90 protein-coding genes, 1 tRNA gene and 1 riboswitch (1 of these 92 cut by a window edge) are annotated in these 109730 nt (G+C 49.8%); of the genes, 48 read left to right on the forward strand and 43 right to left on the reverse strand.

The features are described from left to right. A protein-coding gene (locus AC4QZR_RS17525; RefSeq protein WP_494482084.1) for a methionine-R-sulfoxide reductase crosses the window boundary here: on the reverse strand, positions 1-378 show its 5' portion. Its footprint begins 18 nt before the window's first position; 378 of the gene's 396 nt are visible here — the first part of the coding sequence; the start codon lies at positions 376-378; the stop codon falls past the left edge of the window. A 94-nt stretch (positions 379-472) separates the two neighbouring features. Continuing rightward, entirely contained in the window at positions 473-1249 is a 777-nt protein-coding gene (locus tag AC4QZR_RS17530; protein ID WP_494482085.1) for an SDR family NAD(P)-dependent oxidoreductase, read from the reverse strand. Between the two features lie 266 nt (positions 1250-1515). On the opposite strand from AC4QZR_RS17530, the gene AC4QZR_RS17535 reads away from it, so the two are divergent. After that, entirely contained in the window at positions 1516-2967 is a 1452-nt protein-coding gene (locus tag AC4QZR_RS17535) for an alpha/beta hydrolase family protein (RefSeq protein ID WP_494482086.1), read from the forward strand. Positions 2968-2979: 12 nt separating this feature from the next. Here the strand turns inward: AC4QZR_RS17535 and AC4QZR_RS17540 are convergent, their stop codons facing one another. From AC4QZR_RS17540 to AC4QZR_RS17585, 10 genes are all read right to left on the reverse strand, one after another. Continuing rightward, positions 2980-3510, reverse strand: a complete 531-nt coding sequence (locus tag AC4QZR_RS17540; RefSeq protein WP_494482087.1) for a GNAT family N-acetyltransferase — start codon at positions 3508-3510, stop codon at positions 2980-2982. Positions 3511-3547: 37 nt separating this feature from the next. Then, positions 3548-4030 carry a YdeI/OmpD-associated family protein gene (locus tag AC4QZR_RS17545; RefSeq protein WP_494482088.1) on the reverse strand — a complete coding sequence of 161 codons (483 nt, stop codon included), beginning with the start codon at positions 4028-4030 and terminating at the stop codon, positions 3548-3550. A 58-nt stretch (positions 4031-4088) separates the two neighbouring features. Then, entirely contained in the window at positions 4089-5051 is a 963-nt protein-coding gene (locus AC4QZR_RS17550) for an SRPBCC family protein (protein ID WP_494482089.1), read from the reverse strand. Positions 5052-5148: 97 nt separating this feature from the next. Beyond that, a complete protein-coding gene (locus AC4QZR_RS17555) occupies positions 5149-5526 on the reverse strand; it encodes a hypothetical protein (protein WP_494482090.1) in 378 nt (125 codons plus the stop codon). A gap of 19 nt (positions 5527-5545) precedes the next feature. Continuing rightward, positions 5546-5911: a hypothetical protein gene (locus AC4QZR_RS17560; protein WP_494482091.1), complete on the reverse strand. Its 366-nt coding sequence runs from the start codon at positions 5909-5911 to the stop codon at positions 5546-5548. Between the two features lie 48 nt (positions 5912-5959). Next, the gene (locus tag AC4QZR_RS17565) at positions 5960-6460 is read right to left on the reverse strand and encodes a GbsR/MarR family transcriptional regulator (RefSeq protein WP_494482092.1); all 501 of its coding nucleotides are present in this window, start codon (positions 6458-6460) and stop codon (positions 5960-5962) included. Between the two features lie 169 nt (positions 6461-6629). Beyond that, positions 6630-7652, reverse strand: a complete 1023-nt coding sequence (locus AC4QZR_RS17570; RefSeq protein ID WP_494482093.1) for a hypothetical protein — start codon at positions 7650-7652, stop codon at positions 6630-6632. Between the two features lie 450 nt (positions 7653-8102). Further along, complete coding sequence (locus AC4QZR_RS17575) at positions 8103-9041, reverse strand: TerC family protein (protein WP_253401527.1); 939 nt, start codon at positions 9039-9041, stop codon at positions 8103-8105. Positions 9042-9332: 291 nt separating this feature from the next. Further along, positions 9333-10730, reverse strand: a complete 1398-nt coding sequence (gene fumC / locus AC4QZR_RS17580) for a class II fumarate hydratase (protein WP_253401530.1) — start codon at positions 10728-10730, stop codon at positions 9333-9335. Positions 10731-10840: 110 nt separating this feature from the next. Beyond that, a complete protein-coding gene (locus tag AC4QZR_RS17585; RefSeq protein ID WP_494482094.1) occupies positions 10841-11557 on the reverse strand; it encodes a hypothetical protein in 717 nt (238 codons plus the stop codon). A 266-nt stretch (positions 11558-11823) separates the two neighbouring features. Here AC4QZR_RS17585 and AC4QZR_RS17590 point away from each other — a divergent pair, with 266 nt between their 5' ends. The 6 genes from AC4QZR_RS17590 to AC4QZR_RS17615 all read left to right on the forward strand — a co-directional run bounded on the left by AC4QZR_RS17590 (position 11824) and on the right by AC4QZR_RS17615 (position 21306). Further along, a complete protein-coding gene (locus AC4QZR_RS17590) occupies positions 11824-14763 on the forward strand; it encodes a CHASE domain-containing protein (protein ID WP_494482095.1) in 2940 nt (979 codons plus the stop codon). 69 nt (positions 14764-14832) lie between these two features. Beyond that, positions 14833-16218, forward strand: a complete 1386-nt coding sequence (gene radA / locus AC4QZR_RS17595) for a DNA repair protein RadA (RefSeq protein WP_076668344.1) — start codon at positions 14833-14835, stop codon at positions 16216-16218. A 194-nt stretch (positions 16219-16412) separates the two neighbouring features. After that, on the forward strand, positions 16413-17828 hold the full coding sequence (locus AC4QZR_RS17600; RefSeq protein ID WP_494482096.1) for a redoxin domain-containing protein: 1416 nt from the start codon (positions 16413-16415) through the stop codon (positions 17826-17828). Between the two features lie 209 nt (positions 17829-18037). Next, entirely contained in the window at positions 18038-19225 is a 1188-nt protein-coding gene (locus AC4QZR_RS17605; RefSeq protein WP_494482097.1) for a baeRF7 domain-containing protein, read from the forward strand. Between the two features lie 87 nt (positions 19226-19312). After that, positions 19313-20335 (forward strand): SPASM domain-containing protein, encoded by a 1023-nt coding sequence (locus tag AC4QZR_RS17610; RefSeq protein ID WP_494482098.1) that lies wholly within the window; start codon positions 19313-19315, stop codon positions 20333-20335. Between the two features lie 38 nt (positions 20336-20373). After that, complete coding sequence (locus AC4QZR_RS17615) at positions 20374-21306, forward strand: mechanosensitive ion channel family protein (protein ID WP_494482099.1); 933 nt, start codon at positions 20374-20376, stop codon at positions 21304-21306. Positions 21307-21355: 49 nt separating this feature from the next. Here the strand turns inward: AC4QZR_RS17615 and AC4QZR_RS17620 are convergent, their stop codons facing one another. The 6 genes from AC4QZR_RS17620 to AC4QZR_RS17645 all read right to left on the reverse strand — a co-directional run bounded on the left by AC4QZR_RS17620 (position 21356) and on the right by AC4QZR_RS17645 (position 25470). Further along, complete coding sequence (locus tag AC4QZR_RS17620) at positions 21356-21694, reverse strand: hypothetical protein (protein ID WP_253401546.1); 339 nt, start codon at positions 21692-21694, stop codon at positions 21356-21358. A gap of 349 nt (positions 21695-22043) precedes the next feature. Beyond that, entirely contained in the window at positions 22044-22220 is a 177-nt protein-coding gene (locus tag AC4QZR_RS17625) for a FeoB-associated Cys-rich membrane protein (RefSeq protein ID WP_253401548.1), read from the reverse strand. Between the two features lie 34 nt (positions 22221-22254). Further along, on the reverse strand, positions 22255-23058 hold the full coding sequence (locus tag AC4QZR_RS17630) for an inositol monophosphatase family protein (protein ID WP_494482100.1): 804 nt from the start codon (positions 23056-23058) through the stop codon (positions 22255-22257). After that, positions 23055-24293 carry an Lnb N-terminal periplasmic domain-containing protein gene (locus tag AC4QZR_RS17635; RefSeq protein WP_494482101.1) on the reverse strand — a complete coding sequence of 413 codons (1239 nt, stop codon included), beginning with the start codon at positions 24291-24293 and terminating at the stop codon, positions 23055-23057. The genes AC4QZR_RS17630 and AC4QZR_RS17635 overlap by 4 nt, the downstream gene beginning before the upstream one ends. A 157-nt stretch (positions 24294-24450) precedes the next feature. Beyond that, positions 24451-25143 (reverse strand): 16S rRNA (cytidine(1402)-2'-O)-methyltransferase, encoded by a 693-nt coding sequence (gene rsmI, locus AC4QZR_RS17640; RefSeq protein ID WP_494482102.1) that lies wholly within the window; start codon positions 25141-25143, stop codon positions 24451-24453. 81 nt (positions 25144-25224) lie between these two features. Then, positions 25225-25470: a 4a-hydroxytetrahydrobiopterin dehydratase gene (locus AC4QZR_RS17645; protein WP_494482103.1), complete on the reverse strand. Its 246-nt coding sequence runs from the start codon at positions 25468-25470 to the stop codon at positions 25225-25227. A gap of 114 nt (positions 25471-25584) precedes the next feature. Here AC4QZR_RS17645 and AC4QZR_RS17650 point away from each other — a divergent pair, with 114 nt between their 5' ends. From AC4QZR_RS17650 to rpiB, 9 genes are all read left to right on the forward strand, one after another. Next, positions 25585-26454, forward strand: a complete 870-nt coding sequence (locus AC4QZR_RS17650) for an SDR family oxidoreductase (protein WP_494482104.1) — start codon at positions 25585-25587, stop codon at positions 26452-26454. Positions 26455-26530: 76 nt separating this feature from the next. Next, the gene (locus tag AC4QZR_RS17655) at positions 26531-26842 is read left to right on the forward strand and encodes a hypothetical protein (protein WP_494482105.1); all 312 of its coding nucleotides are present in this window, start codon (positions 26531-26533) and stop codon (positions 26840-26842) included. Between the two features lie 98 nt (positions 26843-26940). Beyond that, positions 26941-27180, forward strand: coding sequence for a hypothetical protein (locus tag AC4QZR_RS17660; protein WP_253401562.1), 240 nt, complete (start codon positions 26941-26943; stop codon positions 27178-27180). A gap of 92 nt (positions 27181-27272) precedes the next feature. Beyond that, positions 27273-27968, forward strand: coding sequence for a metallophosphoesterase family protein (locus AC4QZR_RS17665; protein ID WP_494482106.1), 696 nt, complete (start codon positions 27273-27275; stop codon positions 27966-27968). 425 nt (positions 27969-28393) lie between these two features. Next, on the forward strand, positions 28394-30607 hold the full coding sequence (locus AC4QZR_RS17670) for an Ig-like domain-containing protein (protein ID WP_494482107.1): 2214 nt from the start codon (positions 28394-28396) through the stop codon (positions 30605-30607). A gap of 780 nt (positions 30608-31387) precedes the next feature. Then, complete coding sequence (locus AC4QZR_RS17675; RefSeq protein ID WP_494482108.1) at positions 31388-37480, forward strand: IPT/TIG domain-containing protein; 6093 nt, start codon at positions 31388-31390, stop codon at positions 37478-37480. Between the two features lie 216 nt (positions 37481-37696). Further along, entirely contained in the window at positions 37697-38971 is a 1275-nt protein-coding gene (gene glyA, locus AC4QZR_RS17680; protein WP_494482163.1) for a serine hydroxymethyltransferase, read from the forward strand. Positions 38972-39004: 33 nt separating this feature from the next. Next, the gene (gene tatC / locus AC4QZR_RS17685; RefSeq protein ID WP_494482109.1) at positions 39005-39853 is read left to right on the forward strand and encodes a twin-arginine translocase subunit TatC; all 849 of its coding nucleotides are present in this window, start codon (positions 39005-39007) and stop codon (positions 39851-39853) included. A 4-nt stretch (positions 39854-39857) separates the two neighbouring features. Beyond that, complete coding sequence (gene rpiB / locus AC4QZR_RS17690; protein WP_076668312.1) at positions 39858-40295, forward strand: ribose 5-phosphate isomerase B; 438 nt, start codon at positions 39858-39860, stop codon at positions 40293-40295. A gap of 15 nt (positions 40296-40310) precedes the next feature. Here rpiB and AC4QZR_RS17695 read toward each other — a convergent pair whose 3' ends face one another. After that, complete coding sequence (locus AC4QZR_RS17695) at positions 40311-41675, reverse strand: hypothetical protein (RefSeq protein WP_494482110.1); 1365 nt, start codon at positions 41673-41675, stop codon at positions 40311-40313. A 145-nt stretch (positions 41676-41820) separates the two neighbouring features. On the opposite strand from AC4QZR_RS17695, the gene rbfA reads away from it, so the two are divergent. The 6 genes from rbfA to AC4QZR_RS17725 all read left to right on the forward strand — a co-directional run bounded on the left by rbfA (position 41821) and on the right by AC4QZR_RS17725 (position 49122). After that, entirely contained in the window at positions 41821-42216 is a 396-nt protein-coding gene (gene rbfA / locus AC4QZR_RS17700) for a 30S ribosome-binding factor RbfA (RefSeq protein WP_188500824.1), read from the forward strand. 17 nt (positions 42217-42233) lie between these two features. Continuing rightward, positions 42234-43043: a class I SAM-dependent methyltransferase gene (locus AC4QZR_RS17705; protein ID WP_494482111.1), complete on the forward strand. Its 810-nt coding sequence runs from the start codon at positions 42234-42236 to the stop codon at positions 43041-43043. A gap of 228 nt (positions 43044-43271) precedes the next feature. Then, positions 43272-44495: an ABC transporter permease gene (locus AC4QZR_RS17710; protein ID WP_253401580.1), complete on the forward strand. Its 1224-nt coding sequence runs from the start codon at positions 43272-43274 to the stop codon at positions 44493-44495. A 42-nt stretch (positions 44496-44537) separates the two neighbouring features. Continuing rightward, complete coding sequence (locus tag AC4QZR_RS17715) at positions 44538-45215, forward strand: hypothetical protein (RefSeq protein ID WP_494482112.1); 678 nt, start codon at positions 44538-44540, stop codon at positions 45213-45215. A gap of 180 nt (positions 45216-45395) precedes the next feature. Next, positions 45396-48329 (forward strand): DEAD/DEAH box helicase, encoded by a 2934-nt coding sequence (locus tag AC4QZR_RS17720; protein WP_494482113.1) that lies wholly within the window; start codon positions 45396-45398, stop codon positions 48327-48329. Between the two features lie 352 nt (positions 48330-48681). Next, a complete protein-coding gene (locus AC4QZR_RS17725) occupies positions 48682-49122 on the forward strand; it encodes an SRPBCC family protein (RefSeq protein WP_494482114.1) in 441 nt (146 codons plus the stop codon). A gap of 1 nt (position 49123) precedes the next feature. Here the strand turns inward: AC4QZR_RS17725 and AC4QZR_RS17730 are convergent, their stop codons facing one another. After that, positions 49124-49792: a SanA/YdcF family protein gene (locus AC4QZR_RS17730; RefSeq protein WP_494482115.1), complete on the reverse strand. Its 669-nt coding sequence runs from the start codon at positions 49790-49792 to the stop codon at positions 49124-49126. A gap of 166 nt (positions 49793-49958) precedes the next feature. Between AC4QZR_RS17730 and crtD the strand changes: the two genes are divergently transcribed. The 3 genes from crtD to AC4QZR_RS17745 all read left to right on the forward strand — a co-directional run bounded on the left by crtD (position 49959) and on the right by AC4QZR_RS17745 (position 52903). After that, complete coding sequence (gene crtD / locus AC4QZR_RS17735; RefSeq protein WP_494482116.1) at positions 49959-51455, forward strand: 1-hydroxycarotenoid 3,4-desaturase CrtD; 1497 nt, start codon at positions 49959-49961, stop codon at positions 51453-51455. Continuing rightward, the gene (locus AC4QZR_RS17740) at positions 51448-52131 is read left to right on the forward strand and encodes a carotenoid biosynthesis protein (RefSeq protein ID WP_494482117.1); all 684 of its coding nucleotides are present in this window, start codon (positions 51448-51450) and stop codon (positions 52129-52131) included. The genes crtD and AC4QZR_RS17740 overlap by 8 nt, the downstream gene beginning before the upstream one ends. Before the next feature lie 163 nt (positions 52132-52294). After that, on the forward strand, positions 52295-52903 hold the full coding sequence (locus AC4QZR_RS17745; RefSeq protein WP_494482118.1) for a TetR/AcrR family transcriptional regulator: 609 nt from the start codon (positions 52295-52297) through the stop codon (positions 52901-52903). An 81-nt stretch (positions 52904-52984) separates the two neighbouring features. Here the strand turns inward: AC4QZR_RS17745 and AC4QZR_RS17750 are convergent, their stop codons facing one another. From AC4QZR_RS17750 to AC4QZR_RS17760, 3 genes are all read right to left on the reverse strand, one after another. Next, on the reverse strand, positions 52985-53227 hold the full coding sequence (locus tag AC4QZR_RS17750; protein ID WP_220626795.1) for a DUF6952 family protein: 243 nt from the start codon (positions 53225-53227) through the stop codon (positions 52985-52987). A gap of 3 nt (positions 53228-53230) precedes the next feature. After that, positions 53231-53551, reverse strand: coding sequence for a thioredoxin family protein (locus tag AC4QZR_RS17755; protein WP_494482119.1), 321 nt, complete (start codon positions 53549-53551; stop codon positions 53231-53233). A 152-nt stretch (positions 53552-53703) separates the two neighbouring features. After that, positions 53704-54324 carry a c-type heme family protein gene (locus tag AC4QZR_RS17760; protein WP_494482120.1) on the reverse strand — a complete coding sequence of 207 codons (621 nt, stop codon included), beginning with the start codon at positions 54322-54324 and terminating at the stop codon, positions 53704-53706. A 193-nt stretch (positions 54325-54517) separates the two neighbouring features. Between AC4QZR_RS17760 and prfA the strand changes: the two genes are divergently transcribed. From prfA to AC4QZR_RS17775, 3 genes are all read left to right on the forward strand, one after another. Beyond that, a complete protein-coding gene (gene prfA, locus AC4QZR_RS17765; RefSeq protein WP_494482121.1) occupies positions 54518-55591 on the forward strand; it encodes a peptide chain release factor 1 in 1074 nt (357 codons plus the stop codon). 407 nt (positions 55592-55998) lie between these two features. Then, positions 55999-57369, forward strand: a complete 1371-nt coding sequence (locus AC4QZR_RS17770; protein ID WP_494482122.1) for a hypothetical protein — start codon at positions 55999-56001, stop codon at positions 57367-57369. 215 nt (positions 57370-57584) lie between these two features. Continuing rightward, the gene (locus AC4QZR_RS17775; protein WP_494482123.1) at positions 57585-58010 is read left to right on the forward strand and encodes a secondary thiamine-phosphate synthase enzyme YjbQ; all 426 of its coding nucleotides are present in this window, start codon (positions 57585-57587) and stop codon (positions 58008-58010) included. Positions 58011-58023: 13 nt separating this feature from the next. On the opposite strand, the gene AC4QZR_RS17780 is transcribed toward AC4QZR_RS17775, so the two are convergent. From AC4QZR_RS17780 to gpmI, 3 genes are all read right to left on the reverse strand, one after another. Next, complete coding sequence (locus AC4QZR_RS17780) at positions 58024-59517, reverse strand: M43 family zinc metalloprotease (RefSeq protein ID WP_494482124.1); 1494 nt, start codon at positions 59515-59517, stop codon at positions 58024-58026. 135 nt (positions 59518-59652) lie between these two features. Further along, positions 59653-60228 carry a hypothetical protein gene (locus tag AC4QZR_RS17785; protein ID WP_494482125.1) on the reverse strand — a complete coding sequence of 192 codons (576 nt, stop codon included), beginning with the start codon at positions 60226-60228 and terminating at the stop codon, positions 59653-59655. A 1-nt stretch (position 60229) separates the two neighbouring features. Continuing rightward, a complete protein-coding gene (gene gpmI / locus AC4QZR_RS17790; RefSeq protein WP_494482126.1) occupies positions 60230-61762 on the reverse strand; it encodes a 2,3-bisphosphoglycerate-independent phosphoglycerate mutase in 1533 nt (510 codons plus the stop codon). 317 nt (positions 61763-62079) lie between these two features. Here gpmI and AC4QZR_RS17795 point away from each other — a divergent pair, with 317 nt between their 5' ends. The 6 genes from AC4QZR_RS17795 to AC4QZR_RS17820 all read left to right on the forward strand — a co-directional run bounded on the left by AC4QZR_RS17795 (position 62080) and on the right by AC4QZR_RS17820 (position 66115). Further along, positions 62080-62502: a DUF4783 domain-containing protein gene (locus tag AC4QZR_RS17795; protein ID WP_494482127.1), complete on the forward strand. Its 423-nt coding sequence runs from the start codon at positions 62080-62082 to the stop codon at positions 62500-62502. Positions 62503-62568: 66 nt separating this feature from the next. Beyond that, positions 62569-63426 (forward strand): carboxylating nicotinate-nucleotide diphosphorylase, encoded by an 858-nt coding sequence (gene nadC, locus AC4QZR_RS17800; RefSeq protein ID WP_494482128.1) that lies wholly within the window; start codon positions 62569-62571, stop codon positions 63424-63426. A 50-nt stretch (positions 63427-63476) separates the two neighbouring features. Further along, positions 63477-64058, forward strand: a complete 582-nt coding sequence (locus tag AC4QZR_RS17805; protein WP_494482129.1) for a hypothetical protein — start codon at positions 63477-63479, stop codon at positions 64056-64058. Positions 64059-64158: 100 nt separating this feature from the next. Next, entirely contained in the window at positions 64159-64458 is a 300-nt protein-coding gene (locus tag AC4QZR_RS17810) for a hypothetical protein (RefSeq protein ID WP_494482130.1), read from the forward strand. Between the two features lie 160 nt (positions 64459-64618). Next, positions 64619-65353 (forward strand): class I SAM-dependent methyltransferase, encoded by a 735-nt coding sequence (locus AC4QZR_RS17815; RefSeq protein WP_494482131.1) that lies wholly within the window; start codon positions 64619-64621, stop codon positions 65351-65353. A gap of 6 nt (positions 65354-65359) precedes the next feature. After that, complete coding sequence (locus tag AC4QZR_RS17820) at positions 65360-66115, forward strand: ZIP family metal transporter (protein WP_494482132.1); 756 nt, start codon at positions 65360-65362, stop codon at positions 66113-66115. Between the two features lie 159 nt (positions 66116-66274). Here the strand turns inward: AC4QZR_RS17820 and AC4QZR_RS17825 are convergent, their stop codons facing one another. The 5 genes from AC4QZR_RS17825 to AC4QZR_RS17845 form a co-directional block, all read right to left on the reverse strand. Continuing rightward, positions 66275-66640 (reverse strand): hypothetical protein, encoded by a 366-nt coding sequence (locus AC4QZR_RS17825; protein WP_494482133.1) that lies wholly within the window; start codon positions 66638-66640, stop codon positions 66275-66277. 117 nt (positions 66641-66757) lie between these two features. Next, the gene (locus AC4QZR_RS17830) at positions 66758-67162 is read right to left on the reverse strand and encodes a septal ring lytic transglycosylase RlpA family protein (RefSeq protein WP_494482134.1); all 405 of its coding nucleotides are present in this window, start codon (positions 67160-67162) and stop codon (positions 66758-66760) included. Positions 67163-67193: 31 nt separating this feature from the next. Next, positions 67194-67898: an alpha/beta fold hydrolase gene (locus AC4QZR_RS17835; RefSeq protein ID WP_494482135.1), complete on the reverse strand. Its 705-nt coding sequence runs from the start codon at positions 67896-67898 to the stop codon at positions 67194-67196. Between the two features lie 8 nt (positions 67899-67906). Beyond that, positions 67907-68656, reverse strand: coding sequence for a hypothetical protein (locus tag AC4QZR_RS17840; RefSeq protein ID WP_494482136.1), 750 nt, complete (start codon positions 68654-68656; stop codon positions 67907-67909). 41 nt (positions 68657-68697) lie between these two features. Further along, positions 68698-69003, reverse strand: coding sequence for a hypothetical protein (locus AC4QZR_RS17845; RefSeq protein ID WP_494482137.1), 306 nt, complete (start codon positions 69001-69003; stop codon positions 68698-68700). A 648-nt stretch (positions 69004-69651) separates the two neighbouring features. On the opposite strand from AC4QZR_RS17845, the gene AC4QZR_RS17850 reads away from it, so the two are divergent. Next, positions 69652-69831 carry a hypothetical protein gene (locus AC4QZR_RS17850; protein WP_494482138.1) on the forward strand — a complete coding sequence of 60 codons (180 nt, stop codon included), beginning with the start codon at positions 69652-69654 and terminating at the stop codon, positions 69829-69831. A 5-nt stretch (positions 69832-69836) separates the two neighbouring features. On the opposite strand, the gene AC4QZR_RS17855 is transcribed toward AC4QZR_RS17850, so the two are convergent. Beyond that, positions 69837-70223, reverse strand: coding sequence for an Hsp20/alpha crystallin family protein (locus tag AC4QZR_RS17855; RefSeq protein ID WP_494482139.1), 387 nt, complete (start codon positions 70221-70223; stop codon positions 69837-69839). Positions 70224-70694: 471 nt separating this feature from the next. On the opposite strand from AC4QZR_RS17855, the gene AC4QZR_RS17860 reads away from it, so the two are divergent. After that, positions 70695-72350, forward strand: a complete 1656-nt coding sequence (locus tag AC4QZR_RS17860) for an Ig-like domain-containing protein (protein WP_494482140.1) — start codon at positions 70695-70697, stop codon at positions 72348-72350. A gap of 720 nt (positions 72351-73070) precedes the next feature. Beyond that, entirely contained in the window at positions 73071-73451 is a 381-nt protein-coding gene (locus AC4QZR_RS17865; RefSeq protein WP_494482141.1) for a hypothetical protein, read from the forward strand. 281 nt (positions 73452-73732) lie between these two features. Here AC4QZR_RS17865 and AC4QZR_RS17870 read toward each other — a convergent pair whose 3' ends face one another. From AC4QZR_RS17870 to AC4QZR_RS17880, 3 genes are all read right to left on the reverse strand, one after another. Next, entirely contained in the window at positions 73733-74491 is a 759-nt protein-coding gene (locus AC4QZR_RS17870; RefSeq protein WP_494482142.1) for an abortive infection family protein, read from the reverse strand. 136 nt (positions 74492-74627) lie between these two features. Continuing rightward, complete coding sequence (locus AC4QZR_RS17875; protein WP_494482143.1) at positions 74628-77006, reverse strand: ribonucleoside-diphosphate reductase subunit alpha; 2379 nt, start codon at positions 77004-77006, stop codon at positions 74628-74630. Positions 77007-77355: 349 nt separating this feature from the next. Continuing rightward, positions 77356-78315, reverse strand: coding sequence for a ribonucleoside-diphosphate reductase small subunit (locus AC4QZR_RS17880; protein WP_253401644.1), 960 nt, complete (start codon positions 78313-78315; stop codon positions 77356-77358). Between the two features lie 648 nt (positions 78316-78963). Between AC4QZR_RS17880 and rplU the strand changes: the two genes are divergently transcribed. Together rplU and rpmA are read left to right on the forward strand one after the other, a co-directional pair. After that, a complete protein-coding gene (rplU, locus tag AC4QZR_RS17885; protein WP_116543707.1) occupies positions 78964-79272 on the forward strand; it encodes a 50S ribosomal protein L21 in 309 nt (102 codons plus the stop codon). A gap of 71 nt (positions 79273-79343) precedes the next feature. Beyond that, entirely contained in the window at positions 79344-79613 is a 270-nt protein-coding gene (gene rpmA / locus AC4QZR_RS17890) for a 50S ribosomal protein L27 (protein WP_494482144.1), read from the forward strand. A 73-nt stretch (positions 79614-79686) separates the two neighbouring features. On the opposite strand, the gene AC4QZR_RS17895 is transcribed toward rpmA, so the two are convergent. After that, positions 79687-80319 carry a hypothetical protein gene (locus AC4QZR_RS17895; protein ID WP_494482145.1) on the reverse strand — a complete coding sequence of 211 codons (633 nt, stop codon included), beginning with the start codon at positions 80317-80319 and terminating at the stop codon, positions 79687-79689. Positions 80320-80707: 388 nt separating this feature from the next. Then, positions 80708-80817: riboswitch (SAM riboswitch) on the forward strand. Between the two features lie 70 nt (positions 80818-80887). On the opposite strand from AC4QZR_RS17895, the gene metH reads away from it, so the two are divergent. Together metH and metF are read left to right on the forward strand one after the other, a co-directional pair. Further along, positions 80888-84595: a methionine synthase gene (gene metH / locus AC4QZR_RS17900; RefSeq protein ID WP_494482146.1), complete on the forward strand. Its 3708-nt coding sequence runs from the start codon at positions 80888-80890 to the stop codon at positions 84593-84595. 47 nt (positions 84596-84642) lie between these two features. Next, entirely contained in the window at positions 84643-85599 is a 957-nt protein-coding gene (metF, locus tag AC4QZR_RS17905) for a methylenetetrahydrofolate reductase [NAD(P)H] (protein WP_494482147.1), read from the forward strand. 203 nt (positions 85600-85802) lie between these two features. Here metF and AC4QZR_RS17910 read toward each other — a convergent pair whose 3' ends face one another. From AC4QZR_RS17910 to hemW, 3 genes are all read right to left on the reverse strand, one after another. Further along, positions 85803-86573: a cyclase family protein gene (locus AC4QZR_RS17910; protein ID WP_494482148.1), complete on the reverse strand. Its 771-nt coding sequence runs from the start codon at positions 86571-86573 to the stop codon at positions 85803-85805. 3 nt (positions 86574-86576) lie between these two features. Beyond that, the gene (locus tag AC4QZR_RS17915; protein WP_494482149.1) at positions 86577-86996 is read right to left on the reverse strand and encodes a hypothetical protein; all 420 of its coding nucleotides are present in this window, start codon (positions 86994-86996) and stop codon (positions 86577-86579) included. Positions 86997-87067: 71 nt separating this feature from the next. After that, a complete protein-coding gene (gene hemW, locus AC4QZR_RS17920) occupies positions 87068-88195 on the reverse strand; it encodes a radical SAM family heme chaperone HemW (protein ID WP_494482150.1) in 1128 nt (375 codons plus the stop codon). A gap of 178 nt (positions 88196-88373) precedes the next feature. Here hemW and AC4QZR_RS17925 point away from each other — a divergent pair, with 178 nt between their 5' ends. From AC4QZR_RS17925 to AC4QZR_RS17955, 7 genes are all read left to right on the forward strand, one after another. Next, positions 88374-90173, forward strand: a complete 1800-nt coding sequence (locus AC4QZR_RS17925) for a BamA/TamA family outer membrane protein (RefSeq protein WP_494482151.1) — start codon at positions 88374-88376, stop codon at positions 90171-90173. Positions 90174-90256: 83 nt separating this feature from the next. Then, positions 90257-90329, forward strand: a tRNA-Met gene (locus AC4QZR_RS17930). Between the two features lie 389 nt (positions 90330-90718). Beyond that, complete coding sequence (locus AC4QZR_RS17935) at positions 90719-94405, forward strand: DUF8696 domain-containing protein (RefSeq protein WP_494482152.1); 3687 nt, start codon at positions 90719-90721, stop codon at positions 94403-94405. Positions 94406-94410: 5 nt separating this feature from the next. Then, positions 94411-95370, forward strand: a complete 960-nt coding sequence (locus AC4QZR_RS17940) for a PorP/SprF family type IX secretion system membrane protein (protein ID WP_494482153.1) — start codon at positions 94411-94413, stop codon at positions 95368-95370. Positions 95371-95836: 466 nt separating this feature from the next. Further along, the gene (locus AC4QZR_RS17945; protein ID WP_494482154.1) at positions 95837-100033 is read left to right on the forward strand and encodes an ice-binding family protein; all 4197 of its coding nucleotides are present in this window, start codon (positions 95837-95839) and stop codon (positions 100031-100033) included. 26 nt (positions 100034-100059) lie between these two features. Continuing rightward, positions 100060-101013: a PorP/SprF family type IX secretion system membrane protein gene (locus AC4QZR_RS17950; protein ID WP_494482155.1), complete on the forward strand. Its 954-nt coding sequence runs from the start codon at positions 100060-100062 to the stop codon at positions 101011-101013. Positions 101014-101032: 19 nt separating this feature from the next. Continuing rightward, positions 101033-103027 carry an OmpA family protein gene (locus tag AC4QZR_RS17955; RefSeq protein ID WP_494482156.1) on the forward strand — a complete coding sequence of 665 codons (1995 nt, stop codon included), beginning with the start codon at positions 101033-101035 and terminating at the stop codon, positions 103025-103027. A gap of 295 nt (positions 103028-103322) precedes the next feature. Here AC4QZR_RS17955 and AC4QZR_RS17960 read toward each other — a convergent pair whose 3' ends face one another. The 4 genes from AC4QZR_RS17960 to AC4QZR_RS17975 form a co-directional block, all read right to left on the reverse strand. Further along, the gene (locus AC4QZR_RS17960) at positions 103323-104090 is read right to left on the reverse strand and encodes a 3-hydroxybutyrate dehydrogenase (protein WP_494482157.1); all 768 of its coding nucleotides are present in this window, start codon (positions 104088-104090) and stop codon (positions 103323-103325) included. A gap of 82 nt (positions 104091-104172) precedes the next feature. Further along, entirely contained in the window at positions 104173-106674 is a 2502-nt protein-coding gene (locus tag AC4QZR_RS17965) for a TonB-dependent receptor (protein WP_494482158.1), read from the reverse strand. 39 nt (positions 106675-106713) lie between these two features. Next, positions 106714-107748: an alpha/beta fold hydrolase gene (locus tag AC4QZR_RS17970; RefSeq protein ID WP_494482159.1), complete on the reverse strand. Its 1035-nt coding sequence runs from the start codon at positions 107746-107748 to the stop codon at positions 106714-106716. After that, the gene (locus AC4QZR_RS17975; RefSeq protein ID WP_494482160.1) at positions 107726-109282 is read right to left on the reverse strand and encodes a sodium/pantothenate symporter; all 1557 of its coding nucleotides are present in this window, start codon (positions 109280-109282) and stop codon (positions 107726-107728) included. The genes AC4QZR_RS17970 and AC4QZR_RS17975 overlap by 23 nt, the downstream gene beginning before the upstream one ends. Between the last annotated feature and the right edge of the window lie 448 nt (positions 109283-109730).

Here is a 109730-nt window from a genome sequence, read left to right on the forward strand (position 1 = left end):
GACCGGTACAAATTTCATGGAGAGAGAATTGACGCAGTGGCGTACATTTTTAGGGGTCAGATACTCGCCCTCGAACACATGGCCTAAGTGACCGCCGCAGTTGGCGCAAACGATCTCGGTGCGGTGTCCGTCCGGATCAGGTATACGCTTCACGGCGCCCGTTATCTCGTCATCAAAGCTTGGCCAGCCACAATTCGATTCAAACTTGTACTCGGAGGTATAGAGCGGCGCATTGCAGCGGCGGCACAGGTATACGCCCTCCCCCTTAAAGCTGTTATACTCACCAGTGCCCGGATATTCGGTGCCTTTGCGCACAATGATGCGCTCTTCGTCTGGTGTCAGTTTATTATATTCAGATGGGTCTTTCGCGATTTTCATAAGCTTAATAGTAATAGATTTGTGTATACAAAGGTATACAAATAACGCACCACAAGGGCATTTATGACAGGATGGCGAAGGTATAAGCTACGGGCTATGCCCCTTGCCCCATGTACTGCGACAGCCCACCATCCATAAAGTAGCTCGAACCAGTAACATAGTCAGCGTCCGACGAGGCCAGGAATAGCGCCACTTTGGCGATTTCCTCAGGCTTGCCTGCCCGCTTCATAGGTATGTTTTGTTCGCTCTCTTCCCGTTTTTCCTTATCGTCTATCGCCTCCTGGTTCATGGGCGTCAGGATCATGCCGGGGCAAACGTTGTTTACATTGATGCCATCTTCTGCCAGTTCAAGCGCCAGGGTGCGGGTGAGGTTGCGCACGCCGGCTTTAGAGGCGCAGTAGTCAGCTGTGCCCGCCGACACGATCTCCTCGTGCACCGAAGATACATTGACGATCTTGCCTTTGCCTCCCTGCTGTTTGCGGTGCCGGATAAAAGCGCGTGAGCAGAAGAAGGTACCATACAGATTGGTCTTGATCGTTCTGTCGAAAACTTCCGTATCCATGTCGGCTACGTTGATGCCAGAGCCATTTACCGCTGCGTTATTAACAAGTATATCGATGGAGCCAAGCTCTTTCAGGGCCTGCTCAAAAAGCTTTTCCACCGCCTGTTCATCACTGATATCCACCTGCAGCACCATACCTTTCCTGCCCTGTTTTTTCACTTCGCTTAGCGTCTTTTCAGCGCCTTCTTTGTCGGTGTGGTAGGTCACTACAACATCCGCCCCTTCTTTGGCGAATTCTATTGCAGTAGCCTGTCCGATGCCGGAGTCGGAGCCTGTGATCAGGGCTACTTTATTTTTAAGTCTGTCCATGGGAGTAGTGGTTTAGGGTATAGTGCCTTCATCAGATAGCATTTTTAATCATACTTATGGTTGTGCCTGAGGGTTATACCTGATGCTAGTTCTGCGGCAACTAAAGGGCAGTTTTGGACAGCATGCTGTAGAATGGGGTTTAATATGCTCATCCAGACAATAAATATTAAGTAAGAATCAAAGGCCTCTTATTGCCAGCTAATTTTGATTACCCATTAATATTTGTATTTTGGAATATAAAAAGACCATCCTAATCCGAATTGTTTATGAAAGCACACTTACATAGATTCTTGGTTTGCTTTGTTGCCGTTTGTACACTTTTGTACTTCCCTCCTAACCTGCTAGCCCAGCAGATCCCGGTAGGCACGTGGGCAGGTGACCTGAATTTAGGTGGACCGGCACCTATCAAACTTATTGTTGAATTTAGCCCAAAGGTGGCAGCCACTGCTAAGGCACTCTTATCCATACCTGCCAACGGGTTGCACGATCTCCGGGCTGAACAGGTTGAACCTGGAAGTGATAGTCTGCGCTTACGTTTCACGGATCATGCGGCATCTTACAAAATTACTTTGAAGCGAGACGGCACCGAAATGCGAGGAACGTTCGCAGCAGCAAGTGCTGGATTCAAAACGTCATTAATCTTAAAAGAGACGGATCTACATTTACTTCGACCTGAACGACCTCAAACGCCACAGGCTCCATTTTCCTATTCGGTTCTGCCCGTAGAATTTAAGGGTGGAGATTCAGGCATCGTTTTACGTGGAACCATCACAGCACCGAAGGACAAAAAGCCTGCTCCCGGGGTAATACTGCTTTCCGGTTCAGGACCCCACAACCGAGACAGTGAGCAGTTCTATCATAAAACATTTATGGTATTGGCCGATGAACTGACCCAGCGAGGCTTTGCAGTGCTGCGCTACGATGAACGTGGTGTGGGAGAATCATCTGGTGTTTTTGGGGGGAACTTTACCGAAGACTTTGCCAGGGATGCAATAGCTGCTGTAAATGCATTACGAAATGAAAAGAGGCTGAAGGTTAAGGAGATCTATGTGATAGGCCATAGCGAAGGATCTCTTGTAGCACAGATCCTGGCTGCGAAAGATCCTTCCATTGCGGGTGCCATACTTTTAGCAGGTGTTGGACTTAAAGGAATAGAATTACGAAAATTAACACATCGGAACATGCTAAGAAAACGTGGGCTCTCAGATGAAGCGATTGAAAATGACACTGATGTTATGGCCCAGAGTAAGGCTTATGAAACAATTGTTGCTGCCTCTAACCCTACTACTGCCAGATTAGCTTTTAACAACTGGTATAAAGAAAACATAAGCACGGATACTAGCTTCAGTGGTATCTACATCGAGCCTTATCTAAATCCGTGGTACTTCCATCATCTGCGTTTTGATCCAGCGCCTTACCTGCGCAAGGTAAAAGCACCTGTTTTGGCTATTATTGGCATTAATGACTCTCAAACACCTGCAGAACCTAACTTGGCAGGTATAAAAGCTGGTTTAGCAGCAGGTGGCAATACAAATTTTACAGAGGTGATCCTGCCAAAACTCAATCATTTTATGCAAACCTCTATTACCGGCGCTTACGATGAGCCCTATACTTTAGAAGAAACCTTCTCGCCTGCTGCTTTAAAAGTTATAGGTGATTGGTTGGAGCAGCAAGCTGGATATGGTAAAAAGGCACGGGCAATAAAAGTGTCTAGGTAAGTTGCTGATGTATTACTCCGCTAGCCGGTAAATAAGCGGGAGCCGATTGCTTACAAAGTGCGCTACAGCTTCGGCAGAGATGGCAGCGGGGTAAGACATGAGCAGCAAGGTAAGCGGCTCTTGCCCCGGGTGGTAAGGGGGCTGTTGGTAAAAGTGATGATTCAGAGTGAAGCCGCTTTTCTCATAAAAACGAACACGGCGCTGCTGTATTTCTTCATGTGGTGGTTCCACTTCTAAAAGCACAGGTTTTGTATTGCGGCTTGCAAAGGCCTCTAGTATAAGTTTGCCGTAGCCCCTGCCGCGCAAAGCCGGAGACGTGGCAAGGTGCTCTATGAAGCGGACTTCCTCAAAGCTCCACCAAAGCAGTATACCTACCAGTGCATCCTCCTGCACCAAGAGCTCGAAATGGTAGCAGGCATGAGGCATAATGTCGAGCTGCCAGTGTAAAGGGCGGCGCTCTTCTAGCGGAAAAGACTGCTCGTACAGTTCCCAGGCTTCATTAAAGCGATGATGCGAAGTATCGGTTAGTCTGATATGTTCCATGATGGTATTAGTATTTACACTGCTGCAAAGCTAAGCGCTAATGCTGGTGCAGCTCCTGATTGCGCAGCAGTTTTTGGATCGTCCGGACAATGCGTTCCACTTTGGTTTCGTCGGTTTTAGCAGAATATACCCAGTCCACAATGGCCTTCTGCTCGCCATCTGTAAATTTCAGGAATTTCTCGTAGGCAACTGGCTCGTCCTGGAGGCAGAGCAGCAATTCTTCGGGCACTTCCTGTGGTGTGTTGTCAGCGTATAGGGTTATCTGCACCCAGTCCCCGACCTCCTTCTTTATCTTTTTCCTGATCTCCGCCCTCACCGGCAGCATAAGCTGCCCATTTCCCATCGGCATCAGGTGGCAACCTTTTATTTCGTAGCCATCAATAGTGCCCTTCACCCTGACCCAGTTGAAGTAGGTATGCTTGTCAGGTAGAATCTCGGGTATAGCCGCATAGGTCCAGCCGCCTTTGCCTGGGAACTTCTCCAGCAAGTATAGTTTATTGGTGAGGGGTTGGGGCATCATATCTTTGATCTAGAGTTTGATAGCTGCTGATTATTATTTCGTTACTCCTTCTGTAAAGTTATATACTCTCCGAACGCTGCTTTTCAATTTCCAGAATATTATTCTGAATGTCCTGCATGATCCATTTTCCCCACAGTCCGGCATAGAAATTGAAAGTTGTGTTCATCTTAAAATAGCTGTACAGGTGCAGGCGGTGCATGCCGTTGGGCAACTTCTCAAGTTCGTATGTTCCGCTTAGTACATCAAAATAGTCTCCTCCTATAACCACATGCTCGTCCAGTGTGGTAGACGGGATTTCGTGTGGATGTGCTTTGATGTTGAATACCATTTTCTGCTGGTCCTGGTATTCCGTTACCGTTTCGTGAAAGACAAGGCCATTTGTGAAGATTGCTTTCCGGTAAGCACCCACCCCTTCATAATTCAGCTCTGCTTTTACAGGTCTCGGGAAACCGAGTGTTCTGGTCAGGTAGCCGGTGTCTTCAGCCTCAGGAATCTCTGTTACTCTGGTCACGTTGCGCCAGATCTTATCCGCCGGTGCATCAATGTCGATATAGGTATAGGCTTTGTAGGTACCGGGTATAGAATCGATCATGCTCTCAAGTGGAGACAGCAGCAGAGGGAGCAGCACAATGGTAGAAATGCTGAGTTTGTTGTTCGTGTTTCGTGCTTTCAGGTAGCTGCCTATTAAGCCACCAAGCGAAGCAGCGATCAGAAATACAGGAAGTATCATCAGCCAGCATGCCCAGCCTTCTAACGACAGCACAAGCGTGATCAAAAAGAACAGGAAGACAGGTATCCAGGGAGCAAGTATTTTGTAGCTGGTTTTCCTTGTTTTGCTTGCGTCGGACAGGTATACGGTCAGTGCGCCAACAATCGTTGGCAGGCAAAACAGGAAGGTAACCGTCATGACAGAAAACAACTTCTCCCACGTCTCGACCCCGAACAGGAGCCTTAGAACGACTGCATAAGCTGTGGGTATACCAATTGCTATGAGTGTGGTGTGTAAACTTCTCTTGTTCATTTTTCGAAGGCTTTAGCTATGCTACAGGTATAAGTTTTCTGATAAATGGCTCAAAAATGAAGCAGCCCCGGCCGGAGCTGCTTCAGACCTAAAATGCTTAAGCTTTTACTTCGCTGACCTGCACTTTCTCCTTCGCCTTCCGCTTGCCCCGGAAGAACAGGTATAGGTTGAGGAACAGCATGATGCCGAGGTAGATAGAGAAGCCTCCTAACTTGTGGCTGAGAGCTTCGATCAGGTCTTGCGGCGTGAAGATTCCATTCATCTTCAGGATGATCAAGGCCGCTCCGATATTCATCAGGTAGAACCCGATCTCAAAGAGTCTGTTGGTGGCTATGGCGATTTCTTCCCGGCCGTTGAAAATATCCAGCATAAAGATCTGGCTGTTTTTGAAGAGCGTGCGGGCAACCAGCACAGTCATCAATAAGGCGATTGGCAGATAGATCAGGTACCCTTTTACCATTAATGCATTTTCCATGGCTTTGTCTGTTTAAGGTTTATAGTTTATTTGTGATTTGATTTTTCCGGCTGATAAGGTATAGCACTGTCAGGTTGAAGAAGTGAATGCCACCTAGTGAGATCAAAATGATACCGACCCGGCTGCTCAGTACTTCAATCAGATGCTCATAGGTATAGATCGGCAACTGTTGCACCATCAGCACAAACACATAGCCCACATTGAGCAGGTAGTAGCCCGTGAGCAGCACCTTGTTGATGGGGTCGATTAGCTGTTCGTTCTGCTGAAAAATCTGCTGCAGGTAAATCCTGCCGTTTTTGTACAGACTCTTCCCTACCCAGTATGTCACAAACACCCCAATCGGGAGGTAAATAGAATAAGCGAGGATGGTCAGGTCTGCCTTCATAATGATTCAGTATTTTCAATAATTATTGAAACATATCAGCAAAAAAAATTAGCGCGTAATCTTACCCAGTATCTTGAAGAACCAGTTCGAGTTAGACTGTATAAAAGTATTGATCACAGAATCAGCCTGCTTGGCAAAACCCTTCAGATTTGTCGTCACTTTTTTAAACTCCTGCACCTCTTTGCCCTCGCCCTGCACAGCCGATACCTCGTCCAGCAATCTGATGATCGGGTCAAGCTCTCGCTTCTTACGTTCCTTGGCCACTTGAGTAGCCAGCACCATCGGGTCTTTGTCAGTAACGAAATACTCTTTGCGCTCACCCGGCTTCAGCACTTTCTTTGCCAGTCCCCAGTCGAGCAGCGCCCGAATGTTCATGTTGGCATTGCCCCTGGAAATTTTGAGATCATCCATTATCTCCTCAGTAGAGAGAGGCTCCGTCGCGATCATTAAAAGCGCATGTATCTGGGCCATGGTGCGGTTTACCCCCCAACTTGATCCCAGGCTACCCCATGCTTCAATGTACCGCTCTTTTGCTTCGCTGTATTCCATGACACAATGATATGGGTTATTTCATAACTTTCAAATATTATTGAAAATAAAATTACTTTTAGTACGATGGATTACCCTAAATGATTCGGGATAGACAGATTTAGAACCTGTTGCAAACAAAAAAAGCAGCCCCTTTCAGAGCTGCTTTCCTGTTTATGTATTTCCAATCCTACTCCTTTAACTTAAGCGGGTAATCGGAGCAGCGGGCTTCTATTACCCTGAAGCTGCCATATTCTTTCTTCAATGACGCAGAAGGGTCTGCATTGACAGGTATAAGCTGCTGTTCGCCGCGCTGTGTTTTGATCTCCAGAGACTCTCCGAATGCGTTGGCCGCCGAAGCTGCGATCTTAAACGCGGTGCCCGGTTTCATGCCTTTCGCTTCAAAAACTACGTTGCCGCTGTTCCCCTCCTGCACCGACTTTACGGTGACATTGGTAGGTTTCTCTCCGGTATATTCCAGCCACAAGGTATGCACATCCTGATAGCGGGCGTCATCGTAGCGTCCCTGTCCCTCAATGCACAGCTGTAGACGTGCCACAGCGCCAGAACCTACTTTGCTCCGTTCATTTCCGAAAGTCACGATGGCTTTTGCTACGCCAGGCACATTGTTAAAAGACATGATTACAGTAGAGTTTTTCTCTCCGGTCGGGATTACCTTCTGCTCCAGCAACTGGCCGCTGCGGCTATAGAGCTCCACTTTAGAGCCTTTGTCCTCGTCGGCAATATCCGTGAAAACCATGGTCTTCATCGTAACCGTGCTCACGGGCGAGAAGTCCAGCACAAGGCGGCCGCCTTCGCGGTTGGCTTTCTGACCGGTGCCATCACCTACTGTTAGCAGGCCATTCATCGCCAGCATGTTGGCATCCATCCAGTTCACGAGATCGGTAGCCGGATCGTGCGCGTCGAGCAACAGTGCCGGTGTTTCCGGAAGATACTTGCCATTTTGCCCTCTCTTCTGGGCCTTTACAATCATGACGGCACCGTCCTCTTCTATCACGTCAGCTGTGCGGGGCAGTGGGCCTTCACCAAATGACTGCACCAGGTTGCAGGTTGTCGGGTCGTAGCCGATCAGGTTATCGCTTTGCGCAGTAGCCATAGGCGCAACAACATCGTGCTCGTCGGTGCGCTCACAGGAGAAAAGAAAAAGGGAAGCGAAAGCAATGGCGAATGTTTTTGTACTAAATGTTTTCATAGGGAAAATAACAGGGTGAAAAAGAAAATAAAAAAACCTATGTATTGGTTAAAGAATTAAAATATTAAAATTGCATTATGTACTGCGGTAATCGTCGTGCATTAAACTAATGCACAGCCATTGAGATCCGCCCTAGTTGGTCGAATGTGGGTTAATAGGTAACAAGAAGGGGTATATTGCTTACTTGAAGCTTCTGGATTGGGATACGTGACTTATTCCGGAACTGTTTAAGAGATTGGATTAAAAACGATAATTTTCTTTAACCAGATGTTGAGAAATGCAGGAGATAAGATTTTGGCGGATAATTATTTTAGGACGAATTAAATTGTACTTTAAAGCCAAATAAGAAAGCAGCCCCTCTCGGAGCTGCTTTTTCTGTTGTATCATCTAAAATGTGAGGCTTCCATCAAACGGCAGCTTCATCCTTCTAACCGAAGGAAAGGACCATCACTACATCCCCTGCCCGTTCATTCGATTGTCCTTCCTTGTTTTCACAAAAGACAAAACGATACTAAAGATCAGGATGATAGCGATCACCAGCAGGGATATGAAAGTAGGGATCTTGAAAATATCGATCAGTAGCATTTTCGTGCCTACAAATGTCAGTATGATGGCAAGACCGTAGGACAGGTAAACAAAACGGTCTACTACGTGGGCGAGGGCGAAATACAGCGAACGCAGTCCCAGGATGGCGAAAACGTTAGAGGTATAGACGATGAACTGGTCCTGCGTAATGGCAAGTATGGCCGGAATGCTGTCCACAGCAAAGATCAGGTCGGTAGTTTCGATCAGTATCAGTACCAAGAACAAAGGAGTTGCAAGCCGCTTGCCGTCGACTTTTACGAAGAACTTGTCGCCATGTAATTGGTTTGTCACCGGCATTACCCTCCTGAAAAACTTGATAACAGGGTTGTTTTCCGGATCGATCGACGTGCCCTTATTCGTAAACATTTTGTATCCGGTATAGATCAGGAAGGCACCAAAAATGTAAATAGTCCAGTGAAACTTCTCGATGAGGGCAACGCCAGCGAAAATAAAGATCACGCGCATGACCAGCGCCCCGAGGATACCCCAAAACAGGATCTTGTGCTGGTAGATGGCAGGTATACCGAAATAACCAAAAACAAGCACAAACACGAAGATATTGTCTACACTCAGCGATTTTTCAATAAGGTAACCGGTCAGAAACTCTACCGCTTTCGCCTCACCAAACCAGTAATAAATAAGCCCGTTAAAAGTTAATGCAAGGCTGATCCAGACGCCTGACCAGGTCAGGGCTTCTTTTACAGAAACTACGTGTGCCTTCCGGTTAAAAACCCCCAGGTCAAGGGCAAGCATAAGCAGCACGAATACGTTGAACCCAATCCAAAATGAAGCATTTACTTCCATAAGTGTTTATATAATTAAAGTTAAGCTACAGCGCTTATAAGGTGTTTGTTAAAAGCAAGACCTGTTTTGTTTACAAATTTAATCAGAACGGGTTCTAAGCACATGATGTTTTTAACTACAGGCACCAAAACAAGATAGAAAACACGAAAAGCAGCCTAAACAGCAACTACTTTTCCTTAAACTAATAGTAGCTATAGAAGAATAGGTGTATAAAGTATATGAGGTCTCATTGTAAAACTAAAAAGCAGCCCCAAATGGAGCTGCTTTTTCTTTATAAGTCAGATGTATTTTTTACTTCTTCAAGCTACCGATCATATCTTCCGGCTTCACCCACTCGTCGTACTGCTCGTTTGTCAGCAATTCGAGTGCGATGGCCGCCTGACGCAGGGTAGTGCCCTCTTTATGAGCTTTCTTCGCGATTTTGGCAGCATTATCGTAACCGATATGCGGGTTCAGAGCCGTTACCAGCATCAGGGAATTCTCGAGGTTCTCTTTAATGCGGGCCGTGTTCGGCTCTATACCTACAGCACAATGCTTGTCGAATGAGTCGCAGGCATCACCGATCAGTTGGGCGCTCATCAGCAGGTTGTAGATCATCACCGGTTTAAACACGTTCAGCTCGAAATGGCCGTTCATGCCACCAACTGAGATTGCCACGTCGTTGCCGATCACCTGGGCGCATACCATGGTCATAGCCTCGGCCTGTGTTGGGTTTACTTTGCCTGGCATGATGGAGGAACCCGGCTCGTTTTCAGGTATAAGGATCTCGGCTATACCTGAGCGCGGACCAGAGGCCAGCAAACGGATGTCGTTGGCGATCTTCATCAGCGATACAGCCAGTTGCTTCAGGGCGCCGGAGGTTTCTACCATGGCGTCATGCGCGGCAAGTGCCTCGAACTTATTGGGAGCCGTACGGAACTCATGGCCAGCGTACTTGGATATCTTCTCAGCAACCAGCTCTGCATAGCCAGCTGGTGTGTTCAGGCCTGTACCTACGGCAGAACCGCCCAGCGCGAGGTCTTTCAGGTGGTCCAGCGTGTTATTCAGCGCCTTCATACCATACTCCAGCTGCTTCACGTATCCAGACAGTTCCTGGCCCAGTGTCAGTGGCGTGGCGTCCATCAGGTGCGTACGGCCAATTTTCACCACATCCATAAACTCCTCAGACTTCGCCTGCAGTGTGTCGTGCAGTTTCTTCACCATGGGCAGCGTGTGCTCCACCACTTTCTTGTAGGCGGCAATGTGCATGGCTGTCGGGAAGGTATCATTCGAAGACTGCGACTTATTCACGTCATCGTTCGGATGGATCTTCTTTTTCTCGTCCATCAGGTTGCCGCCCAGCACTACGTGCGCACGGTTGGCTACCACTTCGTTCACGTTCATGTTCGACTGTGTACCTGAGCCTGTCTGCCATACCACCAGCGGGAACTGGTCGTCGAGCTTGCCAGCCAGGATCTCGTCGCATACCTGCGAGATGATGTCGGCTTTGTCCTGCGCCAGCACACCCAGCTCAGCGTTGGCCTGCGCTGCCGATTTTTTCAGGATAGCGAAGGCCTCAATTACCTCTTTCGGCATCTGCTGACCACCGATCGTGAAGTTTTCTTTTGAGCGCTGTGTCTGCGCGCCCCAGTATTTGTCGGCAGGCACCTCAATCGGGCCCATCGTGTCTTTCTCTACGCGAACTTGCATATCGTTTATACTTAGGTTTAAAGGATCAGTTTAACTCCGGCAAAACTACGAAAATATTCTTTCACGGCCGCTGTACAGGTATAATCAAGGTATGGCCTATACCTGCCTATTTACCGGATCACGCGCTTGCCTGAACGGTCGGACAAAAGGGCAATCAAATCTAACGGTACAGGCTTCAGGTAAGATGTGTTCAGGATGGTCTGGTCTTCGAACGTGATGAGGTACCCGCCCTCCTCACCCAGGTAGTGGATGCTCTCGATCGCGCTGTGCGGGTAGGTGCGCTCCTGGTTGAGCATGTTGGTCAACTGCACCTGGTTTTCGTCTACGTTCGCATGCCAGCGCATGGCAAACCAAAGCACCACCACCGAGATACCCAGCATGATAACAAACAGGATGCGGTAGATGCGGGTGGAGCGAATCCCTTCCTGCTGGATCAGGTATTGTCTGTACAGGTCCAGGTCCTGGCTAAGGAGCGTGCTTTGTGAGAGTCGCAACGGCAGCAGCGCCGTGGTGAGACCCAGCAGCAGGCCCGGCGCAAAGAAGGCCTTGAAATTGGGCGTCAGCACAAACATGTGCTCCGAGGATAGGTGCAGTATGCTGGCGAGCATGGCCAGCGCCCCTGCAAAGAACACGGAGAGCACCGAGGCAAAAACAAAGTAGGCAATTGTCAGTTGCCATTCTTTCTTCTGCATGTAGCGCGACTCATCGGCGCTGATGGAAGCCTTCTGCCCTGCCGGTGATAGCCGGCGCAGCGCATAGCGCAGCACAGGCAGGAGTACAGCCACAGCGATGAAACTCAACAGCAGGCTTTTCAGAATATCTATCATGGTAAAAGGTGTTTGATGTAAAATTAACACGCAAAGCCCAATTTCCTGTATTTAATTCGGCATTATCCATTTAATTATAGATAACTCAGGTATAACCAAGGGCTGGCTCGCAGTGCCGCCACCTCTGGATTTTAAGCCCCCTAAATGTTGCAGGGGTTACAATAAATTCGTTATTTTTGATGACCTAACCATTGAACTAAGTGCTGCTGCCGGCCGTTGTTTTGCGCAAGGCCGGTGTTTTTTTGAATAGCCTGTTCATTTCATTTATGAAACTTTCCAAACTGGTAGCGTTTGTCCGGGAGTATCTGATCGCGATCTCGTCTTTTCTGCTTATTTTTCTGTTAACACTTTTTATTTACTCAGAGACGAAGAAGAAGGCGCTGGAGCGAAACGAAAAACTCTTCGAACTAAAGGCAGTACAGGCTACTCAGGCACTGGAACTGCGCATGCGCGACTATACCCAGATACTGGTGGGTGCGAAGGCTCTTTTCGTGGCATCCGACACAATTACCCGCGAAGACTGGGCACAATATTACAGGACGCTGAAGCTGGAGGAAAACTATCCCGGCATACAGGGCGTGGGCTATACCCATTTTGTGAAACCCGAAGAGTTGCCTGCCCATATCAGCCGCTTTCGCAAGGAAGGTTTCAAGGATTATACTATCCGTCCGGACAACCCCCGTTCTACCTATACCTCCATCATATACCTAGAGCCGCTCGACAAACGCAACCGGCGGGCCATAGGCTACGACATGTTCAGCGACTCGACACGGCGCTCGGCCATGCAGATGGCCCGTGATACCCGCAAACCGGCACTGTCTGGCAAGGTAAGGCTGGTGCAGGAAACAGGAGTGGACGAGCAGGCCGGCTTCCTGATCTACCTGCCCATTTATGAAGACAATGCCGAGCCCGAATCCATCAAGGAGCGCCAGCGGCTGATCAAAGGGTACGTTTACAGTCCTTTCCGGGCCGAAGACCTGATGTTGGCGGTGTGGGGGAGTAATTATCGCGACCTGGATATAGAAGTGTACGACGGCACTGGCCTGGGAAAAGAAGACCTGCTTTTCAATACAGACAGCGTGTTGCATTATCATGCTGCTAAAAAGCCGGAGCTTGACATGCTGAGTACCCTGAGCATCGGCAATCAGACATGGCGCGTGTACTTTTCTGCCAAGCCCTCGTTTGCGCGCTCCGCCGATACTGAACTACCTTACTTTATTTTGCTGGGTGGTACCATCATCAGTTTGCTGATGTTCTTCATCATCTGGTCGCTCATCAATACGCGCCGCTCCAACAGCCTCAAACAGACGATTACCGACAATGCCACGGCGGCCCTGTTTATCATCGACGCAGATGGCATTTGTACCTTTATGAACCCTGCGGCAGAAGAAATGACCGGCTTTGAGTTCTCGGAGATGCAGAACAAGTCGCTGCACAAGATGGTGCACCACACCAGGCCGGACGGCACGCCATACCCGGCAGCAGAGTGCCCGCTGCGCAATGCGCTGCATAATGGAGTAGAGACAAAAGAGGTATACGAAGAAGTATTCGTGCGTAAAGACGGCAGCTTTTTCGATGTATCCTGCGCTGTACACCCGATCAAGGATGGCAGCCGCGACGCCTACGCTATCATTGAGGTGCAGGACATTACAGAAGAGAAGCGAGCTCAGCAAGCTATTATTGAGAGTGAGGCCCGCTTCCGTACCATGGCCGACAACGCCCCCGTGATCATCACCATCCTCGACATCTGGAAGCAGAGCGTGTATGTGAACAAGCAGTGGCTTGACTTTAGCGGGCAGAACTTCGAAGACAGCATCAACTTCGGCTGGCAGCAGATCATCCATCCGCAGGACATGCCGGGCTTTGATGAGCAGTATAACAGCGCCCTTGCCTCAGAAAGCGATTTCAGTGTAGAGGTGCGCATGCGTCGTCATGATGGGCAGTACCGCTGGATGGTGGTGACCTGCACGCCGCGCGTCGGTACCAATGGAGACTTCCTGGGGCATATCAGTTCGGCCATCGATATTACGGATATAAAAGAGGCGGACCGCAAAGTGAAGCAGAATGCCGAGCTGCTGCAGAAGCTTTTCCTCGAGGTGCCGGCCTTGGTAGGGCTCGTGCGCGCCTCGGACCAGCAGTACCTGTTGGCCAACCCGCTTTACCGTAAGCTGTTCGGTAACCGCCTGCTGGTAGGCAAAACGCTGCGCGAGGCCCATCCCGAACTGGAGTACCGGGGTGTATTGGAGGAGATAAAGAAGGTATTTGGAACCGGCTCCCCTTATGTAGGCAAGGAGGTGTCCCTTATGGTGGATAACCACAACAACGGCAGCCTGACGCAAGGTTATTTCAACATCGTGATACAGCCGCTCATGGATGCGAAGGGCAAACCGGAGGCAGTGCTCATTTTCGCGGTGGAGGTAACAGAATTGGTAAAGGCTCGCACCAAACTCGTGTCTACCAACGAGGAGCTCAGCCTGAAAAACATGGAGCTGCTGCGCACCAACAACGACCTCGACAACTTCGTCTACACCGCCTCGCACGATCTGAAGTCTCCGATTGCCAATATGGAGGGCCTGTCCAACCTGCTGCGCGACATCCTGGAGGGCAAACTGGAAGGCGAAGACAAGCAGTTGCTCGACATGCTGGCCGATGCGATTGACAAGCTGAAACGGACTATTGCCGACCTGGCAGAGATCACCAAAGTGCAGAAAGGGTTGCACGCCAAAGTGGAGCCGCTGGAGTTTGAGCACATATTGCAGGATGTGATGCTGGATATTGACAGTCTCGCAAAGGAGTCGAATGCGAATGTGCAGGTAGATTTCCAAGTGAAGAATCTGCTGTATGCCCGCAAGAACCTGCGAAGCATCATCTACAACCTGGTGTCGAATGCGCTCAAGTACCGCAAGCCGGACCTGACCCCGGAGGTGCAAATCAGCACCTATATGGAAGATGATTATGTGGTGCTGCGCGTGCAGGACAACGGGCTCGGCATCAAAAAAGGACAGGAGCAAAAGCTCTTTAACATGTTTAAGCGCCTGCACAATCACGTAGAAGGCACAGGTATAGGGCTGTACATTGTGAAGCGGATTATTGAAAACAATGGCGGCCGCATAGAGCTGGAAAGCGAATTGGGACAAGGTACCACCTTCAGGGTATACTTTAAGCAGGTGCCGGTAGAGGAAGCGGTAAAACCAGAACAGGTATAGCACTCATTTTTAATCAATTTAAGAACACGTCAGCCCGGATTCAAAAGGGCTGCATAGGTATAAAGCTGAATGGCTAAAATCAAAACTTCTTATTTCTGCCAGAACTGCGGGGCGCAGTCAGCCAAGTGGATTGGCAAATGCCCTGCCTGCGGCGAGTGGAACACCTACGTGGAGGAAGTGGTGCAGCGCGAAGAGCTCACCCCTACCAGCGTATGGAAAGTAGGCAATACCAGCAGTTCGGCGCAGGTGGCCAACAAGCCTAAACCCATTGCCGACATCAACTACCAGGAGCAACAGCGCATCCAGACCGTAGACCAGGAGCTGAACCGGGTGTTGGGCGGCGGCATTGTGCCGGGCTCCATGGTGCTGATAGGCGGCGAGCCAGGTATAGGCAAGTCCACGCTGATGCTGCAGATTGCCCTGAGCCTGACGGGGCTGCGGGTGCTGTATGTGAGCGGCGAGGAAAGTGAGCACCAAATCAAAATGCGGGCTGAGCGCCTCAATGCCCAGACCTCCGACTGCTTCATCCTGACCGAAACCGGCACCCAGAACATCTTCAAGCAAATAGAGCAGTTGCGCCCGCAGGTACTCATCATCGACTCCATCCAAACGCTGCACTCATCCTTCATAGAGGCCGGGGCCGGTAGCGTGAGCCAGGTGCGCGAATGTACAGCGGAGTTGCTGAAGTTCGCCAAAGAAAGCGGTACGCCCGTTTTCCTGATCGGCCACATCACCAAAGAAGGCAACCTGGCCGGGCCTAAGATACTGGAGCACATGGTGGACACGGTACTGACCTTCGAGGGCGACCGCCACATGACCTACCGTATCCTGCGCACCTCCAAGAATCGTTTTGGCTCTACTTCTGAACTGGGCATTTACGAAATGCTGGGCACAGGCCTGCGAGAAGTGAGCAACCCATCTGAGATACTGATCTCGCAGCGTGAGGATGCATTCAGTGGTATAGCTATTGGCGCTACATTAGAGGGCAATCGACCATTGCTGATCGAGGTGCAAAGCCTGGTAACGCCTGCCACTTACGGTACGCCACAGCGCACCAGCACCGGTTTCGATGGCAAGCGTCTGAACATGCTGCTGGCTGTGCTGGAGAAGCGCGGCGGGTATAGACTCGGTGCACAGGACGTGTTTCTGAACATAGCTGGCGGCCTGAAGGTGGAAGACCCGGCGCTTGACCTGGCCGTGTGCGCCTCCATCCTCTCTTCTTTCGAGGACATTGCCATACCCAGCACCTCGTGTTTTGCAGCGGAAGTAGGCCTTGGCGGCGAGGTGCGGGCTGTAAACCGTATCGAAAACCGTATTACCGAAGCCGAAAAGCTGGGCTTCCGGGACATCTACATCTCCAAGTACAACAAGAAAGGCGTGGACCTAAGCAAGTTTTCGATTAACGTGCACGCTTTTGGACGATTGGAGGAAGTGTTTGCCTCCCTGTTTGGTTAGAATTGTGCTTTAAGCAGGAAGGATTTCTATCTTTCGTATAACTTTTAGGGCAGCGTTGGGATTTGGAATTATATTCTATATAATTAATGTTGAGTGCGTTAGCTGTGATCTTCAATTTCCTGGACAGGGAAATCGGATTTGCGGCTAACTCAACCAAAATTAGATTTTATAAGACACCCCTACCCGCTGTACCTATGAAACGGACGCTTACCCTATTGCTGGCATGCATGCTGGCAACGCATTGCCTGTTGGCTCAAAGTACCGTTACCATTACGGGAAAAGTTCAAAAAGGCCTGCAGGATGACATCTTCATCGCCTCCCTCCCCTCTTTATTATTTCCGGAAGAACAGCGCACATTTGCCGAGGTGGACAAGGGCCGTTTCAGGTTTGAGCTGCCCGTTAGCAAACCTATGACAGTAGAGCTGGTGTACGGCGACGAATCAGTGCCGCTATACCTGGAGCCGGGCTTTGAACTGCAGGTCTCGTTTGCAGCTGGCAAAATGCTCAAGACGCTAAAATACAGCGGACAGGGCGCCAACGAAAACAACTACCTGGCCTTGCATACCTATCGCTTCGACGAGGAGGAAGATTACCAGACCCTGCCTGACAATGTGCGGCTTTCAGAACAGGCGTTTCTACAGTTTCTGGAATTCCGCAAGGAGGACCAGCTGGCCATCTTCGAAAAAAAGATAGAAGCCAAGCCGGTGAGCGAACATTTCCGGCAAATGATACTGGCTGAGATCGAATATAGCTACGCCAACGATCGCCTCACCTTTTTTGACATGCGCGAGCTGATGCGACTGCCAATGCAGCTTAGTCCCTCTGCCACCTACTTCGATTTCCTGGATGACCTGGAAATGAAGCAACCTGTCAGTCTGGAGGCCATCAGCTTTCCGGCTTTCCTGCGCAACTACATCCGGTTTATAGGGCAGCAAGCCAAGCTGGAAACGAGCGACATACACTATTATAAAAAGGCCTACGATGAGGTGAGCTATACCTTGCAGGGGCAGGCGCGCGTGATGGCGCAAGCCTACCTCATACGCCTGTCGCTGCAGCAGGGCAACGTGCTGCACCTGCCTGCCATGCTGCAGGATTTCAACCAGAACGAAGGTATAGCCGCCGTGCACACCAACTTGCTGCGCCAGTACGAGAGCCACCCGGGCCTGGGTACAGGCAGTGCCGCTCCTGACTTCAGCCTGAAGGATATAAACGGGGAACTGGTCTCGCTCAGCGATTTTAAAGGCAAGATTGTATACCTGAGTTTCTGGCGCACGGACTGTGGCCTGTGCATGGTAGAACAACCGCATGCGCAGGAACTGGCCCGAAAACTACAGCCCCACGACGTGGTGCTCATAAATATAGGAGTAGATGAAAACGAACAGGCCTGGCGCAATGTGGTGCAGTCGAGAGGCTTTGGCGGCGTGCAGCTATACCTGAAGGGACAGGGCCATGAACTGGCCCGAAGGTATGGCCTCAAAGACGTGCCGGCTTACTTCCTGATAGACGAAAATGGCACCATCCTGAGCACAAAACCCCGCCGTCCCATAGACAGGGAAGTAGAAAAGGAAATTCTGCAGCATGTGATGAGCAACCGCGCCTCCCGCAGGTAGGCAGCTATACCTTATACTTTTTCAAGAGCCGCCTGTCGCGTTAACGTGACAGGCGGTTTTGTTTTTGGATGCTGATCCCTTCTTTACTGATGCATAAATAACCGTGCATTTGTTTGGTGCGTAATTAAAGCCTAACCCCTCTACGCAACGGGGCAATCAAAAGAAATTGATTGTTTGAGATATCCTTATTCATTTAACCGCTAGAAAATATGGCTTTAATTAACAAAAGTGACATTGAGAAACTGCTTAATGTGCAGAGCAACACGAAGGGCGCACTTTGCATCTCTATTTACATACCTACTCACCGCGCCGGCCATGAAACCCTGAATGGTCAGAATCAGACACTTTTTAAAAACAAACTGAAAGAAGCGCGCGCCCTGCTGGCCAGACACGATGTGCCAGAGGCAGAAATTAACGCCTACCTGCAGCCTGCCGAAGGACTACTGGACGACACCGGATTCTGGCGCCACCAAGCCGAAGGGCTGGCCGTGTTTCTGACCAAAGGTTTCTCGGCACACTATACCTTGCCGACCACCATGCCAGACGTGGTATACGTGCTCGACCAGTTCTACTTCACACCCATGTTGCCCCTCCTGAGCCAGAACGGCCGTTTCTTTATCTTGTCGCTTTACCGCGAGCGTATCGGTTTTTACGAAGCCACTATTGAACGTATCCGGCAGATAGACATCAGTGCTTTTGCGCCGGAGAGCATGAACGAGGCGCTCAAGTTCACGCTGAAAGGTAAGGACCAGGATTTCCATAACTCGACCACAACCGTAAACGGCTCCAACATTGTGCATGGAGCGGGAGCCAGCAAAGGCGACGAAGAGCACGACGAGGTAATTGAGTTCATCCACGAGATAGACAACAGCCTGCAGGAGATTCTGCACAACGCCACCGAGCCACTCGTGCTGGCCGGCGTGGACCACTACTGCGCCCTGTACCGCAAGTTCAGTAAGTACAAGCATATCGTGCCGCAGCACATCAACCTGAACGAGAGCGCCGCAGGTATGAGCCCGCAGACCATACATGAGAAGGCGCTGGAGGTGATGAAGCCGCTGATGCAGCAGAGCCATACCGACTCGCTGAGCCGCTACGAGAACGTGGCAGGCACAGGCGTAACGTCCGAAGACATTGCCACGGTAGCCGCTGAAGCGGTGCATGGTCGTGTTGACACGCTGTTTATTACGCCAAGTAACCCGGTATGGGGACGCTACGATGCCAAGAGTGCTGCGGCCGAAGTGCACAAAGACTACCAGCGCGGCGATGACGACCTGATTAACCTTGCGGCCATCAAGACGCTGGCGCAAGGCGGTAAGGTATACGTGAGCAGCTACAACGGTTTGGCCGAGGTGAGTGAAGATGGTGGCAGCGTAAAAGCGCTTTTCCGTTACTAAACAACACGTAATTTTGGCCGTTAGCGCCAGATAGCATAATTTAGAGGGCAGCCTTTGTGGGCTGCCCTTTCTTTTGCATACCTGTACATGAAGCTCTACCTCACTGACAAGCTTAACTTCCTGTCGAAACTAACGCCGTTGCGCATGTACAATGCCCTGCAGGTGGCGGGCAGCTATTGGTATGCACGTATGTCGCGGAAAGCGGTGCACTGGGGCGACCCGATCAGCATTTCATTTGAACCGACTACTTCCTGCAACCTGCGCTGCCCCGAGTGCCCCAGCGGCCTCCGCTCCTTCACCAGACCCACTGGTATGCTGCAGAATGATCTGTTCAAAGAGACCATCGATCAGCTGCACAAGCACCTGCTATACCTGATCTTCTACTTTCAGGGCGAGCCATACCTACATAAGAGTTTCCTGGAGTTGGTGAAGTACGCATCAGACCGCGGCATCTATACCGCTACTTCCACCAACGCCCACTTCCTTGATAGCGATACCGCACGCAAGACCGTAGAGTCGGGCCTGGACCGCCTGATCGTATCGATTGACGGCACCACGCAGGAGACCTACGCGGCCTACCGGGTGGGTGGCAAATTGGATAAGGTGCTGGAGGGCACACGACAGGTCGTGAAGTGGAAAAAAGAGCTGAAGTCGCGCACGCCACACATTATGTTTCAGTTTCTGGTGGTAAAGCCCAACGAGCATCAGATTTCGGAAGTGCAGGCGCTGGCCGACGAGCTGGGCGTGGACGAAGTGGTGTTCAAAACAGCACAGATTTATGATTACGAGCAGGGCTCGCCGCTTATACCTACCATCGACTACTATTCCAGGTATAAAAACAATGGCAACGGCAGTTTTTCCATTAAGAACAAATTACTGAACCAGTGCTGGAAGATGTGGCACTCCTGTGTGATCACTTGGGACGGCTTGGTAGTGCCCTGCTGTTTCGACAAAGATGCCGAGTACCGAATGGGGGACGTGAAAGAGCAAAGCTTCCGGCAGGTATGGCGCAGCCCGGGGTATAACCAATTCCGCAAATCGTTGTTACAATCACGGGAAGAGATAGAAATGTGCCGCAACTGCACCGAAGGCACGCGGGTATGGGCTTAGGCTATACCTGAAGGTGATGTGCAACTATCAGATACTATATGAACGATATTAACAAGGCTATCGACCTTTTGCTGGGCAAGCTGGATAATTGGGGTGAGCATTTAATTTTGATGCTGCCCAATATTGCGGTAGCGATCATACTCATAATCATCACATTTGTGGTTGCCCGGTTTATCCGCAACGGACTAGACAAAGTGATAGGACGTATATCGCACAGCGCGGCTCTCAACAACCTGATTTCCAATATCCTCTACATTTCCTTGCTGGCGGTCGGCTTTTTCTTTGTACTCAGCGTGCTACAACTCGACAAGGTGGTCATCTCCTTGCTGGCCGGTGTCGGTATCATCGGTCTGGCTTTAGGTTTTGCCTTTCAAGACATTGCCGCCAACTTTATCTCCGGTATCATCATCGCTGTGCAGAAGCCTTTTGGCGTGGGCGACATGATAGAAACCAACGACTATTTCGGGGTTATTGAACGAGTATCGCTCCGCACGTTAGATATTCGGCAGCCCTCCGGCGAACTGGTGAAACTGCCCAACAAGATGGTGTTTGAAAATCCGGTAACCAACTATTCGAACGGCGGCACACGGCGCATTGATTTGGATGTGGGCGTGTCGTACGGAGAGGATTTGGAGCACGTGCAGCAGGTGGCAATAGAAGCCTTGCAAGATGTGAAGAACCGTGTAAAGAACCGTGATATAGAAGTGATGTACGATGCCTTCGGGGACAGCTCTATTAATTTCAAGGCCCGCTTCTGGATTACTTATTCGCGGCAGGTAGATTTTGTATCAGCTAAGAGCGATGCCATTATCAAGATCAAAAAGGCTTTCGACGCGAACAACATCATGATTCCGTTCCCGATCCGCACACTGGACTTTGGTATAAAAGGCGGCGAGAAGCTGAGCGAGCATCTGGAACAAATGCAGAACCAAATGAAGGATGGTCGTGGAATGACAGACAATGAGGTATAGCCAATACAGGTATAAAACAGAAAGGGCCGACTAATCGGCCCTTTCTGTTTTATTTGTCTTTTTTGTCAAGGTTTTTGCCAAGGTCCTCCACCTGTTTCAGGAAGTCATCGACCTTCGCATCGGCATAAGGTCCGTACGAGTTAGAGATCGTGCCGTGCAGGCCGTTGCTGGTTTCCACGGCATATAGTATCGACATATCATCCGGGTCGCTCTCACCCTCGAATCGGTAAAAGTCTACAATGCGCACCTCATCCGGCCCGAAGGTCTGCTTGTCCTCCATGGTGCACAGTTTGCCCTCTCCAGACACTTTAAAGTCGTAGGTATAGCCGTCCTTGCGAAGGCGGTTGAGTACATTAATGAGGCTTCTTTCTTCTACTTTATCTTGCATAGCGTATAGTTTTAAGGGATATTCAGGTTAGGTATAAACCTATACGCAAATTCAGGCAATGGATACGAAAAAGGGGCTGGAATTATTAATAGCCTCAGGTACTGGAGGCGTAGGAGTTAAAGTAAGCCAGAACAAACTATCAGGTATAGCGCCACGGAACTGACAAAGCTTATACCTAAGGCGTTGAGGATTTGCGCGAAGGTATAACCGAATTCACCCAGGGATAGTTCAGGCATTGTGACCAGGGTGATTTCAGGTATAGATGCTATACCTGGTTAGCTTTTTAGAAAGGAGTAGTCAGACAGTCCTTTGCCGGAAGTTCTTTCGTCAGGCCTGTTTCAAGGTATAGCTATACCGCTTTCTTCTCGAGCTCCTTCTGGATTTTACTAAGGTCGATGGCGGAGCAGCCACCGCAGCCTTTGGCGCATCCGGCATTCTTGTTAGGCATGACGCTGCGGTAAATCACCCGGACCATGTAGGCTATTGCTACCGCGAATATCAGGAAGATGATGATGTTCTGTACCATATGCTCTTATCAACTACACAAATTTACAAAAAGTTTAGGGAAGTGGCTCTTTCCAGTGCTCGGCAATCGTATCGAGCATCTCCTGGTGGATGTTGCCGTTACTGGCCACAATCTCCCGGTCAAAAACATAGTCACCGCCAGCTGTGAACTTTGAGACATGGCCGCCAGCCTCCTGCACAATAATGGCGCCTCCTGCCACGTCCCAGGCATTCAGGTTAAATTCAAAGAAACCCTCAAAACGACCAACCGCCACATAGGCCAGGTCCAGGGCAGCTGAGCCGAGTCGGCGCACGCCATGCGACTTACCCATGAATGCACCTAGCACCTGCAGGTACTGCTGCGTGAGACCGAACTCATAATAAGGAAAGCCTGTGGCGATGAGCGAATCCTTCAACTTTTCCACAGGCGATACCTTAATGGGATTGTCGTTTAAGAACGCGCCGTTGCCCTTTGTCGCATAGAAGCATTCGTCTTTGTTAATCTCGTACACGATGCCCAGCACCACCTCGTCGGCGTCCATCAGCGCTACGCTCACAGAGTAAAGCGGCAAGCCATGGGTAAAGTTAGTGGTGCCATCCAGCGGGTCGATGACCCAGTTGAAGCGCTCGCCGCGGGTGTTGTCGGTTCCCTCTTCTGTAATAAAGCCTGCCTCGGGCAACAAATTACGCAGCGCCTCTACCAGTTGCTTCTCGGCCTCCTTGTCTACGTACGATACCAGGTTATTAAAGCCTTTCAATTCTACCTTGCCCCTGTCGAAGGTCGTTGCTTCGTGCTTGATAAATGCGCCTACTCTTTTGACGATGATATTGGCATTCTGGCAAAGTTGCTGCAAGTTCATATCCGCTCTTTTATTTTAGTGTTCGTGTTGCTGATAACCATTGGCTGTCTGGCAGCCCAAACCGTATACGCGGCTCTTACCAAGAGGGCTAAGGCAATCGGGAAAACAGCGGTATGCAGTTGCTGCGGCCACGCCCACCACAACAGTAGCGTGATGAAAGCCAGCGCAGCCGTTACCAGCATGTATTTCTGCAACCAGCCCGGCAGCACAGGCCTGGCCAGGAAGGCCGCGGCTATAACGTGGGTAGGCAGTGCCCAGAGCAGATTAAAGTTATTGGCAGCCGCCTGATGATCAGTAGCAAACCAAAGCAGAAACAGCAGTACGCCCAGCAGACCCGTGATCAGGAAAAAGAACATGTCAAACGTGCGGCTGCGCTTGCGGCGCTTGTAGTCGAGTGCGGTAATGGCCACTACAAGACAAAAAAATAGCCACCACACCACCACCGGATTAAACGGGCCGCCAGTTGAGGCAGGCGGGGGGCTGTTCTGGAAAATAACGGTTGGCTCGCCTACCAAAGGCACCTGCTGCCCGTTTTGTTGAATCGTGGCGCTGCCGAATCCCTCCGACAGGTAATCGGGCAGGAACATGTATTCGTAAGGCGTGGCTTTCTGGTCGATCGGTGCACCCAGGGCCAGGTCTATTCCGAAATCAGACCAGGGCTGCGGCGGCAGGTATAGGTCGATCAGGTTGCGGAAACTCATGTCCTGATCTAAGTGCGCGATGTTAAAGGCCACTTGCTCGGGGAACGTGGCTTCTATACCATCCCGGATGCGGGTGGCGCAGTTGTCGAAGAAGAAGTCGTAGAGGTAGAAGCGGTTCTGAGGCAGGTAGTTGTTTGTGAGGAATTGCCAGTACTGTTGCTTCTGCGCTTCCGTGAAGTTCATCTCCTGCTCATAGATGGAGCGATTGTCCAGGGTATAGCTGTAGGCGAAATCCTGGAAGTAGGCGATGGAGAGCTTGTAGTTGAGCTTGCCCCGGATGAACTTGATGTAAAAGCCTGGCTCGTTGAAGTCGAAGGTGCCGTAGTTGAACACGATGTCCATACCTGAGGCGGGGTCGTTGACGCGCACGGCACTGTGTCCGAAGATGGCATAGAGTTCATCGCCCGGCGAGCAGGTGATCAGGCTGATTTTGGCCTCCGGCGAAAGTTGGCTGCCCTCAAACTGCGCCTGCGCCTGCAGAGTGGCGAAGAGCAAGGTAAATATGAGTGAAAGCTTTTTAAGGTATAGCTTCATGGTTATATTAATACCGCGACAACCTTATCATGTGTCACGATTTTGTCAAAATTTTTAATCTATTAAAAAGCCCAAGCCCAATAGTCTGGCTATTCTGTTCCCATAATTCGCTGCGCATCTAACACAGGTATACCTTTTCGTTGTGTTAGCCGTGTTCCTATTTCACTCCCGCCCCGGAGACTACCAGCACAAATTCCCCTTTAATGGCCTTGGTTGTAAAGATTTCGATCAGTTCGTCTAAAGTACCGTTGATGGTCTCTTCAAACATCTTCGATATTTCACGTGAAACAGAAGCCATGCGTTCGCCTCCGAAGTACTCTTTGAATTGAGAGAGCGTTTTAAGTAGTCGGTGCGGAGACTCATAGAAAATCATGGTGCGCTCCTCTGTTGCTAAACTGATCAAGCGTGTCTGGCGTCCCTTTTTCAAAGGCAGAAATCCCTCAAATGTAAAACGGTCGGTGCTGAAGCCAGATTTGACCAAAGCAGGCAAAAAGGCAGTTGCGCCCGGCAGGCATTCTACCTTAAGACCAGCCTTCAGGCACTCACGCACCAGCAGGAAGCCTGGGTCAGAAATTCCGGGCGTGCCGGCATCCGAAATGAGTGCCATTACTTCGCCCGCTTTCATACGCTCGGCTAGGTGGGCGCTGGCTTTGTGTTCGTTGTGCAGGTGGTGGCTGTGCATGCGCTTCTCTATACCCAGGTGCTGCAGCAGCTTGCCGCTGGTACGGGTGTCCTCGGCCAGAATCACGTCCACTTCCTTCAGGATGCGAATGGCCCGCAGTGTAATATCCTCCAGGTTACCGATGGGTGTCGGCACCAGGTATAGATTGGTTTTTTCAGGTTCCTGCATGCAGCAAAGGTATTACTTAATTGTCGATTGTACACCGCTGACTGCTTTGCCAGCTTACAAGTTATTACTGCTTCTGACGAATTATACCATCAAGTTGTCATAAAGCACATCGATGCGGCGGGCCAGCTCCAGGTCTTTGTCTGTCACGGTGTTGCCGGCGTCGTGGGTGGTCAGCTCGATCTCTACTTTGTTGTATACATTGCTCCACCACGGGTGATGGTTAAGCTCCTCGGCCACATCGGCCACTTTATTCATAAAAGCCATCGCCGTCCTGAAGTCTTTGAACTGGAAGCTGCGGGTAAGTTTATTGTCTGTTTCTCTCCACATAATCTGGTGACATATTTAAGGTATAAACGGCCGGCTACAACGCAGGATATCGGGTTGCAGTAACTAGGCTAAAATTGCAGGCGTATAGGTATGGACTGCAATCACACTAAAACTATGAAAACTATGGCAAACAAACCAAAAGAAGTACCCGCTCAGGAACAGGAAGTGCAACCGGGCAAAGAGCACAAGATGACGCCGCAGCCCGAGTACATACGCGAAAACTACAAAGGCAGCGATAAACTGAAAGGCAAAAAAGCGCTGATTACAGGCGGCGACAGTGGTATAGGCCGTGCAGTGGCTGTGCATTTTGCCCGAGAAGGAGCTGATGTGGCTATCATATACCTGAACGAAGACAAGGATGCCAAAGACACGCTTCAACTTATCGAGAAAGAAGGGCGCAAAGGAGTGATCATTTCGGGTGATATTGGGGATGAAACCTTTTGCAGAAATGCTGTGAAACAAGCTGTAAAGGAACTTGGAGGGCTAGACATACTCGTAAACAACGCGGCCGAGCAACACGAGCAAACCGATTTGAAAGACATTTCGAAGGATCAGTTGCAGCGCACATTCCAGACGAATATCTTCTCAATGTTCTACATGACCAAGGCGGCGCTGGAGCATATGAAAGAAGGCGGCGCCATCATCAACTCCACTTCCGTTACCTCCTACCGCGGCAGCGACCACCTCATGGATTACGCCTCTACCAAAGGAGCTATCACAGCCTTTACCCGCTCGCTTTCAGCCAACCTGGCCGAAAAGAAAATACGCGTGAACGCGGTAGCGCCCGGCCCGATCTGGACGCCGCTCATACCTGCCTCTTTTGACAAGAAGAAAGTGAAGGAGTTCGGTCAGAATGTTCCGCTAGGGCGCCCTGGACAGCCATCGGAAGTAGCGCCGGCCTATGTGCTGCTGGCTTCGGAGGATGGCTCTTATATAACCGGCCAGGTGATCCACGTGAATGGCGGCGAACAGGTGGGCAGCTAAGCAAATTAAACCATAGCGGCCGAAATGGAGTAAAAACAGGTATAGCACTTAAGTGAAGCGCGATAAAGACACAACTATGGAAAACAAGGAAAACGATAAACACGCTGGCGAAGCGAATCACAGCGAAGCCGCCAAAAACAGGCCGGTGCGCGTGATTGAAGATGACACCACAGATCAGGAATTCCGTGCAGGGCATATTATTCCGGGCGCAGATCCGCCCAAGAACGAACACCAGCGCGGCGGCTTCGGTAACCGCGATGGTAAAGAGGGCTTCGGTAGCGATACAGCTTCCGAAGGACCGTCAGCCACCGGCGTCAATGATTTTGCTGACGACGGCACACCACCACCCGACAACATGCGTACCGAAGACGAAGGGCGTGGGACCTGATCGACAGCGCTGAACTTTACACAAGGTATAGCTGCTCTCAGGTATAGAACGAAGCAGCTTCCCTTTTAATTTTTAACTTAAAACAAGGAGGACACATTATGCCATCATATAAGCATACCCAGCCTGGAGGGGAAAATTCAGGAAACCCAACAGGAAAGGGTCAGGACAAAGCTGCCGGCGGCAAGCCGGTGGATCCGAACAGCACCAGATCTGAGCACGAGGAACTGGAAGAGAAGTATACCGTGGATGATGCGGATGAAACAGGAGCCAACGTGCGCGTAAACAACCCAAACCGCAACCACGACAAGCCCGGCTTAGACAATAACAAGTATAACTAATCAGAAAACAGCTAAAAAAATAGCACCTGCTCTTAACTCAGGTGCTATTTTTTTAGCCAATTCAAACCGATTCAGACCAGACGCACCCCGCTATGGCCCGATACGCGATCAGTGACATACACGGCTGCGCCCGCACTTTTAAAGCGCTTGTGCTCGAGCGACTGCAGCTCAAAAAGACGGACGAGCTATACCTGCTTGGCGATTACGTAAACAAGGGCCCTGACAGCAAAGGTGTACTCGATTTTATCATGCACCTCCAGAAGCAGCACTACCAGGTACACTGCCTGCGTGGCAACCACGACCAGATGCTACTCAAAGCGGCCTCCAAAGGGGAGTCAGCACTAAACCTTTCAGAGCTAGAGAAAGAAATGGTGCTCCAAAATTTCGGAATGCACGACTTCAGGAAACTCCCCACTACCTACGCCCATTTCATAGACTCCCTTCCCTACTACCTTGAACTGCCCGACTACTACTTGGTGCATGCCGGCTTCGATTTTCATCAGGATGATTTGTTCAGAGACAAGGAAGCTATGCTCAACATCAGAAACTATGACGTCGATTGGAATCGGCTGGATAACAAGAGACTGCTGCACGGCCATACCCCCACTGCCCTCCATGCCATCAAGAAAAGTGTTACACACCAAAGTGCTCGAGTCAACCTCGATGCAGGCTGTGTCTACTACAAAAACGCCGCTTACGGCAACCTTGTGGCGTTGGATTTAGACACTAATTTATTGAATATTCAGTGCAATTTAGACCGGCCTTATGCAGTGCGTAGAAAGAGCTGATAATTAAATATTTGAATATTTATATATGGCATAAAGCATTATGTAAAGATAGTTTTAGACTTAAGTAGACTGATGAAACTGTCAGATTTCAGTGCAATTTGTAAAAATCCGATAAAAAAAATAACAATAATTGTATTGAAATTCCCTGTCCTATAATTAATATTGCTTTATATTAATAATCATTTAGACTAATTTAGCTAAAGGGCAAAATAATTCTCCCCAATATTTTAATAGGTAAAAGGTGCTCCTATGAGGCGATATGTGGCATATTGGCTTGTAGCTAGTTAAAGTATACCTGTTTGGTTAGTCCTCTAAAGATAGAGTTCTAAAAAATGCTGTAAAAAGCATAAGCGGGATTGCTATGCCCATACCTAGGCTCTGGTCAAGCCACCAATCAACCTGAATCTTCTAATTTTTTGTTCATTATGAAACACATCTACAATCCAACCGCCGCCCTCATCCAGCGGCCAACTGCCAACGCTACGGGAACAGCTGCGGCAAGCAAAATTTTTATGTTAGTGTTGCTAAGCTTTTTCCTGCTGGTGAGTGGGGAGAATATGGGGCAAGTGATACCAATGACTGGGCTTGAGCAGTATGGTGTATCTAAGGGTAGCTTCAACTTAAATAATAACCAATGGGAAATCAATGCTGTAAATGGTAATGGAGGTAATTTCGGCTATTCGGGTGAGTTGCGTATAAAAGATAAAAAGTTTGAGCTTACAGCTGGTAAAACCTATACAGTATTGTTGCAGGCAAGAGCCGTAAGTAGTTCGGGTACAATTTCTTTAGTAAGATCTTCAACCCCTGGAGGAACAGGGACTGTTATTGGGAGCTCTATTATAGTTAATGTTACAGGTGATTACCAACAATACATGACTACATTTACTGTTCCTTCTACAATAGGAGACCAGTATTTAAAATTATCTATATCAAATAATTTTAATAATTCAGAGCTCTATATTAATAGCTTAATAATATCAGCTTGTACTTTACCACCAACTGTTTTAAATGTCGGTAGCTGTAATTCTCCTGCCACTTTAACGCTTACAGCTTTAGGAGCTACTAGTAATGAAAGTTACAGATGGTATATCCAAGACGAAGGCGGTACTCCTATTACTGCTTCAAATGGTAGTGTTATAACCAGCGGAACTTATACCATTCAAGCATTAAGAGAAACAACTACATTTTACGTTACTAGAATCAACAATACAACTTTATGTGAAAGCCCTCGAATTCCCATAGTTGCTACAGTCGGACGACCTACTACTCCAACTTTAATTTCTAATGGCACTTGTGAAATGAATCAAGGTAGCAACATCACCTTCACGGCTAATGGGGCTGTTGGAAATCAAGAATATAGATGGTATACAGTAGCCAGTGGAGGGAATCCAATTGCTGGTCAGACAGGAAATACATATACTCAAAAAGTTAATCAATCAAATGCAATATATGTTGAAATAGTTAACCCTAACAATGAGACCTGTGTAAGTGAAAGAGTCGGGTTAGTTTTGAATAGAACACGAACATCTGCTGCACCAACTGTTACTAATGTTAGCAGGTGTGGAGCAGGGGAAGTTATTTTAACAGCATCTGGTGCTAGTGAAGGTTATACATATAGATGGTATAGAAATGGGGAAGAAACTCCTATATGGCAGGGTTCAACTTATCCGGTTTATGTTAATGCAAATTCTACAGATACTTATCAAGTAAGCATAGCAAGTGCATTGTGTGAAGGCCCAAAAGTTAACATAACGGCTTCTTCAATGGGAGCACCATTAGCACCTACTGGGCAAATTGCAGAGCAAGATGTCATGGTGAGTGGTAGTAGAGCCACTTTTAAAATAGTATTAAGCAACATACCAGATAGTGAGATAGAATCTTATGAATGGTATAAGCAAGAAACTAACTCTAATAATTGGATACCTTTTTCGGGGTCCAATATGCGGGAGTTCACAATCGAATCAATGCCTGGAAATATTGATGGTATGAGGGTAGATATTAAAATTAAAGCTGAATATCTAGCTTGTTATACGCAATTAGAAGGGGATGATAGAAATATTTTCCGCATTACAAATCTTGCAATTGTTCCCCTCCCCGTAGAGCTCATGTTCTTCAAAGCGCAAGCACAAACTAGAGGTGTGAACCTAACTTGGTCAACTGCTTCAGAACTTGACAACAAAGGCTTCGAAGTGCAGGTATCAAGCAACGGTAGAGATTTTAAGGCAATAGGCTTTGTGGAAAGTAAAGTAGGAACCACTGCCCTGCGTCAGGACTACAACTTCCTGGATACAAAGGCAGTGTCTGGTACTCGTTACTACCGCCTGAAGCAAATTGACTTTGATGGTACAACTTCTTATTCGCCAATCAGAGCAGTTGCTTTGGACGCAGGGAATGGCACAGCTTCGGCATACCCGAATCCATTTGATGATGCAGTTATCGTGACACTCAAAGGTACGGAGGCTCGCAATGTACAGGTAGTATTGATGGATGCGATGGGTAAAGTGTTGCAGCAGCGCACCGAGGAAACCTCTGGCAACTCCATTACAGTAGATATGCACAGCATCACAACCAAGGGTATGTATGTGCTCCATGTGCTTGACAATAACACGAAGCATACCTTTAAACTGATGAAGCGCTAAGGATAAGATAAAACTAGCTTTTTAAAAGGGCAGTTGCATTTATTGCAGCTGCCCTTTTTGCTTTATGGAGAAGGGCATTTTCAAGTTATTTGACAGCTAACAACAGAGCAAGGCCATCACAACGTGTACGGAAGATGAAAATCAATATAAGAATTGGCTGTGTAGAGAAAGGTGTTAAGAACAAGAGAATCATGGGCAAAAGAGCCTGCCTCTTAAAAAGGTTAAACCTAGTCAATGACGTCCTGTAAAATATAATAGAAAGCAAATAGGATGTCGTTGCATTAGCTGTAAAAGTGGGATCAAGAAATGCTTCTTTATATACATAAACCAAAATGTTTATAGAATTGTGCAATAATTACCTGGAGTAGGTTGGATTAAAGTCAGAGTTGTAATAATAAGAATTTTATATATATACTTTTACAATACAATATCCTAAGAACAATATATGAACACGCTTTATTCATATGATGTTTATGGCTATAACAAAAAGTGTACGAGCGCCCTTGAATAGGCCTATATATAAAAAAGGCCATTACAAATCAATAAAGGCATATTGATAGGTGAATATTAAAATCGGACAAAAAAAGAGTCTAATTAATTGCTGAAATGAAAGATAAATTATCTTATTTTGTGGCAATTAACTTTTCATTAAAACAGCACAATAAAATTAGTAACCCTTAACTTTTAGCTATGGCACAACTCTACAATCCCACATTAAGCCGGCTTATACGTATCCTGCTCCTGCAATGCGTGATTATGCTTGGTTTGGTCACGACGGTGGTGGCGCAGATACCGACTACCAATACTACAATAACATATCATGGCCCCTGGTTCGGTTCTACCCAGGGCGGTAATGTAACACCTAACAGACTGGTAGCAGATGGCGGTAACATAGCACCAAGTACCACTGGTGGCTCGGCCCAACTCAGGTATACAGATTCGTATGTTGATGTGAAGCTGCAGGATGAGAACAGTTTAAGCTTAACAGGCTATAAAATAAGCTATAGCCTAGCAGCTACTACTACTCGCGCACCCTATAACGCGAAGGTAAGAGTTAGTTACTTGCTTGGCGGCAACGGAACAACATACACTGCAGGGAATTCAGTAGTAGTTACAACTAGTGAGCTACGCGACAGCCTATACCTGCCGAACAACGCAACGAATATAAGATTCCAGCTTGAGGAAGTGTCCAACGCATATGTGTTCCTGGATGCGATCACAGTATCGCAGGAGCCGGAGATTACGAGTTTTACGCTTACGGAGGGCTTACCGAAAGACATTATTACCATAGCAGGCAAACACCTAACAGAGGCAACGCAGGTATATTTCGGGGATATAGTAGCAACGCCGTTTGACCAAACAGAAGGTGAGTTGAAAGTTGCGGTGCCTTATGGTGTGAAGACAGCTAAGATTACTGTTGTAAATTCATATGGATATGCCGTTAGCGCAGATGAGTTTATGGTACCTGCTCCCTCACTGGATGCTACATTAGCATTCGAACCAGCCGAAGCAGGGCCAGGCGAGACGATTACTATATACGGCAATAACCTGATCGGTGTAAACCAAGTCCTGTTCAATGGCATAGCAGCAGACTCTAAAACGATTAAATTCGAAGCAGAAACTGAAAATACAAGCATTACAGTAACAGTGCCTTTGGCTGCTACGTCGGGCTCAATCACCCTGGTAAGTCCAGCAGGTTCATCCGCACCGAGTGCAACACCTTTCAATGTATTAGGTCCAGAGATAATAGCGCAGGAGCAAGGCGAGCCGAGCGTTGCGTACGAGTTCTTCCCCAATAATGGAAGCGCAGGTGATGAGATAACTATCTACGGTAGATACTTCCTGGCGGTAAGTGATGTGCAGTTTAACGGAGTTAGTGTAAGTGCAGAAAATCTTATTATAGTTGATGACAATATCATAACTGTAAAGGTGCCACTTGGCGCTAGCACGGGTAAAATCAAGTTAGTCGCTCCTGCAGGTAATGTTGAAAGTGAGAAGGACTTTGACGTACCTGCTCCGCAGTTCGCAGAGTTTGATGAGGGCAATGGAAAATTCCAGTTCACGCCTACTACAGCTGGCCCAGGCTTACAAATTAAACTTTTTGGTACGAACCTGTCGAGTGTATCTGCTGTCTTGTTCACAGGTGACGGTGATGCAGGTGTGCCAGGTATTATTACGCCAGCAACAAAAGATGATGAATTAATTGTGACTGTACCAGAGGGTGCTGAAACAGGTGTTATTACTATTATCGCGCCTGGTACTAACAAGCAAGATGAAAGCGTGCAGGTGTTCAACTTCGTACCTACACCAATTATCGCAAGTGTTGCTACTGTAAGTGGAGATTCTGTTTATGGCGTCGTGCGGAGCGAAGGCACTGTAGATGTTGTAACCATTACAGGTGATAACTTCCAAACAACAGAACAGGTAGTTTTCGGTAGCACAACAATCACGGTCTACGATGAAACTTCAAACCCGAATGGGTTCCAAGTAAACGGAGCAGGAACAGCAATTACGTTCCCGCTGGTAGCAAGTATGGCGACTGGCAAGATCACCGTGAAAACTAAAGGCGGTGAAGCAGCTTCGGAAGATGAATTGGAAGTTATTTATCAGCCTTCAGCCATCACTTTTACTCCAAAAGAGGGACCACTAGGGCGTGAAATCACTATTAAAGGTCAATACCTGAAATATGTGTCTGAAGTAACGTTCCTTGGCAGTGAAGGAGGAGTTGTACAGACCGTAGAACTAGAAGCACCGAATGCTAAAGATGACGAATTGGTCATCGCAGTTCCTGCAGGTACGACTACAGGTTTGCTTAGTCTGACAAACCCTGCTGGTACAGCTACAACTACTGACAAGTACGAAGTTATCCTGATACCAGTAATCACAGCCTTCAACCCTGCAGAAGGTGTTGTAAGAGATGAAGTGACTATTGAAGGTTATAACTTCACAGGAGCAACTTCAGTTAAGTTTGGTGCTTTAGAAGCTGAGTCTTTCGAAGTTATTTCTGATGATAAACTAACAGCTGTTGTGCCAGTGAATGCTGTAACAAGCCTGATCGAAGTTACAAACGGTGTAGGTCCCGGAACAAGCAAAACAGAGTTTAAGGTTATTGAGCTTCCAGCCATCGCCACAGTATCGCCGCTAAGAGGTGTAGCTGGCGAAACGGTTACGATCACAGGTGCAAACTTCTACGGGAACTTGGAGGTGACTTTCATTGGTAGCGCTGAGGGAGATGAGCAGACTGCTACTATTATTGGTAAAGTAACAGAAGGCGAAACACATCAGTTAACAGTAACTGTGCCTAATGGTGCTGTTACAGGCAAACTGATGGTGACAAACGCTGCTGGTAACAGTGAAGAAAGCAGTGACAAGTATGTAATCGTAACATCACCAGAAGTTGCTAGCTTTAATCCCACAGAAGGAGTAGTAGGCCAGGTAATCACTATCAATGGATGGTTGCTGAATCAAGTGACAACTATTGATTTTAACGGCACTCCTGCCACACCAATTACTGAAGGAAGAACAGCTAAGTCATTCACAGTTGCTGTTCCAACAGGGGCTACCACGGGCCCTCTGGCATTGCTGGTTAATGGAACCGAGGTGTATAATACAGAGGAAGACATCTTCACCGTTATACCTGCTCCGACCATTACATCAGTAGAGAAAGACGGAAGCGGTATTGCAGGTACTCCTGTAACGATCATAGGTACTAACTTGGCAGATGTGACTACAGTTACTTTCTTGGGAACAGCAGCAACAGGAGATGATATAGTACTGACAACTGATGATTTCACAGTAAATGCTGAAGGAACACAGATTACAACTACCGTACCTTACGCTGCTGTAACAGGCAAAATCCGGGTGACTTCGATAGCAGGAACTGGTATTAGCCCAGAGGACTTCATTGTGCCTATTCCGGTTATCTCTTCAGTATCACGCGAGTCAAGTTATGCGAATGAACTGGTAACCATCTCTGGTAACTACTTCACTAACATGACTAGGGTAACTTTCAATGGTAAGCCTGCTGATACTACAGGGGTTAGAATCCAAATAGAGAATGGCATAGAATCAATTACCGTTAGAGCGCCTAAGGATGCTGGCAAGGGATTGATTGCCTTAACTACTCCTGCTGGTGTGGGTAATAGTTCAGAGAACTACACCGTAATAGAGCCAGTTATCGAAAATATATCAGTTAATGAAGGCTATGCAGAGCAGACAACAGTAACCATCACAGGTACTGACTTCATGACCTATTATAATGAAGAAGAAGAAACTGTAAAGAGTGATGCTACACCGATTGTTCGCTTCAATGGTACACTGGCTACGATTGTTGGAACTCCAACCAATACGAGCATTACTGTAGCAGTGCCAGTTGGTGCAACTTCAGGTTCTATCAGCGTAGAGTCTCCTAGTGGTATAGGCTACAGCGAAGACTTTACTATTCTGTTGCCAGTGATTACCAAGCTAGAAGTAGCTGGAGTTGTAACAACTTCTGCTTATGCTTACCAGACAGTAACGATTACAGGTAACAACTTCATCGATATTCTTGGTTTAACATTTAAAGGAGTAAATGTTGCTATTAAGTCAAGAGTCGAAAGCTCCCTTGATGGAACAGTTCCAGGCACAATTACTTTCGTTGCTCCTTTCACTGAAGATGCTGGAAACACTGGAATTGGAAACTTGATTGTGAGAACCAAGACAGGAAGTAGCGAAGCAAGGAACAACCTCACCGTGATTAAGCCGAGCATTTCGTCAATTACTCCTAACAGGGTATATGCAGGTGTAGAAGGTTCACAGGTGACCATCACAGGTGCTAACTTCATGGGATACTATAATGGGACTCGTGTAGCATCTGCAACGCCAACTGTACGTTTCAGCGGAAGCCAAGTGAATGCTGTAGTTGAGGAGGGTGCAACTGAAACCCAACTTGTAGTAAATGTTCCACAGGATGCGACAAGTGGAGCGGTAACTATCCGTAGCGGTAGCGGTGTAAGAATGGAAAGCACAGTAACTATTATCGGCGCGCCAACCATCAGAGAAACTAATCCATTTGTTGCAAGTTCAGGTACAGCAGGTACTCCTACTTTCACTTCATTTGTTATCCATGGCACAAACTTCGATCAAGCAACCAAAGTTGAGTTCTTAGGAACTGCTGCAAGTGGCGATGAGAGAGAGGCAACTGGATTTACAGTAAATGGCGACGGTACACAAATCACTGTAACTGTTCCAACAGGCGCAGTAGCTGGTCCGATTGCAGTAACAACACCTTACAACAAAGGTGTTAATGGAGTTGGCACTACTGTAACAAGCACAACTAACTTCAGAGTAGTGAATGCACCGACAATTACGAGCATTGAGGCTGTAAATGGAGCGGTAGGTACAACAGTTAAAATATACGGTACGAACCTATGGGATGTGATGGTTGCAGGTAATACATTAGGTAAAGCCCAAGTATTCTTCAAGACCCACAATCCAGCATTCTCTATTCCGAACAATGAATCAGATAAGTTGACAATTGCTGGAGAGATTACTAAGTTCGATGATGTATGGGGTACCTGGCTGGAAGTAACTATCCCAGCAAACGCCATCTCAGGTGTTATCAAAGTAGAGAATATCGCTGGTAGTGTAACATCAGCAAGTGCGTTTGAAGTAACAACGCCAATGATTGTAAGCTTTCAAAAAGCTACTACCAATACCATTATCGATGCTGACAACGCAGCTCGTCTTTTGGAGAAAGTAATTATTAGAGGCTACAAACTGACAGAAGTTGGAACCATCAGAATAGGAACCGAAGCAAATTCTCCACGAGTAACACGCTTTTTCGAAGATGGTGAAAATGCACTAGAAATGTTTGTGCCTAGAGGTGCAACGACAAATCAGGTTGCCATTACTTCAACCGGCGGTTATGAAATAAGCGATTCTAAGTTGTTTATCAATCAACCAGTTATTCGTCTGGTGAGAAACGGTCAACCTGTCTCCACGATTAACTTAGTTGCAAAGCCGAATGAGACAGCTACCCAGATGTACACCGTAAGTGCAGAGAACCTAGCTGTAGGAGAAACTTTACTATCAATTTCACTTACAAATCCTACAATGCCGTTTGCGCTATCACCAACAGGCTTAGAAGAAAGCTTTATAAAAGGGATTGATCTAGCAATAGACGTAGTAACAGGAAATGTAGCTGAAACGCCTATGTACGTGCAATTCGCTCCAATCGAGAGCAGCACATACACTACCACATTAAGGCATAATGCATCAGTTTATCCAACGACTGCGAACATAACCCTAAATGGCGATGCAGTGACCCCACTCCCAGTAGAACTCATCGCCTTTAACGCTACAAAGCAGAGCAATGAAGTGAAACTGACATGGGCAACGGCTTCTGAATTAGACAACGACTACTTCGAAGTTCAGATGACAGAAGACCTGAAAGGTGAGTTTAAGGCGGTAGGCAAAGTGAAGAGCAAAGTGAATACGACTTCTCTTCGTCAGGACTACCAGTTCAACCACAAAGGTAACTTCAACGGTATACGTTATTACAGACTGAAGCAAGTGGACCTAGATGGTACAACTGATTACAGCAAAGTAGTAGCCGTATCGTCTAATGGAGTTAACTTGGCAGTAGGCCCAAGAGTGTATCCTAACCCAATCAACGCTGACTCTAAATTGGTATACAATGCCGACAGAGCAGGTAAGTTGAATGTGCGTATCGTGAACATGAATGGCTCAGCCGTGCAGAACTTAAGCTACGACATCGAGGAAGGTGAGAACACCATCCTCCTGAACCTGAACAACAACCTGCCAAAAGGAATTTACATCCTGATGACAGAGTTTAACGGTAAGACAGAGCAGGTGAAGCTGATGAAGCAGTAATCTGAGAATTATCATCATAAAGAAGGCCCGCCAACAATGGCGGGCCTTCTTGCTTTATAAGAGAGTTGATCGAAACAGACGGAGATGCCCTAAAGCCAAAATAAATTAACAACCGGCAAATCCAGTAACTGGGGCGGCCTCGTAGATAAACATTTGAAACATTGGTTTATTCAGGAGCAAGCTTTAATTTTGAAGGAATATAAAACCAAAGAAGCCATGCAGAAAGACACAGCTATATTTGACCTGATTGCAAAAGAAAAAGCACGCCAGACCCACGGCATCGAACTGATCGCGTCCGAGAACTTCGTTTCGGATCAAGTGATGGAGGCGATGGGTAGTGTGATGACCAACAAGTATGCCGAAGGCCTGCCGGGTAAGCGTTACTATGGCGGTTGCGAAATTGTGGATCAGTCAGAGCAGCTGGCGATCGATCGTGCGAAGGAGCTTTTTGGAGCAAGCTGGGCCAACGTGCAGCCACACTCCGGCGCGCAGGCTAACGCCGCCGTGATGCTTGCCGTACTGCAGCCGGGCGACAAGATCCTGGGTTTCGACCTGTCGCATGGCGGTCACCTGACGCATGGCTCCCCTGTTAACTTCTCGGGCAAACTGTACAAGCCTAGCTTCTATGGCGTAGAGCAGGAAACAGGCCTGATCGACTTTGACAAAGTAGTGGAAACAGCTCGTCGTGAGCAACCGAAGCTGATCATCTGTGGTGCTTCTGCCTATAGTCGCGACTGGGATTATAAAAAGCTGCGTGCCGCTGCCGATGAGGTAGGCGCCCTGCTGATGGCTGATATCTCCCACCCTTCCGGCCTGATCGCCAAAGGTCTTTTGAACGATCCTTTTGAGCACTGCCACATCGTAACCACCACCACGCACAAAACACTGCGCGGACCAAGAGGCGGTATGATCATGATGGGCAAAGACTTTGAAAACCCATTTGGACTTAAGACTCCGAAAGGCGAAATCCGCATGATGTCTTCCTTGCTGGACGGCGCCGTGTTTCCGGGAACACAGGGGGGGCCGCTGGAGCACGTGATCGCGGCCAAGGCAGTGGCTTACTACGAGGCCTTGTCCGATGACTACATGGGCTATATCAAGCAGGTGCAGCAGAACGCTCAGGCCATGGCTGCCGCCTTTGTGGAGCGTGGCTACAACATCATCTCAGGGGGTACGGACAACCATATGATGCTGATCGACCTGCGCACGAAAGGATTAACTGGCAAGCTAGCCGAAAATACACTCGTTAAAGCGGATATCACCATCAACAAGAACATGGTGCCTTTTGATGACAAGTCGCCATTCGTAACTTCAGGTATGCGTATAGGAACGGCCGCGATTACAACGCGTGGACTTAAAGAGGCGGACATGGCCCGCATCGTGGAACTGATCGATGATGTGCTGACCCACAACGAAAACGAAAGCAAAATAGAAACTGTGCGCAAAGAAGTGAACAGCTGGATGAAAGACTACCCACTTTTTGCTTATTAATAACACCATAAGCGTATCTAAGAGCGACGATTGATGGACCAACCGTACCTGGAAGAAGGAGGAGGAGAGCCGCAGCAGGAGATGTCCTTTGTGGATCATCTGGAAGAGTTAAGGTGGCACATCATCCGCTCACTCGCCTCTATTCTGATCTTTGCCATTGCCGCCTTTGTGGCAAAAGGCTTTGTTTTTCATGATATTATCCTGGCCCCTTCCCGCACAGATTTCCTGAGCTATCGGTTTATGTGCGATGTGAGCACATGGATTGGCTCCGATGTGCTGTGTATAGAAGATCTGGGTTTCACGATCCAAAGCCGTCAGATGAGCGGGCAGCTCTCCATGCACATTATGGTGTCGCTTGTACTGGGATTGGCCTGTGCCTTTCCATATGCATTCTGGGAGATCTGGCGATTTGTGAAGCCCGGCTTGTATCCACAGGAACAGCAGAGTTCGCGCGGCGCGGTGTTCTGGGTATCGATCCTGTTTGCGATGGGTCTGCTGTTTGGCTACTATGTGGTATCCCCTATCTCGATCAACTTCCTGGCAGGCTATCAGGTAGATCCGTCTATCCTGAATGAGTTTGACCTGACTTCCTACATCTCGACGCTTACGACACTCTGCCTGGCTTGTGCCATTATGTTTGAGTTGCCCGTTATCGTATACTTCTTCACCAAAGCAGGCCTGCTCTCGCCGGAAGTGATGAAGCTATATAGAAGACATGCCGTTGTTGTTATTTTAATTGTGGCAGCGGTTATCACACCGCCGGATGTGATCAGCCAGCTCATCATATCCATTCCACTGATCATCCTGTACGAAGTAAGTATAGGCGTATCAAGAAGAATTATCAAGCGTGATTTGAAAAGATTGAACGAAAGTAAAGCATAAAACTATGGGATATAAAATAGCGATTGGCGGCGACCATGCCGGTTTTACCTATAAAAACCTGCTGAAAGAGCAGCTAACGGCAGCTGGTCATGAAGTAACAGACTTCGGTCCTGGATCAGACGCTTCGGTGGACTATCCGGATCATGTGCACCCGCTTGCGAAGGCTGTGGTAAACAAAGAGGCTGATTTTGGTGTGCTGATCTGCGGTAGTGGAAACGGTGTGGCCATGACAGCCAATAAGTATCAGGAAATACGGGCAGCCCTTTGCTGGCAGACGGAGCTGGCGAAATTATCCCGGGAGCACAACAACGCCAACATCCTTTGTATACCTGCCCGCTTCGTGTCGCAGGAGGTAGCCGCTGACATGACGCGCGTGTTTCTGGAGACAGCGTTTGAAGGTGGACGCCATCAGAACCGGGTCGATAAAATTCCGGTTTGCTAAGTCAGGTATAGCCAGTTAACGAACTCTCTTATAAACTGCCGCTGTTTGCGTGGGTGCATAACCTTCGAAAACGGACGGCAGTTTGTGTTTTAGCTGTGGCATAAGCCCCACCTGGTCTACAATGTACTCGGGTGTTTCCTGATGGAAATTCTGATAGAGGTCGTACACCGATTGGTACTCGTTAAGGTGGCCGAAGTGACGCTGTGATAGTTGCCAGTTAAGGTATGGCGTCGCCAGCTTGTTATGCTCATAGTAGCTTAGGTCTTCACCCAGCACCAGGACAGAGCTGCCTTTAACCGTTCCGCTCGCACCGCCATTCGGCAGCAGCAACTGCGAGTCATCTATCTTCACAAAGGAAGCTATACCCAAGGGCTCCCGGTAGCGGATCAACAAGACCCCACCCAGCAGGATGAAAAACATCAGGTTCAGGATCCATTTCTTCATGCGGCTTGTAAACAGAAACTCACCAAAATAAGCAATGGGGGGTAGTATGACCACAAATGAGCCTACTGACAGCTCATGCCGCGTCACCAATACCATAATGCTGACCACGAGCCATACCGTCATGAGTTGCTGAAACTTGCCCTGGAACACAAGACGCTGCGGAAGCGAAGTAGTGCTGATGAGCGAAAGGAGGAGGATGGCTGCGGGAAGAGCCAATGCCAAGACCAAATGTGCTGGCGGTACCAGTGGGTTGATGCCAAACTGCCAGGGCTGCAGCAGGTGCATTTCCACAAACTGAGAAGCTGTATTGGTATACAGGTAGTAGGTAAAAAGCACGGCATACGGAAATGCAAAGCCGCACAGCATCAGCAAGAAGCTTCTGAATGTATTGGAGGCGAAGAGCACAACCCCAAATGCCGCCACTAGCAGAAATTGAGCTAAGGGCAGGTAGCTGAGCGCCGCAAGTCCCACCATAAAGCCCCCGACAAACAGGCGGTTGTTTTCAAAACCCTCCCGTGAGATGGTGATAATATAAGGAAGCGACAGAATAAGAAATGTATTGCCGATCAGCAGCGGCGTCAGCATGTCGAACTCAAAGGTAAGGCTGCCTATGAGTAGGTATAGCAAAGCAGGGATGTAGCCCTTGCCGGCGTATACCTGGTGCCGGTTAAGCGTCACATTAAACATGATCGCCTGAAAGAGCAGCAGCAGCGTAGTCACGATCCGGTAACTCAGGTATGAGCGCCCCGCTATCACATCGATGGTCCAGTACACGAGGGCCGAAAGCGGTGCTGTGGTGTCGTAAATATCGCGGTACATGGCAAAACCACCTGCCATGCGCTCCCCTACCAACATGTGCAGCAGCTCGGACGAGGTGGCGGGTATACCCAAAAAGAGAAGAGGCAGCCGGATAGCCAAGAACAGTAATACCAGCAAAAATAAGCGGGAAGGCAGTATGCTTCGGAAGTAACTAATCAAAGGAAGACGGAGTTAGAAAGAACTATACACCAGCCTGAGCCGAAATGAGTACGGCACAATTGGGGTAAAAATGCGAAATTAATATGATATTTGCATCTTCAATATGGAAAGTAAAAGACAACAGAAATTTTCGCGCCTTATTCAGAAGGAGTTGGCAGAGGTCTTCCAGCGGGAAGTGCCACACCTGTTCGGAGGCGCCTATATATCGGTAAGCGTTGTACGTGTGTCGCCCGACCTGGGACTGGCGCGTGTATACCTGAGCGTGATGAACGCCAAGGACGGCAACGAGATGCTGCTGCAGGAGCTGCGGGTCAACACCAAAACGATCCGCCACCTGCTGGCCCAGCGCATCAAAAGCCAGGTACGCGTTGTACCTGAGCTCGTGTTTTTCCTGGACGATACCGCCGAGTACTCCGCCAAGATCGATAAACTATTTGCCAACCTCGACATACCGCCTGCCCCCGAGGAAGACGAGGAAGACGATACTTATACCCGCTAAGAAGCAGCAACACCCTTATGCAGTACGACCCGATCAAGCGCGTGCTGGGCGATGTTTTTAACAAGACCCCTTTTCTGCGCCGCGTATTTTACAACCTGCTGGACCTGCTCCTGCTACGTGCCTGGCACGTGCACAAGGAGTTGCGCGAGTGGGCCGCCAACCGCAAAAACGATGGGCAGCACATACTGGATGCAGGCTCCGGCTTCGGACAGTATACCTACTGGCTCTCGAGCCAGAGCAGCAAGTGGAGCATACTGGCCGTTGACGTAAAAGAAGAACAGATTTCGGACAGCAACCGCTTTTTCAGAGCTATCGGGCGGCAGAACGTGCTGTTTCGTATTGGTGACCTGGTGAAGTACCGCGAAGAAAACACCTACGACCTGATTCTGTCAGTGGACGTGATGGAGCATATTCTGGAGGATGTGGAAGTGTTCCGCAACTTTCAGGCATCGCTGGTGCCGGGTGGCATGCTGGTTATCTCTACCCCGTCCGATCAGGGAGGCTCGGACGTGCACGGCGATGATGAAACGTCGTTTATAGAGGAGCACGTGCGCGACGGGTATAACATCCGCGAAATTCAGGATAAGCTTTTCTCGGCCGGTTTCAGCAAGGTAGAAGCGCGCTATTCATACGGCAAACCAGGGCAAATCTCGTGGCGACTATCCATGAAGTACCCACTCCTGATGCTGAATACGTCCAAGGCGTTCTTCATTCTGCTACCATTCTATTACCTGATCACGTTTCCGATCAGTTTGGTACTAAACTGGCTTGATGTGAACGGCAAGCATGACTCTGGCACAGGCCTGATTGTGAAAGCCTGGAAATAAATTTAATTGTTGATGGCTTAATTGCTAAATTGTTGATTCAACACAGTGATTAAGTTGATGTAGAAGTTGTGATATAACCGCGCTGCTGCTAAGCTTCTTGGGAAAGTATAGCAGGGCGCAGGTGAAAGGCAGGCCAGGTATGCTGACATGCCTGGAATTGGAAAAATCTTTGTAAGAACAATCAACCATCAACAATCAACCTTTAGCCTAAGCACCTATACCTGCTAAATGAACGTCCCTTATCTCATAGCGAAGCGTTATTTTTTCTCTAAGAAGAAGAGGAACATCATCAGCATTATCTCCAACATTGCCATGATCGGGGTGGCGGTGGGTACGGCGGCGCTTATTATCGTGCTGTCGGTGTTCAACGGCCTCGAAGACCTTATCCGGACGATCTATACCAGCTTTGACCCCAACCTGAAGATATCGGCAGCAGAGGGCAAGTCCTTTGAGACGGACACGGAGTTTATGAACCGGATACGCCGCACACCTGGCGTGGCGCTGGTAACTGAGGTGATCGAAGACAACGCCCTGTTGCGATACAATGACCGCCAGATGGTGGTAAAAGTAAAGGGCGTAAGCGAAAACTTTTTCGAGCAGAACAGAATAGGCTCTTCGGTGGTGGAGGGGCACTATAACTTGTACGCCAATAATAATTACTACGCTCTGGTCGGGCGGGGTGTGCAGTATCAGTTATCCATCCGGACAAACAATGAGTTCACGAACATGCAGTTCCTGTACCCGCGCAATACCAAATTCAATCCGCTTAACCCCGAAGGAGCTTTCAAGTCACTGCAGATAACACCTGGGGGCGTGTTTGCCATCGAGCGGCAGTACGACGACGCTTATGTGTTTGTGCCCATCCAGTTTGCGGAGGAGCTCATGGAATACGGTCGGCGGCGAACGGCCATCGAGATCAAGGTAGAGAACGGGCAACGCATTGAGACAGTGAAACGCGCCTTGCAGAAGGTGCTGGGAGAGGGCTTCCTGGTCCAGAACAGCGACGAACAGCACACCAGTCTGCTGCGTGCCGTGAAGGTTGAAAAGCTCTTCGTGTTCATTACCTTCGCCTTTATTCTACTCATTGCCTCGCTCAATATCTTCTTCTCCCTCTCCATGTTGGTGATCGATAAGAAAAAAGACATTGCCGTGCTTGCCTCCATGGGCGCCACCAAAGAGCAGATTCGCAACATATTCCTGTTTGAGGGCGCGCTGGTCGCTTTTATCGGAGCTTCTTACGGACTCTCGTTGGGTATGCTGATCGCCAACCTGCAGCAGACCTTCGGCATTGTCTCCATGGGTATGGCTACGTCGGTCGTCGACTCCTATCCTGTCAAGCTTGTCTTGATGGACTTTGTGCTGACGGGTGCCGCCATTGTGATTATCACCATGCTGGTGTCCATACGCCCTGCCCGCAAAGCGGCTGCCATGTCTGTGCGCGACAACCTGTAAGGTATAGCCGCTCCTATTCCCTCTCGCTTCATACCCATTATCATGAAAGCCTTTCTACTGCCTTTCCTGCTTCTCGTGTCTGGCTGCTCCACAGTGGAGACCGATACAGCCATAGGAGAAGCTGTCTCAGGTATAGCACCGGCCGAATCAGAAGCCGAAACTGCAACTAACAGCAAAATCCGCTTCCTGTGGCGGGAACAGGTATACGATGCCGGCCTGCAGGACTCTGTGAGCACGATTGGGATCGATCAGGCTTTAGCTGATCAGCTGACCGATGCTGAACGGGCGGCCTTGGGCTACGTCATTACTTTTATCGGCAGTGAGTGCGAGTGGGATGGTGAGGCGAACGAGGAGTACAGCAACCTGAAATGCAAGGCACTCACTGCGCTAAACCTAGGTTACCAGTGCTCCGACCAACACCTTGGCTTTCTACAAAACTGGTTTCGAAATGATCAGGAAGTGCTGGCTCGCCTGGCCTCCTGCCCCCGGGTACCCTTTACTGCCTCCAGCCAGCAAACATTCAATGAGGTATACCTGACCACTCGGGGAGACACGATTCAGGTATGGTTCAGTGCAAGCGGCGTGAATGTGCCCATGAATGCTGCCTGGGAGTGGACGGAGGAGAACGTCTTCCGGGTTCAAGACAGTGCAATTAGCTTAGTGAAAGTTGAGAAGTCGGAGGTAGTCAGAAGCGAACTTGGTCTGGGGGAAGGGCTTTAGTGTAAAGGCCAATATATAAGTACCTCTATATATTGGGATTAAAAGTCTTTAATGTGTTACAGCCAGTAATTAGATGCTGGAAATATGAAAATATTTTGATTCTGGACGGCATTTTCAGGCATTTTAGGTAGGAAATCAGCGGTTTTTTGGTTAAATTTGGAGTCCTAAAACTGTACCCGTATGAAAGTATACACCACACAGCCGTTTCAGGTAATCTATTCCCTGTTCGAGCACGAGTACCTGGGATACCTGTTCGAATCATTTGTGGTGCAGATTAATAGCAAGGGCCAGCTGACTTTACAGCACCAGAATATTTCTGCCAAAAACGCCAAGGAGTTTTCCGCTCGCCTCGATGCCAAAGATTTTAAGCTGATCGACCTGATCGACCAGATACAGCAGGAGGCTGTGCTGAAAAAGTTCTCCAATAAGAAACTCTCCGCCGTTGATTTTTTTCTGAAGGTATACGATCCCGAAAAGGGCGACAAAACCCTGCAGGAGGCGATAACCCACTACATGCAGGTGCGCATGAACAAGATCCTGGAATTGCTCCAGGACCGGCGCACGTTTATCATTGGCAAAGACGGTGATCCTACCTGGAAAGAGATTCAGGTAGCGCCCGAAAAAGCGACTGTGCGCTTCCACCTGCACCGAAATGCCGACAACACCCATTATTACCCTACCGTCAGGTATAAGGGGGAAAAGCTAAACTTCCAGTACAGAAATGCGGCCCTGATCTGCTACGAACCGGCCTGGCTGATGGTGGACGGCGTCATCTATAGTTTCGAGAGTGGCATTGATGGAAAGAAGCTGCAGCCCTTCCTGAATAAGAAGTTTATCCTGATTCCTCGCTCAGTAGAGGAAAACTACTACCGCAAATTTGTGACCTCGCTGGTTGAGTCCTTCGACGTGAAGCCGAATGGGTTCGAGATAAAACCGCAGCAGCACAGGCCCAAACCGCACCTGAACTTCTCCGAAATAAAGTCGGCCAACGTATCTGCGCTGCTAAGCAACGGCGGCAGTGAAGCTAGTAAAGTGGACAAAGCCGCTGCAGCCGACAAGATCCTGTTTAACCTGTCCTTCAGGTATGGCGACCACATGGTGGAAGCCCAGGATGCCAAGCGGATTAGTGTGAGTATGGAAAAAACGGAGGATTCTTACATTTTTCATAAGCTATTGCGCGATGCGGTATATGAAAAAGAGTATGTAAAAGAGCTTGCCAAGCGCGAATTAGAGGTGAAGAACGGGCAGGCCGTGCTGGACAAGAGCGCTGCTTTCTCGTGGCTCAACCACAACCTGCAGGCACTGGAGCAGCTCGGCTTTACGGTAGAGCAGTCCGAGAAAAGCACGAAGCACTATTTCATTGGCGAGATCTCCGTTAACGTAGGTATAACCGAAAACAACGACTGGTTCGATATACACGGTACCGTGCGTTTCGGGGAGTTCGAAGTGCCGTTTATCAGGCTCAAAAACCACATCCTCACCCGCAACAATGAGTATTTGTTACCAAATGGGCAGGTGGCGATCATACCTGAAGAGTGGTTTACGCAGTACATCGAGCTATTTGCCTTTTCGGAAGGTGAGCAACAGCTGACGCTGCGCAAGCACCACATGGCGCTGGTAAACGACCTGCAGAACGGCAACATGGCCCAGGTAACGATGACGAGAAAGCTGGAGAAGCTGCGCGAGTTTGATGCCATAGAAGACAAACCAATGCCGGCAGGCTTCCTGGGGGAGTTGCGTCCTTACCAGAAGGCGGGTTACAACTGGCTGCATTTTGTAAAAGACTTCAAATTCGGCGGGTGCCTGGCCGATGACATGGGCCTTGGTAAGACCGTACAGACGCTGGCCATGCTGCAGCACCGCAAAGAAAACGGAGCCGAGTCGGCGACGTTGCTTGTGATGCCGACCTCGCTTATTTACAACTGGCTGAATGAGGCGCAAAAGTTCACGCCGGAGCTGCGCATCCTCTCCTATACCGGTACCTACCGCGACAAGAACGTGGAGCAATTCAAGGACTATGACCTGGTGCTGACCTCCTACGGCATCGTACGCCTGGATACGGAATTGCTCAAGACCTACTACTTCGACTACATCATCCTGGACGAGTCACAAGCCATTAAAAACCCGGACTCCAACACCTCAAAAGCGGTTCGGTCCCTGAAGTCGCGCCACCGCCTGATTCTGACAGGTACGCCGGTTGAGAACAGCACCATGGACCTTTGGTCGCAGATGTCGTTCATCAACCCGGGCCTGCTGGGCAATCAGCATTTCTTCCGGAAAGAGTTTTTGAAGCCGATTGAGAAGCAGAAGGACGAGCACAAAACACGCCGGCTTCATGCGCTTATCAAGCCATTTATACTGCGCAGGCACAAGTCGCAGGTGGCCCGCGAGCTGCCGCCCAAGATAGAGCACACCACCTTCTGCAGGATGACAGAGGAGCAGGAGCAGGCCTACGAGGAAACCAAGTCGTATTACCGCAACAAGATTTTGACCAGCCTGGAAGAAAAAGGCCCTGGCAATACACAGTTTATGCTCCTGCAGGGTTTGATGAAGCTCCGGCAGATTGCCAACCATCCCTACATGTCGGATCCGAACTATGAAGGCGAGTCAGGCAAGCTGAAAGAGGTAATGCGCATGACCCGGAGCATTGTGGCGAAAGGCCACAAGGTGCTTGTGTTCAGTCAGTTCGTGAAGCATCTGGAGATTGTGAAACAGGCCCTGGATGAGAAAGGGATAACCTATGCTTATCTGGACGGCAACACCAAAAACCGGCAGCAGCAAGTGGAGTTATTCCAGAATAACCCGAGCATACAGGTGTTCCTGATCTCGATGAAAGCTGGTGGCGTTGGCCTTAACCTGACCGCTGCGGACTACGTGTTTATCCTGGACCCTTGGTGGAACCCAGCCGTGGAGGCGCAAGCCGTGGATAGAGCCCACCGCATCGGGCAGCAGAACAAGGTGTTCACGTATAAATTCATCACCAAAGACACTGTAGAGGAGAAAATCCTGGCGCTGCAGAACCGCAAGATTCAACTCGTAACCGACCTGATCAGCACCGACGAGAATATCATCAAAAGCCTGACGAAAGAGGACATTGACAACCTGTTGAGTTAGGAGTTAAATTGTTGATGGTTGAATTGTAGATTTGATAACGGATGATTATACCAAAGCCGCAGCATGATGTATGTTGCGGCTTTTTTGTGGCTGCAGCAAGAAGGCAGGTATAACCTTATAGTTGTTGTTTGGTTAATAGATGGAGTCTTAGGTATAGGGCTGGCAGGTATAGAGAGGAAAAGTTATACCTTCAAAAGTTTGCACTGTTGCCCCACGCATAGCAAAACTTGAGTGTATTAGCTATAACTGTTTAAAGCCACAAGGTGTTATTTAGCATACCTGACGAATAAAGCAGGAGCAGGTACAGCCGTGAATCAACAATTAAACCATCAACCATTTAACAATTTAAAAAATGCGCCTTCACTTAAAGACAGCTGTAGAGCAAGACTTCCGGAGCGTATTTCATGCGTTTGATGAGCAGCTGTTCAGGAAACTGGCACCACCCTACCCACGGCTGAAATTAGTGCGGTTTGATGGAAGCGAACCGGGTGACGTGGTAGAAGTGGAGTTGCAGACAGGTATAAAATCCTTCCGGTGGACCAGCCTGATCACAGAACGGGAAATAACGGAAACGGCCGCCTGGTTTGTAGACGAAGGTCAGGAAGTACCCCCGCCCCTACGCAAATGGCGGCACAAGCACCTGGTCACGCAACACGGTAGCGGCGCTCTCATCCACGACATTATCAACTACAGCACTGGTTACAAGGCGCTAGATGCTATGCTATACCCCCTCATGCTGGCGGCTTTTGGTTTGCGGAAGCCGATTTATAAGAAACTGTTTGGTAAGGTATAGCTTAGTAGTGAAGCAGTGCGTTCGAGGCGCCTTTTATGTCAACTGGCTCACCCAAAAACTTAGGCTTCCGGTTTAAGTTAACTTCCATAAACGCATTAACCATTGCGAGCACCTCCCGAAGGTAATTGCGACGGTATCCTGCATAATGCCCCTTATCTGCTATATAGCCGTAACTGTCCAGACCCAGCGACCTGCCAATGTAAATGGCTCTGTCAAGGTGATAGTTCTGTGAGACAAGCACGGCACGGTCCACCTTGAAGACCTCCTTTGCACGGTATAAGGTAGAGTAGGTATCGAAGCCGGCAAAATCCAGGAAAATGTCATCAACTCTTACATTTTTTTTCAGACAATAGTCGCGCATCACTTTAAGTTCGTCATAGTTGTGGCTACCGTTGTCTCCTGATAAAAGCAAACGCTGAATGATGCCTGCTTCATATAACCGGATACCTGCGTCTAATCTGTCCTTTAGATACTTGCTGGGTTTGCCAGTACGAATGCCAGCGCCAAAAATTATACCGGTATAGCACAAGGGAACGTGTTCAGTCTGCCTGAATGTATACTGATTAGACTGGCGTTTGACCAAAGTGAGTGCGAATACGCAGGCCATAGCTATTACAAAACAGGCGAGTGGCACAACCAACAGGTACTTCCGTCTGAATACGAATTTCATAACTGAGTAAAAAGCAAATGTAAGACAGGTATAAGATACATATAAAATCATGAATATTTAAAATCCTGACTGATGCCTATTTTAAGGTATAAGCAATAATCTTCAAAACCTTTGCCCTACCCTTGCAGTTAAGTGCAGGAAAGAAATAATCTGCTTAAATTCGGAAATGACGAAAGCCGCCATCATCGGTTCAGGTATAGGAGGTATAGCTACGGCCATCAGGCTGGCGGTGAAAGGCTATGACGTGACCGTGTTTGAGGCCAATGCTTCGTTCGGAGGTAAGATGCACCAGTTCGATTTGCAGGGCTATCGCTTCGACGCCGGGCCTTCGCTGTTTACGCTGCCGCACCTCGTCGATGAGCTCTTCACGCTGGCTGGCCGCAATCCGTCCGACTACTTCACCTATACCCGTCTCGACCCGATCACGCATTACTTCTGGCCCGATGGCAGTCGCCTGAAAGCTTACGCCGAAGCCGAGGCTTTTGCTACTGAGGCAGAGCAGCAACTGGGCGTGAAGGCGCAGGATGTACGTGATGTGCTGGCCAAAAGTGCCCGGCTCTACAAGGGTACGGCTGACACTTTTCTGCATAAGTCACTGCACCGGCTCGATACCTACCTGAGCGCTGATGTGCTCAAGGCTTTGGGATGTCTCTCGGACCTGGGGCTGACGACGACAATGCACGACGCCAATGCCAGGCTGTTCGATGACCCGCGTTTTGTGCAGCTACTCGACCGCTTCGCCACCTACAACGGTTCTGACCCTTACCAGGCACCGGGCACGCTTAACCTGATTCCGCATCTGGAGCACAACATCGGCGCTTTTTATCCGAAAGGAGGCATTTACAGCATTGCAGCGAGTCTGGTGAAGCTGGCTGAAGAGCTGGGTGTGGCGTTCAGGTATAACGAGCGGGTGGAGCGGATCATCACGCAAAACGGTACGGCAACAGGTATAGAAACCACCTCCGATAGGTATAGCGCCGCTATTGTAGTGAGCAACATGGATGTGGTACCGACCTACCGCCGCCTGCTGCCCGACCAGCCTGCACCGGAGCAAACGCTGCAGCAGCCGCGCTCCAGCTCGGCATTGATCTACTACTGGGGTATAGCACGCGAGTTTCCGGAACTGAACCTGCACAACATATTTTTCAGCCAGGATTACAAGCAGGAGTTCGAGCACATCTTTAGGCACAAATCCATCAGTTCTGACCCGACCGTGTATGTGAACATCACCTCTAAAATGGAAAAGCATGATGCGCCGGCAGGTTGCGAAAACTGGTTTGTGATGGTGAACGTGCCGCACCACCAGGGGCAGAACTGGGAGCAACTTGTGGGAACTACACGCCAGGCTGTGACTGATAAGCTTAGCCGTATGCTACAGACCAACCTCCGCGAAGCGATCGTCTGCGAGCAGGTGCTGGACCCTTTGCTGATCGAGCAACAGACGTCTTCCTACGCCGGAGCGTTGTATGGCAGCAGTTCTAATAACCGCATGGCCGCCTTTCTGCGGCACCCAAATTTCAACGCTAAATTAAAAGGACTCTACTTTTGTGGCGGCAGTGTGCACCCTGGCGGCGGTATACCGCTCTGTCTGCTTTCAGCCCGTATAGTGGGTAACCTGGTGCCTGTCGTAACATCAGTTAACCGATCAAAACAGCATGTCTGAGACTACACATCCATACCAGCCTGCTATACCTTTGCAGCAGCGCCTTAAGCCCTATGCTTTTGCGGTGGCTTTGGGCGTATTGACGATTTTTCACGCAGTGGGCTTTTGGGGCCTCGTGTTTAGTGGCGAACCCGAAAAGTTTCAGCGGCTCACACCTATGAACCTTATCCTGACCAACGTTTTGCTCTTTTCCTTCCATAGGCGCTGGAACGTGGCCTTTCTGCTGTTCGCGCTGGTCATTGTGGCAGCGGGCTTTTTTGCTGAAGTGGTAGGTATACACACCGGTCTGCTGTTTGGAGACTATGCCTATGGAGAGTCTCTGGGTATAAAGTTTCTGGATGTGCCGCTGCTGATTGGACTCAACTGGCTGATGCTCGTCTACACATCAGGCCATTTAGTGAACATGATTGACATGCACTGGCTTGTCAGAGCCGTGGTAGGAGCCCTGCTGATGGTCGGACTCGATTTTTTCCTGGAGCCGGTTGCGGTGGCCTTTGACTTCTGGGACTGGCAAGGCGGGCACATCCCGTTGTCGAACTACCTGGGGTGGCTGGGGCTGGCTTTTCTGTTTCAGGTGTACTTCCAGAAAGCCCCCATTTACAAGCAAAATCGTTTGGCGCCCTATGTATACCTGGTGCAGGCAGTTTTCTTCATAAGTATCTGGACCATACTGTAAATCTGCCTTACTCCGACTCCGAGCAGTTTGCAGGGCGCAACTTATTGTGTTACATTTGCATGTTTCTCGCGAGACATCAAAAGCGATTTTATCATATACATCAGGTCTATTATTGCGTATAGGTATTTGTCCTATTCAGCAGCTAAATGGCCTACCCTGTTCAATGACTTTTTTAGAAACCATATTAGGTGAGCTCCTGCAGATTTTCAAGCGGGAAGGTATAGAGGCGAATTCGGATGCGGATCTAATCAGGAAACTCGATATACGTCAGTCGACTTTTCATGAGCTTTTCTCGAGCCGGGAGAATATGGTGAAGCAGGTGATCCTGTACGATATAGAGCTGGAAAACAGAAGACAACAGGAATTGCTCGCAAAAGCCTCTAATCCTGTAGAGGAAATCATGTTGCTCCTGCAGGACGGTGCCAAAACGATCAAACAGATAAACCCGGTTTACATCGGTGATTTGCAGAAGTATCCGGAGGCCTGGCAAATAAGTATGCAAAATTTGATCGACAACAACCAGCATGTAAACGCTGAGATCCTGAACAGGGGCATACTGCAGGGTTATTTCCGTAAAGACATCAACCTGCAACTGGTGACCAAAATCATTCTGGAACAGTTTTTCATGATGATCAACCCGGCATCTTTTCCGCCTGCAAAGTATGATCTGTCTGAAGTGTTCCGCAGCATTTACCTCTACTATGTGCGCGGCATCTGTACCGATATGGGCGGAAAGCTGGCAGAGGATTATTTCTCCAGGAACAACATATAAGTTTAGGTATACCATTAAAAGCAGCAGGCCCCGAAGCGTAATGTTTCGGGGCCTGCTGCTTTTAATATTTATCAGATTGAACTAGCTGATAGAAACGCGCACCTTCTTGGTGTACTCACGCAGCGCAGCCTTAAAGTCCACACCATTGTCGTTCATGTAGTTCAATATCCAGGCAGCGGCAATCACGTGCGTCAGTTGTTCGCCCTCGTCGTCACCTTCTACCTCAATAGCAAGCGGCTGCTCTTCCATCAGGGCCTCTTCGGCTGCTATCAGGTTCTCCAGCGACTCGTTTTCTACTAATTTTTTGATTACGGGTATCTTCATTTCTTAAACAGTCAATTTGTTGATCAGATCACGTACGGCTTCTTCTTTGCTGGCAGCCACAGTGTCTACCAGTTGGCCATTTTTGAAAACAGCGAAGAAAGGTAAGTTGGTTACGCCAGCCACTTTGCGGGCTTCCGGGCTTGTCTCGGCATTCACATCCACAAAAGCCACGTTAGCAAAAGCCTCGTCGTCTGACATGCGCTTGAACTTAGGCGAAAACAAACGGCAGCTGCCGCACCAGTCAGCGAAGTATTTCACCACCACGTTCTGGTTCGAATTGAGTACGTTATCGAAATCGTTATCGGTTGCAACTATTACAGCCATAGTATATCTATCTTTTAAAGTTTAAACATCAGATCAGGTATAAGCCTTGATCAAACCAAGTGCAAAGGTAAGGGTTTTGGGCGTAAAATGCAGTGACATATGTCACCTTAAACCGGTTGTATGGCTCAGAAACAGGCCTGTTAGCGAAATGTTTAGCGCGGGCGGCGGCTTTTCTTGGGTTGGTCGTTGAGGAAGGCAACCAGGTCCATCTTGTCGAACCTGATGGCCCACATACCTTGCAAGTCCCCTTGCTGGAAGTTTACAGACCGGTCGTTAGGGTATTGTTTTTTAATAAGCTCATAATCGGCAGTGGCTATCTCCTGGCCAACGGTGCCATGGCAGCTTAAGCAATTTTTATCTCGGATGTAGATAGGTGCAGTATAGAGTAAATCGTTTTGGTCTAACTCCTGAAACACCTGTGAGCCTTGTAATGTGCCTTTGGCGTACTGTGCGAGCCTGGGCCCTGAATAGTCGTCCATTCTGTTTTGGGGGTTACGTAAACGCCCGGAAGTGCGGCGTGCAAATGCCCCGAACTTATCCTGCAAGGTTTCCACCTCCTCAAAGTTCTCAGGCTGGCAGTAAGGTATAGCGGCCGCTATACCTCCCTGGTTCATGTGCTCCGTCAGGCGCTGGACATGCAAACGCTCCGCCACTACCACAATCGAGTCGCCGTATTTCTGGGCGGCATTGAGGATGTCCTGCTGGGTGAGGCGCTTGATCTTGTGGCGCTCCAGTTCCTGGGCAATTTCCTTCCCTCCTTCTATTGGTTTCACTTTCACATCGCAGCCTGAAACTATAAAGACTGTGCCAAGGGTTATAGTAGCAAGCAAAGAACGGGCATTGAACATCTTTCGATACAAATTTGTAGTAGGATAAATAAGTAATATTACAGCTGCAACCAGCACTTATGTTTTATTACTTAAACGCCAATTTAGTATCTTTGCAGCTTAAAACCATAACAGAGCGATGTTAGATAAATTAGAAGCCATTAATCAACGGTTTGAAGAGGTAAGCCAGCTGCTTATCCAGCCAGATGTGGCCAGCGACATGAAGAAGTACAAGTCGCTGAATAAAGAATATAAGGATCTTGACAAGATAGTAGTAGAGTATAAGAAGTACCTCAACATTCTGAGCAACATTGACAATGCCAAGCAGGTAATTTCGACGGAGAAGGATGAGGACTTCCGTGAAATGGCCAAGGAAGAGCTGGATGAGCTGCTCCCGCAGCGTGAGGCGATGGAGGATACGCTGAAAGAACTGCTTATCCCGAAAGATCCGAACGACAGCAAAGATATTATTATGGAAATCCGTGCAGGAGCTGGTGGCGACGAGGCCTCTATCTTTGCCGGTGACCTATACCGCATGTACAGCCGTTTTGCTGAGAAAATGGGCTGGCGAATGGAGCTGATGGATGCCACCGAAGGTACATCTGGCGGCTACAAAGAAATTATTGTGGGCGTGTCTGGCGAAGACGTGTATGGCAAGCTCAAGTTTGAGTCGGGCGTGCACCGTGTGCAGCGCGTACCTGCCACCGAAACGCAGGGCCGTATCCATACCTCTGTTGCTTCAGTAGTGGTGCTGCCAGAGGCAGAGGAATTCGACATCGAGCTCGATATGAACGAGATCCGCAAAGATCTTTTCTGTTCTTCAGGCCCGGGTGGTCAGTCGGTAAACACGACTTACTCAGCCGTTCGTCTGACGCACCTTCCGACAGGTATAGTAGCCCAGTGCCAGGACCAGAAATCGCAGCTCAAAAACTTTGACAAGGCGTTGGCAGTACTTCGCTCGCGTATTTTTGAAGTAGAGCTGGCCAAGAAAAACGAAGCCGAAGGTGCCCAGCGTAAAAGCATGGTAGGCGGCGGCGACCGTTCTGACAAGATCCGTACCTACAACTACCCGCAAGGTCGTGTAACCGATCACCGCATTGGCTATACCGTATACAACCTGCCAAACGTGATGGATGGCGGTATTGAAGACTTCGTGGAAGAGCTGCGTATAGCAGAGAACGCCGAGCGCCTGAAAGAAGGTGCCACAGCGTAATAAGTTTACCTGCTTTTGAAAAGACATATTTAGGAATGTAGTGCAGCCGGAAGCTGCGCTGCATTCCTTTTTTTGTTTTAACTTGGTAGACTCTATAATCGCAGAGAGCCATCGAATCGACATTATTAAATAGACTTTTGTGACAGCAATATGAAAAGTAGGTGAATAGGTGGTGTATTTTTGTTCGTTGCCTTCCAGTTGGTTGCTATGGTCGTGGCAGGGTCCCATGGTCACTATCAGTTTAATCCACGTATGTTCCAGGATTGGTTATTATGGATTTCTGTACTGCTGTTCTCCTCAATTGGTGGATGGCTGTTATTTAAAAGAAAAGGAGCTTAATTTTGATTGATTTAACAATTTAACAATTTAACAATTTAACCATTTAGCAATTCAACAATCAACAACCTTTGAAATACCTGCTCGCCATACTGCCCCTGCTTTTCCTGCTTTCGATGGTGGGCTGTGAGCCCAAAGACGAGGTTGTGACTAATGACTCGGACGCGATGCTGCAGTTTTCGGCGGATACGGTGCTGTTCGATACGGTGTTTGTGACACAAGGCAGCGTGACGCGGCGACTCAAGGTATACAACCCTCAAAAAAAGGCCGTGCGCATCAGCAGTATCAGCTTAGGCGGGGCAAACGCTTCTCCTTACAAACTGATCATCAACGGCCAGGAAACTCCTATTGCCAACGACCTTGAGTTGCGGGGGCAGGACAGCCTTTATGTTCTGGTGCGCGTCAACATCAACCCGGGAGATCAGAATCAGCCCTTTCTGGTAGCGGACTCTATTCTGTTTCATACCAACGGAAACCAGCAGAATGTGAAGCTGGTAGCTTACGGGCAAGATGCAGTGTTCCATCCAAAAAGCGTGATCGGAAATACGACCTGGGCAGCTGGCAAGCCACATGTGTTGCTCGACACGGTGCTGCTGCGAGAAGGTGCTACACTCACCATCGAAAAAGGGGCTCGCATCTTTGCCACAAACAAGGCCGTGCTGCTGATCAACGGCACACTTCAGGTCAGAGGCACACCAGAGGAGCGGGTAACGTTTTCAGGTATACGACGCGAGCCAGTCTATATCAATGCGCCCGGACAGTGGGAAGGTATACGCATCCTCACAGGCAGTCAGAACAACACTATCCGCTATGCTGACATCCGAAACACGATACGTGGCATCCGGATCGGCAACCCGGGCAAGGGAGGCACTTTAGTGGAAGGCTGTGCGATACAGTATGCTTTCCTGGATGGCATTGTGGCTTTCACCTCGGATGTGAAGGTAGTGAATACGCTGATCAGTAACTGCGGGCAATACAGTTTCGGTGGCCTGGGCGGTGGCAATTACGAGGTGCTGTACTCCACCATCGTCAATTACCAGAACCAGCTGCAACGCGAAACGCCTGCCTTTGTCGTAGCCGACTTTATACCTGGCACCGATATCCGAAACCAGCCTACCCAGCTACGACTGGTCAACAGCATCGTGTACAGCGATGGCTCTAACTATATAAACGAGGTACTTCTGGAGGGCGATCTATCAGCTGAGGTGGCGCATAACATACTTCGCACGGAAGCCTACAAAAATACGCTCAACATAAACGGCAATCTGCTCAACATCGATCCCAAATTCAAAGACGTACGCAAACAGAACTTCAGCCTCGACACGCTCTCCCCTGCAACCGGCGCGGCTATACCTCTTCTAGGTATAAACAAGGACATCAAAGGTATAAACCGCAGTTCCAACAAACCAGACACCGGCGCCTTTGAGCGGGTAATAGACTGATTTAGTGAATGAGTGATGGAGCTAATGAGTGGGTTATTTGATCAATGGTGTAATGCTTAAAGAAGCAGGCACTTAGTATCTACATTTACTCCGATGCTATATTCGCGTATGAACCATAACGATTGAGTCATCCAGAAAAATCAATCACTAAATCACTCATTCACTTACTCACTTAACTTAAACTCACTCAATCACCAATTCACTAACTCAAAACTATGTGGTTTCAGAAAGAGATACGCCTGCCAGCCGTAAAACGCGGTTTCCATTTAATCACTGACTTGCTCACAGCGCAGCTGCCTGAGCTGGAGAACTACAAAGTTGGCCTGGCGCACATCTTCATCAAGCATACCTCTGCCAGCCTTTGCATTAACGAAGATGCAGACCCTACTGTGCGGCAGGATTTTGAAAGCCACTTTAACCAGATGGTGCCTGAGAATGCACCCTATTACCGCCATACCTCGGAAGGTCCAGACGATATGCCGGCGCACCTTAAGGCTGCTTTGTTGGGAAGCTCAGTGACAGTGCCTATTTCGAAAGGGGAGTTTAATATGGGAACCTGGCAGGGCGTATACCTGTGCGAACACCGCAACCATGCTTCTAAACGCACTGTGGTGGTTACCCTGCAGGGCGAAGGGTACTAAGGTATAGCAAGTACTATTTTACAATACTCACCTTCGTGATCGCGACACCATTGGTGCTGGTCGTGCGCAGGAGGTATATGCCGGACGGCAGGTGCTGCACATCCAGCCTGATCACTCTTTCCGCCACCTGCTCGCGCAGCATCACCTGTCCGTGGCGGTTCAGCAACTCTACTAACTTAATCTGCTGACGGGCTGCCTGCTCCAGGATGAGATAACCCTGTGCCGGATTCGGGTATACCTTCACATTATCAGGTGTCACGTAGATATAATCCTCTTTGGTGAGGGTATGGCTGGAGGTTTCGTTGGAGGTGGTGAGGGTGACGCTATACCTGCCCGGTCGGCTATACCTGATGGTTGGGTTCTGATCTGTAGAGGAGGCCGGCGAGCCGCCCTCGAACTGCCACAGCCACTGCGTAGGCTTAAAGCCGGAGAAAGACCCGATGAACTGTACCTGGTCGCCGGGGGCTAACAACGTATCCTGGGGCTGGGCCGTGCTGAAACGGGAACGTAACTCACCTGTACAGGCTGTGGACACAAACATATACCCGCGTGCTGACTCCAGTATTGCTTGCATATACGTAGCCTGGTCCTTGGTAAAAAGGCTCATGCAGGCATCGTCGGAGTAATCCATGTAGTTTTGCCACATATTGCCGTAAGGGCCATTGTCGCACGAGACCTCTATTCCGTCTGGGCAGCCATCTGTCTGGGTGAACTGGTTGGGCGTGTCGTTTATGTCATCGGAGTCATTGCAGGTCATTCCGTTGCCCCAGATGTGCTTCAGGCCGAGCCAGTGGCCTACTTCGTGGGTGGCAGTCCGCCCCTGGTTGTAAGCCCACAGGCTGTTGTTGTACGGGGCTGCTCCTACTGTTCGGTAGTGCAGCACCACGCCGTCACGACCCGGGGAAGCGTCCGGTGAAGAGGCGTAACCAATGCTACTGGTGCCTAGGTTGCCTATCCAAATGTTCAGGTATAGCCTCGTGTCCCAGGCGTCCACACCTCCATTGGCCGAGGACTTGATCTGATCAGAAAAATAGCTGAAATTTTCTTTGGTGGTCTGGGTGCGGGTAATGCCTGACGTTGGGTTGCCGTTCGGGTCTACTATGGCCAGGCAAAACTCAATGCGGGTGTCAGCGGCGAGCGGTTGGAAGTAATCCGGCGTATTGGTGGTGTCCGCATTAAGGCGGCGAAAGTCTTGATTCAGCACCTCGAGTTGCGAACGCACCTGCGCCTCAGAGATGTTCTCGCTTCCGGTTTTATACACTACATGGAACACCACCGGTATAGTAATGGTCGCTTGTTGCATGGCCTGACCGGCAGGGCGCTGGCGCATGAGTTGCTGCACAGCCTGTTGTGTTTTTAAGCTTCGCTCCTCAAAACCCGGATCCTGTCGTTTTAGAATTTCCAGGTATGCCTCCGTGCTGCAGCCACGACCTTGTTCAGCGGTTTGCGCAAAAGCCAAACGAGCAAAGGTAAAGACCAGAAGAAGGGTCAGGGTATAAACACGCATACGCACAGATCAAACAGGCTTTGAGGCCTACAAGCGCAGGTAAAGTACAAGGCTTGAGCGGCTTAGTAGAGCAATATACGCATTTTAGGCCTCAAGAAAGCAATCAGGTGCATAAGATTGCTTGTCTGGGCCTGGTTAAAGATTGGCATCAACGCGATACCGCAGGGAGTCCCCGAAAAGAAGCTTTTGCACACCCTCCACGCGGTAGCCGGACAGATTGCCAGAGCCCGGATCTGCAGTCAGGCTGATGTTTCTTTTTGAGTAGAACAGCAGGTTCTCTTCCAGCACCACCGCTTTGAGGCTCTCCAGCTTCTGGAAAGGCGACACAGTAAGCTGCAGCCGGTCTACAGGGGCAGCCGCTTCGGCGTCTTTCGTGAAAATGCTCACCGTGCTGCCATTGGGCAAGGTATGGCGCTCCTCTCTGTAAAAGTCGCGCAGGGCAGGGCGGCTCAGGTCCACTTCCTGAAAGATGGCCAGTTCTTTCTCCCAATCCAGCTCCTCCAGCTGCAAGGTCTCGGTCGGCTGCCCTTTGGTTATCACCGATTTCAGCACCGGCGGCTGTTCTTGCTGCAGGCGGGCCGTTTGCTCCTGCAGGTAGCCCGTCAGGTCATAGGCAGGCTCCTGCCCCGAGGCAAGCGGCGGAGTAGGGCGCTCGCAAGCCATGAGGCCTCCCAGCAGGGCAAAAAGTCCGATGATGCGGTGGCTGCTCAAATTAAAGTGCTTTTTCAAGAAGTGATTCGCCTGTCATCTCCAACGGCTGTGCTATACCCATCAGCTCCAGTATGGTAGGGGCGATGTCGCCCAGCTTTCCAGGTCGTAGAGTACCTCTGTAGTCGTTGCTTACCAGTACGCAAGGCACCAGGTTGGTGGTATGGGCCGTGTTGGGCGTACCGTCCGGGTTGATCATATAATCCGCGTTGCCATGATCTGCTATCACAATCACATCGTAGTTGCTTTCCAGGGCCGCTTTTACCACCGCTTCAGCGCAGCGGTCTACCGCCTCACAGGCTTTCACTGCAGCTTCAAATACGCCGGTATGGCCCACCATGTCGGGGTTGGCAAAGTTCAGGCAGATAAAGTCCGCTGTTTTTTGCTGGAGCTCTGGCACAATGGCGTCACGGATGTCGTAAGCGCTCATCTCCGGCTGCAGGTCATAGGTGGCTACCTTCGGTGATGGGCACAGCAGACGCTTCTCACCATCAAACGGCACTTCGCGGCCACCGGAAAAGAAGAAGGTCACGTGCGGGTATTTCTCGGTTTCTGCAATGCGGATCTGCTTGCGACCCGCCTTAGCTACCACTTCGCCGAGCGTGTTATTCAAATTGTCTTTATCAAAAATCGCCTCCACACCCACGAAAGTGTCGTCGTAGTTGGTCAGGGTAGTATAACGCAGGTTGAGCTTGTGCATGTTTTGCTCCGGGAAGTCCTGTTGCGTAAGCGCCTGCGTGATCTCGCGGCCACGGTCGGTGCGGAAGTTGAAGCAGATCACCACATCGCCTTCCTTGATCGTCGCGATAGGTTGCTGCTCGTTGTTTACTTTTACAATCGGCTGGATGAACTCGTCTGTAACCCCGGCATTGTAAGAGTCCAGCACCGATTTGATAAGGTTCTGCGATGGCGTACCCTGGCCATGCACCAGCAGGTCGTAAGCCAGTTTCACGCGCTCCCAGCGGTTGTCGCGGTCCATGGCGTAGTAGCGGCCGATGACTGAGGCAATGGTGCCGGTCGTATTTTCGAGGTGCTGCTCCAGGTCGTTGATGTACTTCACGCCACCTTTCGGGTCTGTGTCGCGCCCATCCATAAAAGCATGGATGTATACCTTGTCCAGACCATAGTCGAAGGCAGTGGTGCAGAGTGCCTTGAGGTGCTCAATATGGGAGTGAACGCCACCGTCAGATAGTAACCCGATCAGGTGCACGTCCTTTTTGTTTTCTTTAGCGAAGGTATAGGCGCCCGCCAACGCCGGCATGGAAGCCAGTTTATGTTCCGCAATGGATTTGTTGATTCGCACCAGGTCCTGGTAGACCACCCGGCCGGCGCCCAGGTTCATGTGGCCAACTTCGGAGTTGCCCATCTGTCCCTCCGGGAGCCCTACCGCCTCACCGGAAGCTTGCAGCGTGGTGTGCTGGTACGTTTGAATGATGTGATCGTAGAAGGGCGTATGCGCCTTATGAATAGCCGAAACCTCCGGGTTGGTAGCGATTCCCCAACCATCCAGAATCATGAGCATTACCTTTTTATCCATGGTGCAAATATAAGACAATCTGTGGTGCCTTATCAGCCTAAATAGCTGATTTGTGCTTTGATAGTGGGAAGCCTGCCCGGAAATGCTTAAATTGTAGCATACGCCAGCGAGGATGCCTCATTTCAACTGGCAAAGGCCAATTTGTTGTTCCGAATTTGGTGAGCGCACGTTGCCTAGACCAGACCTCTGTAACGTCAGGTATAATTATACCGTTACATCGACATATATTGATTATTCCTGTTATATTTAGGTACTTGCTGACGACTTTTGTTGGCATAGTTTTGGCAGATAGAGAGGCGAGATTACTTATACACCTTATGAAAAACTTTAAAAACATTGCTGTAGTACTTTTCCTGGCCTTTGTCACGACCTTATTCGCTTCCGGACAGGCTGTGGCCCAGAAAGATGTGTTCCACGGAGTGGAGGCGGCGCTAAAAGCGGGTTCAGCCAAGGACTTGGCCAGGCACTTCGACAGCAAAGTAAGTCTGTCGTTCGCTGATGAGAAGGCCACGGATTACAGCAAGACCCAGGCAGAGTTTGTGATGAAGAACTTTTTCAGCAAAAACCCGCCAACCGGCTTTGCTTACAACTTCCCGACGCCGAGTGAATCTGTTAGAAAAGACAAGCGCTATGTGATCGGAACCTATACCCATCGCAACGGTTCGTACACCACTTTGATCCGTGTGAAGGAAGCAGGAGGCAAATTCCTGATACATTCTATCGATTTCATTAAAGATTAAGAAGATAATAGTTATATTTTTAGCAAGGCTCGGGGTATATACCGGGCCTTTTTTTATTTTTGCACCGTGAAAGCATCATACCTGACAGAAAAAAGCATAGCCGAGTTTATATCCAGCGCCCTGGCCGAGGATATAGGCGATGGCGACCACTCGTCGCTGGCTTCTATTCCGAACGATGCCCAGAACCAGGCAAGACTGCTGGTGAAGGGTGACGGCATACTGGCTGGCGTGGAGCTGGCTGGTTATATCTTCAATCAAGTAGACCCTGACCTGCAAGTGGAGGTACTGCTGCAGGACGGCGCCGAAGTGAAATTTGGTGACGTAGCCCTCACCGTAAAAGGGAAGGCGCAGTCCATCCTCACGGCCGAGCGACTGGTGCTCAACTGCATGCAGCGCATGAGCGGTATTGCCACCTATACCCATTACCTGAACTCGCTGATTGCCGGCACGAAGGCCAGGCTGCTCGACACACGCAAGACCACGCCGAATTTCCGCATCATGGAAAAGTGGGCTGTGCTGATAGGCGGTGGCGTGAACCATCGTTTCGGCTTGTTCGATATGATCATCCTGAAAGACAACCACGTGGACTATGCCGGAGGTATACGCGAAGCCATAGAGGCCACGCAGCGTTACCTTAAAGACAAAGGCAAAGACCTACGCATTGAGGTAGAGACACGCAATCTGAACGAAGTGAAGCAGGCGCTCGAAACCGGCGGCATCCACCGCATCATGCTCGACAACATGACGCCGGAGATGATGCGCGAAGCAGTAGCCCTGATCGGAAGCCGCTTTGAAACCGAGGCATCCGGCGGAATCACCGAGGCAACGATTGCGGAAGTGGCCAGGTGCGGTGTAGATTTTATTTCGGTAGGAGCGCTCACGCACTCGATCAAGAGCATGGACCTGAGCTTGAAGGCTTATTAATTGAACTTATACCTGTCCGATAAAGGGCAGGCGCTTATATTTTATTTTTTATGCAACAGAATCAACGTTACCGGATGCAGTCAAGTGCTGCTCCGAATGCCATTCGTACCAAAAAGTACCAACTGGAGAAAAACACTTTTACAGGTATAGCTCTGGCCAAGGTATGGCGCAAAGACTGGTGGATGGCCCTTATTCCGCTGGTGCTGTTTCTGCTGCCGGCTGTGTTTAGCTTTTCCTGGTGGTGGGTAGCCGGTGCTATCCTGGTTACGCTTATCTTTGTGCTGCTCCGTTCGGCCCAGGTGATGGGTGTGACGCAGATGGAGCAGGGCAATCCGCTGTTCGAGAAACTGAGTTACGAGATCGACTCCCGCCAGATCCTGCTGAAGCGCAACGAGCGCGAAGGCATGGCCCTAACCTGGGACATGATCGGATCGGTGGAGCGCAAGGGGCAAGCCTACCTGCTGTGGCTGAAGCCTCCTACGGATGCGCAGCTGCCTGGCGGCTGGAGAGGCTGGCTGGCCAAAAATTTCCAGGCACCGGTGTTTGTGATGCTGCCATTCCGTATCTTCAACAACCCGAACGACATCAAGCTGCTGGAGTCGATGCTGCGCCGCAAGGAGCTCATCGCCTAGTGGTTTATAACCAAAGCCTGTATACCTGTCGTACTAAAGGATTTGCTATTGCGCTGTGCAGTAGTGTTTTAAAATAAGGACCTATAACCTATAAATAGAGATGAATAAGAACGTACTTGCAGTATTCGCCGCAGTTTGTGGTTTGTTTATGATTTCGTGCGATACGCCAAAAGACCTGCGCCCTGAAGTAAAGGTGTCTAATGATACAGTTCCTCCGGGGACGCGTGGCACTAACAATGTATCCGATGCCGGTGGTGAGGCTGCCGCACATGGTGCAGAGGGCCATGGCGCACAGGAAGTGATGCCTAACCATGACCAGGGAGCTAAAACAATACAGCCAGGTGACAGCGTTCGCCAAGGTGCTGTAACAAATTCAGCAGCCGGCGCCGACAAGCAATAATCGTCCGCCTAAGCTAATATAAAAGAGTCTGCCGTTACTGTGTGCTACAGTGGCGGCAGACTTTTTTATGAGTCCTATACCTGTGCGCACTGGCTGCGTATACCCATGTTCCGAAAATAAAAGAGTATATTTGCATCCTTATTGCTATTGCGCAGCTCCTATGGCCCAACAGGAAGAATGGTTCAGCACCTGGTTTGACTCCCCTTACTATCATATCCTTTACAGCAACCGCGACGATCACGATGCCCGGCTGTTCATGGACAACCTGCTGGCTTACCTGCACCCAAAACCCCAACACAAAATCCTGGACCTTGCCTGCGGCAAAGGCCGCCACTCCCTTTATCTGAACGAGCTAGGCTACGATGTGACAGGTATAGACCTGTCAGAGAAAAGCATAGAATATGCCCGGCAGTACGAAAATGAGCGCCTGCACTTTGATGTGCACGACATGCGGGAGGTATACAAACCTGAGGCATTCGATTTTGTGCTGAACCTGTTCACGAGCTTTGGCTACTTCGAGAGCGAGACCGAAAATGTGGTATCCCTGAAAGCCGCCGCTACCAATCTGAAGCACGGCGGCAAACTGGTCATCGACTTTATGAACACCGACCGTACCGTTGAGCGCCTGGTATCGCATGAGCAGAAAGAGGTGCAAGGCATTCTCTTTGACATCAGCCGAAAAGTGGAACACGATTTCATTGTGAAAACTATTCGTTTTGAGGACAAAGGCCGTGAGTATTGTTTCGAGGAGCGTGTGCGGGCCTTGCGTCAGGAAAACTTCATGGAGTACTTCCGTATTGCGCAGCTGCGACTGGCAGAAGTGTTTGGTGACTACAAGCTGCAGCCTTTTGACCCGGAAAAGAGTGAGCGAATCATTTTCGTGCTAAAGAAATAACGCGGTATGATCATAGCTATACTTGTGCTCTTCTTTACGGTGGTGTTATCCAGCTTCCTCGTCAAGGTATTTCCGCCAGATAACAGCCGCTGGCTCAAAATGGCGCTGGCTTTCAGTGGGGCATACCTGTTCACCATCACAATCGTACATCTGCTCCCTGACGTGCTTATCGGCAACCCAAGCCCGCATCGTGTGGGTTACTGGGTGCTGGCCGGCTTCTTTTTGCAGCTGGTACTGGAGCTTTTTTCGCATGGCGTGGAACACGGGCACATGCACACCAGCCACCACGGCCATGCGCATGCAGGCGCCATGCCCTTTCTGCTGCTGGGCTCGCTGTTTATCCATTCGTTTCTGGAGGGTAGCATACTCGTAGAGGGCGGCGAGCGACACGCGGGGCACCATCATGCGGGAGAGAATTTTTATGCGGTGTTACTAGGTATAGCCATCCACCACATACCGGCTGCATTCGCATTGATGTCTGTGTTGATGTCGCGCATTGGCTCTTTCCGGAAGGCCTTTTTGTGGCTCCTCATATTTGCCATTGGGGCACCGCTGGGTATACTGGTGAGCAACTACATCATAAAAGATAATATTGGAGGTGACTTGGTCTTTACTGCACTTACGGGCCTGGTAGCCGGTAACTTCCTGCACATTTCTACCACTATTCTTTTCGAAACAAGCCCCGACCACCGCTTCAACCGCAACAAACTGCTGGCAACTCTCTTTGGACTGGGCCTGGCCCTACTCACGGACCTGATGTAGGTATAGACGCGCCCGTTCAGGTATACGTATACCTATGCCTTTTCATACTCTTAGAGGCTGTTCTGATTTCCTGGCTTAAGATTCGGTAGGTATAGCGCCGGCCAAAAACAAAAAAGGCCGATCTGGATCGGCCTGCATAGAGTAAAGTAAAAGGAGAAATTACATGATGGTGGAAAGCAGTGTAGCCGCAAGTGCTTTCAGGGCCAGCACGATCGTGCTCGACCTCACTGTCAGGTCAGACGACTCTTCCTCTTCCTCTGATCCGGAAGAAAGGTCTTTGAAGAAAGAAAGCGGGCTCTCCAGCATATCAGCATCCAAAACTGACTTTTGCTTTTTGGGGGACTCAGGCTTAGCTTTGTCTGTAGTAACGGTAACGTTGGTATTAGGCGCTACGGCAGCAGTTGCTTCAACAGTAGTTGCTTCTCCATTGTTCAGATCGGCCGCATTAGGCGTAGTAGTTACGCCCAGCAACAAAATTGTTGCAAGAGCAGCTGTCACCGAAAGAGATTTCCACTTTTTAAGCATGCCCAAAATTATGATTTAAGGTACAGTATTCCAAATGGTTAATAGGAATATTTGTAGACTTTTTTAAAATTAAAGTAAAGGCTATCCCAAGGGTGGTCAGTGTATAAACATCGTGTGCTAACGCACAGGGGCTGGTTTCACTACTTTTACCTCCACCGGTACTATACCTGCGCTGATGTAGTCCAGCCGCCTGGCAGCGGCCTCGCTTAGGTCTATTACGCGCCCCTTTACGAAGGGCCCTCTGTCTGTGATACTCACTTTAACCGATTTCTTTGTCTGCAGATTCGTGACTTTCACTTTAGTGCCAAAAGGAAGCGTGCGGTGGGCTGCTGTAAGCTTCCTGCGATTATAGGCTTCTCCATTGGCCATCTTACGGCCATGCAGCTTGTTGCTGTAGTAAGACGCCTTGCCTGCTTCAGTATAACCACGCTGCCCCACGGAGGGCTTTGTGCTTGTACAGGCACCTGTAGTAAGTAAGGTAGAAGCAATTAATAAAGTGCCGCAGAAGTGTTGTAAGCGCATAAGTATTCGCAATAGGTATAATTAGCTTAATTTAAACCTTAACGGCGTGTTTCCCAAAGAATTGCCTCAACTCGTGCTGCAGCTGACCCAGGTTAACCTTTTCCAGAGGATGATGCGTGTCAGGAAATACCTGCAGGCTGGCATTAGGCAAATGCTGGTAGGCCCAGGCTGTTTCCTGCAGGCTAACCATGTTGTCGCGGTCGCCCACACTTACGCGAACGGGCACAGGTATGTGCCTAAGGGTTTCTTCGGTAAGCGTGGGATTATCGCCCAGGTGTTGCATCATGTCAGCTGTGCGGCGCATTACCTCCTGCCACTCGTTAGGGCGGTGACGCCCGTCGAGAACAGCAGCAAAAGCGGGTACTTTTTCCTGTACTTTCTCCGGCTGCAGCATTTTGACTTCCTTTGCCGCTGTATCAGGGCTCCAGGCAAACTTAGTAGCTAGCGTGAAGATGCGGCTTACCCTGTCCGGGTGCTGAAGCGCCAGGTATAGCGCTACGTAGCCGCCCATGCTATACCCGAATATGTCGACCTGCTGCAGTTGGTGCTGGTCCAAATAGCGCAGAACATCCTCTGCAAACAGCTCAATACGGAAAGGATCCTGAGGCAAAGTGCTGCCACCATGCCCTTGAAAATTAAGGGAATGTACGTTGAAGTCTGCCTCAAGCAACTGCTGAAGAGGCTGCAGGGTGCTGGCAGCGCCCAGGGCGCCGTGGAGTAAGAGCAGATCAGGCATCAGCTGTGTTACTGCTTCACCTGGTAGTTGTAGACATCAACTGCCTGTGTCAGCTTGTCTTTGCGGAAAAGCTGAATAACCAGCGGCACCACTATAAGCCCGGCTCCCGCATACACTGCCGGCGACACATTAACGGAGTTCGGGTTAGTGGAGCTCTGGGAAGACGAAAGCAGACCGTACGTAAGCAGGCCTGCGCCGGCTATACCTACCACTGTCGAGATGGTCTTTTCGCGCTTATGACGTTGTATCAGCACCATGCTGGAGGCGTTGTCAGCCAATGCCTGCTCCAGGTTTTGCTGGTTGAACGTCATCAGTGGGCCGTTGTCTTTCGAGAAGAAGTAAATGCGGCGTCGGCTGGAGCGCGGCATACCGTACCCGTATGGGTGGTATCCCATGGCGGCATAATCGATCGTGGTGGTGTAGAACTTAGAAACGCGTGGCCCCTCCATGATCCGTTTGGCAAAAGAGTCGAAGCGGTTACCGGCGGCCACTCGGGCAAAATAGCCATCGCTGTTCTGGTACACATCTACCAGTTCGGGGGAGTACTTGAGCGTATCGTCCACCAGGAAGAAATCCTGCTTGAAAAGGGGCGATTTGTACTGTACCCTGTTGCCGTACACCACCTGGCCGTTGCGCAGTTGCAGAAAGTGTCGGCCCTTCTGGCGTTGCGGTTGGTAGTTTTCCTGGGAGTATTCCTGCGCTTGCAGGCCGAAGCTTAGAAACAAGCAGGCGAAAAGTGCAAAGATTGTCTTGTTCATGAATAGGGTGATTTCAGCTATAATACAAAATAGGCTTAAGTTCAGAAAATAACCATGAGCATCACGAGCATTCCGGCCAGTGCCAGGTATACCCAACTCATCAGTTGGCCCCTATGCTTGCTGGGCACAATATTGCTCACCAATACAACGGCTATCAATACGCATAATATATACAATAGTATAAAAGTAACGGCTTTTACCCAATTCGGCACTATAGTGTTTTCTGCCTGATACTGGTCATCCATGCCCATACCCGACACCAGGTAGCGCAGCAGAAAAAACACCACTACTTCGAACACTATAAAGAAAAACACACCGTAAAGCTTGTCGCTTTTCTGCTCAGACATGTTGCCGGGTTTAGGGATACTAAAGATAGCTTTCAGAGGCAGGGAATCTATGTAATTGATGTTTTGCCTAAGTGAAATCCTTCTTCACTTAAATATAATAAAGGAAAGCTGATATGTTGCCACGCGTGCTGTTTTTTAGAACGCTCGTATACTCTAACTACTAAGTTAAGCAAACTTAATCCATATTGTTAATGCTCTATATGTGAGTTATGGCATACTGTTTGTTCTTCATTAACAGGCACATATATAGATATGGTTGCGAAGCGAATTCTGAATACGTGTCTGATTAGTGCAATTTATGGTAAGATAGGAAGAATATACTTGCACATCTTTTATAATGTGAAACAATTTCAGGGGGAAAACCCGTTAAAATACCAGATGAATGTAGGGATATGAGGTTATTAAGGAATATTAAATTAGACAATCACTATTTTAACTACGGTGACAAGACGCGGAAGATCTTTAGCATAGGTTATGAGGATCTTACGACGCTCATTTATTACCAGGATAACAACAACAACTACACGTTAGTAATATCGAAAGAAGACGATCCACCGCTTATAGTCGAAAAAAAGATATCGCGCGCGGAAGCGTTCAGATTAATGAATACCCGGCCCTGAAGCCGGGTATTTTCATTTACAGCCAACTATGAATAAATGGAATAAGTACTACAGAATTGCTTTCTGGGGAGTTGCGCTAACCTTTGTGATCCAGTTAATAGTCTCATTGGCAGTAGACCCTTACTTGGCGTCAGCCCTTACCCCCTTCTATGCAGTGTGGGGCATTGTAGCTGTAGTAGGCTGGCGGTACGAACATCCGCGCCGTTAATCAGTCTAAAGCTGCTGGATATCAATCTGACGCGGATGGAGCGCAGCATTATGGTATGGCAGCTTAACCCGTAACTCACCGTCCTTGTAGAAAGCCTCGATGCGACCTAAGTCGATCTGAGGAGGCAACATAAACACACGGTTGAACATCGGTACCGCTATTTCAGGGTTTTCCTCGCTCTGCAATACAGAGAATATGGTAAGTTGATTCTGGTGCAGCACCACTTTAAACGACTCCGGATTAACACTGGCAGCCCAAACGTTGATGACGGCACTTTTCTTTTTCTTCTTAATATCAATATAAGTCTCACTCACACCTCCGCCCACTGTGTTAAGTAAGTCAATGTGATGCGCGATGTTTCGTAAAAACTCTTTATCCTTTATAATTTTCATCTCTTTCTCCTCTAAGTTTTCAAAGAGTACTGATGCAAATGAGGTGCCAACAAGACATGGCGCCAAATTGACTGATAAATATTATTAAAGATGCACTGAGCATGCCAAAATGGCCTTTAAAGCTGGTTTATTTCAATTATACTCTATTGCTGGGTTAAGTATAGGGTACCCCGAATAATCAGAAATCTATACAATTAATGCGAGGCTAACAGCGACTAATTTATCCCATAACGGTGCAATATTTCCCAAATATGGACGAATTCCGATTTTTATATGGTTACTATTTAAGTCTCCTGCTGTTTATGATCAAAATCACTTTCTTGATAGTTTACATCAAATTGCTGATATACAGTCGTTTGTAGGAGGTGGTAAAGGGATGGTTTCCAATTTAATTGGACTTTGCATTAAATGAATTGCTTTATAAGCTGTTGGCACACTTCTTTCATATATAGTGGTATAAGAAAGCAAGTCATGAAACACATTTACACACTTTTAATTACCCTTTTCATTATCAGTTCAACTGCCAGCGCGCAGGTTTCAATCTATAAAAATGATTTTACCAACGGTACCACTGATTTAAATAGACTAACTTACAACTTCTCTAAAGCTTTTAGGACGGATATTCCTGCTGAGATTAGCGGTACTTACTTAAGCATCAGGGGAAATAATGGAGGTAGCACTGTTAGAGGATATACAGGATACATCACTACTACTGCGCTGACATTCAACCCTGGTGCCGTGTACACGATCACATTTAGGGCTAGGTCTGTAGCTCAGAACACGCAGTTGCGGTTTCAGAGAGGAGCTACTGCAGCTATTGCTGCCAGTACAGAAGGCACTCATATTGCTGGCATTTCGCCGAGCAACACAGTAAATGCCACCAACGCTGACTTCATAAATTTCACAGTTAGTTTTACTGTTAACAGTGTAGTAACTGAGCACCTGTCTTTCTATGTAAACAGTATTCTTGATGTGAGTAACAATAACAACGAGTACCTCCATATAGGTGAAATATCAGTAACCAGAACATGTGGTACAATTACCCAACCTACTGCTTCTTCTGTTAGTCGTTGCGGCGCTGGTTCTGTTTCTCTGTCTGCTACTGGAGCGCCCGTAGGAGGCGGATACAGATGGTATAGCGCGCCAGCCGGAGGAAGTTTGCTATCATCTGCTGCCACTTATACCAATTCTAATTTAACGAGTACCACCACTTATTATGTGAGTGCTGTAAATGCAGATGGTTGTGAGAGTACACGTGTACCAGTAACAGCAACCATTACTCAAAAACAATTTGCACTGATAGAGTTTGTAAAGCAAAGCTACGAAGCAGGTAAGCCTGGCATCATTAAAGTTAACTCAGAAGTTATCGATAGAGGACACGCCGTAAGTATAAAATGGCAATCAGTTAATGTAATTACCGGAGTAGTGACTGATCTTGCTGTAACAGCTGCCCCTTCGGCTTCACCTGCATCTCTTCAAGTAGCATCAATGCCTGGAGGTGACACGTATTTTCAAGCTACAATTGTCCCTTCTCCCTCCGTATGCTATGATGAGTCATCTCTTTCTGTGACTTCTCAGGAGATCATCTCACTTCCTGTAGAGCTGGTTTCTTTCAAAGCCCAATCTACCAAAGATGGCGTTCAGCTTAACTGGAAAACGGCCTCCGAAAGAGATAATAAAGGCTTTGAAGTGGAAGTATCTGCTGATGGCAGGAACTTCAGGAAGGTAGCTTTTGTGGAAAGCAAGGTAGGCACTACTTCACTCACGCAGACCTACAGCTTTCTCGATACGAGAGCAGCTGTCGGCACAAACTACTACCGCTTGAAGCAGGTTGACTTTGACGGGGCATTTGAATATTCTAAAATCGTAGCTGTGAACATGACGCAGGCGTCTTCCTCAGCTGTGTATCCTACTCTGGCTACAAGTGATATTACCGTGAGCTTGGCTTCTTCTCATGAACAGGTGACAATTGCGGTGGCGGATATGGCAGGAAAGCAGTTGTTGACAGTTCAGAATCCGACAGAGCGCCAGGTAATATTGCCCGTGCAGCAGCTGCAGCAAGGTGTTTACTTTGTCACGGTGATCTCCGGCACACAAAAAGAAGTATTCCGCTTTGTAAAGCGCTAATCAAAAATCTATTGCAAGATAAGGAAGAGGCTAGCCCGTAAGGCTAGCCTTTTTTTATACCCCATGCTGTTATGGGCAACATTTTTTTGAAGTAGTTGAGGTATTGAGTGGGCGCTAAACAATCTATGTGTGGTGTTAAATTAACCGCGAGATCACGTGATAAGTTGAAAAATATATAGGTATAGTTCTATAGCGCTTTTACTAGGAATTAGTCCCGTGTAAGAGCCCAGTATCTTTACATAAACGAATTCTTTCGCGGGCAGCCTGTTTTATGGGAGTGAGCCATCTTTAAGTGTCATGCAAAAGCAGGTGTTATCGACTTACTGAGTTAATAGCGCCGGTGATTGTATAGGTATGAGGGTTCATCCTAAAGCTAAAGTGCAATTTCAGGTATTGCTTCTATTTAGGAACTAAGTATATTTGCAACACAGATGCAGTTGGAGGGACGGCTTAATGATGACCACCCATTTTCAGAACAGCTTAGTAATTCTTGTAAACAGGATGCTAAGAGATTAGGATCGTACTGGAGTTGCTATTGCTTTGCTGTAAGACATGCCACCTCTGCTAAGGCAAGCTTAGTTTTGGCAAAGCTCCCTCTGCTATTATCTATAACACCAGCCGCTCTAAACCTTATCTACAACACTAACAACCTCAGAGGGAATTCTTTTGATGCAACTTTACTTTCAAAACAGCTTTGTTAAGCTTTCATATGATAAACTCTTGAGACTCGGTAAGGCCGAGTGGTGCGGCCGACTGCATGGTGCCGAGCTCAGAGAAGCGTACCTGCTTTGCCACGAAATGATTAACCGTTTTTCGTTAATAAGTTGGCTGGCAGATGACCGCTTGATGGGCTCCATCTCGCCTGCAGACCTAAAATGGAGTATGGAAGTGCATGTCCCAAACATGGCAAAAAGCTCTTTAAAGCGATTCGCCCGTATACCTTCGAAGTTCGAAAAGAATCGGGAAGCTGTCGGGGTTATGATTAACAAAGGATACACGCTTAATTTATCCTTAGAACTCCGGGATTTCGAAGACGAAAAAGAAGCGATGAAATGGTTGCTGGAGACTTCTCAGGTGTCAGCTGCTGCCAGTTCCTACTAGTCCTATAAGCTCTCAATTCATCATGAAGCCGCTAATTTTTGTCAGTGGCTTTTTGTTTTTGATGGCTGGGGCATGTGGTGGATCACTAAAATGCAGAAGCTAACGAGGATGACAGCAGGGGTAGCCACTGGGTGGTGATAAAGGCTGAATGTGAATTTTAGATCATTACCACGCTTTAATTTGTCTTGATGGAGGCGAGGCGTTGGCTTTACTTGGCAGTGGGAACTGAGGCTCAAAAAGACCTCGCGGTACCAAGTGGCCCCTCGGAGTCTTTAGATTTACTAATTACTTGTGCTCTTCAGCAATGTCTCTTGATGTGTTTGGATTAGGAATGAAGATATAGAGCCGGCTAGGTTTACAGCTAGCTCTGAGTGCCTCTTACCTGCTTTATATCCACCCTTTGGTTGGCCATGGGCATCACTTAACTCATTTCGTAAAGATGCGAAGCCATGTACTGTTGTCTGAACTCCACTAAGAATCTGTTTTATAATACTTTCATTGTGAAGCTGCGGGGCGAGGCTCAAACTTCGTGCGGTGGTTTTGAAGAGCTTTGGTAAGTCAAAGCTGTCATCGTATTTAATATTTCTTTCCTTTAGTATCTGTTTGCAGACCGATTCAACCAAGGATCTTGCCGCGGTGATAGCTCCATCAGGATCAGTCTCTCTTCTGTTGAGTGCCTTACCCCACATATAATAGACAGAATCACAATCAAAGTTTTCTATTGAGTGCCCTATCACATCATCATGTATATACAATCTGTCATTTTCTAAATAGGCTAGTAGAGGCTCAAATTCTTCTCTTATGTAATCCCGCCTCTCAGCATATGTACTGAATCGACTCTTGATGTATGGCCAAAAGTCATTTAGCATTCTACAAGAAACCACGAATTCTGGCAGTAAGGCTTTAGTGAAGTTGTTTGCAATGAATTCTTTTCTCAGATTGATATACTCTTCTGTATCCTCTTTCTTATCTTCTCCAGTTGCCAATCTAGTTACAAGCATTCTCAGGTCTACTGCCCGATTGAATAAGTCGTTCTGCATAAAGCTAAGTTGATGTTTATAAGATTCTAAGCAACATTAATCCCATACACTGTGACAGGAAGTTAACCGCAACACAGGATGCACTTAGATTGGGCAAAAAAGAAGGAGGACACTAAGCCCTCCTTCTTCAGTTATTTTACGATCCGCAAGCTTCGCAAGAGTCCGGGTCGTCCAGGCTGCAGGCCATGTCGCTGCGATTCTGATCCTGGTTGTAAACTGGCTCCAGCGTCTCAGCGGCTTGTTTCTCTACCGTGAACTTGATGGCGTCTACAGCGGCTTTGGTGCGCAGGTAGTACATACCTGTTTTCAGGCCTCGCTTCCAGGCATGGAAGTGCATCGAAGTCAGCTTACCGAAATTCACGTTCATCACGTGCAGGTTCAATGACTGGCTCTGGCAGATGTAAGCACCACGGTCAGCACTCATGTCGATTACCGTACGCTGGCTGATCTCCCATACCGTCTTATACAGGTCTTTGATGTTCTGTGGGATGTTCGGGATGTCCTGCACCGAGCCGTTGGCCGCGATGATGGCGTTCTTCATCTTGTCATTCCACAGACCCAAGCCGATCAGGTCTTTGAGCAGGTGCTTGTTCACCACCATGAACTCGCCTGAAAGCACGCGGCGTACATAAATGTTAGAGGTATAAGGCTCAAACGATTCGTTGTTACCCAGAATCTGTGCAGTAGAGGCAGTAGGCATTGGAGCCAATAGCAGCGAGTTGCGTACCCCGTGCTTAACTACTTCCTGGCGCAGCTCTTCCCAATCCCAGCGTCCGCTGTCTGGTGTTACGCCCCACATATCAAACTGGAACTTGCCCTCTGACAGTGGAGAACCTTTGAATGTTTCGTAGGCGCCGTTCTTCTTGGCCAGATCTTTAGAGGCCGTCATAGCCGCAAAGTAGATCGTCTCGAAGATGTCCTTGTTCAGGCCTTTGGCTTCGTCGCTTTCAAACGGCATACGCAGCGCAATGAAGGTATCAGCAAGTCCCTGCACACCCAGACCAATCGGACGGTGGCGCATGTTGGAATTGCGCGCCTCAGGTACCGGGTAATAGTTGATATCGATTACCTTGTTCAGGTTCAGTGTCACGTGGTACGTCACGTCAAACAGCTTCTGGTGGTCGAACACCTTGTGGCCACTCTCCTCCTTCACGTAGCGGGGCAGTGCAAGCGAAGCCAGGTTGCATACCGCTACTTCATCCTGACTGGTATACTCCATAATCTCGGTGCAGAGGTTGGAGCTCTTGATCGTACCCAGGTTCTGTTGGTTGCTCTTGCTGTTAGCAGCATCCTTATAGAGCATGTACGGCGTACCGGTCTCTATCTGGGACTCCAGTACGGCAAACCACAGATCCTGTGCTTTCACCGTCTTGCGGGCACGGCCTTCGCGCTCGTACTTCTCGTACAGGCGTTCAAAGTCCTGTCCCCAGGTGTCGCCCAGGCCAGGTGCCTCGTTCGGGCAGAACAGGCTCCAGTCGCCGTTTTGCTCTACGCGCTTCATGAACAGGTCTGGCGTCCAAAGGGCATAGAACAGGTCGCGGGCGCGGTTTTCCTCCTTACCGTGGTTCTTCTTCAGGTCCAGGAATTCAAAGATGTCTGCATGCCATGGCTCCAGGTAGATCGCAAAAGCACCTTTTCGCTTGCCACCACCCTGGTCCACGTAGCGGGCTGTGTCGTTAAACACCTTCAGCATAGGTATAATACCGTTGCTTGTACCGTTGGTGCCTTTGATGTAAGAGCCCGTTGCACGCACGTTGTGGATGCTCAGACCGATACCACCGGCGCTCTGCGAGATCTGCGCGCATTGCTTCAGGGTGTCGTAGATGCCTGGTATGCTGTCGTCCTGCATAGTGAGCAGGAAGCATGAAGACAGCTGCGGCTTTGGCGTGCCGGCATTGAATAATGTTGGTGTGGCGTGCGTAAACCACTTCTCAGACATGAGATTATAAGTCTCGATGGCAGATTCGATGTCCTCCTTGTGGATACCCACGGCCACACGCATCAACATATGCTGCGGGCGCTCCACAATCTTGCCATCAAGGCGAAGCAGGTATGAGCGCTCCAGCGTTTTGTATCCAAAATAATCGTAGTTGTAGTCCCGGTCGTAGATGATGGTCGAGTCCAGCGTAGCGGCGTGCTTGCGGATGATCTCGTACACATCTTTGGCCAGCAGGGAAGCGTTCTCACCCGTTTTCGGGTCCTCGTAGGTATAGAGGCGCTTCATGGTGTTGGAGAAAGACTTGCTGGTCACCTTGTGCAGGCTCGAGATGGCCACACGGGCAGCCAGCACCGCGTAGTCGGGGTGTTTGGTCGTCAGCGACGCAGCCGTTTCTGCCGCCAGGTTGTCCAGCTCTATCGTGCTCACGCCGTCGTAAATGCCGTCAATTACTTTCTTGGCCACCTCAATTGGCGACACATAGTCCATGTTCAGACCATAGCACAGCTTCTCGATGCGTGCGGTAATTTTGTCGAATTTGACGGATTCGCGTCGGCCGTCTCGTTTAACTACTAACATAGCGTATACATTTAGCGGGTGTTAAAAGCCCGGGTTTTTATAAGGTGTAGGTATAAGAGAGCCGCTACCGATGCAGCGGGATGATACATGCTAATATTTTCATAGGGAAATACGTGTATATATACGCAATCCGTTGAAATACTATAGTTTAAAAGCTAAAGCCAATTGCTTTCACAAATTTGGAGGCGGATGCTCCGTCTGGCGACCTTTGCCAGGTATAAGGTCCGGTGTTGCAAGCATTGGCGCGGTCGGCTATACCTGTATCCGGAGGGTATAAGGTAATCTAGGAAGCGGCCGGACAAAAGCCCGGCGCTCTTTATCTCCTAAACTTACAAAGTAATTTCGTTGGTTAAAAGTCTTCGTCGAGCGAAAAAACATTTTTGTCTTTGTCGCCCATTACACCGGCTTTCTGGTACTCGCCCACGCGCTTCTCGAAGAAGTTGGTCTTGCCCTGCAGCGAGATCATCTCCATGAAGTCGAACGGGTTGGTGGCGTTGTAGATCTTGTTGCAACCCAGGGATACGAGCAGGCGGTCGGCCACAAACTCAATGTACTGGCTCATCAGCTTGGCGTTCATCCCGATCAGGTCAACCGGTAATGCGTCTGTCACAAACTCCTTCTCAAATTCCACGGCATCGCGGATGATCTCGTGCACACGGCTCTCAGGCAGCTTTTCGTTCAGCATAGAATAGAGCAGGCAGGCGAAGTCGCAATGCAGGCCCTCGTCGCGGGAGATCAATTCGTTTGAGAAGGTTAGACCCGGCATCAGGCCACGCTTCTTGAGCCAGAAGATAGAGCAGAAAGAACCGGAAAAGAAAATGCCTTCCACAGCCGCAAAAGCAATCAGGCGCTCCGTGAAGTTCTCGCTGTTGATCCACTTCAAGGCCCACTCACCTTTTTTCTTCACGCATGGCACCGTCTCCAATGCATTGAACAGGTAGTCTTTCTCAGACTGCTTCTTAATATAGGTATCGATTAGCAGGGAATAAGTCTCGGCGTGGATGTTCTCCATCATGATCTGGAAACCATAGAAGCAGCGGGCCTCCGGCAACTGCACTTCCTGCATGAAGTTAATAGCCAGGTTTTCGTTTACGATGCCGTCGGAGGCGGCGAAGAATGCCAGTACGTGGCTGATGAAATGGCGCTCGCCGTCGTTCAGGTTCTCCCAGTCCTTCTGGTCCTGCGACAGGTCGATCTCCTCGGCAGTCCAGAAGCTGGCTTCTGCCTTTTTATACATCTGCCACACCTCGTCGTGCTGTATCGGGAATAAAACAAAGCGATTTGGGTTTTCTTGTAGTATTGGCTCCATGCTCGTAAACTTTAATGTTTTTTAAACTAACAGCAACACTTCGTTGCTGCTTTATCAAATGTCAAACTCAACAGACGGTACACCATGTGGTGCATGCACTTGAGATAACAGGATTTCAAATATAGGGATAAGAACTTGAATTGGCGGGCTAAAGTTGTTCAATTTATTAACACTTTGTTAAGTGATTGATTGTCTGAAAATTGGGTCGAAATCAACAGTCTTGTTAACATGATATTGTTAACATATGTAATTGTTAAAATATAGTAAATAAAATATTAATTCATTGTTAAGTGAATAAAAGTACAACCTCATAGTGCTTGGTTAGGTGTAAAAGATGTTTTTGAAGGGATAAAATCCAAAAGACTGCCCTTTGGAGTGTTTCCCGGAAGATGAATTCCTGTAGCATCTCTTCGGGCTCTGTGGAAAACACGATTTCCGGAGGAAGCTGTCAAGGTGCTGCGGACTAGCGTGTTATGCTCGTTTTTGAGAGGTGCAAAATTATGAAGCAGAGATTTCAACAGCGTTATCCACATAGTTGTGGAGAGGATCTGGGAAAACAGAAAGAATTAGAAAACAATGATTTGCATATTAACTTTAAGTCCGCTAATTTTGCAGACTTAAATTTTTTTAAAACATACATTGAAGCTGATGTACGCAATTGTAGAAATCGCAGGTCAACAGACCAAAGTAGAGAGCGGTAAGTTCATCTACGCTAACAAGCTTTCCGGCAATGATGGTGACGCCGTTGAGTTCGCCAATGTTCTTCTTACTGATGATAATGGCACTATTACTTTAGGTGCTCCTTTCGTTAGCGGTGTTAAAGTGGTTGGTAAAATCCTTGGCAACGTGAAAGGCGACAAAGTGATCGTTTTCAAAAAGAAGAGAAGAAAAGGCTATCGTAAGAAAAATGGTCACCGCCAGCACTATACGAAAGTCCTGATCGAGAGCATTGGATAAGCAGTAAGAGGAAATTAATCGTAAAATCTTTCAGGCATGGTTCGTCCGCCTGAACTAAATAGTAAAAGAAAATGGCACACAAAAAAGGAGCTGGTAGTTCTAATAACGGCCGCGAGTCTCACTCAAAACGACTTGGTGTTAAGATTTACGGTGGTCAGGACATCATCGCCGGCAACATCATTGTAAGACAAAGGGGTACTTCACACCACCCAGGCAACAACGTGGGTATGGGCAAAGACCATACACTGTTCGCTATGACTGACGGTGTAGTTCAATTCAAAAAAGGCGTTAAGAACCGTTCATACGTTTCTGTAATTCCTAAGGTAGAAGCAGAAGCGTAAGCTTTACGGCCTATGCCGCCACTTTAGAGTGGCAAAACAAAAAAGGGATGCCATCGCATCCCTTTTTTGTTTTCTAGGCTTTTTGCTTCGGGGCAGGTATGGCTTCAGGTATAGCCGGGGAAACTTTCTCCTCCTTTCCTACCCGGCCACCCCTCCAGTAGGTATAGAGCCCGGCAGCTATACCTGCCACACAAAGTACATAGGCTGCAGTCAGGCTTTGGAAGGAAAGCGGTATACTGCTCAGCACCAAACCAAGGCCGGCAAGCCAGATCAAACCATAGCATAAGGGTGCGTGCACGGAGGGTGTGTAATTTGTCCTGAATCCGAGCAGGTGCAGGAGTTTGGGCGCTTCCGCTGCCAGCAGCACCATGTTTAGCAACAGGAAGAAAGCAAGCACATAGGGCGTGCCTTTCCAGTTCTGCGATATGGTAACCAGCAGGATATTGAGCAGCATAGGGAGCAGGGCAATGGCACCCAGCGTGCGGTAGCGGAGCGTGAGCAACATAAACCCGACCACGATCTGGGAGTAGGCGATGAAGCGGGCAAAGAGCCCCAGGCCGAACTCCGCCAGTTTCTCTTCCAACCAGACCGGCCCGATCAGGCCCGGGAACTTGTGCTCATAAAAGATCTTGGCCATACCTGCCGTGAAGAAGATGAGCCCCAGGAGAACGCTTATGCCGTTGAGCATGAATGTTTTGTAGTTCATGTGTATACCTGCCATGATGTTCTAAGCTGTTAAGGTATAGCCTTTTATAAATCCATCACGAAGAATTATACCAACCGGCTAATTATATAGACGATTGAGCTATACCTAAATTGAGATTAATGCGGCCTTCCGGAGCAAATAACTCAATATCAAAGTTTTATTCAGAAAAGGGCAACATGCCCGCAGTGTCTCCGTATACCTAAATAGAAAGAGTTATAGAGTGAAAACAATTAAACTCTTTTAGGAAAGGGATACTTATGGTATCCCTTTCTGTTTTTATACCTTTTTTCCGCAGTCCTTCGCCCTGTTTCCGCACTCCTTCCCACTATCTTCCTATTCTTTGGCAACAAAAATTCGCCTTTTGCGGATAAGTATGTATCTTTACAGCTTCTTATCAAGAAAGACCGAGGGACAGGGCCCTATGACGTCTTAGCAACCTTGTACCAGCCTGGTGCTAATTCCCTTCTCAGCTATACCTTGGCCGGGAAAAGATAAGAGAGTATACCTGCCTTTGGGTGTCCTTCTTGATAAGCGCATTTGTAGTCTTAACCAAGAGGGGAGCACCAACATGACCAAATCACATCCGATCTATACCTTGCTGCAGGAGCGCGTGCTCGTGCTCGACGGCGCCATGGGCACCATGATCCAGCGTTACCAGCTCTCCGAAGCCGATTTCCGTGGCGAGCGTTTTAAGGATCATCCGTCTGACCTGAAGGGCAACAACGACCTGCTCTCCATCACACGTCCGGATATTATTAGGGCTATTCATGCCGAGTACCTCGAGGCCGGTGCCGATATTATCGAGACCAATACCTTCAGTGGTACCAGCATCGCGATGGCCGATTATGGATTGGAGCATGTGGTGTACGAGATGAACTACGAGTCGGCAAAGATAGCCCGTGAGGCGGCCGATGAGGTAGAAACCAAAGATCCGGCGCACAAGCGTTTCGTAGCAGGCGCCATTGGCCCGACCAACCGCACGGCCTCTCTCTCTCCGGATGTCAACAACCCCGGTTTCCGCGCCATCACATTCGACCAACTGGTGGAAGCTTACTACGAGCAGGTACGCGGACTAGTAGACGGCGGAGCTGATTTACTGTTGGTAGAAACCGTATTTGACACCCTGAATTGCAAAGCGGCACTTTTCGCTATACAAGAGCACGTAAATAACGGCGGCAAAGAACTCCCCATCATGGTATCCGGCACTATTACCGATGCCAGCGGCCGTACCTTGTCCGGGCAGACAGTAGAAGCTTTCTGGAACTCGATTTCGCATGCGCCGATCCTGAGCGTGGGCTTTAACTGTGCGCTCGGTGCTCGTCAGCTCAAAACACACATCCAGGAGCTGTCGCGTATTTCGGACTGTTTCATCAGCGCTTACCCGAATGCCGGTCTGCCCAACGCCTTTGGCGGCTACGATGAAACGGCTCAGCAAATGGGCGCTATCGTGGAAGAGTACCTGAAAGAAGGGCTGGTGAACGTACTGGGTGGTTGTTGTGGCACCACGCCAATCCACACCAAAGTAATTGCAGACCTGGTGCGCAGGTATAAACCGCACGTTCCCACTCCCGTAGCCCCGCTCCCCCGCTACAGCGGCCTCGAGCCTCTCACCATAACCTCCGATACCCTTTTCGTGAATGTTGGCGAACGCACCAACGTGACCGGCTCCAAAAAATTCTCCCGCCTCATTGTTGACGGTAAGTTCGAAGAAGCCCTCTCGGTGGCCCGTCAGCAGGTAGAAGGCGGTGCCCAGATCATTGACGTGAACATGGACGAAGGTATGCTCGATTCGGAGCAGGCCATGGCCGATTTTCTTAACCTGATCGCCTCCGAGCCCGACGTTGCTAAACTGCCGATCATGATCGATTCCTCTAAATGGAGTGTAATTGAGTCCGGCCTGAAGCGAACGCAAGGCAAATCGATCGTTAACTCCATCTCTTTAAAAGAAGGCGAAGAAGAGTTTATCAGACTCGCCCGCAGAGTGCGCCAGTACGGTGCCGCCGTGGTGGTCATGGCTTTTGACGAAACAGGCCAGGCCGATACGCTGGAGCGTCGCATTGAAATCTGCGAACGCTCCTATAGCATCCTGACTGAAGAAGTTGGCTTCCCGCCACAAGACATTATTTTCGACCCGAACATCCTGGCCATCGCCACAGGTATAGAAGAGCACAACAACTACGCAGTAGATTATATTGAGGCGGTGAAGTGGATCAAAGCCAATCTGCCGCATGCGCAGGTGAGCGGTGGCGTGAGCAATTTATCCTTCTCTTTCCGGGGCAATGACGTGGTGCGGGAGGCGATGCATACCGTGTTCCTGTACCATGCCGTGCAGGCAGGTATGGACATGGGCATCGTGAATGCAGGTATGCTGGGCGTATACAGCGAAATTCCGGCTGAACTGCGTGACCTGATCGAAGACGTGATCTTCAACCGCCACCCGGACGCTACCGAAAAGCTGGTTACTTACGCAGAGACTATCAAAGGCAAAGGCAAAACAGCCGTCGCCGCTGATAATTCCTGGCGCGAGGCGCCGGTGGAGGAGCGCCTGAAGCATGCGCTGGTAAAAGGCATCGTAGACTTTATCGACGAAGACACCGAAGAGGCGCGGCAGCAGGCAACTAAAACCCTGGATGTGATCGAAGGGCCGTTAATGGCAGGTATGTCAGTGGTGGGTGATCTGTTCGGTGCCGGTAAAATGTTTCTGCCGCAAGTGGTGAAGAGCGCTCGCGTGATGAAAAAGTCCGTGGCATACCTGCTGCCTTTTATGGAGAAGGAAAAGCTGGCCTCCGATACCTCCAAGTCAACGGCGGGTACGATCCTGATGGCGACGGTGAAAGGCGACGTGCACGACATCGGCAAAAATATTGTGGGCGTGGTGCTGGCCTGTAACAACTACGAAGTAATAGACCTGGGCGTGATGGTGCGGCTGGACAAGATTCTGGCCGAGGCCGAAGCGCATCAGGTAGATATTATCGGTCTAAGTGGACTGATCACCCCTTCGCTGGATGAGATGGTATACGTGGCGCAGGAAATGGAGCGTCGCGGCCTGAAAATTCCGCTCCTGATCGGCGGCGCCACTACTTCCAGGGTACATACAGCCGTGAAGATCGCGCCGCAGTACAGCGGCCCGGTGATACACGTGCACGATGCCTCGCGTAGCGTAACGGTGGTAAGCAGCCTTCTTGGCAGTGAGCGCGACAGCTATATCGCAGAGATCAGAGCCGAGTACGAAAAGCTGCGCGCAGACCACCTGAACCGCACCAAAGACCGTGCTTTTGCGACCATAGAAGAGGCGCGTGCTAATAAGTATCAGGTGAACTGGGCTGAAACGGAGGTGACCAAGCCAGACTTCATCGGCAACAAAGTATACACGAACTACCCATTGGCTGAGATTGTGCCTTACATCGACTGGACGCCTTTCTTCCATACCTGGGAGCTCAAGCGGCAGTACCCGAAAATCCTGAACGATCCGGAGCTTGGTGTGGAAGCCACCAAACTATTTGCCGACGCACAAAGCATGCTGCAGGAGATCGTGGACAAGCAATTGCTGGAAGCGCGGGCTGTGGTGGGGTTCTATCCTGCCAACGTATACACCGATGATACCATCGAGGTATACACCGATGATTCACGTGAAAACGTGCTGACCGAGTTCCATACCTTGCGCCAGCAGGGCAAGAAAGGAGCCAACGTACCGAACCTGGCCTTCTCCGATTTTCTGGCACCGAAAGAAACAGGTATAGCCGACTACATCGGCGGCTTTGTGGTGTCGGGAGGTTTTGGTATCGAGAAGTTATTGGAGCAGTACGAAGCCGAGCATGACGATTACCGCAGCATCATGGTGAAAGCGTTGGCAGACCGCCTGGCCGAGGCCTTTGCCGAACTCATGCACCGGAAAGTACGCAAGGAACTGTGGGGGTACGCACCGGACGAGCAGCTGGATAACGAGGGCTTGATCAAGGAGCAATACAAAGGTATACGCCCGGCCCCTGGCTACCCCGGCTGTCCGGACCATACCGAAAAGATCACGCTTTTTAACCTCCTAAATGCAGAAGAAGCCGGTGTGATCCTGACCGAGAACCTGGCCATGCATCCGGCATCCTCAGTAAGTGGCCTGTACTTCTCGCATCCGGATTCCCGCTACTTTGGTCTCGGTAAGATAGGCGAAGACCAGGTAGCAGACGTTGCGCAGCGCAAAGGTATGGCCAAAGAGGAACTGGAGCGATGGTTGTCGCCGAACCTGAACTATGAGCCGAAGCCGGTAGCGCAGCAGGTATAGCAGACCAACTATTCAACAATACAGCAATTTAACAATTCAGATAAAAATTGAAAGTAACCGAGCACTTCCGGAACGCCAATGGCAAGACCTTGTTCACCTTCGAGATCCTGCCGCCGCTCAAAGGCGAGAACATGAAAACCCTGTTCAACCACATCGATCCGCTGATGGAGTTCAAGCCGCCTTTCATCGACGTGACCTACCACCGCGAAGAGTATATCTACAAATCACGGGAAAACGGTTTGCTGGAGAAGCGCAGCACACGTAAACGGCCGGGTACGGTGGGCATTTGTGCGGCCATCCAGAACCACTACAAGGTAGACACGGTGCCGCACCTGATCTGCGGCGGCTTCAGCAAAGAAGAAACAGAGAATGCCCTCATCGACCTACATTTCCTGGGTATAGACAATGTGCTGGTATTGCGCGGTGATTGCGTGAAGAGTGAGCAGCGCTTCGTGCCGGAGCCCGACGGCCATACCTATGCCACGGAGCTTATCGGGCAGGTCGTGAACATGAACAAGGGCTGTTACCTGGACGAGGAGCAGGTATACCACAATGGTACCGACTTTTGCATTGGCGTAGCCGGCTATCCGGAGAAGCACTTCGAAGCACCCAACCTGACCTCTGACCTCCGCTGGCTGAAAAAGAAGATAGAAATGGGTGCAGAGTACATCGTCACGCAGATGTTTTTCGATAACCAGAAATATTTTGATTTCGTGAATCGCTGCCGCGCCGAAGGTATAAACGTGCCGATCATTCCGGGCCTGAAACCGATGACCACCAAAACGCAGCTCACCCTGTTGCCCAGCTTGTTTCATGTCGAGATTCCGTGTGCATTGGCTGATGCGATCGAGTCTTGTGCTGATAACAAAGCGGCCGCGCAGGTGGGTGTGGAGTGGGCGATACAGCAATCCAAGGAGCTGATGGAGTTTGGTGTACCTTGTCTGCATTTCTACTCCATGGGCAAGTCGGAATCGGTGCGGAAAGTGGCAGAGCAGTTGTTTTAAAGAAACCTCAACTAAACTAAACCTAACCTTAAGGCTGGGGCTTTTGGCTCCGGCTTTTCTTTTTTAACAGGTATAGCGATACCTATCGCACGACTTTACAGCATCTCTTAGTTGTGTGAGTGTCTAGAAAATGGAGTGTCGCAGGTATAGCTGGGCGGTTGGTTAAGATACTCACTGGAGGTCTGGCAAGGTATAGCTATACCTTATAAAGCCGGGAAAACAGGGGTTAGCTTATAAAGCACCGGCTTGCTCGGGCTGGCATCGAGTTGCAGGCTGGCGATCTGGATGTTGAGCAGGTATAGCCCATCTTCTACCTGGTCCGGTACATAGATCAGTTCGGTGATGGTGGCGCCGCAGCGGGTGTTTTTGGGGTATTGCCAGAAAGCGTGGTGGCAGAGCAGTTTGCCTTCGTCCAGCTCACGGTCCACGGAGGGCAGGTCGAGCAGCAGGTGCTGTATACCTTTCTCAGCCAGATACTGCCCAATGGTATGCTCCAGGTAGGGCGGGTTGGTGCCGGAATAGTGGCGGGTGAGTTTCCCTTCGGAATTCGGCAGGGTGCGGATGATGAGCGCTTCGCATTTTATACCTTGCAGTCCGGCTTTCACATCCTCGAGCAGCACCACTTCGTCGCCGTTTTTCTGCTTTTGTGGAGTTACCGTGATGAGCTGCGCTACAAGGAGAAAGCGTTTCAGGCAGTTGTGGATGGTGGCGTGCTCGTCGGCCGAAATGTGGCCGTAGCATTCGGTGTGAGTGCCGTTGCCGTGCGGCGTCAGGTGGATGCGCTTGTAATTGGTGCTTCCTCCCTGGGCCACGCTTCCGACAAAATCTCCCACCCGGATCACATCAAACTTCGCTGGCTCGGCCCAGAAGCACTCGGGCTGCGGTTGTTTATCGTGCAGCGGCATAGAGATGTCCAGCGGCTGTGTCGGGTCGAAGGTATAGGGTTGGTCGCGGTATGTAATGGAGGCCTGCATCACTTAACTCTCATAATCCCGCAGCCAGCGCAGGGCGTCAGCATCATTCGTAAAGTTCCTTGCTTCAAAGTCCACTCCCCCCAGTGCTTCTGCCCTTGTCATCACAGACTCAAACGAGAGCCTGTTAAACACATTTTCGGGCAGCACACGGGCCAGTTTTTTCACGCCCTGTTCCGAAAGCGATTTGTAAAAGGTAGTAGACAGCCACTCTTTGGTATGGGGAAGCAGTTTGCCAATGACCAGTGCGTTCAGCAGCAGCTTGTCAGCCTTAGATTCCTCCAGTAGCTGGCCTAACTTTTCAGAAGTCTGGAGCATCTCGTTGTGCTCCACGGGGCGCAGCCAGGTGTTTGCCACTATACCGTGCTGGCGGTCTGCGGCGATTCGGCTGATGTCGTTTAGGTAAAGTGTTTCCAATAGCTGCATGGTGGTGTAGCGCGGGGCTTTTTTCCGGCTGAAACCAAATCTACAAATAAATCTGATATAATCAGCACGTGCTATTCTATCATCAGGTCCAGGGTTATTTGGTCGGCAAGCAGCTTGCCCGGGTCGGTCAGGTATAGCACGTTTGCCTCAACACGCGCCAATCCTTTCTCGCTAAGCTGTTGCAGGTATAGCTGATGCTGTGACTGCAGGTCGTAGCTATACCTGTCGCGCATCAGGTTCAGGTCGCAACCCCAGATGGTGCGGAGCGTGGTGAGCAGGTAGTCGTTAGCCTGGTCGGCCAGCGTGAGTTCTTCTACCTCGGCAGGTATAATGCCTTCGGCCATGGCGGCGGTATACTTCCGGTTATTGGCCACATTATACTGCCGGCTGTGGCCGTTGAAGGAATGCGCGCTCGGGCCAACTCCCAGGTAATGCACGCCACGCCAGTAATTGCTGTTGTGTTTCGATTCGTAGCCCGACTTGCTGAAGTTGGACACCTCGTACTGCACATACCCATGCGCCTTCATCTGCTCCAGCAAGATCTCAAACTGCTGCGCCGTAAACTCGTCTTCCGAAGGCTTGAAAGTGCCTTTTTTGCTCCAACGGCCTAGGGCTGTGTCGGGTTCTATGGTCAGGGCGTAACAGGAAACATGCTGCACGTTGAGCGAGAAAAGGGTTTTCAGGTCCTCCAGCCAGATGCTATGGTCCGGCGCAGGTATACCATAGATCAGGTCCACGGTGATGTTGTCGAAGCCGGCAGCTTGGGCGTCTTTCACACATTGTAGGCTTTCTGTTGCATTATGGGCGCGGTTCATCATGCGCAGGTGTGGCTCGTGGAAGGACTGCAGCCCGATGCTCAGCCGGTTTATACCTGCTGCTTTCAGTTCCTGCAGCTTCTCCGGCGACAGGTCATCCGGATTAGCCTCCAGTGTTATTTCTGCCTCCTCCGAAACTATAAACAGCGCTTTGATGGTTTGCAGGAGAAGGTATAGCTCCGTCTGTGTGAGCAGCGAAGGGGTGCCGCCACCGAAATAAATGGTACGTACTTCCTGTCCCTGCAGGTAATCGCGGCGCAGTTCCAACTCCCGGGCAATGGCCTGTATGGTAGCCTTTTTGTGCCCCATGGAAGTACTAAAGTGGAAGTCGCAGTAGTGGCAGGCCTGTTTGCAGAAGGGAATATGAAGGTATATGCCGGACAAATCTTTAATTGTTAAATTGCTGATGGTTAAATTGTTGTTTCGCCTGATTATTATGTGAAGGTATGATGCAGGAATCCGTTCGGGCAGTTATACCTTTGTGAGCATAATTTGAGCACAGGCCTCATGTTAATTAGAGAAACAATTTAGCTTGTAAACAATTCAACCATTTAGTGTACAAATGTACAAAATCGCTGTCTTAGTGTGGTGCTTATTCATGTGCCTGCCCCTGCTGCAGGCGCAGGACAAGCCGCCCGTGCCACCGCAGCAGTTACAGCCACCGGCCCCAAAGCTGGTTAACCAACCAACGACAGCGCTTAGGGTATACACTACCGGCCCCGACCAACAGGTGCTCCGGCAGTACAACTACCGTACGCAGCTGGCCGATACCGTAGAGGCGCGCAAAGAAGTAACAGCATTGGTGCATCGCCTGCATCAGGACGCCTACCTGCTGTCCTCGGCAGACAGCTCATACAAGCGCAATGATACGCTCCACGTGAAACTGCACATCGGCAACCGCTTTGATTGGGCTGAGCTGCGCAACGGCAACCTGAGCGAAGGTATACTAGTGGAGTCCGGTTTTCGGGAGAAGTTTTACCGCAACGTACCTTTTAAACCAGCCGAATATGCCCGGCTGCAGCAGCGCATCCTCGACTACGCCGAGCGCAACGGCTATCCCTTCGCCTCCGTCTGGCTCGATTCCATTCAGATAAAAGACAACAAAATATCGGCTGCCCTGATGGTTGAAAAAGCCTTTGTGGTAACCTACGATACGCTGCAAGTGATGGGTGGCAGCAAAACGCAACCTAAATTCCTGATGCGCTACCTGCAGCTATACCCTGGCCAGCCTTATAACCAGGATCAGGTGGAAGCCTCGCAGCGGATGCTCACCACGCTACCATACCTAAAGGTGGTGCGTCCTCCGCAGGTACAGTTTCTCCGGGACAAGGCAAAAGTAGTTTACTTTTTAGAAGACCGACAGACAAACCAGATAGACGGTGTAGTCGGTTTCCTGCCTGACCCGAGTCGTTCCGGCAACAAACTGCTTATTACGGGCGAGGCTAACATGAACATCCGCAACATCAAAGGCAGCGGCAAGCAATTGGGGCTACAGTGGCGACGGGTAAACAAAGGCTCTGTCATCCTGAACGGCGAGTACCTGCATCCAAATCTTTTCGGAACACCTTTCGAGCTGGGCACGCGCTTCGGGCTGCTTAAGCAAGACTCCAGTTTCATTACCATACAACCGCGGGTGCAGCTGGCCTATAATACCATCCGGTACGGGCGCTTCAGTGTATTTACCGAGTGGCGCAACTCCCGCATTCTTTCTACAGCCAGTCCGCAAAGCCTACGGGCACTCGATCTGGCAGACGCCCGCACGAACACCTACGGACTGAACTACCTCTGGAATAACCTGGATGACTTCTATTTCCCCCGAAAAGGTCGATTGGTAGAACTGCAGTTGGCAGCAGGTCGCAAGAAGCTGCTGCGCAACCCAAATCTGGAAAAGGAATTTTACGATACCCTGGAGGTAAACACGACCCAGCTCAGTCTGGGTGTACGACTTGAGAACTTCTTTCGGGTAGGAAAAAACAGCGCCCTGCTGGCCCGGATCCGGGGCGAAGCGCTCCTCAATGATCAAATCTTCCTCAACGACATGTACCGCATCGGCGGGCTGGCTTCTTTAAGAGGTTTTGATGAGTACTTCTTCTTTGCTTCTACTTATGGCATCGGTACGCTTGAATATCGCTTGTTTACAGCCGAAGATTCCTATGTGCTGCTTTTCTATGATCAGGGCTATTACCGCAGCGACCTGGAGCAATCGAAGGCCGAAGGCCTGCCGCTCGGGGTTGGCGGAGGCATCAGCTTCAGTACCGGCGCAGGAATTTTTCAATTAGTGTATTCTGTCGGAAAATCAGAACAGCAGCCTATGTCGCTGAGAGCCTCTAAGATACACTTCGGAATCACCAGTAAATTCTAGCTTCTCACAATTTTTTTGAGGTTTTTAGCAACCAAAGCTTGCGTAGTAAGTATGTTTATACTACTTTTGTAACACAATAACAGTGCGGGATGGAGCAGTTGGTAGCTCGTTGGGCTCATAACCCAAAGGTCACAGGTTCGAGTCCTGTTCCCGCTACCTAAGAAAGCCTTGAATCGGAAACGGTTCAAGGCTTTTACTTTTTTATCCCTTCTTCCCAATTCAAATAGGTGCTAGCTCACCACTCAATTCCTCCATAAATATTATTGCTGCTATATTTAAACAGAACTATACCTCTTGACGTAAACAGGGGCTCCTGCTATAGAGAAATAACGAGGCAAAGCCTAAACATAAAAGCGCTTAGTTTGTAAGCCAATTCTGAGGAGTGACTTTATCAATCGTTGGTTAGAGTGTATATACAGTTATTTGTTTGTTTTACTTATATTTAAGCAATATTAGCTTTAAAGTCATGCTCTGATAAATCATAATGAAAGGTTATATCGTTATAGTTTCAGTACAGCCAAATTTCACCCTTTAAACCTGATCCGATGCGCCAACTGCTACCCAGGCATCTGTTCTTTAGTTTGCTTGCTTCTTTATTGCTATTAAGTGGTCCTGCCTGGTCAGCGCCTTGTCCCACTACCGTGCAAGTGGATGGGCGTACCGTTTTATGTGAAGGTGAAACAACAATTCTAAGAGCTCCGGAGGGCGCTGGCCTTTCTTATCTGTGGTTCAAAGATGGTGTTCAGACAGGAGCAACAGGCAGAGAGTTGCAGGTTACCGAAACAGGCAGGTATAAGGTACAGGTTTCAGGTAGCGCCTGCGATACAAACACTTCCTCTGAAGTGCCCATAACAGTTAATAGCCGCCCGGCACTACCTGACTTTACAATTGATCCGTCAACTACCCCCTGTTCAGGAGATACCGTTACTTTTGAAATAATCAATGCATCTCCAGACGAAACTTACACGTGGACACTAGGGGACGGTTCTAATGGTCGTGGTCCTAGGGTAAGACATGTTTATAACGAGCGGGGCACAGGCATTGCAACTTTCGATGTAACAGTGCTGGCGACAAGCACAATCACCAGCTGCCCTGCCCCAGAGCCGGTGACAAAGCCGGTGCAGATTCGCCGATTACCTGAAATTTCTTTCACGGAAGAAAATGACTTCATCACCTGTCTGCCCGACACTGTGGCAGATGCTGATATCAGTGTGACAGCCACAATCACCAATACGACCCAGGAGCCCGCCCTAAGTGACATCCGCAGCTATTTTGTGGACTGGGGCGATGGCAGCGCACCGGTGCAATACCGTCCATCTGACTTTCCTATCTCTAACCCGAATCCATACACTGCAGTCGGAGATTATACCATCACGATATCAGCTGTGGCTGGCAATGGCTGTACAGAGCCATTCACGCAGGTATACAGTGTCAGCAAAGAGCCCAAGGCAGGGTTTTCGCTGGGCAAGGAACGGGTTGATGATGAACAGGTGCCGCCTTGTATACCCGTCATTGTCACACCCGAAGACTCCGCGACTGGTGGAGGGCTAACCTATGTGTGGTCCGTAACGCCAGATCAGGGCTATGTCCTGGAATCAGGTAGCCTGACGGAAGCAAATCCTGTTTTCCGGTTTACAGAGTCCGGAGTGTATACGATTGAGCAAATCGTTACCAACGGGTGCGACTCTGATACGGCCTCACAAGGCATTGTGGTCGGCTGGCCTCAAGTGGTGCCGCCACAGGGAGGCGTATTCTGCGGGCCAACCCGGATCGACTTGAGTTCGAGCGGGCCGGGCGGCTTCCCGGGCGGAGGCAGTGGTGGGGGGATGTCTGTCGACATAAACCTTGGTAAGGAGATCACAGTAACCATCTCCATCAACGGTCCGAAAGGACCGACGACCCGGACCTTTAATTCGGAGACTTTCAGCTATGCGTATGATTTTGACCGGCCCGGCACCTATACCATTGCCGTGGAAGCGGTGAATGAGTGCGGTAGTTCCAATGCCATTTTCCAGGGACAACCACAGCCGCCGGTGCAGGTAGTTATCCTGCAGCAGCCGGGGCTGCCAACTATAGGCAACCCAGGGATCGTCTGCGAGGGCGATTTTGTGGAGCTGACCCCAACATCAACGGCACCGTCTTTTGCCTGGTTCGATACCGATGATCCGAATGCAACCCCTATTTTTATCGGTAACACCTTTGTGACGCCCCCTCTGCCTGGTGGCAGTAACAACTTTTATGTCGCCGCCCGTGACTCAGCACAAGGTATACTTTGCACAGGCCCACGCAGACAAGTGACCGTTAACGTAAACCCGCGCGTTACCAACAACCTGGTTGATATCGGAGGGCAGCAAACAGGCAGTGTATGCGTAGGCGGCGTGTCAGCGGAGCTGACGGGCAGCAGGCCATCCGGCGGCGATGAATCCACACCTTACAGTTATACCTGGCTAATAAGTACAGCAGGGCCAGACCGGGGCTTTGCGGCAGCTCCCGGCGTAAATAACAACCAAAACTATACCCCAACTCAGCCAATTAACGCCACTACCTGGTTCAGGCGTGTCGTCCGTTCTGCTAGCTGCTCCCCTGACTCCAGTAACGTGGTCGAGGTAGTGGCAGTGGAGCCAGTACCTCCTAGCGCGAACGTAGTTACACCTGCGTTGCAGGAGATTTGCGCAGGAGATTCGCCAGCGCAGTTGATTGGCTCACCTCCAAGTGGCGGGGCGGGTGGTCCCTATACCTATCGTTGGGAAATAAGCACACTTGGGCCAAATACGGGCTTTGTGCCAGCGCCAGCGCCTAACAACGGTGAAAATTACGAGCCCCCTACCAACTTATCTGGCGATTCATGGTTTAGGCGTGTAGTGACTTCAGGAGCTTGCGACTCTCCTTCAGAGGCTGTTCGCATCACTGTTTTTCCAGTCCTCGCCAATAACACCATCACAGCGTCAACCCAGGACGAATGTTCTGGTACCGCGCCAGGCTCCATTACGGGTACAGCCCCATCAGGTGGCAGCGGCAACTATACCTACGAGTGGCTTACTAGTGGTACCGGTACGGCCGGCAGTTTCGTGCCGGCACCGGGCACCAACAATCAGCAGAGCTATACCCCAGGCGCTATCACACAAACTACCTTCTTCCAGCGCGTGGTGCGGTCCGGACAATGTACACCTAGCGAAAGCAATGTGGTGGAGATCCGCATTCGTCCTGCCATTACAGGCAATGCTATTTCCGCAGCGCAGGAGATTTGCTCAGGTACACAGCCGGCGCCTCTGACGGGCACTACGCCTTCTGGTGGCAGCGGTGGATTCACCTATCGTTGGGAAAGCAGTATTAGCGGACCAACTGCGGGCTTCAATCCAGCAGCAGGTCAGAACACGGGAGCAGGTTATTCCCCTCCTGTGCTCACCCGCGACACCTGGTTCCGTCGGGTGGCTATTTCGGCAGGTTGCGAGAATCCTTCAGAAGCAGTACTGATTTCGATGCTGCCATTGCCGAATGCCCCTATTCTGACAGTGCAGGATGCCCGCGCCTGCGTGGGTGAACCTGCAACACTAACTGTAGCCAATGCCAACGGCAATACGATTGAGTGGTATGACGCTCCGACTGGCGGGTCACCGCTCTTTGTAGGGACAACCTTTGTCACGCCAGAACTAACTCAGAATACCACTTTCTATGTACAGGCCAGAAACAATAACAATTGCGCTAACGCGACCCGCACGTCAGTTAATGTAACCATCGTAACACCAGTAGCAGATGCCGGTCCGGATGTAGAGATCATTCAGGGGCGCCCGGCAGAGCTACGTGCCACCGGTGGGGTGTCGTATGCGTGGGAGCCTGCAGAAAGCCTGAGTAATGCCAATGTCGCCAATCCGGTGGCCAGGCCTGATGTGACAACCACCTATACCGTGACCATCACCACTGAAGAAGGCTGTACAGCTACCGACGAAGTGACTGTGACGGTTATACCTGCCATCACGGCGCCGAACGCCTTCTCGCCAAACGGCGACCGTGTGAACGATGTGTGGGAAATCGGGAACATACAGAACTACCCGGATGCCCGCATTGAGATCTTTAACCGCTGGGGTAACCAGATTTTCAGTTCAACTGGCTATGCGAACCCGTGGGACGGCACCTACAACGGTGAGTCGCTGCCAGTGGCAACCTATTACTACATCATTTATCTCAACAGCTCCGAAAAGCCAATTTCAGGGCATGTGACCATTATTAGATAATGACTATGAAAAAGCTGTCTCTCCTGTTGGTTGTATTGGTAGGTGTTGTTACGCAGGCTTTTGCACAGCAGCGTCCGCAGTACAGCCAGTACATGGTCAATAACTTTCTGCTCAACCCTGCCTTGTCAGGTATAGAAGATTACGCTGACATACGCATCAGCAACCGGCAGCAGTGGGTGGGGCTTGATGGAGCGCCTGTTACTTACTATGTCTCTGCCCACATGCCGCTGAACAAAGGCACGGCCAGTACCAAGTATGCTAAGGCGCTGGCGCACCACGGGGCAGGTGTCATTTTACACACCGATAAGACGGGCCCGTTGCGCAGAACAGGACTTTCGGGTACGTATGCGTACCACCTGCCTGTTACGCGCACCATCAACGTGTCGGCGGGTGTGGCGGCTGGCCTTATCCGCAATACCATCAACAGTTCAGAGCTGGAGTTTACTAACTCGGCGGAGCCGTTGATAGGCGGTGGTCGTGTGAATCAGAATGTGCTGGACCTTTCGCTGGGGCTGTGGGTGTACTCCCGTAACTTCTCGGTGGGCCTTGCCGGGGCGCAACTGCTCGAGAACGCCGGTACTTTCCGCTCCTCCGAGGAAAGCAACGTGGCACTTGACCTGCAGCGGCATTACTTCCTGACAGGCAGTTACCGCATTACGCCCGGAGGCTCTATCGACATCATTCCATCTGTCATGTTCAAGCTGGCGGCACCAAGTCCGCTTTCGGTGGATGTAAACCTGCGTGCACTTTACGATGAGCGCTTCTGGGTAGGTGCCTCTTACCGCCACAACGATGCCATTGTAGGTATGGTAGGCGTTTACGTCAGCCCGCTGATTGACATCTCATACTCTTACGATGCCACCACATCAGGTCTCAACCGGGTAAGCGCCGGAACCCACGAGGTAGTAGTAGGTTTTAAACTGCTCAACGACCGCCGTATCATCTGTCCGCAATGGGTATGGTAAGCTAAAACGTATTTTTTAATTTAGTACAATTCAGAGAGAGCTGGTACAGGAATATTTTTTTTATGTTACTGATACAGAGTGTGCCCGATTGTGTCTACTTTTGCAGGCAAGTCTGAAAAATACTATTTCAGGATTGCCTGAATAAGCAAGACCAGCTTATGATCAGGGTTGGGTGACGAATGTGCTGAAGAGAAGTGTATCGGATAGGACTTTGCCGCAATTAAGTTTAAACTTTAACTTAAAATTTGGTACTTAACAAATTTTGTTAAATTTTAGAGCTTAATATAGCCCTAAATATATGCAATATACTTTCGATGCTTCTGAATGTACTTTTTAAAGTATATACTTGCAGGTTAATTGGCTAAGTGGGATGAAAAGAAAAGAGCTTCGGGAATGGCTTTCCGTAGCTGCAAATTGTTGAATATTAAACGCCAGGTTCTATAACAAACTTATACTCATTAACTTCATGACAAGCTTCTTAAGTAGAGCCCTGCTCTTAGTGCTAGGCTTATGGCTGGTTGCATTTGGCGTACATGCGCAACAAGCACCCACACTGGGGGCCTTTTACGACTATAACGTAGTAGGTGGCGATAGGGTTGTCAATCAACCTAACACGAACACAATTGTTCGCGCAAAAGTAGCCTCGGTCAGCAAACTAGCTCAGAACTTTAACACAGGCGCAGTCTGGCGCGGCATCGAGAACATGAATGCCGCCGCTAACGATGCCCTTGCCGCAGCCACATCAGTATATAACACAGCCGCTGCTGCAACTCCCACTTCAACATTAACCAATCCAGAACTTGGCGGCCGTACCTATACCGCAGGTGTATACCTGTTTAACGGCAATGCTACTGTCTCCAACGATATTACACTGGACGGTAACAACAACCCCAACGCAGTTTTTATCTTTATTATCAAAGGTAGCCTTAACATAGGGGCGGGAGTAGACATTGAACTCATACGAGACGCTAAAATTGGCAATGTATTCTGGATAGTGGAGGATGCGCTCACGGTAGCCAATGGTGCTGAGATAAAAGGGCAATACCTGGCGAAACAAGCAGTGACGCTGGGTGACGGTACAATTGTGAGAGGGCGCGTGGCTTCCTTGCTAAGCGAGGTCAGGCTGAACAACAACAACTTCTTCCTGCCAACTGACCTGGAGATCAAAATACAAAAGACAGAAGGCGACGCCGGTGTTGACCGCTACATCGTAGGCCAGACGATCACCTATACCTTCACAGTCACCAACAAGGGTCCGGTAGATGACGAAAACGTACGCGTAACCCCTGTTCTCTTTTCTGGCGTCAACCATACCTTTGCATCAGACGCCCCCAACTCTACCTTTTCGTTTGTGAATGGCAACTGGGTATGGAACATCGGGAGCCTGAAAGTAGGACAAACCTACACGCTTACGCTTACGGCCACCATCAACGAAACAGGCCCCGGTTTTGTGCGCGGTACAATTTCAGGAGCGGCCGAAGACGAAATTCAGCAGAACAACACAGTTGACATTAATTTTTGTGCCGTGCTTCCAGATGCCGGTGTTATCACAGGGGCTGTGGAGCTCTGCGTGGGCACTGTCGGGGAGTACAGCATCGAGCCGGTAGTAGGAGCCACCGGCTATACCTGGAACGTGCCAAGCGGTTGGAAAATCACGAGCGGCCAGGGAAGTACAAAAATCACGGTGGAGGCAACCGGGCGTAACGACGAGGCCTTTATACAGGTTTCGGTGAACAACAGCTGCGGCGCCAGCCCTCCCAGCCGTCTGAAAGTAAACAACTACCCCGACCCACCTGCCACACCTGGGCCTATTACGGCAAATGAAGGCGTGTGCGCCGGTGAAGGCGCCACCTACTCAATTGCGCCTGTTCAGGATGCTACCTCCTATGTATGGGCGGTACCTGCAGGCTGGAAGATCTTGTCCGGACAAGGTACCACGCAAATCTCTGTGAGCGTAGGAACGACAGCTGGCAAAGTAACAGTAAAAGCGAAGAACGTCTGCGGTGAGAGCCCGAATGCAGCTGAACTCGAGGTGAAGCCATTCCTGCAGGCACCTAGCCAGCCCTCCAATATTTCCGGATCAGGCACATTGCCTTTCTGCGTATCTACCGAGCGTGTGACATTCAGCGTGACAGCCAGCGGCGATGTGACAGAATATGTATGGGAGTACCCGGCTGAGTGGACATTAATCGAAGGGCAGGGAACAAACACCGTTACGTTCAACCCGAACGGCGTGGGTGGTACCGTAACAGTGAAAGGCTTAAATGCCTGTGGAACTAGCCCATCACGAACATTCAATGTCGTGCCTATCCCAGGCCCACCTGTTAACCCGGGTGATATCTCGGGAGCGTTTCCGGTTTGTCAAGGCAGTATAGGTACAAAATACTCTGTAGCGCCAGTGCCGGGAGCTACGAGCTATACCTGGTATGTGCCAGACGGCTGGACCATTACCGCAGGCCAGGGCACGAATGAAATCACCGTGTCGCTTAGCGAGAATGCCAGCGGAGGTCAGTTACGTGTGCAGGCGGTGAACAATTGTGGTGCAAGTGGCATCACACGCAAAGACGTGACGACCACGACTGGAGCCCCTACTGCTCCTGTCGCGATAAAAGGAGAAGAGTTTGGCTGTTCTGCCAAAACAACGGTTTATGAAATAGATCCGATCGCAGGTGCGCAGGGCTATACCTGGACACTGCCCCCAACCTGGGTTATCAACAGTGGACAGGGCACAACCCGCATCACAGTGACGATCGGAAGCCAATCGGGCAATGTAAGCGTGATTGCGACAAACTCGTGCGGTGAGAGCAGCCCGGCAACAAAGGCTGTAAGGCCATTCCCAACAGTGCCAGCCACGCCATTCGCCATCAATGGCCCGGACGAGGTATGTATAGGACAGAGCCAGGTGGTGTATACCCTGGCGCCAGTAGACCACACCCTGGAGTATATCTGGGCAGTGCCATCCGGCTGGACCATCCTATCTGGTCAGGGCACCACAGAAGTCGTGGTGAAAGTAGGCACATTGGCTGGCGATATTACCGTGACAGCTTCTAACCCATGCGGCAACAGTATACCTGCTAAACTGCGCGTGGCACCTGTGGCTGACGTACCAGCCCCACAGGCAGGACCAATAACCGGAAATGCGCAGTACTGCGCCGGTCTTAACCAAACCTACTCGGTAGCCCCTGTGCAAGGTGCAAAATCTTACTTCTGGACCTTCCCGGGTGCAGACTGGGTGATCGTGGAAGGCCAGGGCACAACAAGCGTTACCGTGAAAGCCGGAACAACACAGGGTAAAGTGAGCGTGGCTACTGTTAACAATTGCGGAACCAGAAGCACCGCCACCGGTCTGACCGTGCAGTCGGTAGGTACAGTACCTCCCACACCATCCGCTATCGTAAGCGACAACAAGACCTACTGCGGCAATGCGACTGGTCTCACTTTCCGCATCGCTGCTGTTCCAACTGCGGTTAGCTATGAGTGGGTAGTGCCGCAAGGCTGGACGATCACATCAGGACAAGGCACTACACAGATAAAAGCAACAGCCGGAACCGCTGGCGGCGAAGTAACAGTAGTCGCTGTGAACTCATGCGGAAAGAGCCAGAGCGTTAAACTGTTGACTGAGCCTCAGCGTGCGCTTACGAATCCGGAAGCTATCAAGGGGCCGGAGCTGGCATGTGTGGGCAGAACCGATGCGGTTTATTCTATACCTGCCATCAGCGGTGCCGAAACATACATTTGGACACTGCCGACTGGCTGGGAGATACTAGAGGGAAAAGGTACCAACAGCATAAAAGTAAAAGTAGCAGGCAGAGGTGATGTGAAAGTAAAAGCCCAGAACGCCTGTGGCACCACGGCCGAAGCAACATTGACCGTTGAAGTTGTTACATCGGCACCACTTGCACCTGCTGCTATCAAGGGTGAGACGCTGACTTGCGCGAGCCGCATCACTACCTACTCCATTGACGCGGTGGCAAATGCAGCTTCTTATTCCTGGAAAGTGCCGGCCGGATGGACCATTACTGCTGGTCATGGTACTACACAAATCACAGTACAGATAGGCACTGGATCAGGAGAGGTAAGTGTAGAAGCCGTAAACGACTGCGACAAGAGCGCCGCAACAAAACTGGCTGTCTCAGCAAGACCACTTCCTGTGATCAGCCGCATAGTAGACCGTACGCTGGCTTGCTCTGATATAGCCACTTTCGAACTTGAATCGGACAGCCCGGCCTCTCTGTTTACCTGGGAAGTGCCAACTGGCTGGGAAATCCTGTCTGGTCAGGGTACCAGCGTCATCACCGTGATGCAGGGTAATAACAGAGGAGAGATTACAGTAATAGCCGACAACGGCGAGTGTAAGAGTGATCCGGTAACGATGATCTCAGACCCGAGTATGCGTGAAGCCAACCTGATTGTGCCAAATGTGTTCACGCCGAACAACGACGGTGAAAACGATACCTGGGTGATCGGGAACCTGGCAAACTACCCGGACAACGAGGTAGTGGTAGTGAACCGCTGGGGCAATGAAGTGTACAAGAGCAAAGCTTATCAGAACAACTGGAACGGAGATAAATTAGCGGAGGGTACTTACTATTACCTGATTCGCCTCACGCTGTGCGATGGCTCTGAGAAGACCTACAAGGGTTATGTGATGATAGTCCGATAAGAAAACAAACGAATTAAGTGATTACCATGCGAAAATTAGGGGTACTTCTGGTGTTATTGCTGCTGTCCTGGAAGGGCTATGCGCAGCAGGCACCACAATATACACAGTACATCTTCAACGAACTGATCATCAACCCGGCCTATGCGGGCAGCAAAGAGATTATTAACGCTAACCTCACTCACCGCAGCCAGTGGGTAGGTATAGAGGGGGCGCCTACCACACAGACTTTCAGTGTGGATGGCTCATCCCGCAGCGGGCTGCTGGGGTTCGGTCTCAATGCCATGAATGACGAGCTGGGGGCTCAGCGCCAGATGGGGCTGCACGGCAACCTGGCTGTGCGCCTGCGAATGAGCGAAACCGCGAAACTGGCCCTTGGCTTTGCAGCAGGTGTGGCACAGTATACCCTCGACGGTACCAAGCTCAACACAGGCAACACCAGACCAGACCAAGCGCTTAACCAAGGTAAAGTTTCGGAGCTGATGCCTGACTTTCGTATTGGTGCCTTCTTTAACACAGAACGTTTTTATACGGGCCTTTCAGTAGCCAACCTGATCAACACGGGAGGGGACGACTTGGAGGTCACTATGCCGAACCGACATTACTTTCTTTCGGCGGGCTATGTGCTGGACCTTTCATCAACGCTTATTTTCAAACCGAGTTTTCTGGTGAAAGAGGATTTCAACAGCCCGACTAGCCTGGACCTGAATGCCTTTTTCCTGCTGGGGGAGCGCATTTGGCTAGGTGGTTCGTACCGCACGGCTGTAAAAGTGCACAACAATTACTCTGACGAATATGAGTTGGACCGACGCAACGCATGGGCTGCCATCGCGCAGCTGTATGTAACGCCGAAGCTGCGACTGGGCTACTCTTACGATGTGAGTCTGAACGCCCTGCGCCAGCACGCCAGCCACGAAATTTCATTGGGCTACTCCTTCTTCAAGAAGCAGGACAACCGAATGCTGACCCCACGATACTTCTAATTTCACCCAGAAAGCAGACATGAGATTACGATTCCTATACCTACTGATTCTTCTGGCCACACTATGCGCGCAGCCCCTTGCGGCACAGAAAAAAGAGATGAAGGAGGCTGACAAGTACTTCAATAGCTTTGAGTACGCCCTGGCACTTGATGCCTACAAAAAGTTAATGGAGCGCAAAGAGCCGGACGCATACCTGCTAGAGCGCATTGCGGACAGCTACCGCCTGATGAACAACAGCAAGGAGGCTGAGTTCTGGTATGCCCAGGCGGCTGGTTTTGAGAATGTAACGCCAGCGAGCATCTACTACTATGCCGAAGCAGCCAAGCGCAACGGTAACTATGAGAAAGCGAAAGAAATGTATGCCAGCTATGCCCGCCGTGTACCGGAGCAGGCCACCATGGCTATGGAGAAGGCCGCATCCTGCGACACAGCCAACTTCTGGACGAACAGGCCGCTCTCTTACGAAATTGCTGTTGAGGAAAAACTGAACTCTTCCGGTGTTGACTTTAGCCCTATCCAGCTACCGAACGGCGACATGGTTTTCTCTTCAGACAGACTCCCGACAGACGAGAGCAAGAAGAAAGAGCGTTTTAACTGGACAGGCAATGGTTTTGTGCAGCTCTACTACGCCAGCATGAACGAAGATTCTACCTGGAGCGAGCCGAACCCGCTCAGCCAAGAGATCAACACAGAATTTCACAATGGACCGGCAGCCTTTCTGCCGAAGGAAAACACGCTTTACTTTACCAGAACCAACAGTGTGAAGCGTAGCCAAAGCAAAGTGAACACAGACCCTACCAGTTGGGTAAATAGAGGCGATGGCAAAGGAGGTGGTAACATTAACCATCATGAGATCTTTACAGCGCGTCGCAATGGCGAGGAATGGGTGGATATAAAGCCCTTCAAGTATAACAAGCCACAGGAATACTCGGTTGGTCACCCGGCTATTACGCCAGACGGCAAACTGCTCTACTTCGTGTCGGATATGCCGGGCGGTGTGGGCGAAACAGACATCTACTACTCCGAGCGACAGCCGGACGGCAACTGGGGCGAGCCCGTGAACGCAGGCGAAGTGATCAACACAAGTGGCCGCGAAAGCTTCCCGAGCATTGGCGGCGATGGCAAACTTTATTTCTCATCTGACGGGCACGTAGGCCTAGGCGGCCTCGACATTTTCAGAGCGGAAGGAGATCACGGCAGCTGGACACGCGTGCAGAACCTGATGTACCCGCTTAACACTTCGCGCGACGACCTAGGTATAGTAGTAGACAGCTCAGGTACCAAAGGCTGGTTATCATCTGGCAGAACGAGCGAAGTGGGCTACGACAACATCTACAAATTCAGAGAAGTGAACGTGGAGTGTACGCTGGTGGGCCAAACGTACGAAATGGTAGACCAGCCGGGAACGCACATCAAAAAACGCGTGATGGTGGACAATGTATTGCTGCAGCTGTTTGAAGAAAACGTAGGCTCAATGGTGGAAACACACTCCGACTCTACCGGTAACTTCAACTACAAAGTGGAGGCGGGCATGCAGTACACGATCCGTGGTAGCAAAAAAGGTTACCTGACACAGACGATCCTCTTTACACCAGATTGCCGGTTTAGTATAGACTCACTGCTGGTGGAAATGATCATGTACCGCGATACACCGAACGTGCCAATCGTGTTGGAAAACATCTTCTACGACCTCGACAAGCATGATATTCGTCCGGATGCGGCCATTGAGCTCGACAAACTGGTGCGTATCCTGAAAGCCAACCCGACTATCCGCATCGAGTTGAGCTCGCATACCGACAGCCGCCAGACCCGCAAGTATAACCAGGATCTGTCGGAGCGCAGAGCCCGGGCTGCTGTGGACTACATTGTTTCGAAAGGTATAGAACGTAAACGACTGGTAGCAAAGGGCTACGGCGAAACCAGGCTGCGTAATAAATGCGCTGACTTCATAGAGTGTTCGGAGGAAGATCACCAGGTGAACCGCCGTACAGAATTCAAGATCATCAGCAAGTAATAAATCAAGGTTAAACTAAAAGCCCCGGCACTCCTGAGAGAGCCGGGGCTTTTAGTTTGCAGTCAACTGAAGTTAGTTAAGGTATAGCAACCTCTGACAAGGTATAGGAATGTTGGAGAGCAGCCAGACAGAATTAATGTGAAGTAAACAAAATCATGCTGATGCAGATAGTTTGCTGATTCCAGCTGCTTCGCCTATCAAAGGCACCCATTACCAGGATAACTTAAGGTATAGCTATACTGTTAAGATGCGCTATACCTGATTGTAATAGCAGGTATAGTGTTCTATGAGGAAGTTACTGCGCAGACCAGCCACCATCTACCGGAAGCATGGCGCCTGTCAGTTGGCTTGCTGACTCGGAGGCCAGGTATAGCGCCAGGTTGCCGAGCGCCTCGACTTCCACAAACTGCTTAATGGGTTGCTTTTTGAGCATGACCTTCTCAATCACTTCTGTTTCTGACATCTGGTGGGCACGCGCCTGGTCAGCGATCTGGGCCTCTACCAGCGGGGTGCGTACATAGCCTGGGCAGATGGCATTGCATGTGATACCGTGCGGGGCTCCTTCCAACGCCAGTACCTTCGTTATACCTGCCACTCCGTGTTTAGCGGCCACATAGGCTACCTTAAACTCGGAAGCACGCAAGGCATGGGCCGATGCAATATTGATAATGCGTCCGAACCCGCGGGCTTTCATACCTGACCAAACCGCTTTAGAAGCATGGAAGGTAGCCGACATGTTAATGGCGATGATGGCATCCCAGCGGTCTTCCGGGAATTCGTCAATCGGGGCAACATACTGTATACCTGCATTGTTGATAAGCACATCCACTTGCCCAAACTCCCGTTCTGCCTTTTGCACCATCTCCTGGATCTGCTCCGGCTGCTGCATGTTGGCCGACGAGAACGTGACCTTTACGTTATGCTCCCGCGCCAGTTCATCGGCAATCTGCTGGCCATTTTTCTCCAGCCCATTGAGTAATAAGTTATACCCTTGAGCGGCAAAAAGGCGGGCTATACCTAAGCCTATGCCGCTCGTGCCACCTGTAATGATTGCATTCTTCATGTGTGAAAACCTGTGAATTAAATACTTAACGCAAAAAAACAGAGCGCCCTTGCGGGGCGCCCTGCCTTCACCTTAATCTAATCTACCTAACGTCGTTTTTGTCCTTTTTGCCACCGAAGTCGAAGCGCAGTTCAGCTGAGTACAGGCGGCCAATAACCGGTGAACCCACAAACTCACGCTGCTCAGTATTGAACAGGTTGGATACGCTGGCACCCAGTGTGATCATCTGCGTGAATTTATATCCAGCGCTCAGATCTACCGAAGTAAAGCCGCCCAGCGGTCCGTAGTTATAGAGAAGCGGCGCTGTGCGCTTATTTGCATTCTCTTTAGCTGCCACCTGCGAACCAGAGTAGAAGTCATACTCAGGCAGGATGCGCAGGTTCACAGAGCCAAAGAACTTGTTGTTAAACAGGTCGCGTGCCGTGAAGTTGAAATTATAGCGGTGCTTCGGTGCGTTGAGGCTGCTTTCGGCAGGAACCACTTTGCCGTCGCCGTTCGCGTCGTTGTCCAGGTTGTCGCGCTCTGTAATATCGGAGTTGAAGTAAGAGTACTTGGCGCCGATGCTGAAGTTGTTGTTCAGGTAATAATTCAGACCAAGGTCAGTGCCCCACGAGTTCACGTTACCATAGTTCAGATAGGTCAAGTAGTAGTTGAGGGCATTAGAAGCAGCCTCTGTCACGTCTTCAGTGCCTTTGCGAATCACTTTCTCCTTGCCCAGGATTGGCGTTATACCTGTGAGCGGCGAAATAAAGTCCTCAGACATGGAATACCAAGTGCTCAGGTCCACATAAAACTTATCGGTCGGCGTGCCTTTATAACCCAGTTCGAAGGTCTGCACACGCTCCGGCTCCAGTTTCGGAATCTCACGTGTAGCACCTGTTTCGGTGTTTTGGATGGTCAGGCCAGCGCCGCTACCCAGGATGGCCAGCGAGCCGTTGTTGAGGTAAAACTCCTGGAACTGGATGGAAGGAGCCGCATAGGCGCGTCCGTAGGTGGCTCTGAAAGTACCGGCCAGTGCGTTGAGCGTCAGGGCAGCTTTCGGGCTAAACTGCGTGCCGTAGTTGTCGTGGCGGTCGATACGGCCACCAACCACAGCGCGAACACGGTCACCTAGGCCACGCTCGATCTGGGCAACAGCACCGTACTGGTTCAGGATGATGTTGCCGTTGCGGTCGTCGAGGTAGGTCAGGCGGCTGTAAGCCACATCGCGCTGGAAGCTCAGACCTGTGATCACGTCAAAACCACCGTAGCTGTTGTTATACTGCACTTCGCCGTTCAGGCGGTGGCTCTTGTCGATGAAGCCCGGGAAAGCGATGGCCGGGGAGTTGGTGTATAGCTCACCTTTAGCGGCACCTGTTTTGGACTTTTCGTGCGCTACATCCTGCGACTGACCGAGGGCGCGCAAGGTATAATAGTTGTTGGTGCGGGCGTTGATCTGGTAAGTATCGCCGGCATCGTTCCAGGTGTTGTATACCTGCGCGAAGATGCGTGGTGTTACGATGCGGCCGTGCAAGTACTGAAAGGTCCAGCCGTCGATCTGGTTGCGGCCGTTGTTGGTCACGCCGATGTTCGAGCCCTGTCCGATACCGTAGTCCAGGATCACATCCATGTTCTGGGTCGGGCTGTAGTACACAGCAGCGCTGGCACGCTTAAAATTGAAGTTGAAATCCACATCATACTCAGGCAGAGCACCCAGTGTGGCATTGTAAACGGTGTCGATGAATTCGAAGTCTTTGCCCTGCGTGTATTCTGCATTCACTTTGTAGGCAAACTTGCTGCTAATCACTCCGGCATGGCGGGCACGGGCCGAGAGTATGCTTTGGTTACCGGCACCTATCGTCACGGTAGTACCCGGATGACGACGTGGGTCTTTGGTGATCGTGTTGATGATACCGTTGTGCGCGTTCGGACCATAAAGCGCCGAAGACGGACCCAGGATCACCTCAACACGCTCAATGTCTTCTTTGATCACAGTGTTGTAAACACCAGCCGGAAGACCGGTACCGCCCGGCAGCATGGAGTTACGGCCGTCAGTGAGCTGGAACATCTTCACGTTGAAGGCATTGTTGAAGCCACGGGCGTTGATACCGATACCGGCCACACCGGAGCGCACCACTTCCACGCCCTGTACCTTGTTAAGCAACTCACCCACGTTGAAAGAAGGCAGCTCAGCAAGGTCGCGCGTGGAGATTACACTGATAGCGGCAGGCGCCTCGGTCAGCTTTTCAGGACGACGGGAAGCTGTTACTACAATCTCTTCTCCAACCACATTGGTGGTATTCATGGACACGGTGCCGATATCGGTCGTACCGCCAGTTGTAACCGTAATGGATTGCCTCGGGAAGGTATAGCCTACATAGGAAATGCGCATGTTGTAGGTGCCGGCCGGTACGTCCATAATACTGAACTCGCCGGCTGCATCGGTAGAGGCGCCTTTGGTAGTTCCTTCGAGTAAAACCGTGGCGCCCGTCAGGGGCTCCCTGGTATCGGCCCCGAGCACGCGGCCTCGCACACTGCCGCTTTGGGCCAGTGCCACCTGTGTCACTGCAAGGAGTGCGAACAGGAGAGAGTAAATTTTTTTCATGACAATGTAGGTTAGATATGTAAGATTAAGTTTTAGATGCTATTTCAGAAAGTCCCGGATCGCTTTGTTAAAGGCCCCGGCCTGTTCGTACTGCAGAAAGTGCCCCGCTTCAGGCAGCATCACCAACTGGCTGTTGGGAATGCGGTCATGACCGGTTTCGGCTACGGCCTGGGTGGTCAGGTTCGGGTTGAGGTAGCGGTTAGGTATAAGAGCGTCCTGCGCCCCAAAAATGATCAGTGTGGGCACCTGTACCTGTGGCAGTTGCTCATACACCGGCTCGTCAACCATAGCGGCCACACTGCCAGCCACGGCCGTACTATAAGCCCCGAACTCAGCCGACTCGGCCATTTTCAGGCGGTCATTGATCATGTATTGCACATCGGCAGGCATCTGGTGGAAGTTCACTTTAAAATTAGCCACCACCTGCTCCGGTGTGGTTTTCTGCACACTCTCTGGCGTCACCGTCATTTTGAAGAGCTGCTTCTGCTGCTCCGTGAAGGTTTCTATACCTGCCGGAGCGGCCAGAATCAGGTGCTTGATGCGCTGGGGTTGTTTCAGTGCGGCCGTGATGGCGATCTGCCCGCCCATGGAGTGGCCGACCAAGGTGGCTTGTTTAATTTTCAGCGTATCCATCAGGGCCAGCACATCATCTGCATAAGCAGCCATACCTGCCGTTATACCTGTTTTGTCGGATTTGCCGTAGCCGGGCAGGTCGATGGCGATGCAGCGGTAGTGCTGGCTCAATTCGGCCACGTTCTTGTCCCAAGCGGGCAGGTAGCTGCCCAACCCGTGAATGAAGATCAGCGTTTCGGAACCTTTCCCTTCGTCAATATAAGCCACGTTTACACCATTGGGCAACGTCACTTTTTTGACCGCATACCTGTAGTTCAATCCTTCGAACACAGGGTCGGCACTGGGCGCAACTGCAGTCGCTTCAATGCTGGCAGTTGCCGTGTCGGTAGTCTTGTCTATACCTGCGGAGGTCGCGGCAGGCTGCGCTGACTGGCAGGCTGCCTGCAGGTATAGCAAGCCAAGCGAGGCCAGTATAAGCTTAGTTTTTGAGTTCACTTTCATAAGTCGGTTCTGTTAAAAGTGAAGAATCTTCTGTTGCCCACTCGGTAGCCGGCTTTCGGAAGGCATAGTAAAAGATAAGGCCCACCGTCACCGAAGCCAGTATGGCCAGCGCGGCGGCTATACCTGGGTTGCGCACCGGTGCCTGCATGTAAGTAGTCAGGCCACCGTAGTACACGCTAAAATGCACGATCACCGAAGTGATAGAGGCAGCTACCGGGGCAATAAGCGGTACACGGCGCAGGAACATGCCAAAGAGCACCGGCACGAAAGCGGCCGAGAAGTAAGCGTATACCCCGTTCTGCGCAAAAATGCCCACGCTCAGGTTCGGGTTCTGCAACTGGTCAAATGTCAGCCAGATGGTGACAGCCGCCAGCGCCACAATCACGAGTCGATTCACTAGTACGCCTCTTTTGGTGATGCTTTCGCCCACGATCGGGGCCAGGATGTCGGAGGTAATGGTGATGGACATTGATTGGATGAGACCTTCTAAAGTAGAGAGTCCAGCCGAGATTAGTCCGATAACAACCAGCAAGCCCATGTATACCGGAAACTCCTTCACTACATAGGCCGACATGATGCCGTCCACTGGCAGCGTTTGTCCGTTCACGGTCAGATCCGGGAAAGAAATGCGGGCGTAGAGGCCGGCGAACACCACCAGGAAGAAAAGGCCCTGCGCCAGCAAGCCCGTCAGCAGGTATAGGTTCACATCCTTTTCATTCTTGAGCAAAAGCGACTTGGTGATGATGTGCGGCTGGCAAACGATGGCTACCCCGATGATGACCTGGCAGAAGATGATCTCAAAGTTATCGCGGAAGAGAAAGCTCTCCGGGTTGGTGGCAGATACCAGCAAAGGGTCGATGGCCGCCAGCTTGTCTAGGAAGCCATGCACGCCATCACTGAAATGCTGGTAGCCGGAGCCCAGCAAGATGAACGCCACAATCAGCATCAGCACCGCCTGAATCATGTTGGTATACACCATGGAGTTGGCGCCCCCGAACATCATGTAGCCAAACACAAACACCACGATGCCGACGCACACGTGCAATTCGTTTAAGTTGAGCACACTGGCCAGCACTTTGGTGAGTCCTACGCAGATGAGCACGATGAATGTGATGAGTAGCAGCGACAGGAACGCAAAGAACATGGCATAGCCGCGACTTTTGTAGGTCAGTCCCATCCACTGGGCCATGGTCTGCGCCTTCACGGCGGTACCCATTTTTTGGAAGCCCTTGGTCAGCACCACCAGCGACACCAAGGCCGCTACAGGCAGGGCAATGGCCATGGAAATAACGCCGCTGATGCCATACAGTGCCACAAAACCCGGATTGATGATGAACGTGGCGGCACTCGTCATGGAGGCAGCCAGTGCCAGACCTACGGCAACCGGAGAGAAAGTCACACTGCCGAGGGCATAGTCAGAGATGGAGCGGATGCGCAGAGCGCCCCGGATCACAAAAAACAGGATAATGCCTGCGTAGGCGAGTACAAGTACCCAACCAGCCGTAACAAGCTCCGATGATGCCATACTATTCATGCTTGATGGTATTATTACTAAGGAAATATTGAATTAATTTAGCTAATAATAAACATTGACAGAAGCCTATACTTGCCAAACAGGAATAATTAGAGGTGAAATCGGTAAGGGAGAAGGTGAGGTAAATTTCGAATGAGTGAGTGGTGAATCACCGGGATGGTTAAATGGTTGATTGTTGAATTGTTTATTCGGTGCACGACCCGCGCTCTGTTCCTGCATGACCTCCCTATTCGAGATTCAGTACTCAGAACCCGGGACTCTTAAACTCCTCAACGTGCTCGTGCAGCCGAAGCTCGACGCATAGCAAGAGTTAAGATTGAACCTTGTGCTTGTTGCACAACCTATTGAAGATAGTCGTAAAAGGATATATTACCAAATCTTTGATGGGATGCAGGGCAGGAAAACTTTCGAGGACGAGCGGGAGCTGCGCTTCTCGCTCTCGGCGCAC

It is taken from the genome of Pontibacter sp. YIM B11418 (genome assembly GCF_059278805.1).

Coding starts and splice junctions, on each gene's coding strand:
- AC4QZR_RS17830 (WP_494482134.1), bottom strand. CDS start 67,162: ATGCGCTTACAACACTTCTGCGGCACTTTATTAATTGCTTCTACCTTA.
- AC4QZR_RS17630 (WP_494482100.1), bottom strand. CDS start 23,058: ATGAACTTGCAGCAACTTTGCCAGAATGCCAATATCATCGTCAAAAGA.
- AC4QZR_RS17530 (WP_494482085.1), bottom strand. CDS start 1,249: ATGGACAGACTTAAAAATAAAGTAGCCCTGATCACAGGCTCCGACTCC.
- AC4QZR_RS17635 (WP_494482101.1), bottom strand. CDS start 24,293: ATGAAGCTATACCTTAAAAAGCTTTCACTCATATTTACCTTGCTCTTC.
- AC4QZR_RS17960 (WP_494482157.1), bottom strand. CDS start 104,090: ATGAAGAATGCAATCATTACAGGTGGCACGAGCGGCATAGGCTTAGGT.
- AC4QZR_RS17545 (WP_494482088.1), bottom strand. CDS start 4,030: ATGATGCCCCAACCCCTCACCAATAAACTATACTTGCTGGAGAAGTTC.
- AC4QZR_RS17880 (WP_253401644.1), bottom strand. CDS start 78,315: ATGGAGCCAATACTACAAGAAAACCCAAATCGCTTTGTTTTATTCCCG.
- rsmI (WP_494482102.1), bottom strand. CDS start 25,143: ATGCAGGAACCTGAAAAAACCAATCTATACCTGGTGCCGACACCCATC.
- AC4QZR_RS17600 (WP_494482096.1), top strand. CDS start 16,413: ATGAAACGGACGCTTACCCTATTGCTGGCATGCATGCTGGCAACGCAT.
- AC4QZR_RS17835 (WP_494482135.1), bottom strand. CDS start 67,898: ATGCCTGATCTGCTCTTACTCCACGGCGCCCTGGGCGCTGCCAGCACC.
- AC4QZR_RS17970 (WP_494482159.1), bottom strand. CDS start 107,748: ATGAAAGTGAACTCAAAAACTAAGCTTATACTGGCCTCGCTTGGCTTG.
- rpmA (WP_494482144.1), top strand. CDS start 79,344: ATGGCACACAAAAAAGGAGCTGGTAGTTCTAATAACGGCCGCGAGTCT.
- crtD (WP_494482116.1), top strand. CDS start 49,959: ATGACGAAAGCCGCCATCATCGGTTCAGGTATAGGAGGTATAGCTACG.
- rplU (WP_116543707.1), top strand. CDS start 78,964: ATGTACGCAATTGTAGAAATCGCAGGTCAACAGACCAAAGTAGAGAGC.
- AC4QZR_RS17645 (WP_494482103.1), bottom strand. CDS start 25,470: ATGTGGAGAGAAACAGACAATAAACTTACCCGCAGCTTCCAGTTCAAA.
- AC4QZR_RS17670 (WP_494482107.1), top strand. CDS start 28,394: ATGAAACACATCTACAATCCAACCGCCGCCCTCATCCAGCGGCCAACT.
- AC4QZR_RS17795 (WP_494482127.1), top strand. CDS start 62,080: ATGAAAAACTTTAAAAACATTGCTGTAGTACTTTTCCTGGCCTTTGTC.
- AC4QZR_RS17590 (WP_494482095.1), top strand. CDS start 11,824: ATGAAACTTTCCAAACTGGTAGCGTTTGTCCGGGAGTATCTGATCGCG.
- AC4QZR_RS17625 (WP_253401548.1), bottom strand. CDS start 22,220: ATGGTACAGAACATCATCATCTTCCTGATATTCGCGGTAGCAATAGCC.
- AC4QZR_RS17550 (WP_494482089.1), bottom strand. CDS start 5,051: ATGAACAAGAGAAGTTTACACACCACACTCATAGCAATTGGTATACCC.
- prfA (WP_494482121.1), top strand. CDS start 54,518: ATGTTAGATAAATTAGAAGCCATTAATCAACGGTTTGAAGAGGTAAGC.
- AC4QZR_RS17815 (WP_494482131.1), top strand. CDS start 64,619: ATGGCCCAACAGGAAGAATGGTTCAGCACCTGGTTTGACTCCCCTTAC.
- AC4QZR_RS17705 (WP_494482111.1), top strand. CDS start 42,234: ATGCAGTACGACCCGATCAAGCGCGTGCTGGGCGATGTTTTTAACAAG.
- fumC (WP_253401530.1), bottom strand. CDS start 10,730: ATGCAAGTTCGCGTAGAGAAAGACACGATGGGCCCGATTGAGGTGCCT.
- AC4QZR_RS17780 (WP_494482124.1), bottom strand. CDS start 59,517: ATGCGTGTTTATACCCTGACCCTTCTTCTGGTCTTTACCTTTGCTCGT.
- AC4QZR_RS17870 (WP_494482142.1), bottom strand. CDS start 74,491: ATGCAGAACGACTTATTCAATCGGGCAGTAGACCTGAGAATGCTTGTA.
- metH (WP_494482146.1), top strand. CDS start 80,888: ATGACCAAATCACATCCGATCTATACCTTGCTGCAGGAGCGCGTGCTC.
- AC4QZR_RS17820 (WP_494482132.1), top strand. CDS start 65,360: ATGATCATAGCTATACTTGTGCTCTTCTTTACGGTGGTGTTATCCAGC.
- AC4QZR_RS17615 (WP_494482099.1), top strand. CDS start 20,374: ATGAACGATATTAACAAGGCTATCGACCTTTTGCTGGGCAAGCTGGAT.
- AC4QZR_RS17840 (WP_494482136.1), bottom strand. CDS start 68,656: ATGAACAAGACAATCTTTGCACTTTTCGCCTGCTTGTTTCTAAGCTTC.
- AC4QZR_RS17620 (WP_253401546.1), bottom strand. CDS start 21,694: ATGCAAGATAAAGTAGAAGAAAGAAGCCTCATTAATGTACTCAACCGC.
- AC4QZR_RS17855 (WP_494482139.1), bottom strand. CDS start 70,223: ATGAAAATTATAAAGGATAAAGAGTTTTTACGAAACATCGCGCATCAC.
- AC4QZR_RS17810 (WP_494482130.1), top strand. CDS start 64,159: ATGAATAAGAACGTACTTGCAGTATTCGCCGCAGTTTGTGGTTTGTTT.
- AC4QZR_RS17720 (WP_494482113.1), top strand. CDS start 45,396: ATGAAAGTATACACCACACAGCCGTTTCAGGTAATCTATTCCCTGTTC.
- AC4QZR_RS17950 (WP_494482155.1), top strand. CDS start 100,060: ATGCGAAAATTAGGGGTACTTCTGGTGTTATTGCTGCTGTCCTGGAAG.
- AC4QZR_RS17730 (WP_494482115.1), bottom strand. CDS start 49,792: ATGAAATTCGTATTCAGACGGAAGTACCTGTTGGTTGTGCCACTCGCC.
- AC4QZR_RS17935 (WP_494482152.1), top strand. CDS start 90,719: ATGCGCCAACTGCTACCCAGGCATCTGTTCTTTAGTTTGCTTGCTTCT.
- AC4QZR_RS17925 (WP_494482151.1), top strand. CDS start 88,374: ATGTACAAAATCGCTGTCTTAGTGTGGTGCTTATTCATGTGCCTGCCC.
- AC4QZR_RS17945 (WP_494482154.1), top strand. CDS start 95,837: ATGACAAGCTTCTTAAGTAGAGCCCTGCTCTTAGTGCTAGGCTTATGG.
- AC4QZR_RS17755 (WP_494482119.1), bottom strand. CDS start 53,551: ATGGCTGTAATAGTTGCAACCGATAACGATTTCGATAACGTACTCAAT.
- AC4QZR_RS17650 (WP_494482104.1), top strand. CDS start 25,585: ATGAAAACTATGGCAAACAAACCAAAAGAAGTACCCGCTCAGGAACAG.
- AC4QZR_RS17740 (WP_494482117.1), top strand. CDS start 51,448: ATGTCTGAGACTACACATCCATACCAGCCTGCTATACCTTTGCAGCAG.
- AC4QZR_RS17915 (WP_494482149.1), bottom strand. CDS start 86,996: ATGCAGCTATTGGAAACACTTTACCTAAACGACATCAGCCGAATCGCC.
- AC4QZR_RS17725 (WP_494482114.1), top strand. CDS start 48,682: ATGCGCCTTCACTTAAAGACAGCTGTAGAGCAAGACTTCCGGAGCGTA.
- AC4QZR_RS17955 (WP_494482156.1), top strand. CDS start 101,033: ATGAGATTACGATTCCTATACCTACTGATTCTTCTGGCCACACTATGC.
- rpiB (WP_076668312.1), top strand. CDS start 39,858: ATGGGATATAAAATAGCGATTGGCGGCGACCATGCCGGTTTTACCTAT.
- AC4QZR_RS17910 (WP_494482148.1), bottom strand. CDS start 86,573: ATGCAGGCCTCCATTACATACCGCGACCAACCCTATACCTTCGACCCG.
- AC4QZR_RS17825 (WP_494482133.1), bottom strand. CDS start 66,640: ATGCTTAAAAAGTGGAAATCTCTTTCGGTGACAGCTGCTCTTGCAACA.
- AC4QZR_RS17540 (WP_494482087.1), bottom strand. CDS start 3,510: ATGGAACATATCAGACTAACCGATACTTCGCATCATCGCTTTAATGAA.
- AC4QZR_RS17555 (WP_494482090.1), bottom strand. CDS start 5,526: ATGGAAAATGCATTAATGGTAAAAGGGTACCTGATCTATCTGCCAATC.
- AC4QZR_RS17655 (WP_494482105.1), top strand. CDS start 26,531: ATGGAAAACAAGGAAAACGATAAACACGCTGGCGAAGCGAATCACAGC.
- AC4QZR_RS17610 (WP_494482098.1), top strand. CDS start 19,313: ATGAAGCTCTACCTCACTGACAAGCTTAACTTCCTGTCGAAACTAACG.
- AC4QZR_RS17845 (WP_494482137.1), bottom strand. CDS start 69,003: ATGTCTGAGCAGAAAAGCGACAAGCTTTACGGTGTGTTTTTCTTTATA.
- AC4QZR_RS17560 (WP_494482091.1), bottom strand. CDS start 5,911: ATGAAGGCAGACCTGACCATCCTCGCTTATTCTATTTACCTCCCGATT.
- AC4QZR_RS17665 (WP_494482106.1), top strand. CDS start 27,273: ATGGCCCGATACGCGATCAGTGACATACACGGCTGCGCCCGCACTTTT.
- AC4QZR_RS17710 (WP_253401580.1), top strand. CDS start 43,272: ATGAACGTCCCTTATCTCATAGCGAAGCGTTATTTTTTCTCTAAGAAG.
- AC4QZR_RS17575 (WP_253401527.1), bottom strand. CDS start 9,041: ATGGAAGTAAATGCTTCATTTTGGATTGGGTTCAACGTATTCGTGCTG.
- AC4QZR_RS17940 (WP_494482153.1), top strand. CDS start 94,411: ATGAAAAAGCTGTCTCTCCTGTTGGTTGTATTGGTAGGTGTTGTTACG.
- glyA (WP_494482163.1), top strand. CDS start 37,697: ATGCAGAAAGACACAGCTATATTTGACCTGATTGCAAAAGAAAAAGCA.
- rbfA (WP_188500824.1), top strand. CDS start 41,821: ATGGAAAGTAAAAGACAACAGAAATTTTCGCGCCTTATTCAGAAGGAG.
- AC4QZR_RS17875 (WP_494482143.1), bottom strand. CDS start 77,006: ATGTTAGTAGTTAAACGAGACGGCCGACGCGAATCCGTCAAATTCGAC.
- AC4QZR_RS17660 (WP_253401562.1), top strand. CDS start 26,941: ATGCCATCATATAAGCATACCCAGCCTGGAGGGGAAAATTCAGGAAAC.
- AC4QZR_RS17805 (WP_494482129.1), top strand. CDS start 63,477: ATGCAACAGAATCAACGTTACCGGATGCAGTCAAGTGCTGCTCCGAAT.
- AC4QZR_RS17750 (WP_220626795.1), bottom strand. CDS start 53,227: ATGAAGATACCCGTAATCAAAAAATTAGTAGAAAACGAGTCGCTGGAG.
- AC4QZR_RS17775 (WP_494482123.1), top strand. CDS start 57,585: ATGTGGTTTCAGAAAGAGATACGCCTGCCAGCCGTAAAACGCGGTTTC.
- AC4QZR_RS17850 (WP_494482138.1), top strand. CDS start 69,652: ATGAATAAATGGAATAAGTACTACAGAATTGCTTTCTGGGGAGTTGCG.
- AC4QZR_RS17745 (WP_494482118.1), top strand. CDS start 52,295: ATGACTTTTTTAGAAACCATATTAGGTGAGCTCCTGCAGATTTTCAAG.
- AC4QZR_RS17565 (WP_494482092.1), bottom strand. CDS start 6,460: ATGGAATACAGCGAAGCAAAAGAGCGGTACATTGAAGCATGGGGTAGC.
- AC4QZR_RS17965 (WP_494482158.1), bottom strand. CDS start 106,674: ATGAAAAAAATTTACTCTCTCCTGTTCGCACTCCTTGCAGTGACACAG.
- gpmI (WP_494482126.1), bottom strand. CDS start 61,762: ATGGATAAAAAGGTAATGCTCATGATTCTGGATGGTTGGGGAATCGCT.
- AC4QZR_RS17585 (WP_494482094.1), bottom strand. CDS start 11,557: ATGATAGATATTCTGAAAAGCCTGCTGTTGAGTTTCATCGCTGTGGCT.
- AC4QZR_RS17605 (WP_494482097.1), top strand. CDS start 18,038: ATGGCTTTAATTAACAAAAGTGACATTGAGAAACTGCTTAATGTGCAG.
- AC4QZR_RS17860 (WP_494482140.1), top strand. CDS start 70,695: ATGAAACACATTTACACACTTTTAATTACCCTTTTCATTATCAGTTCA.
- tatC (WP_494482109.1), top strand. CDS start 39,005: ATGGACCAACCGTACCTGGAAGAAGGAGGAGGAGAGCCGCAGCAGGAG.
- AC4QZR_RS17895 (WP_494482145.1), bottom strand. CDS start 80,319: ATGAACTACAAAACATTCATGCTCAACGGCATAAGCGTTCTCCTGGGG.
- AC4QZR_RS17535 (WP_494482086.1), top strand. CDS start 1,516: ATGAAAGCACACTTACATAGATTCTTGGTTTGCTTTGTTGCCGTTTGT.
- radA (WP_076668344.1), top strand. CDS start 14,833: ATGGCTAAAATCAAAACTTCTTATTTCTGCCAGAACTGCGGGGCGCAG.
- AC4QZR_RS17975 (WP_494482160.1), bottom strand. CDS start 109,282: ATGAATAGTATGGCATCATCGGAGCTTGTTACGGCTGGTTGGGTACTT.
- AC4QZR_RS17715 (WP_494482112.1), top strand. CDS start 44,538: ATGAAAGCCTTTCTACTGCCTTTCCTGCTTCTCGTGTCTGGCTGCTCC.
- AC4QZR_RS17570 (WP_494482093.1), bottom strand. CDS start 7,652: ATGAAAACATTTAGTACAAAAACATTCGCCATTGCTTTCGCTTCCCTT.